The sequence below is a fragment of the Tenuibacillus multivorans genome (assembly GCF_900103915.1).
Taxonomy (GTDB): Bacteria; Bacillota; Bacilli; order Bacillales; family Alkalibacillaceae; genus Tenuibacillus; species Tenuibacillus multivorans.
The window spans coordinates 57,672-173,014 of the sequence record NZ_FNIG01000006.1; the positions used below are offsets into that span (position 1 = coordinate 57,672).

General features: G+C 35.7%; 129 protein-coding genes and 1 other RNA gene (2 of these 130 cut by a window edge). 22 read left to right on the forward strand and 108 right to left on the reverse strand.

Annotated features, from left to right (window positions below; genetic code table 11):
- The 3 genes from BLP77_RS10060 to BLP77_RS10070 all read right to left on the reverse strand — a co-directional run.
- A protein-coding gene (locus BLP77_RS10060) for an LAGLIDADG family homing endonuclease (protein ID WP_176753036.1) crosses the window boundary here: on the reverse strand, positions 1–472 show its 5' portion. The gene continues 128 nt to the left of window position 1, outside the view; 472 of the gene's 600 nt are visible here — the first part of the coding sequence; its start codon is at positions 470–472; its stop codon lies beyond the left edge, outside the window.
- A gap of 105 nt (positions 473–577) precedes the next feature.
- Positions 578–1,747 (reverse strand): DUF2812 domain-containing protein, encoded by a 1,170-nt coding sequence (locus tag BLP77_RS10065; protein ID WP_176753037.1) that lies wholly within the window; start codon positions 1,745–1,747, stop codon positions 578–580.
- The gene (locus BLP77_RS10070; RefSeq protein ID WP_245686855.1) at positions 1,737–2,066 is read right to left on the reverse strand and encodes a PadR family transcriptional regulator; all 330 of its coding nucleotides are present in this window, start codon (positions 2,064–2,066) and stop codon (positions 1,737–1,739) included. The genes BLP77_RS10065 and BLP77_RS10070 overlap by 11 nt, the downstream gene beginning before the upstream one ends.
- Positions 2,067–2,979: 913 nt before the next feature.
- Here BLP77_RS10070 and BLP77_RS15855 point away from each other — a divergent pair.
- Positions 2,980–3,138, forward strand: coding sequence for a hypothetical protein (locus tag BLP77_RS15855; protein WP_176753038.1), 159 nt, complete (start codon positions 2,980–2,982; stop codon positions 3,136–3,138).
- 53 nt (positions 3,139–3,191) lie between these two features.
- Here the strand turns inward: BLP77_RS15855 and BLP77_RS10080 are convergent, their stop codons facing one another.
- On the reverse strand, positions 3,192–3,821 hold the full coding sequence (locus tag BLP77_RS10080; RefSeq protein ID WP_093857004.1) for an NUDIX hydrolase: 630 nt from the start codon (positions 3,819–3,821) through the stop codon (positions 3,192–3,194).
- Positions 3,822–3,868: 47 nt separating this feature from the next.
- A complete protein-coding gene (locus BLP77_RS10085) occupies positions 3,869–4,204 on the reverse strand; it encodes a cupin domain-containing protein (RefSeq protein ID WP_093857005.1) in 336 nt (111 codons plus the stop codon).
- Positions 4,205–4,409: 205 nt separating this feature from the next.
- Between BLP77_RS10085 and BLP77_RS10090 the strand changes: the two genes are divergently transcribed.
- A complete protein-coding gene (locus tag BLP77_RS10090; RefSeq protein ID WP_176753039.1) occupies positions 4,410–5,735 on the forward strand; it encodes a glycoside hydrolase family 18 protein in 1,326 nt (441 codons plus the stop codon).
- Positions 5,736–5,967: 232 nt separating this feature from the next.
- On the opposite strand, the gene BLP77_RS10095 is transcribed toward BLP77_RS10090, so the two are convergent.
- The 3 genes from BLP77_RS10095 to BLP77_RS10105 are packed head-to-tail and all read right to left on the reverse strand — an operon-like array spanning position 5,968 to position 8,095.
- Positions 5,968–6,960 carry an LLM class flavin-dependent oxidoreductase gene (locus BLP77_RS10095; RefSeq protein ID WP_093857007.1) on the reverse strand — a complete coding sequence of 331 codons (993 nt, stop codon included), beginning with the start codon at positions 6,958–6,960 and terminating at the stop codon, positions 5,968–5,970.
- Positions 6,961–6,972: 12 nt separating this feature from the next.
- Complete coding sequence (locus BLP77_RS10100) at positions 6,973–7,539, reverse strand: GNAT family N-acetyltransferase (protein ID WP_093857008.1); 567 nt, start codon at positions 7,537–7,539, stop codon at positions 6,973–6,975.
- 22 nt (positions 7,540–7,561) lie between these two features.
- On the reverse strand, positions 7,562–8,095 hold the full coding sequence (locus BLP77_RS10105) for a GNAT family N-acetyltransferase (RefSeq protein ID WP_093857009.1): 534 nt from the start codon (positions 8,093–8,095) through the stop codon (positions 7,562–7,564).
- Positions 8,096–8,256: 161 nt separating this feature from the next.
- On the opposite strand from BLP77_RS10105, the gene BLP77_RS10110 reads away from it, so the two are divergent.
- The 5 genes from BLP77_RS10110 (at position 8,257) to BLP77_RS10130 (ending at position 11,155) form a co-directional block, all read left to right on the forward strand.
- On the forward strand, positions 8,257–8,520 hold the full coding sequence (locus BLP77_RS10110) for a DUF1292 domain-containing protein (protein WP_093857010.1): 264 nt from the start codon (positions 8,257–8,259) through the stop codon (positions 8,518–8,520).
- Entirely contained in the window at positions 8,520–8,897 is a 378-nt protein-coding gene (locus BLP77_RS10115; RefSeq protein ID WP_093857011.1) for a hypothetical protein, read from the forward strand. The genes BLP77_RS10110 and BLP77_RS10115 overlap by 1 nt, the downstream gene beginning before the upstream one ends.
- A gap of 40 nt (positions 8,898–8,937) precedes the next feature.
- Positions 8,938–9,342 (forward strand): hypothetical protein, encoded by a 405-nt coding sequence (locus BLP77_RS10120; protein ID WP_093857012.1) that lies wholly within the window; start codon positions 8,938–8,940, stop codon positions 9,340–9,342.
- Between the two features lie 23 nt (positions 9,343–9,365).
- Positions 9,366–10,625 (forward strand): CYP152 family fatty-acid peroxygenase CypC, encoded by a 1,260-nt coding sequence (cypC, locus tag BLP77_RS10125; RefSeq protein WP_093857013.1) that lies wholly within the window; start codon positions 9,366–9,368, stop codon positions 10,623–10,625.
- 74 nt (positions 10,626–10,699) lie between these two features.
- A complete protein-coding gene (locus BLP77_RS10130) occupies positions 10,700–11,155 on the forward strand; it encodes a YndM family protein (protein ID WP_093857014.1) in 456 nt (151 codons plus the stop codon).
- A 62-nt stretch (positions 11,156–11,217) separates the two neighbouring features.
- Here the strand turns inward: BLP77_RS10130 and BLP77_RS10135 are convergent, their stop codons facing one another.
- The 3 genes from BLP77_RS10135 to BLP77_RS10145 form a co-directional block, all read right to left on the reverse strand.
- Positions 11,218–11,583: a DUF1360 domain-containing protein gene (locus tag BLP77_RS10135; protein ID WP_093857015.1), complete on the reverse strand. Its 366-nt coding sequence runs from the start codon at positions 11,581–11,583 to the stop codon at positions 11,218–11,220.
- Between the two features lie 120 nt (positions 11,584–11,703).
- Positions 11,704–12,858, reverse strand: a complete 1,155-nt coding sequence (locus tag BLP77_RS10140) for a D-alanyl-D-alanine carboxypeptidase family protein (protein ID WP_093857016.1) — start codon at positions 12,856–12,858, stop codon at positions 11,704–11,706.
- 136 nt (positions 12,859–12,994) lie between these two features.
- Complete coding sequence (locus tag BLP77_RS10145; RefSeq protein WP_093857172.1) at positions 12,995–13,180, reverse strand: CDGSH iron-sulfur domain-containing protein; 186 nt, start codon at positions 13,178–13,180, stop codon at positions 12,995–12,997.
- Positions 13,181–13,336: 156 nt separating this feature from the next.
- Between BLP77_RS10145 and BLP77_RS10150 the strand changes: the two genes are divergently transcribed.
- A complete protein-coding gene (locus tag BLP77_RS10150; RefSeq protein WP_093857017.1) occupies positions 13,337–14,671 on the forward strand; it encodes a short-chain fatty acid transporter in 1,335 nt (444 codons plus the stop codon).
- Between the two features lie 33 nt (positions 14,672–14,704).
- Here BLP77_RS10150 and BLP77_RS10155 read toward each other — a convergent pair whose 3' ends face one another.
- Positions 14,705–15,631 (reverse strand): DMT family transporter, encoded by a 927-nt coding sequence (locus BLP77_RS10155; RefSeq protein ID WP_093857018.1) that lies wholly within the window; start codon positions 15,629–15,631, stop codon positions 14,705–14,707.
- A 95-nt stretch (positions 15,632–15,726) separates the two neighbouring features.
- Here BLP77_RS10155 and BLP77_RS10160 point away from each other — a divergent pair, with 95 nt between their 5' ends.
- From BLP77_RS10160 to BLP77_RS10170, 3 genes are all read left to right on the forward strand, one after another.
- Positions 15,727–16,767, forward strand: coding sequence for a potassium channel family protein (locus BLP77_RS10160; protein WP_176753040.1), 1,041 nt, complete (start codon positions 15,727–15,729; stop codon positions 16,765–16,767).
- Positions 16,768–16,844: 77 nt separating this feature from the next.
- Complete coding sequence (locus BLP77_RS10165) at positions 16,845–17,216, forward strand: carboxymuconolactone decarboxylase family protein (protein WP_307723624.1); 372 nt, start codon at positions 16,845–16,847, stop codon at positions 17,214–17,216.
- Positions 17,217–17,284: 68 nt separating this feature from the next.
- A complete protein-coding gene (locus tag BLP77_RS10170; protein WP_093857020.1) occupies positions 17,285–18,208 on the forward strand; it encodes a superoxide dismutase in 924 nt (307 codons plus the stop codon).
- Positions 18,209–18,268: 60 nt separating this feature from the next.
- Here the strand turns inward: BLP77_RS10170 and BLP77_RS10175 are convergent, their stop codons facing one another.
- Entirely contained in the window at positions 18,269–18,844 is a 576-nt protein-coding gene (locus BLP77_RS10175) for an NAD(P)H-dependent oxidoreductase (RefSeq protein WP_093857021.1), read from the reverse strand.
- 49 nt (positions 18,845–18,893) lie between these two features.
- Here BLP77_RS10175 and BLP77_RS10180 point away from each other — a divergent pair, with 49 nt between their 5' ends.
- Entirely contained in the window at positions 18,894–19,823 is a 930-nt protein-coding gene (locus BLP77_RS10180) for a glycerophosphodiester phosphodiesterase family protein (RefSeq protein ID WP_093857022.1), read from the forward strand.
- Between the two features lie 35 nt (positions 19,824–19,858).
- On the opposite strand, the gene BLP77_RS10185 is transcribed toward BLP77_RS10180, so the two are convergent.
- The 3 genes from BLP77_RS10185 to BLP77_RS10195 form a co-directional block, all read right to left on the reverse strand.
- The gene (locus BLP77_RS10185; RefSeq protein ID WP_093857023.1) at positions 19,859–21,328 is read right to left on the reverse strand and encodes an alkaline phosphatase family protein; all 1,470 of its coding nucleotides are present in this window, start codon (positions 21,326–21,328) and stop codon (positions 19,859–19,861) included.
- A 122-nt stretch (positions 21,329–21,450) separates the two neighbouring features.
- Positions 21,451–23,490, reverse strand: coding sequence for a penicillin-binding transpeptidase domain-containing protein (locus tag BLP77_RS10190; RefSeq protein WP_093857024.1), 2,040 nt, complete (start codon positions 23,488–23,490; stop codon positions 21,451–21,453).
- A gap of 33 nt (positions 23,491–23,523) precedes the next feature.
- Entirely contained in the window at positions 23,524–23,856 is a 333-nt protein-coding gene (locus tag BLP77_RS10195; protein ID WP_093857025.1) for an SCP2 sterol-binding domain-containing protein, read from the reverse strand.
- 243 nt (positions 23,857–24,099) lie between these two features.
- Here BLP77_RS10195 and msrA (BLP77_RS10200) point away from each other — a divergent pair, with 243 nt between their 5' ends.
- Complete coding sequence (gene msrA / locus BLP77_RS10200; protein ID WP_093857026.1) at positions 24,100–24,624, forward strand: peptide-methionine (S)-S-oxide reductase MsrA; 525 nt, start codon at positions 24,100–24,102, stop codon at positions 24,622–24,624.
- A gap of 47 nt (positions 24,625–24,671) precedes the next feature.
- Here msrA (BLP77_RS10200) and BLP77_RS10205 read toward each other — a convergent pair whose 3' ends face one another.
- From BLP77_RS10205 to BLP77_RS10220, 4 genes are all read right to left on the reverse strand, one after another.
- Complete coding sequence (locus tag BLP77_RS10205) at positions 24,672–26,645, reverse strand: S9 family peptidase (protein ID WP_093857027.1); 1,974 nt, start codon at positions 26,643–26,645, stop codon at positions 24,672–24,674.
- 66 nt (positions 26,646–26,711) lie between these two features.
- Positions 26,712–30,272 (reverse strand): dynamin family protein, encoded by a 3,561-nt coding sequence (locus BLP77_RS10210; RefSeq protein WP_093857028.1) that lies wholly within the window; start codon positions 30,270–30,272, stop codon positions 26,712–26,714.
- A gap of 2 nt (positions 30,273–30,274) precedes the next feature.
- Positions 30,275–31,339, reverse strand: a complete 1,065-nt coding sequence (locus tag BLP77_RS10215) for a GGDEF domain-containing protein (protein WP_176753041.1) — start codon at positions 31,337–31,339, stop codon at positions 30,275–30,277.
- Positions 31,340–31,417: 78 nt separating this feature from the next.
- Positions 31,418–31,654, reverse strand: coding sequence for a ferredoxin family protein (locus BLP77_RS10220; RefSeq protein WP_093857030.1), 237 nt, complete (start codon positions 31,652–31,654; stop codon positions 31,418–31,420).
- 160 nt (positions 31,655–31,814) lie between these two features.
- Here BLP77_RS10220 and BLP77_RS10225 point away from each other — a divergent pair, with 160 nt between their 5' ends.
- Entirely contained in the window at positions 31,815–33,002 is a 1,188-nt protein-coding gene (locus tag BLP77_RS10225; RefSeq protein WP_093857031.1) for a M14 family metallopeptidase, read from the forward strand.
- Between the two features lie 94 nt (positions 33,003–33,096).
- On the opposite strand, the gene BLP77_RS10230 is transcribed toward BLP77_RS10225, so the two are convergent.
- The 12 genes from BLP77_RS10230 to BLP77_RS10285 form a co-directional block, all read right to left on the reverse strand.
- The gene (locus BLP77_RS10230; protein ID WP_093857032.1) at positions 33,097–33,696 is read right to left on the reverse strand and encodes an alpha/beta hydrolase; all 600 of its coding nucleotides are present in this window, start codon (positions 33,694–33,696) and stop codon (positions 33,097–33,099) included.
- Between the two features lie 105 nt (positions 33,697–33,801).
- On the reverse strand, positions 33,802–34,005 hold the full coding sequence (locus tag BLP77_RS10235; RefSeq protein ID WP_093857033.1) for a DUF6501 family protein: 204 nt from the start codon (positions 34,003–34,005) through the stop codon (positions 33,802–33,804).
- Between the two features lie 14 nt (positions 34,006–34,019).
- Positions 34,020–34,979 carry a peptide-methionine (S)-S-oxide reductase MsrA gene (gene msrA, locus BLP77_RS10240; protein ID WP_093857034.1) on the reverse strand — a complete coding sequence of 320 codons (960 nt, stop codon included), beginning with the start codon at positions 34,977–34,979 and terminating at the stop codon, positions 34,020–34,022.
- A 19-nt stretch (positions 34,980–34,998) separates the two neighbouring features.
- Complete coding sequence (gene vrrA / locus BLP77_RS10245) at positions 34,999–35,496, reverse strand: VrrA/YqfQ family protein (protein WP_093857035.1); 498 nt, start codon at positions 35,494–35,496, stop codon at positions 34,999–35,001.
- A gap of 77 nt (positions 35,497–35,573) precedes the next feature.
- Complete coding sequence (locus BLP77_RS10250) at positions 35,574–36,236, reverse strand: uracil-DNA glycosylase (protein WP_093857036.1); 663 nt, start codon at positions 36,234–36,236, stop codon at positions 35,574–35,576.
- A 68-nt stretch (positions 36,237–36,304) separates the two neighbouring features.
- Positions 36,305–36,553 (reverse strand): DUF2584 family protein, encoded by a 249-nt coding sequence (locus BLP77_RS10255; protein ID WP_093857037.1) that lies wholly within the window; start codon positions 36,551–36,553, stop codon positions 36,305–36,307.
- A gap of 145 nt (positions 36,554–36,698) precedes the next feature.
- On the reverse strand, positions 36,699–36,917 hold the full coding sequence (locus BLP77_RS10260; protein WP_093857038.1) for a YozE family protein: 219 nt from the start codon (positions 36,915–36,917) through the stop codon (positions 36,699–36,701).
- 14 nt (positions 36,918–36,931) lie between these two features.
- Entirely contained in the window at positions 36,932–37,675 is a 744-nt protein-coding gene (gene tatC / locus BLP77_RS10265) for a twin-arginine translocase subunit TatC (protein WP_307723623.1), read from the reverse strand.
- 148 nt (positions 37,676–37,823) lie between these two features.
- On the reverse strand, positions 37,824–38,036 hold the full coding sequence (gene tatA, locus BLP77_RS10270) for a twin-arginine translocase TatA/TatE family subunit (RefSeq protein ID WP_093857040.1): 213 nt from the start codon (positions 38,034–38,036) through the stop codon (positions 37,824–37,826).
- Positions 38,037–38,062: 26 nt separating this feature from the next.
- On the reverse strand, positions 38,063–38,242 hold the full coding sequence (gene tatA / locus BLP77_RS10275) for a twin-arginine translocase TatA/TatE family subunit (protein ID WP_093857174.1): 180 nt from the start codon (positions 38,240–38,242) through the stop codon (positions 38,063–38,065).
- Between the two features lie 100 nt (positions 38,243–38,342).
- On the reverse strand, positions 38,343–38,831 hold the full coding sequence (locus BLP77_RS10280; RefSeq protein ID WP_093857041.1) for a dihydrofolate reductase: 489 nt from the start codon (positions 38,829–38,831) through the stop codon (positions 38,343–38,345).
- 13 nt (positions 38,832–38,844) lie between these two features.
- Positions 38,845–39,804, reverse strand: coding sequence for a thymidylate synthase (locus tag BLP77_RS10285; protein WP_093857042.1), 960 nt, complete (start codon positions 39,802–39,804; stop codon positions 38,845–38,847).
- A 113-nt stretch (positions 39,805–39,917) separates the two neighbouring features.
- On the opposite strand from BLP77_RS10285, the gene BLP77_RS10290 reads away from it, so the two are divergent.
- Positions 39,918–40,898, forward strand: a complete 981-nt coding sequence (locus BLP77_RS10290; RefSeq protein WP_093857043.1) for a C40 family peptidase — start codon at positions 39,918–39,920, stop codon at positions 40,896–40,898.
- Here BLP77_RS10290 and BLP77_RS10295 read toward each other — a convergent pair whose 3' ends face one another.
- Entirely contained in the window at positions 40,899–41,744 is an 846-nt protein-coding gene (locus tag BLP77_RS10295; protein WP_093857044.1) for a DUF72 domain-containing protein, read from the reverse strand.
- A 246-nt stretch (positions 41,745–41,990) separates the two neighbouring features.
- On the opposite strand from BLP77_RS10295, the gene BLP77_RS10300 reads away from it, so the two are divergent.
- Complete coding sequence (locus BLP77_RS10300; protein ID WP_093857045.1) at positions 41,991–42,191, forward strand: cold-shock protein; 201 nt, start codon at positions 41,991–41,993, stop codon at positions 42,189–42,191.
- A gap of 161 nt (positions 42,192–42,352) precedes the next feature.
- Positions 42,353–43,027: a queuosine precursor transporter gene (locus tag BLP77_RS10305; RefSeq protein WP_093857046.1), complete on the forward strand. Its 675-nt coding sequence runs from the start codon at positions 42,353–42,355 to the stop codon at positions 43,025–43,027.
- Between the two features lie 45 nt (positions 43,028–43,072).
- Here BLP77_RS10305 and BLP77_RS10310 read toward each other — a convergent pair whose 3' ends face one another.
- The 12 genes from BLP77_RS10310 to BLP77_RS10365 form a co-directional block, all read right to left on the reverse strand.
- The gene (locus BLP77_RS10310) at positions 43,073–43,897 is read right to left on the reverse strand and encodes a sulfurtransferase (RefSeq protein WP_093857047.1); all 825 of its coding nucleotides are present in this window, start codon (positions 43,895–43,897) and stop codon (positions 43,073–43,075) included.
- Positions 43,898–43,912: 15 nt separating this feature from the next.
- Positions 43,913–44,428: an isoprenylcysteine carboxyl methyltransferase family protein gene (locus tag BLP77_RS10315; RefSeq protein ID WP_093857048.1), complete on the reverse strand. Its 516-nt coding sequence runs from the start codon at positions 44,426–44,428 to the stop codon at positions 43,913–43,915.
- A 1-nt stretch (position 44,429) separates the two neighbouring features.
- Positions 44,430–45,497, reverse strand: a complete 1,068-nt coding sequence (locus BLP77_RS10320; RefSeq protein ID WP_093857049.1) for a type III polyketide synthase — start codon at positions 45,495–45,497, stop codon at positions 44,430–44,432.
- Between the two features lie 57 nt (positions 45,498–45,554).
- Positions 45,555–46,349 (reverse strand): SDR family NAD(P)-dependent oxidoreductase, encoded by a 795-nt coding sequence (locus BLP77_RS10325; RefSeq protein WP_093857050.1) that lies wholly within the window; start codon positions 46,347–46,349, stop codon positions 45,555–45,557.
- Positions 46,350–46,388: 39 nt separating this feature from the next.
- Positions 46,389–47,888 carry a carboxypeptidase M32 gene (locus tag BLP77_RS10330; RefSeq protein ID WP_093857051.1) on the reverse strand — a complete coding sequence of 500 codons (1,500 nt, stop codon included), beginning with the start codon at positions 47,886–47,888 and terminating at the stop codon, positions 46,389–46,391.
- Between the two features lie 17 nt (positions 47,889–47,905).
- The gene (locus tag BLP77_RS10335; protein ID WP_245686856.1) at positions 47,906–49,036 is read right to left on the reverse strand and encodes a THUMP domain-containing class I SAM-dependent RNA methyltransferase; all 1,131 of its coding nucleotides are present in this window, start codon (positions 49,034–49,036) and stop codon (positions 47,906–47,908) included.
- A 69-nt stretch (positions 49,037–49,105) separates the two neighbouring features.
- Positions 49,106–49,488, reverse strand: an RNA gene (gene rnpB, locus BLP77_RS10340) — RNase P RNA component class B.
- A gap of 76 nt (positions 49,489–49,564) precedes the next feature.
- Positions 49,565–49,885 carry a cell division regulator GpsB gene (gene gpsB / locus BLP77_RS10345; protein ID WP_093857053.1) on the reverse strand — a complete coding sequence of 107 codons (321 nt, stop codon included), beginning with the start codon at positions 49,883–49,885 and terminating at the stop codon, positions 49,565–49,567.
- A gap of 27 nt (positions 49,886–49,912) precedes the next feature.
- Entirely contained in the window at positions 49,913–50,473 is a 561-nt protein-coding gene (locus BLP77_RS10350; RefSeq protein WP_093857054.1) for an SLOG family protein, read from the reverse strand.
- A gap of 56 nt (positions 50,474–50,529) precedes the next feature.
- Positions 50,530–50,940, reverse strand: coding sequence for a cytidine deaminase (locus BLP77_RS10355; protein WP_093857055.1), 411 nt, complete (start codon positions 50,938–50,940; stop codon positions 50,530–50,532).
- Between the two features lie 12 nt (positions 50,941–50,952).
- A complete protein-coding gene (locus tag BLP77_RS10360; RefSeq protein ID WP_093857056.1) occupies positions 50,953–51,306 on the reverse strand; it encodes a DUF1798 family protein in 354 nt (117 codons plus the stop codon).
- Between the two features lie 267 nt (positions 51,307–51,573).
- Entirely contained in the window at positions 51,574–52,536 is a 963-nt protein-coding gene (locus tag BLP77_RS10365; protein ID WP_093857057.1) for a DUF2515 family protein, read from the reverse strand.
- 91 nt (positions 52,537–52,627) lie between these two features.
- Between BLP77_RS10365 and recU the strand changes: the two genes are divergently transcribed.
- A complete protein-coding gene (gene recU, locus BLP77_RS10370; protein ID WP_093857058.1) occupies positions 52,628–53,290 on the forward strand; it encodes a Holliday junction resolvase RecU in 663 nt (220 codons plus the stop codon).
- Positions 53,235–55,817 (forward strand): PBP1A family penicillin-binding protein, encoded by a 2,583-nt coding sequence (locus tag BLP77_RS10375; protein WP_176753042.1) that lies wholly within the window; start codon positions 53,235–53,237, stop codon positions 55,815–55,817. The genes recU and BLP77_RS10375 overlap by 56 nt, the downstream gene beginning before the upstream one ends.
- A 79-nt stretch (positions 55,818–55,896) precedes the next feature.
- On the opposite strand, the gene nth is transcribed toward BLP77_RS10375, so the two are convergent.
- The 16 genes from nth to BLP77_RS10455 form a co-directional block, all read right to left on the reverse strand.
- Positions 55,897–56,547 carry an endonuclease III gene (gene nth / locus BLP77_RS10380; protein WP_093857060.1) on the reverse strand — a complete coding sequence of 217 codons (651 nt, stop codon included), beginning with the start codon at positions 56,545–56,547 and terminating at the stop codon, positions 55,897–55,899.
- Positions 56,548–56,564: 17 nt separating this feature from the next.
- Positions 56,565–57,233, reverse strand: a complete 669-nt coding sequence (locus BLP77_RS10385) for a DnaD domain-containing protein (RefSeq protein ID WP_093857061.1) — start codon at positions 57,231–57,233, stop codon at positions 56,565–56,567.
- A gap of 73 nt (positions 57,234–57,306) precedes the next feature.
- Entirely contained in the window at positions 57,307–58,599 is a 1,293-nt protein-coding gene (gene asnS / locus BLP77_RS10390; RefSeq protein ID WP_093857062.1) for an asparagine--tRNA ligase, read from the reverse strand.
- A gap of 22 nt (positions 58,600–58,621) precedes the next feature.
- Positions 58,622–59,803 carry a pyridoxal phosphate-dependent aminotransferase gene (locus BLP77_RS10395; RefSeq protein ID WP_093857063.1) on the reverse strand — a complete coding sequence of 394 codons (1,182 nt, stop codon included), beginning with the start codon at positions 59,801–59,803 and terminating at the stop codon, positions 58,622–58,624.
- A gap of 28 nt (positions 59,804–59,831) precedes the next feature.
- Positions 59,832–60,344, reverse strand: a complete 513-nt coding sequence (locus BLP77_RS10400; RefSeq protein WP_093857064.1) for a cell wall elongation regulator TseB-like domain-containing protein — start codon at positions 60,342–60,344, stop codon at positions 59,832–59,834.
- A 128-nt stretch (positions 60,345–60,472) separates the two neighbouring features.
- Positions 60,473–61,222, reverse strand: coding sequence for an MBL fold metallo-hydrolase (locus BLP77_RS10405; protein ID WP_093857065.1), 750 nt, complete (start codon positions 61,220–61,222; stop codon positions 60,473–60,475).
- A 51-nt stretch (positions 61,223–61,273) separates the two neighbouring features.
- The gene (locus tag BLP77_RS10410) at positions 61,274–63,955 is read right to left on the reverse strand and encodes a helicase C-terminal domain-containing protein (protein ID WP_176753043.1); all 2,682 of its coding nucleotides are present in this window, start codon (positions 63,953–63,955) and stop codon (positions 61,274–61,276) included.
- A gap of 143 nt (positions 63,956–64,098) precedes the next feature.
- Positions 64,099–64,482, reverse strand: a complete 384-nt coding sequence (panD, locus tag BLP77_RS10415) for an aspartate 1-decarboxylase (RefSeq protein WP_093857067.1) — start codon at positions 64,480–64,482, stop codon at positions 64,099–64,101.
- A gap of 3 nt (positions 64,483–64,485) precedes the next feature.
- On the reverse strand, positions 64,486–65,361 hold the full coding sequence (gene panC / locus BLP77_RS10420) for a pantoate--beta-alanine ligase (RefSeq protein ID WP_093857068.1): 876 nt from the start codon (positions 65,359–65,361) through the stop codon (positions 64,486–64,488).
- Entirely contained in the window at positions 65,358–66,194 is an 837-nt protein-coding gene (panB, locus tag BLP77_RS10425) for a 3-methyl-2-oxobutanoate hydroxymethyltransferase (protein WP_093857069.1), read from the reverse strand. The genes panC and panB overlap by 4 nt, the downstream gene beginning before the upstream one ends.
- A gap of 13 nt (positions 66,195–66,207) precedes the next feature.
- Complete coding sequence (locus tag BLP77_RS10430) at positions 66,208–67,179, reverse strand: biotin--[acetyl-CoA-carboxylase] ligase (protein WP_093857070.1); 972 nt, start codon at positions 67,177–67,179, stop codon at positions 66,208–66,210.
- The gene (locus BLP77_RS10435) at positions 67,155–68,363 is read right to left on the reverse strand and encodes a CCA tRNA nucleotidyltransferase (protein WP_176753044.1); all 1,209 of its coding nucleotides are present in this window, start codon (positions 68,361–68,363) and stop codon (positions 67,155–67,157) included. The genes BLP77_RS10430 and BLP77_RS10435 overlap by 25 nt, the downstream gene beginning before the upstream one ends.
- Positions 68,364–68,381: 18 nt before the next feature.
- Complete coding sequence (gene bshA, locus BLP77_RS10440) at positions 68,382–69,506, reverse strand: N-acetyl-alpha-D-glucosaminyl L-malate synthase BshA (RefSeq protein ID WP_093857175.1); 1,125 nt, start codon at positions 69,504–69,506, stop codon at positions 68,382–68,384.
- Positions 69,499–69,915 (reverse strand): methylglyoxal synthase, encoded by a 417-nt coding sequence (gene mgsA / locus BLP77_RS10445; protein ID WP_093857072.1) that lies wholly within the window; start codon positions 69,913–69,915, stop codon positions 69,499–69,501. Before mgsA ends, bshA begins: the two co-directional genes overlap by 8 nt.
- Before the next feature lie 12 nt (positions 69,916–69,927).
- Entirely contained in the window at positions 69,928–70,731 is an 804-nt protein-coding gene (gene dapB, locus BLP77_RS10450) for a 4-hydroxy-tetrahydrodipicolinate reductase (RefSeq protein ID WP_176753045.1), read from the reverse strand.
- A gap of 12 nt (positions 70,732–70,743) precedes the next feature.
- Entirely contained in the window at positions 70,744–71,076 is a 333-nt protein-coding gene (locus BLP77_RS10455) for a nucleotide pyrophosphohydrolase (protein ID WP_093857073.1), read from the reverse strand.
- A gap of 142 nt (positions 71,077–71,218) precedes the next feature.
- Here BLP77_RS10455 and BLP77_RS10460 point away from each other — a divergent pair, with 142 nt between their 5' ends.
- A complete protein-coding gene (locus tag BLP77_RS10460; protein WP_093857074.1) occupies positions 71,219–72,085 on the forward strand; it encodes a YitT family protein in 867 nt (288 codons plus the stop codon).
- 32 nt (positions 72,086–72,117) lie between these two features.
- Here BLP77_RS10460 and BLP77_RS10465 read toward each other — a convergent pair whose 3' ends face one another.
- From BLP77_RS10465 to BLP77_RS10655, 39 genes are all read right to left on the reverse strand, one after another.
- Positions 72,118–72,798, reverse strand: coding sequence for a zinc metallopeptidase (locus BLP77_RS10465; RefSeq protein WP_093857075.1), 681 nt, complete (start codon positions 72,796–72,798; stop codon positions 72,118–72,120).
- A 36-nt stretch (positions 72,799–72,834) separates the two neighbouring features.
- Positions 72,835–73,017, reverse strand: a complete 183-nt coding sequence (locus BLP77_RS10470; protein WP_093857076.1) for a sporulation protein YpjB — start codon at positions 73,015–73,017, stop codon at positions 72,835–72,837.
- Between the two features lie 37 nt (positions 73,018–73,054).
- Positions 73,055–73,618, reverse strand: a complete 564-nt coding sequence (gene lhaT / locus BLP77_RS10475) for a lipoprotein heptaprenylglyceryl N-acetyltransferase LhaT (protein ID WP_093857177.1) — start codon at positions 73,616–73,618, stop codon at positions 73,055–73,057.
- 77 nt (positions 73,619–73,695) lie between these two features.
- Entirely contained in the window at positions 73,696–74,511 is an 816-nt protein-coding gene (locus BLP77_RS10480) for a menaquinol-cytochrome c reductase cytochrome b/c subunit (RefSeq protein ID WP_093857077.1), read from the reverse strand.
- Between the two features lie 34 nt (positions 74,512–74,545).
- A complete protein-coding gene (gene qcrB, locus BLP77_RS10485; RefSeq protein ID WP_093857078.1) occupies positions 74,546–75,220 on the reverse strand; it encodes a menaquinol-cytochrome c reductase cytochrome b subunit in 675 nt (224 codons plus the stop codon).
- 3 nt (positions 75,221–75,223) lie between these two features.
- Positions 75,224–75,733: a Rieske (2Fe-2S) protein gene (locus BLP77_RS10490; RefSeq protein WP_093857079.1), complete on the reverse strand. Its 510-nt coding sequence runs from the start codon at positions 75,731–75,733 to the stop codon at positions 75,224–75,226.
- A 136-nt stretch (positions 75,734–75,869) separates the two neighbouring features.
- Entirely contained in the window at positions 75,870–76,331 is a 462-nt protein-coding gene (locus BLP77_RS10495) for a DUF2487 family protein (protein WP_093857080.1), read from the reverse strand.
- Between the two features lies 1 nt (position 76,332).
- Positions 76,333–76,893: a ReoY family proteolytic degradation factor gene (locus tag BLP77_RS10500; protein WP_093857081.1), complete on the reverse strand. Its 561-nt coding sequence runs from the start codon at positions 76,891–76,893 to the stop codon at positions 76,333–76,335.
- An 11-nt stretch (positions 76,894–76,904) separates the two neighbouring features.
- Entirely contained in the window at positions 76,905–78,158 is a 1,254-nt protein-coding gene (locus BLP77_RS10505; RefSeq protein ID WP_093857082.1) for a tetratricopeptide repeat protein, read from the reverse strand.
- Positions 78,159–78,212: 54 nt separating this feature from the next.
- Entirely contained in the window at positions 78,213–79,496 is a 1,284-nt protein-coding gene (gene aroA, locus BLP77_RS10510) for a 3-phosphoshikimate 1-carboxyvinyltransferase (RefSeq protein WP_093857083.1), read from the reverse strand.
- Position 79,497: 1 nt separating this feature from the next.
- Positions 79,498–80,589: a 3-dehydroquinate synthase gene (aroB, locus tag BLP77_RS10515; protein WP_093857084.1), complete on the reverse strand. Its 1,092-nt coding sequence runs from the start codon at positions 80,587–80,589 to the stop codon at positions 79,498–79,500.
- Positions 80,589–81,755: a chorismate synthase gene (aroC, locus tag BLP77_RS10520; RefSeq protein ID WP_093857085.1), complete on the reverse strand. Its 1,167-nt coding sequence runs from the start codon at positions 81,753–81,755 to the stop codon at positions 80,589–80,591. The genes aroB and aroC overlap by 1 nt, the downstream gene beginning before the upstream one ends.
- A 4-nt stretch (positions 81,756–81,759) precedes the next feature.
- Positions 81,760–82,533, reverse strand: a complete 774-nt coding sequence (locus BLP77_RS10525; RefSeq protein WP_093857086.1) for a CheR family methyltransferase — start codon at positions 82,531–82,533, stop codon at positions 81,760–81,762.
- Positions 82,534–82,663: 130 nt separating this feature from the next.
- A complete protein-coding gene (gene ndk / locus BLP77_RS10530) occupies positions 82,664–83,110 on the reverse strand; it encodes a nucleoside-diphosphate kinase (protein ID WP_093857087.1) in 447 nt (148 codons plus the stop codon).
- Between the two features lie 95 nt (positions 83,111–83,205).
- On the reverse strand, positions 83,206–84,174 hold the full coding sequence (locus BLP77_RS10535) for a polyprenyl synthetase family protein (RefSeq protein WP_093857088.1): 969 nt from the start codon (positions 84,172–84,174) through the stop codon (positions 83,206–83,208).
- Positions 84,175–84,192: 18 nt separating this feature from the next.
- Complete coding sequence (locus BLP77_RS10540; RefSeq protein WP_093857089.1) at positions 84,193–84,903, reverse strand: demethylmenaquinone methyltransferase; 711 nt, start codon at positions 84,901–84,903, stop codon at positions 84,193–84,195.
- 1 nt (position 84,904) lies between these two features.
- Positions 84,905–85,576: a heptaprenyl diphosphate synthase component 1 gene (locus BLP77_RS10545; RefSeq protein ID WP_176753046.1), complete on the reverse strand. Its 672-nt coding sequence runs from the start codon at positions 85,574–85,576 to the stop codon at positions 84,905–84,907.
- Positions 85,577–85,739: 163 nt separating this feature from the next.
- Complete coding sequence (locus BLP77_RS10550; protein ID WP_093857091.1) at positions 85,740–86,012, reverse strand: HU family DNA-binding protein; 273 nt, start codon at positions 86,010–86,012, stop codon at positions 85,740–85,742.
- A 310-nt stretch (positions 86,013–86,322) separates the two neighbouring features.
- Positions 86,323–87,801: a stage IV sporulation protein A gene (gene spoIVA / locus BLP77_RS10555; RefSeq protein WP_093857092.1), complete on the reverse strand. Its 1,479-nt coding sequence runs from the start codon at positions 87,799–87,801 to the stop codon at positions 86,323–86,325.
- Positions 87,802–88,001: 200 nt separating this feature from the next.
- Positions 88,002–88,727 carry a hypothetical protein gene (locus BLP77_RS10560; RefSeq protein ID WP_093857093.1) on the reverse strand — a complete coding sequence of 242 codons (726 nt, stop codon included), beginning with the start codon at positions 88,725–88,727 and terminating at the stop codon, positions 88,002–88,004.
- Between the two features lie 13 nt (positions 88,728–88,740).
- Positions 88,741–88,938, reverse strand: coding sequence for a DUF2768 domain-containing protein (locus BLP77_RS10565; protein ID WP_093857094.1), 198 nt, complete (start codon positions 88,936–88,938; stop codon positions 88,741–88,743).
- Positions 88,939–89,170: 232 nt separating this feature from the next.
- On the reverse strand, positions 89,171–89,434 hold the full coding sequence (locus BLP77_RS10570) for a stage VI sporulation protein F (RefSeq protein ID WP_093857095.1): 264 nt from the start codon (positions 89,432–89,434) through the stop codon (positions 89,171–89,173).
- A gap of 78 nt (positions 89,435–89,512) precedes the next feature.
- Positions 89,513–90,535: an NAD(P)H-dependent glycerol-3-phosphate dehydrogenase gene (locus tag BLP77_RS10575; protein ID WP_093857096.1), complete on the reverse strand. Its 1,023-nt coding sequence runs from the start codon at positions 90,533–90,535 to the stop codon at positions 89,513–89,515.
- Positions 90,536–90,551: 16 nt separating this feature from the next.
- Complete coding sequence (der, locus tag BLP77_RS10580; protein WP_093857097.1) at positions 90,552–91,862, reverse strand: ribosome biogenesis GTPase Der; 1,311 nt, start codon at positions 91,860–91,862, stop codon at positions 90,552–90,554.
- Between the two features lie 141 nt (positions 91,863–92,003).
- Complete coding sequence (rpsA, locus tag BLP77_RS10585; RefSeq protein ID WP_093857098.1) at positions 92,004–93,137, reverse strand: 30S ribosomal protein S1; 1,134 nt, start codon at positions 93,135–93,137, stop codon at positions 92,004–92,006.
- A 95-nt stretch (positions 93,138–93,232) separates the two neighbouring features.
- A complete protein-coding gene (locus BLP77_RS10590; RefSeq protein WP_176753050.1) occupies positions 93,233–93,814 on the reverse strand; it encodes a lysophospholipid acyltransferase family protein in 582 nt (193 codons plus the stop codon).
- Between the two features lie 8 nt (positions 93,815–93,822).
- Positions 93,823–94,482 (reverse strand): (d)CMP kinase, encoded by a 660-nt coding sequence (cmk, locus tag BLP77_RS10595; protein ID WP_093857100.1) that lies wholly within the window; start codon positions 94,480–94,482, stop codon positions 93,823–93,825.
- 27 nt (positions 94,483–94,509) lie between these two features.
- Positions 94,510–95,178, reverse strand: a complete 669-nt coding sequence (locus BLP77_RS10600) for a flagellar brake protein (protein ID WP_093857101.1) — start codon at positions 95,176–95,178, stop codon at positions 94,510–94,512.
- A 92-nt stretch (positions 95,179–95,270) separates the two neighbouring features.
- Positions 95,271–96,611 carry a germination protein YpeB gene (gene ypeB / locus BLP77_RS10605; protein WP_245686866.1) on the reverse strand — a complete coding sequence of 447 codons (1,341 nt, stop codon included), beginning with the start codon at positions 96,609–96,611 and terminating at the stop codon, positions 95,271–95,273.
- 15 nt (positions 96,612–96,626) lie between these two features.
- Positions 96,627–97,478 (reverse strand): spore cortex-lytic enzyme, encoded by an 852-nt coding sequence (gene sleB / locus BLP77_RS10610; protein WP_093857103.1) that lies wholly within the window; start codon positions 97,476–97,478, stop codon positions 96,627–96,629.
- Between the two features lie 136 nt (positions 97,479–97,614).
- Positions 97,615–98,571: an asparaginase gene (locus BLP77_RS10615; RefSeq protein WP_093857104.1), complete on the reverse strand. Its 957-nt coding sequence runs from the start codon at positions 98,569–98,571 to the stop codon at positions 97,615–97,617.
- A gap of 2 nt (positions 98,572–98,573) precedes the next feature.
- Entirely contained in the window at positions 98,574–99,560 is a 987-nt protein-coding gene (locus BLP77_RS10620) for a YpdA family putative bacillithiol disulfide reductase (protein ID WP_093857105.1), read from the reverse strand.
- Between the two features lie 88 nt (positions 99,561–99,648).
- Entirely contained in the window at positions 99,649–100,917 is a 1,269-nt protein-coding gene (locus BLP77_RS10625; protein ID WP_093857106.1) for a Glu/Leu/Phe/Val family dehydrogenase, read from the reverse strand.
- Positions 100,918–101,064: 147 nt separating this feature from the next.
- Entirely contained in the window at positions 101,065–101,994 is a 930-nt protein-coding gene (locus BLP77_RS10630) for a D-alanine--D-alanine ligase family protein (RefSeq protein WP_093857107.1), read from the reverse strand.
- A 13-nt stretch (positions 101,995–102,007) separates the two neighbouring features.
- Positions 102,008–102,583 (reverse strand): adaptor protein MecA, encoded by a 576-nt coding sequence (locus BLP77_RS10635; RefSeq protein ID WP_093857108.1) that lies wholly within the window; start codon positions 102,581–102,583, stop codon positions 102,008–102,010.
- 285 nt (positions 102,584–102,868) lie between these two features.
- Complete coding sequence (locus BLP77_RS10640; RefSeq protein ID WP_093857109.1) at positions 102,869–103,078, reverse strand: hypothetical protein; 210 nt, start codon at positions 103,076–103,078, stop codon at positions 102,869–102,871.
- Positions 103,044–103,661 (reverse strand): CPBP family intramembrane glutamic endopeptidase, encoded by a 618-nt coding sequence (locus BLP77_RS10645; protein WP_093857110.1) that lies wholly within the window; start codon positions 103,659–103,661, stop codon positions 103,044–103,046. The genes BLP77_RS10640 and BLP77_RS10645 overlap by 35 nt, the downstream gene beginning before the upstream one ends.
- Positions 103,658–105,124: a RecQ family ATP-dependent DNA helicase gene (locus BLP77_RS10650; protein ID WP_093857111.1), complete on the reverse strand. Its 1,467-nt coding sequence runs from the start codon at positions 105,122–105,124 to the stop codon at positions 103,658–103,660. The genes BLP77_RS10645 and BLP77_RS10650 overlap by 4 nt, the downstream gene beginning before the upstream one ends.
- Positions 105,117–106,166, reverse strand: coding sequence for a YpbB family protein (locus BLP77_RS10655; RefSeq protein ID WP_093857112.1), 1,050 nt, complete (start codon positions 106,164–106,166; stop codon positions 105,117–105,119). The genes BLP77_RS10650 and BLP77_RS10655 overlap by 8 nt, the downstream gene beginning before the upstream one ends.
- Positions 106,167–106,245: 79 nt before the next feature.
- Here BLP77_RS10655 and BLP77_RS10660 point away from each other — a divergent pair, with 79 nt between their 5' ends.
- A complete protein-coding gene (locus BLP77_RS10660; protein WP_093857113.1) occupies positions 106,246–106,491 on the forward strand; it encodes a ferredoxin in 246 nt (81 codons plus the stop codon).
- Positions 106,492–106,499: 8 nt separating this feature from the next.
- On the opposite strand, the gene BLP77_RS10665 is transcribed toward BLP77_RS10660, so the two are convergent.
- Positions 106,500–106,955 carry a helix-turn-helix transcriptional regulator gene (locus BLP77_RS10665; protein ID WP_093857114.1) on the reverse strand — a complete coding sequence of 152 codons (456 nt, stop codon included), beginning with the start codon at positions 106,953–106,955 and terminating at the stop codon, positions 106,500–106,502.
- Positions 106,956–107,071: 116 nt separating this feature from the next.
- On the opposite strand from BLP77_RS10665, the gene BLP77_RS10670 reads away from it, so the two are divergent.
- The gene (locus BLP77_RS10670) at positions 107,072–107,566 is read left to right on the forward strand and encodes an inorganic diphosphatase (protein WP_093857115.1); all 495 of its coding nucleotides are present in this window, start codon (positions 107,072–107,074) and stop codon (positions 107,564–107,566) included.
- A gap of 203 nt (positions 107,567–107,769) precedes the next feature.
- Here the strand turns inward: BLP77_RS10670 and BLP77_RS10675 are convergent, their stop codons facing one another.
- The 7 genes from BLP77_RS10675 to resA all read right to left on the reverse strand — a co-directional run.
- Positions 107,770–108,993 carry a hypothetical protein gene (locus BLP77_RS10675; RefSeq protein WP_093857116.1) on the reverse strand — a complete coding sequence of 408 codons (1,224 nt, stop codon included), beginning with the start codon at positions 108,991–108,993 and terminating at the stop codon, positions 107,770–107,772.
- A complete protein-coding gene (locus tag BLP77_RS10680) occupies positions 108,990–109,520 on the reverse strand; it encodes an RNA polymerase sigma factor SigX (protein ID WP_093857117.1) in 531 nt (176 codons plus the stop codon). Before BLP77_RS10680 ends, BLP77_RS10675 begins: the two co-directional genes overlap by 4 nt.
- Positions 109,521–109,651: 131 nt before the next feature.
- Positions 109,652–111,403, reverse strand: a complete 1,752-nt coding sequence (locus BLP77_RS10685; protein WP_093857118.1) for an ATP-binding protein — start codon at positions 111,401–111,403, stop codon at positions 109,652–109,654.
- Positions 111,403–112,119 carry a response regulator transcription factor gene (locus BLP77_RS10690; protein ID WP_093857119.1) on the reverse strand — a complete coding sequence of 239 codons (717 nt, stop codon included), beginning with the start codon at positions 112,117–112,119 and terminating at the stop codon, positions 111,403–111,405. The genes BLP77_RS10685 and BLP77_RS10690 overlap by 1 nt, the downstream gene beginning before the upstream one ends.
- Before the next feature lie 23 nt (positions 112,120–112,142).
- Positions 112,143–113,333, reverse strand: coding sequence for a c-type cytochrome biogenesis protein CcsB (gene ccsB / locus BLP77_RS10695; protein WP_093857120.1), 1,191 nt, complete (start codon positions 113,331–113,333; stop codon positions 112,143–112,145).
- 17 nt (positions 113,334–113,350) lie between these two features.
- Positions 113,351–114,970 (reverse strand): cytochrome c biogenesis protein ResB, encoded by a 1,620-nt coding sequence (gene resB, locus BLP77_RS10700; protein WP_093857121.1) that lies wholly within the window; start codon positions 114,968–114,970, stop codon positions 113,351–113,353.
- 23 nt (positions 114,971–114,993) lie between these two features.
- Positions 114,994–115,343 carry the 3' portion of a thiol-disulfide oxidoreductase ResA gene (gene resA, locus BLP77_RS10705; RefSeq protein WP_245686857.1) on the reverse strand. It continues 202 nt past the right edge of the window, so only the last 350 of its 552 coding nucleotides appear in the window; its start codon lies off the right edge, out of view — the gene reads right to left on this strand; the stop codon is at positions 114,994–114,996.

Sequence of the window (115,343 nt, forward strand, 5' to 3'; positions counted from 1 at the left end):
TGGCAAAGTCATTAACACTATTAATTCCACTGATATATACTTGGTATTGTTTCTCCGATGTCACCAATTTCGTATTAAACGACCTTTGAGTAAGAATATTTTTTAACTCCTGCATAAAGGCATTGGATCCACCGTCAAAACCTATCAGATATCCTGATTTATATATATGCCCCTTTCCATCAAAATACCCCCTAATAAAATGGTTTAGATATAAAGTTGGAACACTAGGAAACTCTGCTTCTTTAGAGCTACTGGTTACCATTTTAAAGTGATTAAATAAATCATTTTTTATGAATTGACTGTTCATGTGTAAGTTGTATAGACCTGTTTTCTGATCTTGGTGAATTGGATGGTTAGAATCTAGTTTATGCCTTATTTTTTCAAGGATGTCTTTTTCATAATGAGAAAAAAGAATGGTCTGATGGTTTGAAATGTTTCCATTAGCATAGAAAAATCCTAGGATATACGCCATTTCGGACGTCCACGTTTTAAAGTAATGCTCATTTATCTTAAAGTAACTAGACATACCCCTCACCTACTTTATATTATTCTATTTACATTATACGAACATTTGTTCTCATTGTAAAGTATTAAGGTAAGTTGTTTCTAGTATTAATTCTATAGATTCATAACCAAAATATTCAACATAATAGACAACATTATTAATTCTAGATATAAAAGAAAAATGGCTATCATCTTCTTCGTAGACCCATAGTTCATCCCATTTATTACTTTTTGTTAATTTATAATTGCCAGATAGTGGCTTTTTCTCTTCCTTTAAAGTTACAATAAATTGTTTCGCGAGCCATTCCGTCCGAACATTATACCTATGAGACCATATGGTTGGACTATAAGTTCCGCTGTTATCCTCCCACATAACACCGGGTACTTTTACACTTTGCTTTAATTCATATTGTTTTGGAATTAATAAACTGGAATCGACTTTATAATGATTTGATGGATTCCTGTCCCCTTCTTTTATAAAAGTGCCTTCCTCTACTATATCTGACATTTTGACCACTGGAATATCCCTGTCAGGAATAGGAGGATGTCGATCTTCCGTTAAACTAGATATTAAGCTAAAAATATTAAAAATAAACCATAACGTTGCAATTGCAATCATACTAAACGCCATAATTTTTTTACGTTTAAACTTTTTCGAAAAACTGACATCATGATCTAGCGGTATACCTGATTTTAGTTTTTTATAAAGTTTAGACATATGGATCATACCTCTAACCATCTTCATATAAAGGTACAGTCCAATTGTTATGGGAATAATCATTTGTAACAGAGAGCCATCTTCAATATAAAGGTCTATAGGATTTATTAATATTAACCAAATGGACAATGCCATGACTAAAGCAAATAATATAATTGAAAGGAATCCTCTAATCGTTATATCTTTTTTTAACAACGTTAAAGTTGCCGCGTGTTCCAAAGGTTCAGTATGAATATCTTGTGGATTATAACTTTCTTTCTCTCGGAATACTTGTATGTAGTGACGCGAACCTATATACTTCCATCCAGTTTGTTGATATAAATCAATTCTATCTAATTCCTTAGACTTAAACACATCACATCGATATTTAATGTCTTGAGGCTCACACCTTTCAAATGTAGCAAACCATTCATTTATATTAATTAATTTCCAGCCTTTTGTAGCCATATTAGAAAACCAAGCCTCTTGTTCTTCAATTTCCCATGCATCTAACCAAAGCATTTTCTTTATTCTATTACTGCCCATTTTGTCCATCCTTTTCTAGCAATATTTTTCCATCCCTAACCATATGAGTTAGTCTTATATATTCCAATTTGACAGCTTCTCGACCCTTATCTGTAATTTGATAAACTTTTCGCCATCCATCTGAATTTTCTAATTGAATGAATTTATTTTTTTGTAGTCGTTTTAAAATCCCATATAACGTACCAGGTCCCAGCTGTACTCTACCATTTGAAATACCGTTTATTGCCTCCATGATGGCATACCCATGTAAAGGTGAATGCAGAGCGAGTAGAACATAGTACATGGCTTCAGTCATTGGGTTCATTGTTTGGTTAGACATCTAAACACCTTCTATATTATTATGTATCACGATATATCGTATGACATAATAATAGTGTAAAAAAAGGTGAAGTCAAAACGATGATCATTAATCTGCTAAAGGAATCGAAAATCCTTCTTTATATGGAATTACAGCAACTTGTTTCCCGTCCTTTTCATAAATCACTTTCGAACCCTCTTGCTTTACCTGCTTCCAACCAAATAATTTTACATGCTGAAGGTATACACGATTAAAACCAGAATATTCATAAGAAATATTGTCATCTGAATGTATCTCTTTTACCTGTGCCGTGATTGGTACTGGAAATCCATTAACTGGGGATGTTTTTTTAACGTTCCAAAAATTAAAACGATTAATAAACTTAATAACATGAACTCTATATAAAATTTCAATTTCCTATTCTTCTTCACAAGTACACCCTCCTATGCCCGACTAAACAAACTCTTAATACCTCATTAACTATTAATCGAAATTTTCCTTCAAATTCGTTGAATCTAGTCATTACAAGTAGATTAAAATATCAATCATTCATATGATATATTACGAAATTAATAGATTCAGGGAGGTATTTTACAAGCCCTTCAAATTTTGTCTTCCTGGGTATAGGTATTAGAGGTCCAGGTGCTCCTATAAATGCAGTAGATGCAGCTTGTAAAGCACATGATGAATGCTACAGGCGATCTCGTTCAAGATATCATTGCGATCAAGAATTTTTAAATCGTATTCGTCCCTGAATTAATCCTCATACCAAAGAAGGTAGACATGCAAGAAGCGTTTATAATCTAATCAAAATACGCACGCAGTTTCACTAATACACTGAATCACAAATTTTTAGTTTAGTCACCCACACAGATTAAACGTAATAACTATATATTAACCAATAAGAATGAAACATTACTGAAGGAGGATTAATATGTCTGACGAAAATGAAAACAAAGAACTTAATGAAGAAGTAAACCATGAAGCGGAAGAAAGAGAAGTTGTTGATCCATGGTCACAACTGTTATTTGGCCCTAGACCAAGAAGGCCACAGGAAAACCCGGAACCAGAAAATGAGGAAAAAGAAGAATAATATCATTATATTAGATATTGCTAAAGGCTGTAGATTTAAAATGCTACAGTCTTTTAATTTTCCTTTATTAAATATTTTTTTATTTTTTGTAAAACAGTTTGATAGAGATCGACTTCATGAGGAACAAAGGATTCATGCCCCACTTTCTTATCGATCGGCGTTTTCTTTCCGTTCTCATTATACATGTATCCTTTAATATTGATGTATCTTCTTTTTCCAAACCACAAGTCATGAAAATGACTGAACTTACATTTTACAATTCCAGTAACTTCATTTACTTGCAAATTAAAATCCTCAAGATTATGATGGCTTTGATATAGAAAGACGTTCGCTATTTCTTTATCAAAAAAGTTATTTTCTATGATCCGGTATTTCACAGTTCCTAATGGTACTAATTCATTAAAAGATACATTCACCCCTACCTCTTCTTGTATTTCCCTGACACCATCTTGTACAGTTTCATCCGCCAGCAAATGACCCGCAGCTGTTATATCTAAGAGGTTCGGATAATCTTTATGAGGACTACGTAATTGTAAGTAAATGTAATACTCATTTTTGTGTCGGCTTACAAACCAGCAATGAAAAACTTCATGCCAATAACCTACCCTATGGACGTCATGACGTGTCGCAGTTCCGATTTGGTTACTATCGTCATCAAAAATTTTTAACATCTCTTGTTTCATTTATATTCTCCTATTCCTCCAACTAACATTAAAAACATGACTTCCTACTAATTATTATATGGGGTTAATTCTTTACCTTCTATAACCATAGCGGTTAAACCATGGTCTGTTTTAGTTTCGTGCCATTCCCCTTTTTCCCAAAATACAGCCTGTCCTGCTTGGATCTTTATAAGATCGCTTTTTTCATTTCTGACATACCCATTACCATTTAATACGAGTAATATTTGAGATGTAACAGCCTGGTGATAACCAATAACTCCGTTTTTATCCAACGTCATATAATTAATTCTTACAAGGTTATCGGATTCAACTATTCTCGACATTGTAAAATTAGAATTAAATCGGGTTATGTTTATTCCTCTATCGAATTTATAAATATCCATTTATTACCTCCGTCAATTGAATGCGGTTCTACCCATTCTGGGAAATAAATCTTGGGTCAATTAATGTCATTGATATACTCCTGTATTTATTAGTCATGATTTAAGTTCGGTAAAAGTAATGGTTATTCCTTTAAAAAACAATATAAATAATAAAATAAGCATTCCGTTACATAATAAAAGCGATTACAGACAAAGGAGTCAACTAATGCTCAAAAAAGCCATCGGACTCATAATTACTATACTATTATTTTTACAATTATTCGCCCCCACCCTGTATGCTTCTGTTATACATATCGTTAATCCTGGGGAGACACTGTGGGAAATTTCAGATCAATATAATGTAAATCAACATGAGGTTGCTAAAATTAATGGTATATCTAATCAAAACAAAATTGTTCCAGGCCAATCACTCATTTTGAACACCGACCAATATGTCGTGCAAAAAGGTGATACATTATGGGAAATTGCCAATCGTCATCGAGTCTCCCTTTCAGAATTAAAAAATATCAATGACATCAAAAGTGATATGATTCATGTTGGTCAAAACATACAAGTTCCAAAGCCTAGTAAATCAAATATTATGATTGGCGCATTCGCATATCCATCTGACATTATTGATGGAAAGGTAGAGCATAAGTACACATATCTCTCTCACATATCAGCATTTGAATATCACCCTAAAAAGAACGGAGAGCTAAATGAATTACCGAAAATGAAATCGTTTAAAAACATACTTTGGAAAAAAGGCACTGTTCCCTACGCTACAGTTACCAACTTATCCCCAGATGGTTTTGATGCAAAGCTTGCGCATGAATTACTAACAAACAAAAAGAAACGAACAACCTTAATTGAAAATATTTATGGAAAATTACAGCAATATGATTTAGAAGGTGTTGTCATTGATTTTGAAGGGTTAGATTCAAAAGATCGAGATGATTTTAATCAATTTATACAACAACTTGCCACGAGAATACATCCAGTTGGTATGCAATTGGGTGTTGCAGTTCCTCCGCTACAAGGTAACCGAAATCCTTCATGGAATGCGGCCTATGACTATAAAACATTAGGACAATACGCAAACTATCTCTTTCTTATGACTTATGATTGGCACTGGTTAGGCGGGGAACCAGGTCCAATAGCTCCTATTGATAGGGTTAAAGAAACATTAGAGTACGGGTTGTCGGTCATGCCTAAAGAGAAAATTGTTATGGGGATCCCACTGTATGCCTATGATTGGCCAATCAATAATGGAAAAAGCGAAGCACAGGCATACGCACAAATGTCTGCGATTGAAAAGGCAATTGAGTATGGAAGTACCATACATTACGATGAAGAGAACGCATCACCATGGTTCCGTTATACTGACGAAAAAGGTTTCGATCATGAGGTATGGTTTGAAGATGCGCGTAGTATTCTAGCCAAGTATCAACTTGTAAAGGATTTAGATATTTTGGGGATTGGTGGCTGGCAAATAAAATTTAGCTTCCCACAATCAGAAAGGATTATTAAGGAACACTTTAATATAAGATAAGAATAATTCTCTGTTAGTTTATTTTCGTAAATACATGTCCAATGAAATTTAGTGCAGAATAGCTGTCAATATAAGCTATTCTGCACTTTTTATTTTTAAATATCGCAAAGAGTAGTTTTTTAGGAACTTTTTAATCGTTTTAACTCCTCCTCTATTTGACTAACATCTATTCGCTCAAATAATGGTCTGACGTTTGTTAACGTTACGGAAGGCAGTTCAATTTCTTCCCATTTTAAGAGAATTCCTCCGCTATTAATTGATATGAACGAACTTTAGCTTCAAAGTCATGTATATTGGTTATGATTAAAAATTCATCGTTATCATATAAATCCGCATACTCCAAAAGTTTTTCTTTAACAAATGGAGGTGTCCCAACAATCGTTCTTTTTCGATTTTCTTTAATTTGATCTAATTCATCTTGTTTATAATTTCGCTGTTTGGCCTCACTTATTGAAGGAATAACGGTATCGCTTCCCTTTCCAACATTTAATAACCACAAATCTTGACTTAGGGCTAACCCTTCCGCTTCTTCTTGTGTATCAGCACAAACCACAAAGATACAAGCATTCGTTTTAGGTTTGTCTAAACTAACGGAAGGCTTGAACCGTTGACGATAAGTTTTCAGTGCCTTCACCCCATTATTAGGGTTAATAAAATGACCATAAGTAAAACCAACACCCATATTGGCTGCGTTTTTGGCTCCTCTTTCAGATAAGCCTAATACCCACATTTCAGGCTTTGACGCCACTATTGGCCCAGCCTTTACCGAATGATAATCGTGTTCTTTGGGTAATGAATGATGTAAAAAGCCTTGCAAATCTTTAACTTGTCTTGGAAACGAGCTAAGATTTTTTTCAATTCCATCAGTTAACGCGAGTCTGACTTTTTTGGGACCTCCTGGGGACCTCCCTACACCTAAATCAATACGATTCGGATAAAAGCCTGATAACATTTTAAAGCTTTCTGCTACTTTTAAAGGACTATATTGTGGGAGTAAAACACCACCAGATCCTACGCGTATATGATTGGTATGTGCAGCTATTTGGCCAATAAGTATTTCAGGTGCTGTACTTGTAAGACCACTTGTACTGTGATGTTCTGCAACCCAATACCGATGATAACCCAACTTCTCAGTTATTTTAGCTAGTTCAATGGTATTATGTAAAGCTGATTCAGCCGTATCACCTCTTGTAATCGGTGCTTGGTCAAGTACACTAAGTTTCATAGATGACGCTCCCTAGTTTTGATTGACAAATTCATTTTTTGTTAATTTCATAATTTGATTGTCCTTATATTCACCATCAAATAACTCATGGTTATATAGAATTTTCACCTTTTGGAACCCACATTTCTCATAGCTTCTAATAGCTCTTACATTCCAGGTTTGAGGATCAATATAAATCACTTTTACCCCGATATCATTAAATAGAAATTTTATTATGAGTTTCAGTACCATGGTTCCAATACCTTGATTCCAATAATCAGATTCACCTATGAATAGATCTAAACCATATGCTTCTGTTTCATCAACTTCATATTGCTGCCTTTCTTCATTTTGTAATGGATAAAACTGAATATATCCAATTGGTTTGTGTTGATATTCGATGATACATGGTACAACATAATCCTGTCCGAGCGCTCTCGGGCTATATTTATTAACGATATCATCATAAGTAAATGACATACTTGGTCCTTCAATAAAACTTAAAACGTCCTTATCATTTAACCATTGATGTAATAACGAAAAATCATAATGATGATGATTCATTTTTCTTAGTGAAATATATTGATCAGTTGCTAACAAAATCCCTTTCTCCTTTCATGTATTATTTATTACGATATTCGTTTTGTAAAATACCCATATGGATCACATCGTGCCAGTCACCATTACGATATAACTCTTCGCGCGATGTCCCTTCTATTTGGAAACCTAACTTATTATAGAGATGAATTGCTTTTTTATTAAAGGAAAATACTTTTAAATATAAACGGTGTAGATTCATTTCGTAAAATGCATAATGAAGGATTAACTTCATGGCATCTGATCCATAACCCTGTCCCCAATAATTTTTCTCACCCATGTCAATAATACATTCTGCATTTCTATTTTTATAATCAATATGTACTAATGACGTTATGCCAATCGGTTTTTCTGTCTTGCGGTCTGCGATGATGTAACATTTAGATGATTGTGAACCTAATAACACATTTTCTACAAATTCTTTAGTATCGCTTAAGCTATGTACATCTAAAAAGCCATTTGTACTCGTCATGACATCCATATCATTGCGCCAGCGATGGTATAGTTCTACATCATCTTCATTCATTTTTCTTAACTTAACTTGATCGCCTATAAACATAAAACGCCCTCCCTTAACATCTCTATATAAATATTCCATAAGTTCATAATATATCCTTCTCCAAACATTCCCAAATGTAATGAACTAAAATCATTCATATTATGAAAAAAATGATCAAGACTATATGGATAAGTACAATTACTCTCATTGGAGGAATCGGCATGAATGAAGAAAATCGCGATGTTATTAGTATTGAAAATGAACACGGTGAAGAAAGAGAAATGCTTGTGGAAGCACTTTTTGATATGGAAGGTGAATCCTATGCACTGTTAAAGGATGATAATGAAACGTTTCTTATGCGTATCGAAAATGAAGGTGGCGAGCAATATTTAGTTCAGATTGAAGATCCTGAAGTTAAACAGTCAATTTTAGATGCTTATGAAATTGCTGTGGATGCAGCTACCGGTGATAATGAGGACTATTAATGCCTAAACATCATATCGAAACCATTCACCATGAATTACGTGAACAGATCGATCAAGAAATTAAAGGACTCACCTTTACAAAAAATTTTCGCTCAGCGACAGCCGAAGAATGGTTTATTTTTTTACCTTCTTATGAAGAACCTGTATCTAAGGGAGCAACTGGAAAAGTCATCATACATTACAACTTATATGGAAACAAAGATGTTTTTATAAACACAACCATTGTATTTGATGATCCAAAACTTTATCAATCGGATCTGCATCCTCTTGTCTACGCTATATGTGATGAAATCGTCAATCGATTAGTTGGGTATGCGGACACCTTACTTTCTGTTCACGCTGGTGATAATACTTACCAGGCGGAGTATAAAGACTAATAGCATGATGAAGAGGTGATCCACTATTCGTATATGTTTGATGAGTGTAATTATAATCTTTTTAACTCCCATTTATACTACTGCTGAGCCTTTAAACGTTGAAATCTTTGATGTCAAGAGTGAACAAGTTCTTAAAACTGTTCCCAAGACACAGGCGATGCAGAATGAAATTAAACATTTCGTTGATCACATCAACGACCGTTATCAAGGCATTAACCCAGTACCTAAATCGGGTTATATGATAAAAATTCCACTAGATCCCCACCTAAAGGTAGATAATGAATGGCTGACCTCTGAAATTGATATTGTTATTATTATCATTCCAGAGGATGAAAAACCATATTTAATAACGTTTGATCAAGAAGATCGACCACGTGTATTTTTGTTTGAGGCCAATATTGACGATTTACTAAATGAAATCAACTTTAAGCCTTGTGATCAATAAAAAGATAAGGAGTCATTTATAACATGAAATCAAATCAACCATTCCCAAAGGATTTTACGATTGATAGTACGGCAGCAGTGTTATTTGAAGGATATAAATTTATTCAAAATCGAAAACATATGTTGAATTCTAATATCTTTCAAACACGCGTTATGGGTAAAAAAGTGATTTGCATTAGCGGTGAAGATGCTGCTGAACTCTTTTACGATAATGATAAATTTCAGCGACAAGGTGCTGTTCCAAAAAGAGTACAAAAATCCTTATTTGGCGTAAAGGCCATTCAAAACAAAGATGGCCAAGCTCACCAACACAGGAAAGAATTATTTATGTCTTTAATGACTAAAGATAAGATCAATGAATTACAACGAATAACAAGAAACCAATGGGAAATGAACATTAAGAATTGGGAGAAAGCTGAAAGCATTACCTTATATGAAGATAGCGCTTATATAATGTGCAAAATTGCCTTTGAGTGGGCAGGTGTACCTTTAAAGGAATCAGAAGTTCAACAAAGAACTCACGAGTATAAATCTATGGTTGATTCTTTTGGTGGTGTTGGTCCCCGATATCAGAAAGGTAAAAGATCCCGCATCAATAACGAAAAATGGGCTAAACACATGATTGAACAAGTTCGAGATCATACTTTATCAGCCGATGAAGGAACTGCTCTACATGCCATGGCTTGGCATAAAGACTCAAAAGGTCAACTTTTGGATCCACTTATGGCTGGCAAAGAGCTCATAAATATATTAAGACCTATCGTGGCAATTTCAAGATACGTGACGTTTGCTGCCCTTGCTTTACACGAATATCCTCAATATAAAAAGAAAATAAAGAACGATGAAAATGGACAATCTACAAAAATGTTTGTCCATGAGGTTCGTCGTTATTATCCGTTTGGTCCTTTGTTAGGCGCTATGACACGTCAAGATTTCACTTGGAAAGGATACGATTTTAAAAAGGGCACATTAGTATTCCTTGATATATACGGTACAAACCGCGATTCAGAACTATGGGATGATCCAGAGTTATTCTACCCTGAAAGGTTTGATAATTGGGACGGTAGTGGATTTGACTTAATTCCACAAGGTGGTGGTGATTATTATAAAAATCATCGCTGTCCTGGTGAGCAAGTTACCATTAAAGTGATGGAAGAAAGTATTAAATTCTTTGTAAACGACATCACATATGACGTTCCAAATCAAGATTTAGGTATTAGTTTAAGGCGAATGCCTACACTTCCTAGAAGCGGTTTTATCATAACAAATGTTAATAGAAAATAAATAACTCTTAGATGATGGTGATGAATAAAAAGAAAAAAAATAAGAACAATAAAAGTAAAAAGGAGTTGAAATAGGTGGATCTAAATCATTTTAAATTATTAAGTGTCAAATTTCTCGTTACACTGGTTTTATTATATCTTATTTTAGGCTTCGGTTATGATGTTGCGTTCAGTAATGTACTCATGATTTCATTAGCTGTAACGTTAATCGGATATTTAGGTGATGTGTTTATATTACCGAGGACTAACAATACTGTTGCAACCGTAACAGACTTCATACTTGCCTATGTAGTTGTTTACTTTATGACTGACATGTTAACTGTTGGCGGCGATGTATTTACAGCCTCATTAATTTCTGCTATTGGTATTACCATTTGTGAGTGGTTTTATCACAAATATGTACAAAATGAATTTAAAGATTCCGGTTATAAAGAAGACGACAGAGCAAATGATTATACGTTACAAACGGAATTCTCAGAAGAAATTGAACCTAATTACCAAAACCAAAACCCAGAAGATCGTGAAAAATAAAGCTAAACAGCCTCATCATGTTGATGGGGCTGTTTTAATTTTGTAGTATGCAGTTGCTTCAATTATTTCTTTAAAAAATCGACTAACTTAACCCCTACGCCGACAAATGTTTCTAGAATCGACTGTGCACCTGCTATCGACAAAATAAAAATAATGGGTAAGGCTAAATCAGGTATGTACAGATAACCCAAAGCGATAAAAATGGCACTCCATACACCCGCACACCAGTAGCAATTTAATAAATAACCAAACTTTGATGTAGGGACCTCTTTCGTTTCTTCATGACCTTCTTCATCCTGAACCTTTTTCTTTTTTAAAAAAGGTTTTCTAATAAATTCTGTAATCTTATCAAATACAATTAAATGTGTAAAACGATAGCTTGCCAAAATGATCATTAAATAGGTGAGCCAATTTAACCCTTCTAACATGATGAGCTTCCCCTTCTATTAGGTCTGTTACATTTAACTTCTCATTGTAAGCATCGGTTCATACACGATTTTGGGAAAAGTTATACATTATAAAAATAACCCGCCATGTCAGGCGAGTTATTAAAAAAATCGGCTCTTTCTACGTTTATATCTTATGAATAAATAAATAAAGATTTTAAGCGTTAATAAAGCGATTAAACCAATCCACCAAATATTCAACTGACTTAGGTCCGAATCAGAATTAGACGAAGATACAGCAGCTGTTTGTACAGTTTTTAAGGGTGTTAATTGGTGCTCGAGTAATATTTCACCGTTTTGACCCTTAATGACTAATTCGTCATTTGGGTTCATTTCCTTTGTCCAATTCGCATTTTTGGTTCCGGTAAAATTTAATGAATGATTTAGAATAAATTTTTCACCTTGATCATTTATAAACGTTTGGTCAGGTTTAACCGTATATGTTTCAAAATTATTAAAACCGTACTCTAGAAGTTTTTCGGTATCATTATAAGCCCTGTTAGCTGAATCAGCATTTAACGTTATCGCAATTAAATTAATATGTTCTTGAGTTGCAGAGGTTGATAACGTAAATCCTGCCTGAATAACATAACCGTTTTTAACACCTGTCACATCATCTCTCTGCCGTAATAACCGATGATGATTATATAACGTCGTATCCCATCCTTTACCATCCCAAGTTAATTGCTTTGTGCCAGCTATTTCTTTAAATGTGTCGTTACTCATCGCATATTGTGTAATTTTAGCCATGTCTTCAGCCGTTGTTACATGTTTCGGTTGGTAAAGACCATGCGGATTTCTAAAATTAGATTGATGTACTCCAATGTTCTCCTCTGCAAAACGGTTCATCCGTTCAGTAAATGCTTGTACACTACCATCCATATGTTCAGCTATAGCAACAGCTGCGTCATTACCTGAATTAATCAGTAAGCCTTGAACCAGTTTTTTAAGCTTCACCTGCTCATGAGCCTCTAAATACACACGAGTTCCATCGACGCTCCTCGCCTTTTTACTCACTGTAACGGTATCGTTTAGATCCCCTTCTTCTATCGCCACAATGGCAGTCACAGTTTTAGTTAAGCTAGCCGGGTACATGGGTTGTTGACTATTTTTATCATATAAAACCTCCCCAGTCATTGCATCAATTAAAATAGCGGATTCGCTATTTAATCCTAAATACTGTATATTTTCTTGAGCATGACTGATATTAGGAAAGATTATCAAACAAATGATTACTATGGTTGTTACTTTTTTCATGTTGAATTGGCTCCTTAATCATTTCATCATGTTTTCTAGTATAATTCAATCAATTGCTTGTAATCAATAAATCAATCATCCTGTTTTTCGTAAAACTAAAAAGAGCCAATGAAATGGCTCCTTTACATAATATGAGTTATACGCGGGGTTTAGAATCAAAATCGATCTTCTTATGGGTTCCATCACAAAATGGCTTGTTGCTTGAATGGCCACAACGACATAATGAGAAAGCTGGTTTAGTTTCAAACTTATTACCCTCAGCATCTAATAATTCGACATCACCTCTTACTAAAATGGAACCATCATCTCTAATCTGAATCATTGTCTTGTCACTCACTTCTCTTCTCCCCTTCCATTCAAATTAACTCCATATTATCATCAAATGTTTAGACGTTCCACACGATGTTCAATCGTTTGGTCTTAAATTCCTAATTCAAAAATATATTGATAACAAATGGACAAGAAGGAGGAATTTTTGATGTTTCGACAATTGACATCGTTTTGCGATCGCCTAGTTCAGCGCTATCTTCCAGATGCGTTCTTATTCGCAATTTTACTAACAATTTTCGTATTCTTGTTGGGCACGATATTTACGGACAGTACACCGCTTAACATGGTCGACTATTGGGGACAGGGCTTTTGGGACTTGCTGACTTTTGCTATGCAGATGTCATTAGTGGTGATTACCGGTTATGTTTTAGCAAACACACCAATAGTCAAAAAAGGATTGTCCAACTTGAGTCAATTTGCTAATACACCGAGTCAGGCTATTTTACTCGTCACCTTCGTTTCATCTGTTGCTTGTTTAATCAATTATGGTTTTGGGTTAGTGGTTGGAGCGTTATTTTCAATTCACGTCGTAAAGAGAGTTCCAACTGTCGATTATCGTTTACTTGTAGCCAGTGCTTATAGTGGGTTCATTTTATGGCATGGGGGATTATCAGCTTCTATTCCTCTTACCATAGCACTGAAAGATCATTTTTTAGTTGATACGATTGGATCTGTTGCTGTAACCGAAACGATTTTTAGCGCATTAAATCTGTTTATCATTGCTACTTTAGTGTTATCCCTTCCACTGATTAACTGGTTAATTATGCGTTCTAGCGAAAGCGTTACTCGCGTTGACCCTAAGATATTAGATGCTCAAACGACAATCAAGGATGAAGATACAACGAAAGACCCTGAAAGCATGACACCAGCTGATCGCTTAGAGCATAGTCAAACTATTTCCTACTTAATAGGCGTTTTAGGATTAGCTTTTATTGTATATTATTTTACTCAAAATGGATTCGATCTCAATATTAACATGGTTAACTTTATCTTCTTAATCTTAGGAATTATACTTCATCAAACACCGAAACGGTTTTTAAACAGTGTAACCGATGCCGTTAAAAATGCTGGAGGCATTATTATACAATTCCCTTTCTATGCAGGTATTATGGGAATGATGGTGACTTCAGGACTATCTGAACAGATGTCAATGTGGTTTGTTAGTATTTCGAATGACGTTACATTCCCTATTTTCACCTTCATCAGTGCAGGCATAGTCAATTTCTTTGTCCCTTCTGGTGGTGGCCAGTGGGCTGTACAAGGTCCGATTATGATCCCTGCAGCAATGGATTTAGGTGTCGATTCGGTTAAAACAGCTATGGCTATTGCTTGGGGTGACGCTTGGACCAATATGATACAACCATTCTGGGCTTTACCACTACTTGCCATTGCAGGATTAAAGGTAAAGGACATCATGGGCTTTTGTATGATTATCCTGCTATGGAGCTTTATCCCTATCTCACTAGCATTACTTATATTTTGACTTAAAAAGTCTCGTATCGTGATACGAGACTTTTTAAGTTGATTTTCTTTTTTTAATTGTTGTAACAAAAATACCGAACAGGATTAAAAAGGACCCAATGGTAATACTCCAAGTAATCGGTTCATCTAACAGTAACCAACCGAAAAATAATCCAAATACCGGAACTAATAACGTTGAGATGGTCGCTGTAGCCATATCGATAATACTTAACAAGAAAAACCATGCTGTAAAACAAAAGGCCGATGCCAATACGCCTGTAAATAATATGATATAAATACTATAAGGTGTTATATGGATAGGTTCTCCACCTTCTATAAGAACAGCAACTAAAATAATCCCTAATGTTCCAAACAACATTTGATAGGCATTAACTTGTAATTGACTCAAATGTGATAACTTCTTTCGGTAATAGACATTTGATGCTCCCCAGGAGATTGCAGATAAAACAATTAGTAACTCACCTAATATAACTCCTGGCGTTTGGTTCACCCAAATATCCCAGCCTAATATAGTAAACAGTCCAATTAGTCCAATAAGTAATCCTACAACCTTATTGGTCTTTGTCTTTTCCTTTAAAAATATAACCGCCAATAAGGTACTCCAAATTGGCATGGAATAAAGTAAAACAGATGACTTTCCTGCTTCAACAAATTTTAATCCATACATAACAAGAAGAAAAACTATTGATGTCTGTAAAATGCCGACAACCACTAAATGTTTCGTAGATTCCTTTGGTAGTTTTGTCGCTCCTAATAACCCAATAATGATAAACATGGCTAGAGTACCTGTTCCAAATCGAAAAGCTGAGAAAGTAAAGGGCCCCATATACTGAAGCGCCTCTTTCATTAACGTCCAGGCATAGCCCCAAATCAAAACGACTGTTAAAATCATGACCCAGACCAACCATTTATGTTGGCTGAGATAATTCAAATATGTATTCTCAAATTTTTTATATGACATTTTAACTCCATTCTCCTTAATTCTAATTCTTTCCATAGTGAGAATACCATTGTATAATAAATAAACAAATAGTTGTTCAGAAAAGGATGTCGCTCATGTTTTTTAGATTAATACGTAGAAAAATTTATAAAGTTGATAACAAACTCGTTTACACGATTCTATTACTATTTTTTATATTATTTTCTTCTTATATTATACAAGTTATAGAGCCGGAGACATTTGCCTCCTATTCTACAGCATTGTGGTGGGTGATGACTACTGTTACAACTGTAGGATACGGTGATATCTCTCCCGTTACAGTTGCTGGGCAGCTTTTTGCAATGACTGCTGTTTATATTATAGGAATCGGCTTAATGGGTGTCTTTATCGGTTATATCGTAGATACTATTCAAGAATACCGTAAAAATAAGGAGGAAGGAAAATTGAAATACAAAGATTTTAACCACTACATTATTATTAACTACACCAAACGTTCTAAGGATACGATTGAAGAATTACTAAATATACATGAAGATAAAGATATCGTTTTAATAGATGAATCCTTAGATAGAACACCGATTAAACATGATCGCATTCATTTTATTTCTGGGAACCCAGCTAACCCTAGAACATTATATCAGGCTAATATCAATGAATGCCATTCAGTATTAATTTTTGCTTCAGATCATGTAGAAAATTATTCACTATCTGATGGACAAACACTATTGATTGCAACGACCATTGAAGGCTTAGGTCATCAGGAAGGTTTTGATGTTTATACCATTGCTGAAATCTTATTTGAACAACACATTTCGGCATTCAAACATTCTAAAGTCGATGAATTTATTACGCCGAACAAAACGAGTGCCCATTTAATAGCTAAGAGTGCAACCTATAATGGAACGAGCGAGATGTTTAGACAGCTCACTTCCTCAAATTACGGCGATGATATATTTGCGATCAAAAAACATCCTACTTGGTCTACATATCGTGATGCCTATATATACTTATTAGACAGAGGTGCAACGTTGCTCTCGGCTGAAAACCAACTCGATATAGCCAAACGAGCTGATGAATCAATTCCTGATGATACGGAGTTACTCATCATTTGTAATCAAGAGAATTACGATAAAATTGTCCAGGAATTAGCTGTATGATTTATAAATCAGTATAAATTTGTCATAAATTTAGAAACTAAGAATGTCTATTAATAACTTATAAACGGAGTGATTTGATGGATCAAATGGAAACACCTAAAAACTATTTTGACCAATCGATATTGGATTACAAAGAAGGCATGAACCACCTTAAAGTCAAATTACCTAAAATGACTCAAGGATTCTTTGATTTCTCGGAATCTTGTTTTGAGGCGGGATCGATTGATGAAAAAACAAAACAGTTATTGGCACTAGCTATCAGTATTTATGCTCAGGATGAGTATTGTATTATTTATCATTCCAAAGGAGCTGCAGAGCATAATGCTAGTGAAGAAGAAATTATGGAAACAATCGCCGTCAGTGCAGCTTTAGGTGGTGGAGCTACGCTATCGCAAGGTGTGACGTTAACGATGGATTCATATCATCATTACGCCAACACAAAACATTAAGATAAAATATCCCAATTTCCTGTGACATTCATACAATATCTATTATAAATGTTACAGGAGGTTTTTTTATGGATACAAGTACGTCACTCAATCAGTTTCTGGATGAATTAAATGATTGGACCTTGAGATTAGAGGAGAAATGGACAAATGCATCATCTTTACAATATGATAGTGACCCGTCTGAACAAGCGGTATTTGAAAATCAATTAAATGTATTAAAAGGGGATCTTGCGTATTACACTGAAAATAATGATCAATTGACAGTCAATCATGCTAGAGATCTCAAACAAACTGCATCTAAACTAGCGGATCAATGGCGGAATTTTCTTAATGGTCATCCATCAAGAGGATTTAGCCAAAATCCTGCCATTGGGATTGGCCAACACAAACTCCCTCCCCTTCCCTATGCTTACAATGCTTTAGAGCCTTATATTGATGAGCGTATCATGAGACTTCACCATGATAAACATCACCGCAGTTATGTAGAGGGTTTAAATAAAGCAGAAAAGGAGATGCAAAAGGCGCGTCAAAATAATAATTTTGATTTAATTAAACATTGGGAACGTGAAGCGGCATTCAATGGTGCTGGTCATTATTTACACACTATTTTTTGGAATGTTATGCACCCAGATGGTGGAGGTAAACCAAAAGGTGAGCTTTCAAACGCCATCAATCAATCATTTGGTAGCTTTGATCAATTTAAAAATCATTTTTCGGAGGCAGCCAAAAAGGTTGAAGCTGTTGGGTGGGCCATTCTCGTATACTCCCCTCGTTCACATCGATTAGAAATCCTTCAAGCTGAAAAGCATCAAAATTTAAGCCAATGGGATGTTATACCACTACTTGTGCTAGATGTGTGGGAACATGCTTACTACTTACAATACGAAAATAATCGAGGAAAATATGTTGATAATTGGTGGAATGTTGTGAATTGGAATGAAGTGGAGAAACGGTATAGAGAAGCTCAAAAAGTTAAATGGAAAGCCTATTAAACATCAGGTGTTAACCTTCAATCGGTTAACACCTTTTAAGTTTACATAATAAAAATATCGTTAATAGGTATTTCTGTGATAAGGATATTGTTTATTTAAGTATAATAAATAGTTCTGACGGAGCCTACTAAAATCAGTTTCTGTTTTAAGCTCCTCTTCAAAGGATTTGAAAATAGGTAGTGTTTTGCCCCTTATAAAATGGCATGTCGCATAAAACGGTGCTAATATTTGTTCAATCGTATGTTGATGTAACCCATCAAAACGATAGTCTTCGGATGAAAATCCTGAGCTAATCGCCACCCCAAATTCTTTACCAGTTAAAGCATGTTGTCCTCTAAATGCCCAGCCTGATAGTAAGACATCATCAAACCATTTTTTTAATAGTGGCGGATAACTATACCAGTAATTCGGAAATTGGAAAATAATTCGGTCGTGCTCTAATAATAGCTGTTGCTCTTTATTTACATCTATTTGCCAATCCGGATAGTCTTCATAAATCTCATGTAGTGTTATATTTGTCTCATGCATGACCGCCTTCTTTAGGTTTGCATTAATAGTCGATTTTTTTAAATTTGGATGAGCTAATACAATTAAAATGTTAATATTATGACCTCCCAGGATAGTTTCCTGCTCCATTATAGCATTTTTGATATAATATTTAAGAGTTTAACTTAGGGGGATTAACATGAAGACAAAAAAACGTACAAACAAAGAAAAATTGATTAGACGTGGTTCATTCACTCTAGCCATCTTAGGTGCCATTTATATTTTACTAAATTTGATTCCGATTCATTCAATTGACGTCAAACCATTTCACGAAAATGATCGACCATTAGTCATCGCTCATCAAGGCGGTGGACACTTAGCGCCTTCAAGCTCGATGGTAGCTTTTCAAAATGCTGTTGATTTAGATGTCGATGTATTAGAGACTGATATACATATTTCAAAGGACGGCTATTTAGTCGCCATTCATGATCCGACGGTTGATCGTACGACCGATAGTTCAGGGTCCGTCAATGATTTAACACTTGATGAGTTAAAACAGCTTGATGCTGGTTATTATTTTGAAGATGAAGCTGGAAACTTTCCTTTTCGAAATCAAAATATTAAGCTCATAACAGTTGAGGAACTCTTTCAAGCATTTCCAAATCAGCGGTTTTTGATTGAAATAAAAGATACCAATCCATATGATCGAATGGATGAGATCGCTAAACGCTTAGCACAGCTAATCGAGGACCATCATGTTGAAGATCAAGTAACCGTTGCTTCTTTTGATCACAAGATCATCGAAACCTTTCAACAATATGCCAGTAATGAAATAGCTATTTCAGGTGGTGAACAAGAAGTAAGAAAATTTGTCATTACTCACAAATTTCATCTGAGGAACCTGTATAAACCAAATGTTGATTCAATGCAATTACCTTTAAAGGCTAGTGGATTTGATTTAGCCTCATCAGATATCTTAGGAGGAGCTGAAAGATTGGGACTTCAAATTCATTATTGGACGATTAATGATAAGGAAACGATACGGACATTAATCGAAAAAGGCGCTGATGGTATCGTGACGGACAGGCCTGATTTAATGATTAAAGTATTAGAGGAAATAGGTTATTAAAAATGCATGAGGATAGGAATTCTTTCCCCTATTCCTCATCCATTAGTCCTTAATATAAGATTTAAAATGAATGATTTGATGTCAATGATGCGCGAATTTTCTAAAGGGATATCGGCACCTGTGATTAAAAAAGGAATTGATGACTCTTGTTTGTGCAATGAGCCGTGACTAGCTCCACCTAAATGATAAGGTGTTGATTGAGCAATAAACTCACAACCAGGCTTAGCGTTGATCACGATAAATCGACCTGAATGCGAATGTAATGCCCCGTGTAATCGAGCTAACACATCAGGGTAATCATTGTACGTTATTTTTTGCTGGTTCATTTTATCAATATCTAACACAGCTAAATCGCCATCTAGATCCCAATTCTGACCGTAAATATCTTGAACATGTCCTTCTGGTGCAAACCTTAATTCTCCTTCCTTAGAGCCAGATACTACAACATTTTGAGCCTCTTCTTTCCATGCGATCACATCAATACGCCGATCGTGTCGTAAGTCACTTACCACTCTTGAGATGGGCAATTCTTTATCTAATACATAAACATAAGCCATTCGTTGATTAACGGAGATAACTAGTTGATCCGAACTTGTCACAGAATCTTGAATCTTATGAATGCGATAATCTTTAAGGATTTTCCTAAGATTAATTAAGACATCGTTAAAGTTCCATCCTTGTGGCGCTTGGCCATTATCTCCAATCACCATCCATATATTTTGATCGATGGCCTCTTCCCAACTGTCATAAAGATTCAGTGTCTTTTGAATCTCTTTATCAATTTTCGAAATCCCACTTATGTCATAAGGTCGTTTAAAATGAACTCGAACATCCATATCTTGAAATATACAAAATGTAAAAGATGGTAATAGGTTATTTTTAATTAAGTAACGCAGTTCACGGCCTGCAAACTTACGATTTCCCCCAATCATAAAGGGAGCAAAACTAGGTTTCCTAAAGCTTGAAAATGCTCCTAGAGATAAATAGTATGGTGCGTTGGTAGTGATTTTGTCATCAAGGTTTGTTATCGCTTGTACGAACTTAGGCACCGTTAAGTCATGACTTTGTTTTCCTCGATAAACAAAAGAATTAATACTGGCTCCTTTGTGTCCATATTCATCGAGTTCTTCAAAAATGGTTTTAACATTCTTACTTAAATCAATGTTGTTTAATCGATGAAACATATTTCGCATAGATTGACTGAACCCAATACGAATCGTTTCGCGAAACCCCGTCCCGTAGTTTACCATCTCGCGTTTATTCTCATCGTACCAATTTAAAGCTGGAACCTGGTGTTGATCTGTATAAGTTCCTGTAAATAAACTACTATCAATGGTTACGGACATAGTTGGAAATGAACTAACCATATTAGGCGTAAAGTTGCCATTTTCCTTTAAAAACTTCAATGCTGGAGCTTTTCCTTTTTGTATCGCTTTTTCAAGAGGATCTGCCAACAAACTATCAATATTGAGTAAAATAACGGGTTTATGATTTGTTTCAGGCATTTGTGCTCATCCTTTATTTGACATAACTTTCTTCTACATAATCTCTCCTTTGATGATTGTATCTATACCGCTATTAATAAATACAAAAACACGTGAATTTCTAGAAATTCACGTGTAAGAGATCATTCATAAAATTTTTTCGCTAATTCGACAACATAACCACTTCCACCGCTGTCTTGTACGCCTTCAATTAATATTGTTAATATCATTTCTGGATTTGATTGATCATAGGAGACGAAAATCCCATTTTCAACCCCATCTTCTTCCTGACTCGATTTTAATTCTGCTGTACCCGTTTTACCAGCAATTTGCCGATTAGGTAAGTTTATGCTTTGAGCAGTACCTTGAGAGACCACTTTTCTAAAAAGCTGTTGTAAAAGCGATGCTTGATCTTCAGAAACCATATCCTCTATCAAAACCGACTGTTCCTCATTTAGAGTTAATAATGGTGTCATAACATCGCCGTTATTAACAACACCGCTATATAATGACGTTAAATGTACCATATTCATAAGCATTTGGCCTTGGCCATATGATGTATCAGCTAATAAGACATCATGATCAAATGAACCGCTATTTGATATTTGTGACTGGTTGACTGGATATTCAAATGGAAAATCTTCGCCAAACCCTAACCTTTCTAGCCCAGCTCGAAACTGTTCGCCACCAATGTTTGTACCTAACATAGCAAAATAAATGTTATCCGAATTAACTATAGCGCTTTCTAAATCCACTTGTGTATCCTGTGTGTAAACTCTTGATACATAATAATTTCCCCAGGAAGCGTCCTTTTGCCACGTACTACCATTAATCGTCACTTGTTCCTCTGGTTCCAGGACACCTTGATTGAGTCCAATAGCTGTTGTCATAAGTTTAGCAGTCGATCCAGGTGAATAGCTTGAAGCGAAACGGTTAATCGTTGGACGATTTTCATTTTCCATTAACGCATTGTATTCTTTCTGCGATAGTCCTAACACAAATCGGTTCGGATCAAACGCAGGAAAACTTATAAGGCTTGTTACCTCTCCCGTTAATGGATTCATGGTCATCGCTGTTCCATTTTCCTCTTTAAGTAAATCGTATAACTTCTCCTGGATATTCATATCTATCGTTAATTGAACAGTTTCACCATCCTTGGCGTCCTTTTTAGCGACAGTAACGGTTGACTGATCAGTCTTTTCGATATATATTTCGACACCTTCTTCACCACGCAATTGTTCGTCATACAATTGCTCTAAGCCTCTTTTTCCAATACGATCCTGAGAGGAGTAACCTTGACCCTCCAACTCTTCTAGCTCCTCTGCTGTGATACTACCAATATAACCCGTTAGATGAGCTGCTTTTTTACCAAAAGGATAGACACGATCCATTGAAATCCTAGATGTAACGCCATCGATTGAGGTTGCTTGCGTTACTAGATCTTTCTCTTCTAAGCTTAGTTTGATTATCGGTACAAAATGGTGTGGCTGTACCCAGCTCTGCTCATATTTATCTTTAATGCTATCTTCGCTAAGATCTAATATATTGGCTAGTTCTGATAACGAAGACTCATGAAAGTTTTCAAGTACAACTCCGAGCTCATATACTTCACCGTTCGTAGCCATTAACTGGCCGTTCCGGTCAACGATTTCGCCTCTCTGAGCCGGTAATGATGATAGACGAACTTCATCACCATCTTCTAGGTTCGGTAAAATAAAAGATGGATCCCATTCCACATGCCACGGACTTTCAGGATCTATTTCCACCTCCCCTTCACCAACGTATTCCTCATCGACTTGCTTTTCTAATACAACATCTTTCCGGTAATCCACTTCTCCAGCAAGCGTTTGAAATGATATCGATACTGGTACTTCATATGAGGTTAACGTTTTAAAGTCCTCTTCAGTTATCTCTTGTTCTTCTAAAATTTCAACAGATAACTGATCCACTTCTAATGTGTCGTACAGATGTTCATATCGTGTTCCATAGTCCTCAAATGTGTATTCAGCTTTTGTCCGTTCTAATAAATACTGATCATACATGTCTTGAAATTCACTTTGTTCCCATAAACTAATATAGTCATGTAAGTAATCATATGGGTTCGTAAACTCAACTGTTTCCTCTTCCTCACTACACCCCACTAAAATAACGACTACGACTAAGAGAAATAATATTTTTTTCAATAGACCACCTTCTTAAACGAAAGTATACACACATTATTGATAATAACTTAAAACCTTTTGCAATTTTAATGCCTTAGTTAAGTCTCCTTCAGCTTTTATCTTGCCCATCATAAATGCACTGGTCGCATTCAAATTCCCATCCAATAGCTTCTCAAAATTCGATTCATTCATTTTTAATAAACAATCAGGTTCTTCTAAAAGTTCATCTTTTAGTTCAACTTCACTTTGATAAAATAATACACTCCAATGCTTGTTTCCTTCATTAGTTGTAATGTCAAATGAAAATGTTGATGTCATCCCATTATAAGGCTTAGGATTCTTATTCATCTTATCTTTTAATATCTCTAACTTATTTTCCATACTCATCCTTCATTCCCCCCTAATGCTTCTTATTATATCAAAATTTTCGAAATAATTGTGTTTAATACTTAGGTTAGGTGGGAATGTAATAACTAAGATAAAAAAATTGGGTTAGGACAAAGGGCAAACCCGAAAAACCTTAATTACCTCCCCCTTTATGTGTCTTGGATGAATGCGTCCAAGACATTTTTGTTTTCTAGGTACATCGTGATTGGTATAATACATGCATAAGAAATTGAGGTGAAAGATATGACAGATCATTTAAACTTAGCAACATTTGCTGGAGGTTGTTTCTGGTGTATGGTTAAACCCTTTGATCAATGGGATGGTGTTCATTCGGTTGTATCAGGTTATACGGGTGGGCATGTAGACAATCCATCTTATGAACATGTTAAAGAAGGAAGTACTGGACATTATGAAGCTGTACAAATTACATATGATCCATCTAAAATTTCATACCAAACAATTTTAGATTTATATTGGCCTCAAATTGATCCCACAGACCCCGATGGACAGTTTCATGACCGTGGACCACAATACCGAACAGCTATTTTCTATCATAATGAAGAGCAAAAACAATTAGCCAATAAGTCAAAAGAAAACATCGAAAAAAGCGGTAAATTTAATAGTCCAATTGTGACTGAAATACTTAAAGCAACAACCTTTTATCCAGCAGAAGAATATCATCAGGACTTCTATAAAAAGAATCCAGAGGAATATCAAGCAGATCGTGAAAAATCTGGTCGCGATGATTTTATTAAGGAAAATTGGTAGTAAAGTAAAAGCCATGTATCACGTAACCGATACATGGCTTTTATAAATTATTTTAAGTAATCGTTAAACCATCCAACAATATGATTTAATCGTTCAATTCGAAGGTTTGGTTTACCTGTTCTTGACAAGTTATGATCAGCTTCAGGAAAACGAACAAATTCCGTTTCTTTCTTTTGATGTTTTAAGGCTATAAATAATTGTTCAGCCTGTTCCATCGGGCAACGGAAATCACGTTCATTGTGAATGATCTTTAAAGGTGTTTCGATATGATCTACATAAGCGATTGGGGAATGCTTCCAAAGCTTATCAAGATCATTTAAATCGGCTTTAATCTGCCATTCGTTAAAGTAATAACCAATGTCACTGACACCTCTAAAGCTAATCCAATTGGATATACTTCGTTGCGTTACAGCTCCTTTGAAACGGTTTGTATGACCGACAATCCAGTTCGTCATAAACCCACCATAGCTACCACCTGTTACGCCTAAACGATTTTTATCAATCCAATCGTATTCTTCCAAAATATAGTCCACACCGTTCATAATATCCTGATAATCACCATTACCATAGTCACCGCGTACAGCATCGACAAACTCTTGTCCATAGCTATGGCTACCTCTCGGATTCACATATAATACCGCATAGCCTTGTGCCGCTAAATACTGCATTTCATGGAAAAAGGTATTTGCATAAAATGCGTGTGGTCCACCATGAATATTCAAAACCATTGGATATTGTTTTCCCTCTTCGTAATTAGCTGGTTTCATAAACCAACCACGAACTGTCCATTCATCTTTGCTCGTATAAGTGATTGGCTTAGGTTCAACAAGCTCGACTTCATCCATGAATTCTTTATTGAAATCAGATACTTGTGTTAATTCTCCTGAAGGAATATCTAATAGATATAGCTCACTTGGGTTCGTTGGTTTACTAATAGTTAATATGGCTTTTTGACTTTCACCATCAATATCAAAACCATAAATATGAAAGTCTTGGTGTAGGGCTGGATAAATTTCACCATTGACATTGCCGTAATATAGATAGACATTACCTTGATCTGAAACAGGGAAATAAAAATCTTGATCACTTGCCCAAATGGCCCCTTGAAGTACTGCCTGCTGCTGTGTATCGGCAGCCGCAAAATCGCCAACAGGTGCATCCAGGCTTTCCGTCATACAAGTTAAGGTTCCTGTATTAAAATCATATAAGTAAACCTCTGCATGCGTGGCATTAAGATATTTTCTACCCATATGTACAAACAATAACTTCTCACCATTCGGTGAAACGTTAAAGTTTAGTGCATACCCTTCTTCTGTTTTAATTTCTGTATCTTGATTATTTTTAAGATCATAAATATAAACATTATGGTTAAAGTTGAAATCTTGATTAACATCCTCATCTGTTGTGTACACAAATGAATGGTTATTAATCCAAGTTTGGAAGACATAATTTTGCTGTCCACTTTTTAGTGTTCTTTCTTCCTCTGTTTTCAATTCTAGTAATCTAATTTCTTGATACTTCTCTTTAAGTAGTCCAGCACCATCAGCCTTATACTTCATCCGATTAATTACAGTAGGTTTTGGAAGATCTTTCTCTTCTTCTTTTTCTTCATCATTGGATTCCTCAATGGGAACACTTACTTGATAGACAACTTGATTACTATCTAATGCAAAATGGGCATAAGATACGCTTTCTTTTTCATCAGTATATTTTTTAGCTTCCCCGCCATTTCTTGATATAATGTATACTTGATTTTTTTCTTCGCGATTGGATAAAAATAAGACTTTCTCTCCATCGGCCGACCATCTAGGTTGTGTAACTCGGTCTTGCCCAAAAGTCCATTGAGAGACTTTATTTGTTTTTAAATCATAATGAAAAAGATTCGAAACATATTTATTCTCATCCTCATCCAAATGCGTTTTAACGAATACGACTTCTTGTCCATCAGGAGAAAAACGTGGATCTGATACAGAATCTATTTTAAATATATCCTCTGCGTGTACATAACGTTGTTCTGTCATAGTATCCCCCTTATCTAAAATTATTATTTAACTATTATAATTGAAAGAGTTGTATTTGTCGAATATTCAAACGATTATGTTTTGTTTAATTTCTTTAAATCGAGAGAGTAATTGATCATCATTATAAATCTCTTCTTTATAATTAATTAATTCCTCATTTTCATTTTTATATTGTTTAAATAGTTGATTAGTGAGCAGATTGTATTCTTCTTCATAATGATGTTTAAACACTTGTTGCATTTGTGAAGTTGAATAGTCTAAAGCTGATTTTGCAAGTTCTTGCAGTTGTGCATACATATCTTTTATTTTTTGCTCCTCGAAAAACTCTTTTTTATTTTTATAAAGATTAATAATTGGCTCTAGTTGGGTATTATAAATCGCTTCAAGTAATTCTGGCTCCATCGATTCATTTAGTGTTAAATCCGTCTTAAATAATTTCGCTAACGACGTTTCCCGAATAATATACTGATTAATATCTTTTATCCTTTCATCCAGCACGCGGTTTAACTTTCGATCAAGCAATATATGTGTCGTCTGAAATTCATTAGATAACTTTTCCTGTAGCTTACTGAACAGCTGCTTAATTGCTATTTTAATCTGTAGCTTACCCTTCTTACCATTCGCGGTAACCGTTGCAGGATTAATTGTTTCCTTTAATAAGTCATTAAATTGAATCATGGTACGGTCTTTAATATGGTGTGCCAATTCATTAATTTCTTGCTTAATTGAATTGATATATAAAGTTGGATCATCCTGTTTAACTTTAGTATTTAATTGGGTTAATTCTTGCATTAAACGATTAATAAGGTCCTGCTGTTCAGTTGGGTTTTCGTTTGCTTCTTTTATCGTGGAATCTAGAAACTTCGCTAATCGAGATTGTTCACTAACTAAATTAGTAGACATAAGTTGCTTAGCGTCCTGTTCGATAAAATCATTAAATCGCGTGAAAAATCCTTCCACGTCATGTGACAGGTCGTTATCTTTAAGTAGCCGTTTACTAGATAACGGGTAAATAGCGGGTTGATTAATACCATATTGCGTCAATTGATCGAAAAGATAGTTTTGGACTAATGATAACTCATCTTTACTAGATGCCAAGTCAGCCGCATTTAGAATAAAAAACATCTTATCTAATGCGAATGCATCCTTAACTCTTCCAAGCTGTAGTAGGAATTCACGATCTGCTCTTGAAAAGGCGTGATTATAGTAATTGACATATATAATCGCATCCGAATGTTTCACGTAATGGAAAGAAGTATTCGTATGTCTAGCGTGAATAGAATCAGCACCAGGTGTATCCACTAAGGTGACACCCCGTCGTGTTAATTCACAATCATAGTACACACTGATTTCATGGATAAAGCATGAAATAGATTCTTCCGTAACAAACCTTGAAAACTCATCAATCGAAATGATTCGTTCATGACCTAACCATTCACGAGCATCCGAGATGCCTGTTAAAAATGCTTCAATGAAAGATATTTCTGTTTTCGATAATTGGTCAGTAAAATTAGATTTATTTTTTTGAATGAAACGTGTTACTTCGTTTAAATCACTGAATTCTTGACTTGTAAATGGCGAAATCATGTGGCCTAATTGGTCGACCATCATGTCACCATTTTTATATTTAACGCTAACCGTTCCGTGCTCCTTTTCTGGCGTTACAGGACAAATTTTATTAATAGCAGCAGTTGTTGGGTTAGGTGATGCTGGAAGTAGCTCCTCTCCTACCCATGCATTAGCAAACGATGATTTTCCCGCACTAAATGCCCCAAATAATGCGACTGTTAATTCAGTGTTTTGTAACTTATCTAGTTGTTGATTTAGAGCCTTATAAAATTGACTTAATGGCTTAAAAGGCTTGATTTCCTCAATTATTTGTTCTGTTCGATCAATTATTTGATAGACATCGAATTCATTAATTTTACTTCTTTCTTTTGCTTCCTCCTTGTCGTCTTGTGAAGGATTAGTTGAGTAATCATGAAGTAGCTCTGTTACATCCATTGATGGTATCTGTTTGTGTAAATCCTCATGGGCTTTCTGAATTGTTTCATTTGTCCCTTTAGCGTTAATTGAGTGATGAATTAGTTTTTGCTTTAACGCCTCTTTTTCAGCCTCTAATTGCTGTAGGTTGGTGTATTGATCCATTTCTTCATCTACATCATGTAATTGCCGTTCTAAATCTGATAAATATTGCTGGGCCTTCTCATCATACTGTAATGACATTTGATCAATTAGTGGTTTGGTTTCTTTCTTAATCAACTGTGTAATGTTTTTCTGTAATTGGTTAGTATAGACCAGAACTGAATCGGCATTAACCTCTGCTGATGGATTAACAGCTTGAGATAAATGATCCGATGTTATATCAACTTCAAATTGTTGTATTTCTCGATGCAAATTGAAATCATCCATTTGATAGTCTTTTAATTGATTGATTAATAGATGGCGTACATGCCAAATTATTTCCGATTTAACACGTTTATTAATGTCTGACTGAAACTGCTCTTCTCTGTGTACTTTTTCTTCAAGTGTTTTCTTTTTAGAAAATAACGTACCAACTTTAAACTTGGGTTGAAGCGATTCAAGATATGCTTTTGCTATTTCACGCGTGTCGAATGTCATTAAATAAGCATTATTTAGTAGATTTGATAAATCATCTTTTAATTGAATATCAAACTGATAACGGTCGTTTTCTATTTGGTTCATTTCATTAATCAAACGTTTGTTTGATTCTCGTAATTCCGTTAAGTCTGAATAGTTTTGATTATTTAGTTTTAATTTTTCATCAGTCCATTGATCGATGAGCTGTATTAATTCCACTTCCGTTTTGTTATGAATAAGTTGGTCTTTATCCTCAATGATTTGGTCCATAAACGCATTAAGTTCGTCCAACTGATTGAGTGAGTGGTTCAAATCAATTAGTGTTGTATAAAATATTTTTTCTGGTTGCAGTTGCCACGCCTGGCAGCTGTCTTTTAACGATTTTTTAAATTTGTCAAAGGATAATTCATGCTCATTATGTTTGTCTATCTGATTCACAACAATAACATACGGTACATGATTTTCTTCCAATTCCTTAAGAAAATGGAAGTTAACCTCGGACTGTACATGATTGTAGTCCATGACATAAACAAAATAATCGATCATATGAACTTGAGATAAAGTTCGATTAAACTCTTCATCATCAGAAGAATCAATACCGGGTGTATCCATTAATGAAACACCACTTTTTAATACGGGTAATGGTTTTTTAATGGTAAGTGATTGTACGGTTTCACCATTTTTGGATAATTGCTTAACGTGGTTTAAGTTAATGTTATTCTCTATGGAACAACGACCATCCGTTAAGTGATAAATAACCTCATCTTCACCATATCTAATATCAACAATATTAGCACTAGTCGGGATTGGACTTGATGGTAAGAGGTCCTCTTTTACTAATGCATTGATTAATGATGATTTACCGGCGGAAAAATGACCCGTAAAGCCGATCGTCAACCGTTGATGTCGCCATTTTTCATATAATTGTATTAACTTTTGGTCAAGATTTGCATATGGATGTACAGATAGTTCTTTCCACAATTCATCAAAATTGATTGAAGACTTGACTAGCTCAGATGTTATCATGTTTATTCCCCTACTCTTTCGTATGATTCCTGAAACATGGCACAGTTTTTACCTCGTGCTTTAGCTAAATATAAATATTCATCTGCTCGATTTAAAATATCCTCTTTCGTGTCCGCTTCTTGTCTAAACGATACGCCATAACTAATGGTAATTGTCTCATGATTCAATTCAGGTAGCAGATTGATTCCCTTTTCGAATAACTTATTCCACTGTTGAATTTGTGTTTCAAGTGAACGTTTCCGTGTATTAAATAAAATAATCGCGAATTCCTCTCCACCATAGCGGAACGCGTAACTATCAAAGTTATTTAGTTCATGCTTAAGAGTGTTCCCATAAGCAGATAATACTTGATCCCCGACGGTATGGCCATACTGATCATTGATTTTTTTGAAATCATCAATATCGGCTAAAATTAAGGAAAATGACTTATTCGTATTGACTAATTTACCGAGTGTATTTTGAAACGAACGGTGATTGTATAGCCCCGTTACGTAATCACTTACTGATTGATTTTGAAAAGCCATTTTTTCTTTATGATGTTTTCTTTCTCGTAACGCTATAATAGCAGCAAATATACCTACTAGTATAAAAAATACAATGTCAAAGGCAAAAGCCCATAACTTTTCCGTTGTAATTTGAATGGGTGGATAGAAACAAACGACTGAGTATCCGACAATTGAGGTCATTAATGCTATGACTAAACCACGTGTTCTCCATAATATGGTCGCATGCATTAAATGGACATATATGATGGGAACAAATAAACTGTTTGCACTACCAGTTAAAGCAATAAACCAGAAGGTCGCTATAAAATCGAAGAAGATTCCCAGTTTCATCGTAAAACTTTGTAACTTTTCTCGTTTAGAACTAATCATTAGAGCTAATTGTAAAATTAATGTATAAGACAATGAAAAGATTAATAAATATTCAAATGTAAAAGGATTCAAATTTAATGGTTGCTGTATTGGTTCAAATAAATATAAAGCACCACATATTATTAAGAAAAACCATCTGATCGTAGTAAAAAGCTGTTCAGTTTGTTGGTCAGTTAGATATAAAGTTTTCATCTTAATTAGCTCCTCATTAAGAATATTAGTCATAAAAAAAAGGCTGAATCACATATCCAGCCTTCTTGTCATTGTGAATTACTCTTGGAAAAATTTACGGTTTATTTCAATATACTCAGTTTCTTCTTCTGGTAACTCATCTTCGTGGTAAATGGCTTCAACTGGGCATACTGCTTCACATGCTCCACAATCAATACAAATATCTGGATCTATATAGAACATGTCTTTTCCTTCTTCGATACAATCTACCGGACATACTTCGACGCATTCCGATGCTTTTTCATCTTTGCATGGCGATGTAATAACAAATGCCACAATAACCACTCCTTTATTTTTCTCTAATTCCCATCTTATCATATTTTATATAAGTTAACAGGACTTATCAATGTGTTCTATCAAAAATTATAGGCACTTTTTTTAAAATATGCAAATATACTGTAATAACGTGTATCACTTTATTTAAGGAGGTCCAAACATGGATTTTGTCATTCAACCAGGAATGACCTTCAATAGCATCTCTACATTATTTAATGTGCCTTTACGTTTAATTATCGAGGCTAATCGTTTTAAAGATCCGTATCAGTTAAGAATTGGTGATGTCGTCAATGTTCCTGGTTATCACCTAGAGACATATACCATTCAGCCAAACGATACTTTATGGTCCATAAGTCAGAGATTACACATTCCACTTGTGCAAATCATGTCTGTTAATAGTGTTGACCCATACCAATTAAGAATTGGCGATACCCTTCTAGTTCCTGTCAGAAATAATAACCATCATTTTGACTTTGATGAACCCTATACATTTGAAAAATTAGAAGAAGATTTATTTCAATTAGTGACATTATACCCTTTTATGACCTTAAAACAAATTGGTCGCTCCGTTATGAATAAACCAATTTATGAGGTTGTCATTGGCAATGGTCCAAAGCATGTACATGTCAATGGTTCCTTTCATTCAAATGAGTCGATTACAACCTCTGTCATCATGCGCTTTCTATATGATTACTTAGTATCCCTTACGACACAGGAACCTATTCGTGATGTTAATATGCAACAATTCTTTGATCAAATTACGCTATCTTTAGTACCGATGGTTAACCCGGATGGCGTTGATTTATTAAACGAAGGATTACCTGAAAATGAATATTATCGCGATCTAGTGTTAGAAATTAATAATGGAAGTACAAATTTTAATAATTGGAAGGCAAACATTCGAGGCGTCGACTTGAACAATCAATATCCAGCGAATTGGGAAATTGAAAAGAATAGGAAACGCCGACAGCCAGCACCACGAAATTATCCGGGAAGTAAACCTTTAACAGAACCGGAGGCTATTGCTATGGCAGAGCTCGTAGAACGAGAGGACTTTGATCGTGTGTTAGCTTTACACACTCAAGGCAAGGTGATCTATTGGGGATATGAAGGTTTAGAACCCCCAGAAGCTCAAACAATTGTTAATGAGTATGGACGTGTGAGTGGCTACACACCGATTCGTTATGTTGACAGTCATGCCGGCTTTAAAGATTGGTTTATTCAAGAATATCGCAAACCGGGTTACACGGTTGAGTTAGGTAGAGGAACTAACCCATTACCATTTAGTCAATTTGATGAAATTTATGAAGAAACATTAGGTATCTTTTTGGCAAATTTGTTTGTATAAATCGTATGACTTTTGCACCGCGCTATGCGGTGCTTTTGTTCATAAAAAATGACTACAAATTGTAGTCATTTTAGCTTGGGATATATGGTTAATTTTACGATAATCCTTGATACCATTCTTTTGCAGCTTCAACTTCCTCACGAGTTAATTGATGGCCAAGGTTTGTCCAGAATAACTCCACTGTTGCGCCAGAGTTTTCTAACATGCTTTTCAATTCCTCAGCTTCATCCGCGGGGCAAATTGGATCGTTTTGGCCTGCACCGATAAAGACTGAGACATCTTCATGGTTAGGTAGATGAATGCCTCTTCTCGGTACCATTGGGTGGAATAACATAGCTCCCTTTAAGCTATCCTGGTAATGGTATAAAAGACTTCCTGCTATGTTTGCCCCATTTGAATAACCAACAGAATAAACTTCATCTCGATTAAAATTATATTCCTTACTTTTATCTTCAAGGAAATCATATAGCTCTTTTGTTCGTTTAATTAAGTCCTCTTCATCAAATACACCTTCTGCGATTCGCCGGAAGAAGCGCGGCATACCATTTTCGTTAACGTTACCGCGTACGCTAAGCACATTAGCATCTGGATCGATCATGTCTGTTAGTGGTAATAAATCGTTCTCATTACCACCCGTCCCATGCAATAATAATAATGTTCGTCCATTACGACCTTCCTGGAATATATGTTTCATATATGTCCTCCTAATTATCTTGAATTCAAAATAAATTATACTGAATAGAAAATTTCGAGTCAAAAAAGCAGCTTTCAACTAAATGCTGAAAACTGCTCATTATTTTTATAATTCCTTAAAATAATTTTTATAAAAGCCGCCCATTTTACCTGAATCATCTATAACAAAATAAAATTCATCGGTTTCATTTTTAACATCGTAAACATTACCTGGTGTTAAAACATTTTCGACTTTAAACTTTTCCGCTTCTGTGTTTGTACATTTAATTTGTTTTATCGTCGAATGATCATTCCAAGTTTTATGAATCATACCATTCACCTCTATTATTTGTCTTCCTCGAATAATACTTTATATTTACCATAACCTTCTTTATCTAATTGATCCTTAGGTATAAACCTTAAGGCTGCCGAATTAATACAATACCTCAATCCGCCTTCTTGGACTGGACCATCTTCAAAGACATGTCCTAAATGAGAATCTGCATAGTCACTTCGAACCTCAACACGACGCATACCAAGTGAGGTATCTAAGCGTTCTTCAAGTTGTGAAATTGGTCTCGTAAAGCTCGGCCAACCACAACCAGCGTCGTATTTATCCGTTGAAGAAAATAGAGGTTCTCCACTTACGACATCAACGTAAATGCCATCTTCTTCATGATCCCAATACTCATTTTGATATGGCGTTTCCGTCGCTTCTTCCTGGGTGACTTTGTATTGTAAATCCGTTAACTCTTGTCTCAATTTTTCCCGGTCTTTTTGCTTCCAATACTTATCGATAAAGTCTTTTCGCCCTGAGCCTTTTTTGTACAGCTTATAATGAAATGCATTTTTCTTATAGTAATCTTGATGATGTTCTTCCGCAGGATAAAAGGTTTGTGCTTCTTTAATTTCGACGACGATAGGATCATTAAATTTTCCACTGTTTTCTAAAGCTTGCATTGATTCTTCAGCTAGTTGTTTTTGTTTGTCATTATGATAAAAAATAACGGGTTTATAAGATTCTCCGCGGTCATTAAATTGTCCTTCATGATCGGTAGGATCAATTTGTTGCCAATATAGCTCCAATAGGTCTTCGTAAGGAAAAACATCTGGATCAAATGTGATTTGTACGGCTTCCACATGTCCAGTTGTTTCAGAACATACTTCCTCGTAAGTAGGGTTTTCAGTGTGTCCTCCTGTATAACCTGAAATGATGTCATTGATTCCTGGTCGCCGATCAAAAGGCTCTACCATACACCAAAAGCATCCGCCTGCAAATGTTGCCTTTTCTAATTGTTTTGTCAAGGAAATCACCTCAATTTTATTATATATATAATTTAGGACTAGGTAATCCATCTGATCTTGTAGAAGATTTACTTTTACTTTTATCTAGCTGCTCATTTTGATTTTGTTGATGTTCATCCTTATCTTCTTTTGAACTGTCTTGATCTGATTCATTTTGATGATCAGTGGATGATTCCTCATCATCATTTTCCATCATTATCTTCATCATATCAAGAAACATGGGTAAATTTTTTACTAAAGGTCCGTATTCTTTAATATATGGTGCGTATTGTTGAAATAAACCAATACCCTTTTGTACATGATTAAGTGTTTCATGTAGTGTAGCGTATTTCGAAGCCATCCCAGTACTTTGACCATATCCATATAGCTGTTGCGGGTAACCGCCATACTGACTTTTACCTAAAAGTTTTTGAAGAAATTTGCCTCCCTTGCTAACAGTCTGTTGTTGGTATGGTGGTTGATAATAATAGTTTTGGTAACCAGGATATTGAGGTGGAAGAAATCCAAACGGATCCATCGTCTATTCCTCCTTTTTCATTCATAATATATTGTACGGAATAGACCAGTATCTCGTTTAGGCGTTTGTCATGATTATTACCAACCCCATTTAATAGGTGATTGATTATGTTCTTTTAAGTATGTATTTGCTTTAGAAAATGGCTTGCTACCAAAAAATCCCCGATAAGCTGATAACGGGCTTGGGTGTGGAGCGTGTAAGATTAAGTGTCGATCACGATCAATCATATGTCCCTTTTTTAAGGCCTGTTTCCCCCACATTAAAAATACTAAGTGTTCTTTTTCTTCATTTAATATAGTTAATACACGATCCGTAAATGTTTCCCATCCCTTTTGCCGGTGTGAATTAGGTTGTCCAACCTCAACCGTTAATACGGTATTAAGGAGTAGTACGCCTTGTTTAGCCCAATGTGTTAAATCTCCATTGGTTGGATGTTCACAATCAATATCATCCAACAGTTCTTTATAAATATTCTTTAAAGATGGTGGGAGTGGGATATTAGGATTTACCGAAAAACTTAATCCATTTGCTTGATTAGGGCCATGATAAGGGTCCTGACCAATAATCACAACCTTTGTTGTATTTAAAGGTGTTGTATTAAGAGCATTAAATATGTGATCTTTTTTAGGATATACATCTTTATGTTTATATTGTTCTTCAATAAATTGATGTAATTCTATAAAATACGGCTTTGTCAGCTCATTTTCCAAATAATATTTCCAATCTGTATAGATATTCATTTTTCCCCTCCCCCTTTTAATTTCCCGGGAAAGCGCAGTATGTGTTTGTTTTCGACAGGTGATTGTCATTAATTGACGCTTTGTAAAGATATGAGTTGGTATTGGCACGTTGTTTTGTTACTTTCAAAAACTATTTTGACAATTTTCGCTATTCCCAACTGTTTTGAGCCCGGTTTTCGTATGATTTCAACTGTTTCATCAATCGGAAATAATTTATAACCTTCGAAGCTTACTTCAAATAAATCATGATCTTCTTTTATTCGTTGCTCTCTTCCATTAGTGATAATTCTCCATTCCATTGTTAGTGGTGTTGGCACCTTAGTCACCTCACATTAATTCAATGGATTTATAGTATATTATATCATTTGGACATATTATCTTGTGAAGGATTAAGTCGGAAGTTTTTAATAAGAGAATTTTAACTTACGTATAAAACCAATTAACCAGGTGATTTTCACCTGGTTAATTGGTTTGCTTATATTCTTCCCATACTTCATCAAAGGTTGTGAGTGCCTCAGGAAATGGTGAATGGAATTCGAAATATTGACTGATTACATGATAATCCGTTGATTGTTTTGGGAAGTCGTGCTCACGAAACATCCAATCGGCTAATTTCTTTTTGGGGTCATGCTTGGATTGTATTCCTCGATAACTCATCATGTAGTGATAGAAAGACTTCACAAAAAACACCTACTTTACGTCTCTTCCCCTAATTTTTTAACTCTTCTACGATAAACAATCGATGACATGGTAATGGAAATTTCGTATAAAATGATAAGTGGTACTGCAACGACTAATTGTAAAATAAAGTCTGGTGGTGACAGCATTGTACCTAATATAACTAGTATAAGATAAGCATACTTTCTCGTTTTTTTCATAAATCCTGGACTAATGATTCCTAAACTTGTTAAAAACATTGCAATAAGTGGAACTTCAAAAAAGATTGCAAACGGTAAAGTGATTTGCAGAATAAAACGGAAATAATTATTAGCTGTAAACATTTCGTTAACTAAACCATCAGCTAAATCTAATAAAAAGTTTAAAATTAAATCTTTGATAATAAAATATCCAAACAGTAAACCTAATAAAAATAAGATAAAAATTGCAGGAATATACAACAAGCTTACTTTTCTTTCATGCGAGGTTAAACCCGGACTTATAAATGACCATAACTGAAATGCTAAAAATGGCAATGTCACAAGCAAGCCTGTTACTGTTGCAATAATGACATATATCCAAATAATCTCAAATGGACCCAGGACAGTTAAGGTAAACGAAACGTCCCTTTCTATGAACCTATATATTTCTTCTACGTAAAAAAATCCAGCTCCAAAAGAAATAATAAATATGATTAAACTCCAGATAAGTCTTTTGCGAAGCTCACCTAAATGTTCTGTCCAGTCCATGACTTCCTGTTCTTGATTTGTCTTCTCTTCCATGGAATTCATCCTTTTGTGAAAAATTTAGCTTTCACTATGGCATGTCCCATACTTATTAACCCCATAGCGAAAGCCTTTTTCACATCATTTATTCCCTTAAAAGTTTCATAAAAGAAGATGTAAGGACTCCCCCTTACACCTTTACAAACTACTTTTGTTCATTTGAATCCGATATTTTTTGTTGCGTGTTGTCTGTCTTTTGATCATTGTCATCTGACATTAAATCATTTGTCGCTTTTTTAAACTCCTTTAACGACGAACCAAATGCTTTTCCGATTTCAGGTAACTTAGACGGTCCGAACACAATTAGCAACACGATTAAAATTAAAATTAATCCAGGAATTCCAATACTTGCAGGCATTAAAACCACTCCGTTCAGATAGTAAACTATTGATGATCAATGGTTTTGTTTGATTTTTGATCATCATCCGTTAGATCTTTTGTTGACTTTTTAAACTCTTTTAATGATTGACCTATAGCTTGACCTAATTCAGGTAGCTTTTTCGGGCCGAATATAATTAATAGGATTAACACAATTAAAATCAATCCCGGTATGCCTACTGACATGTTTAACACCATCCGATTCTTCTATTTTCCACTACTATTGTCGCTGATTTTATCACGATTTGCAAACATTTTATCAATAGTGTTAAAAAACGTTCACGATTTATACTGAATGTTTTCGGTCGTAAATATAGTAAGTGTGTTCATATTTATTCTTTTCATCTGTTTTACCTTTAATTTCCTCAATTTTCTCCCAATCTGAAAAATCAATATCTGGGAAGTAGGTATCGCCATCAAATGTCTCATGAATTAGAGTTATATATAATCGGTCAGCACGGGGGAAAGCAAGCTTAAATAACTCTGAACCACCGATTAGAAACACTTCATCTTCTTTTAAAAAAGGTTCCAGTTCATCTATTGAATGGACAACCGTGCAGCCCTCAACCTGAAAGTTTTTGTCTCTTGTCATGACGATATTTGTTCGATTAGGTAAGGGGCGACCGATCGATGAAAATGTTTTTCTACCCATAATAATCGTATGACCGGTTGTCACCTTCTTAAAGTATTTTAAATCATTGGGTAAATACCATGGCAATTCGTTATCTTTACCAATTACTTGTTGTTCATCCATAGCAAATATAAAAGATAGCATGTTTATTCATCTCCTAAACCGCAATCGGTGCTTTAATTGATGGATGCGGATTATAATCCTCGACTTTGATATCCTCGACTTCAAAATCGGATACAGATTGGACATCTGGATTTAACGATAAGGTTGGTAATGTTTTAGGCGTCCTTGAGAGCTGAATTTTTACTTGTTCAAAATGATTATAATAAATATGGGCATCACCAATCGTATGAATAAAATCCCCTACATTTAGGCCACATTCACGTGCAATTAAATGGGTTAATAACGAGTAACTCGCAATATTAAACGGAATGCCTAAGAAAATATCACCGCTACGCTGGTACAGTTGACACGATAGCTTACCATCTTGTACATAAAATTGAAATAAGGTATGACAAGGCGGTAATGCCATCGTTGGTACGTCCTCTGGATTCCAAGCGGAGACAATTAGTCGTCTAGAATTAGGGTTCTCTTTAATCGCTTGAATAACTTGTTCAATTTGATCGATTGTTTCATTATTCGAACTCTTCCAATGCCGCCATTGCTTTCCATACACATCACCAAGATGTCCATATTTTTCAGCAAAATCATCATTTTCCAAAATCGATTGTTTAAAACGTTCCATTTGTTTTTGATATTGTTCATTAAAATCCGGATCCTCTTGTGAACGAAGTCCGAAGTTTTGCATGTCTGGACCATCGTACTCATCGCTATCAACCCACTTCTGAAAAGCCCATTCATTCCAAATATTATTATTATGTAAAAGCAAATAACGTATGTTGGTGTCACCTTTTAAAAACCACAATAGCTCACTGACAATTAATTTAAACGGAACACGTTTAGTTGTTATTAATGGAAATCCTTCTTGTAAGTTAAAGCGCATTTGATAACCAAATACTGACCGAGTACCTGTACCTGTTCGGTCCCCGCGATCGGATCCAGTATCCAAAACGTGTTGGCATAAATCTAAGTACTGCTTCTCGTTCGTTTTTACCATAGCCATCCTCCCTAGTTAATTTTACTTTATTGTAACAAATAAATGTGTGATGGCATAGATTCAAATCACCTTCATATAATACCAACATCAAATAAAGAAAAAGGTGATGGTATATGGTTAGACATAAAAAATCAAGGTCCATATTCTTAAGTACGATGGCCGGAAGCCTTGCGATCAGTTCACCACTTGCCTTCACTTTACCCGTAGAGGCTGTATCTAAAGATGATTTTTCTGAATTAAAAGACTTGTCCTATGGCGAACATCATGATGCCGTTATTCATCTTCAAGAAAAATTAAAAACGTTGAATTATTTTCAAGGTGAATATTCAACTAAATATGATGTCTTAACTGAACATGCGGTCAAATCATTCCAAAAGGATCACGAACTAAATTCAAGTGGTGCAGTAGATGAAAACACGGTTTTAAAATTAGAAGAAGAGATTGAAAAACATTACCTTGAAACTATAAAAGAATACGCAGAAGAGCTTCATTTTGGTGAACAAAATAATCAAGTTAAACAAATACAAAAGGCACTTCATTACTTTGGCTTTTATCACGATTCGATTGATGCTAAAGCAGGACCAGCAACGAGAAAGGCATTGGAAAGAATGAATAAAGCCTATGACTTATCCCTGGATTTAACGAATTATAATCAAATTGTTCAAGTGGCTCAAAAAGAATCAAAACCAAAAATTGAGCAGACAGTTATAAAAAGTTCGGATGAAAGTACACCCCAATCCAATTCAGTTATTCAAACTGCCCGTTCTTATATGGGGTCTCCGTATGTATGGGGTGGGGAGTCTCCTTCTGGTTTTGATTGTAGTGGTTTTTTACAATTTGTCTTTAGTAAACACGGTAAATCTGTACCAAGAACAGTTGATGGAATTTGGTATTCATCCAAACCAGTGGATCAGCCAAGTATTGGTGATTTAGTGTTTTTTGAGACGTATAAACCTGGGCCTTCTCATGCTGGGATATACCTCGGAGATGGCCAATTTATCCACGCAGGAGTAAGTAATGGCGTTACGATCAGTAATGTTAATGATACCTACTGGCAATCACGTTATTTAGGTTCTCGTAGAGTTGTACAATAATTAAAATAAATTCATTTGTCTTGGATTAAGATCGTGATAATGTATATTTAATAAGTGCTGGAGCTGTTTAGCATTATCATATGCATCTCCACCAGAGTTGTTATTGAACAAAACCGTGATGTTTTGACTCTGATCATTCAATTGATAAATTCGTTCAACCCATTCTGATAGCTCTTGTTCACTATAGCGATATAAGAAACGTACTTTACGCCAGTTTTCTTGACCATTTTTGTTCCATCCCATAACGTTTCTACCGTGAAAACGGATGATGGTGTTTGATGGATGAGTGACAACAGGTACCATCGGGACAGAACCTTCTCCCGCCTGTGGTTCATCGCAAATTGAATGAATCCACCCTTCCTCCTTCATAAATTGTAGTGTATCTTTTCGCACATGGTCCTGAAACCATGTGCGATTTCTAAATTCTAAAGCAATTTTGTATTGGTCAAACTGAGATCGGATAAAGCGTAGTTTCGAAATATTATCTTTTGATAATTTAAACCATGGTGGAAATTGAAATAAGATACAGTTTAGCTTATTAGCCTCAACTAATGGCTGTATGCCTTCTTGATAATACCGAAACATCTCTTTTATGTCTTTACGTGTATAAGTTTTTCGATCGTGTCCCGTAAAGGCTTGATAAGATTTAACAACGAATGAGAAATTAGTTGGGGTTTGTTCACTCCATTTATGATACTGATCTTTGTTCATAATGCTATAAAAAGCACTGTCTAATTCGACAACAGGAAAGTGCGAAGCGTATGCTTCTAATTTACTTCGTTTGATTGGCTCTTGCTCGTGTATAGACGGATGATCACCCCATCCGGTCAAACCTATATGTATCAAAGCCTCACATCCCACTCAAAAATTACTAAATTTAGTATATAGGTATAACTTGACTGTGTCTATTCCATTCAGTTATACTAAATGTGCAATAAAGATGTGGAGAATCATAAATTGGGGAACTTCTATAGAAGTGAAAGATTGATTTGTGATCCTTCATTTCTATGGGGTTTCCCATTTTTTATATCCGCAAAATTTATTGTGAAATAAATTACCTTAATGGTGAAGTTTTTAGGAGGATTTTGAATCATGCAAAACGGTGTAGTAAAATGGTTTAATGCAGAAAAAGGTTATGGCTTTATTCAGGTTGAAGGTGGAGACGATGTATTCGTACATTATTCAGCAATCCAAGAAGAAGGTTTCAAAACTTTAGACGAAGGTCAAGAAGTTGAATTTGAAATCGTTGAAGGCGACCGTGGACCACAGGCTTCTAACGTAGCTAAAAAATAAATGATTGCAAATAACAAAATCGGCAGCTACATCAGTAGTTGCCGATTTTTTAAGTTATGATGACTTGCTTTAAATAAAATAGATGTATTATTATGATACTATTCGTGCAAAAACGCAGTTCGAAAATTCCTGCGATACCAAAACTAAGGAGATGATCAATAATGACAAACGAATTATTATGGTTTATTTTTGCACTTATTAACTTCCTCTTTCTCATTCTGATTTATCGTATTTTTGGAAAGAATGGTTTGCTCGTTTGGATTGGGATGTCCACCGTTGTGGCGAATCTCCAAGTTCTTAAAATGGTGGAATTATTCGGAGTAACTGCTACACTTGGGAATATAGTTTACGGTTCCATATTCTTAGCAACCGACATTCTGAATGAAAAATACGGTAAAAATGAGGCTCGAAAAGCAGTGTGGTTAGGTTTCTTTACACTGATTACGATGACGATTGTCATGCAAATTGCCCTTCGTTTTGAGCCAGCAGAAACGGACCAAGTCAATGGTGCTTTACAAACGTTATTTGATTTAGTACCTCAAGTAGCCATAGGCAGTTTATTAGCCTATATTGTGAGTCAAAATGCAGATGTTTTAATCTTTTCAAAGTTAAAAGAAAAATTCTCATCGAACCGTTTCTTATGGTTAAGAAATAACCTAAGTTCGATGACGAGTCAGCTCTTAGATACTTTTATTTTCTGTATCATTGCTTTTTGGGGAATATTCACGACTGACTTTTCGGTATGGTTAGAACTTTTCTTCTCAACCTATTTCATTAAGTTTATTGTGGCTGCGTTCGATACACCATTTATGTATATCGCCAAAAAATTTCATTAAGAAAATAGCTAATCCCCCCGCCATTAGTGTGACGGGGGGAGTTGTTTATACTGTTTTAATTGGGTTCTTGTTATTTGAAATCCAATCACTAAAACTTCCGACATATAACCGAACATTATGAAAACCTGCCTGCCATAATGCAACGACGTTTGGTGTAGCTGTGACCCCAGAACCACAGTAAACAATTATTTCATCCATTTTCTCTAATTCATTAAAGTATTCCTTTAAGACCTCAGATGACCGGAACCGTTTCTTTTGATCAAGTATATTAGTCCATTCATAATTAAAAGCACCGGGGATATGACCCGCCTTTTGGTCAATGGGTTCAACTTTACCTATATACCTTTCGTAGCTTCTTGAATCGATTAAAGCTACATTATTTTGATCTTTATGTTCTTTAACATACTGTTGATCAGCTACAATTTGCTCATTCACTTTATAAGTACCATAGGATGATTTAGCATCGATTGAAAGGTCTTTTGTGACAGGGTACCCCGCTTCCTTCCAGGCCTCTATTCCACCATTCATTAAAAAAACTTTAGGGTGTTGCATCAACTGAAGCATCCAATATAATCGAGAAGCAAAGGCACGATTTTGATCATAAATAATCACAAGTGTTTGTTTTGTAATCCCTTTTTGCACTAATGTTTTCACGAAATCATCTAGCATTGGTAAGGGATGACGTCCACCGGTTGATTTTACTTCCCCACTTAAATCCCGCTCTAAATCAAAATAAACTGCTTGAGGTAAATGCTCCTTCCGGTATGCATCCTCTCCCCATGTCTTATTTTGTAGGTCAAATCGACAATCAGCAAATACGACATCTTCTTCTGTCGAAAGATGATAGGATTCATCAATTGAAATTATCAACGGCTTTCTCCTCCCTTATGATTTATCTACCAAATATTGTTCTAATGCACTATTCTCCAGTGGTATACGTTTATTCATTAACCATAAATGCAAGCTAAAAAAGATAACCCCTGTCATATATGCTTTAAACATAATCGGAATAACTAAAAATTCTAAGCCAACGACGATGTAATTAGGATGTTTAATCCAGCGGTAAGGCCCTTTAACAATTAAATTCGAATTGGGCTGCACAATCACTTTAGTATTCCAATACCTACCTAACGATATAAGGCACCAAAATCGGAAAATCTGAAGCAATAAAAAGACACCAAAGATAAAAATCGGTAACCTTTGCTCCCATTGATGAACGACATAGCTCTCAGCTATTAATACAACGAAAAAAAGAGTATGTGTCATGACAATATGTCGATAATAAGGATCTTGAACTTCAAATGCTCCATGTTCCTTCTGATATTTTTCATTGGAGTGAGCTACGAATAACTCTATAATTCTTAATGCAATTAAATAAATGATCAAGGCTAGATAAATCATTTTACGCCCACTCCAATAGTAACATCTCGGACGAAAAACCTGGTCCTAAAGCCGATACAAGATGATATTGTTTATGAAAGGCATGTTCTTGATTATTTAAGGCCTCTTTTATAACAAATAATACCGTTGGTGATGACATATTGCCGTATTTTCTTAAAACGTCTTTTGAAAATGCAATCGATTGGTTTTCAGCCATAACGTTTTCTATTTCTTCGATGACTTTCCGGCCACCAGGGTGTGATAAAAGGTTTTCTATGTCCGAAAGCTCAATATGAGATTCGCTTAAAAATTCATCTAAGTGTTTGCGCCAAAATGTTCGAACAATTTTAGGTATACTCGTTGCAAATACCACATGGAAGCCATCATTTTTAATATTCCAACCCATGACATCAACACTATCTGGCAGCATTTTGGACGTAGTTGAAATGACTCTTAATGATTTAGCTTTTTTTTGCTCCGCTAAACGATGTGCGGCCCCTAATAATATGGCAGAACTAGCACCATCAGAGAATAGCGCAGCCCCAACGATATCTTGTGCATCTAACTGATCACGATGAAAGGCAACACTTGCAAGCTCAACAGCTACAATCATAATAGAATGCGTCGGGTTTGCTCTCAAATAATCATTTGCTCTTGATAAAGCTATCCCGCCACCAGCACAACCCAAACCGAATAACGGCATTCGATTTACATTATGTTGAAAAGGTAGTCTGTTCATTAAGTGTATGTCTAATGAAGGCGTTAAAATACCTGTACTTGTTACAGTTATAATCGCATCAATATCTTCAATATTTAATTCACCTTGATCAATACTATTGATGACCGCACGCTCTGCAAGTTCGATGCCTTTACTCATGAATAATTGGTTTCGCTCAGCAAAATCATGATTCTGTTTAAACCAATCGGATTCCACAACAAAATGACGAGTGTCAATCTGGGCCTTATCAAAAACGGATAAATATTTAGATAATCGATTTTCGGTTATTAATGTTTTAATTAAATCTTTAGCCTCGTGCTGCTTGAGCTGATGGTCAGGTAATGCTGTTCCGACACTATGTAAGACGGACATGGACACTCATCCTTTTTATTCTTACCGTTTCCAATCAGCTTATGATTTATGCAGAAATTAGAAACCGTAGATCGTCATGCCACCATCCACCATCAAGGTTTGCCCTGTCATATAATTACTAGCATCCGATGCTAAAAAGACAGCAGGTCCAGCAATTTCTTCAAGTTTACCAATACGCCCCATCGGTGTACGATCAACGATATCCTGAACATATTGCTCATCTTGTAGTAACTTCTCCGTTAAAGCTGTCGGGAAGTACCATGGTCCAATCGCATTAACGTTAATACCGTATTTTCCCCATTCAAGCGAAAGTGTTTTCGTCATTTGGATAATGGCGGCCTTCGTCATCGCGTAAATAACACCTGTTCTTAAAGCGGTTTGGCCGGCAACAGATGAAACAGAAATGATTTTTCCTTTTTTATTTTGATCAATCATTTGTTTTGCGATATGTTTGGATAGAAATAAGGCACTTTTCATATTGGTATCAATAATTTGTTGCCATTCATCTTCTGTTACATCTAATGCTTCACTTCTTATATTCATGCCAGCATTGTTAACTAAAATATCAACTGCACCTAAACCTGTTAATATGTCTAACTGATGCTTAATATAGTCAAGTTCAGTCACAGAGGCTGCTATATAATCTACATTAACCTGGTAATCTTGTTCAATTTGCTTTGCGGTTTGGCTTAGGTCTTCATCTGAGCGTGCTATTAGAATGACATCAGCACCTGCCTCAGCATAAGCCATAGCGATTGCACGCCCAATTCCTTTAGTCGCTCCAGTTACAACTGCCCTCTTCCCTTTTAATTCAAAGCTTGGTAAATAAGTCTCCACTCTTAGCCTCCTCATGTGAAAGAAGGCTATTCTAACTCAGAATAGCCTTCACACTTACCAGTTATAAATTTTTTGGTATTTATCTTCAAGATAGTTAACTAAATGATCAGGGTTTAATCCTTCCCCTGTTACCTCTTTAAGTAAATCTAATGGCTCTTTCATACTACCCTTTTGATGGATATTTTCGTTTAACCATTTTTTAATTGGTGATAAATCATCGTTTCGAATGGATTGATCAATATTAACTGATTGATCTAGTGCTGATCGGATTTGTGCACCATACATATATCCAAGTGCATAAGATGGGAAATAACCGAAGTCACCGCCAGACCAATGTATATCCTGTAATACCCCATCAGCATCATTCTCAGGTCGAATACCGAGATAATCTTCCATCTTGTCATTCCAAAGCTTCGGAAGATCCTTAACTTCAATTTTTTCATTAATTAAGTCCTTTTCCAACTCGTAACGGATCATAATGTGTAATGGATAAGTCATTTCGTCAGCCTCTATACGAATAAATGAAGGCTTAACTTCATTTATAGCACGATAAAATTCAGCTTTAGGAATATCTTTAAACGAATCGGGAGCATATTCTAAAAATAGATTGTAATATTGGTCCCAGAACGTCTCATTTCGACCGACAAAATTTTCCCAGAATAGAGACTGTGATTCGTGTATCCCCATTGAGATTGCGGAACATACTGGCGTATCGTATAGATCTTTATCTAATCCTTGCTCATATAAAGCGTGACCTCCCTCGTGCACTGTACCAAATACTGCCATGCGGAAGTCGTTCTCGTCATAACGCGTTGTAACACGAACGTCATCGTGATTAACATTAATGGCGAACGGATGTACCGTTTCATCAAGTCTTCCAGCTTCAAAATCATATCCCATATTCTCTAATACTTTTAAAGCAAACTGCTCTTGGTTCTCTTTAGGAAAATACGTTAATATAGGTTCAGGATTCGGTTTATCTGAAGAATCGTTAACCTTTTGAATTAATTTAGACAAATCATCTCTCAGCTTCGGAAAGACTTGGTCTAATGTCTTAACTGTCACACCTGGTTCAAAGTTATCTAATAAAGCATCATACCGATCTTCTTTATAACCCCAATATTCAGCAAAACGAATGTTAAAAGCAACGATTTTTTCTAAATAAGGTCGGAATAATTCAAAATCGGACTTTTCACGCGCTTCTGTCCAAACGGATTCTGCTTGTGATGTCAATTCAACATATTCTTTATATTCCTCAACAGGGATTTTCTTCGATTGATTATATTCTTTTTCAACTAACTCAACGGATCTACGTATAACTGGATTACTAGAATCCCTTAATTGATCAATATATGTTTTCATCTGATCAGAAGTCGTTAACTCATGTACCTTTTGCGAAAATAAAGATAACGTCTCTGAACGTCTTTTAACGCCTTTTTTAGGTATCTTTGTTCTTAAATCCCACGCAATCAATTTAATGGCTTCTGCATAAGATTCAATTTGTTTATAATATTCCAAAAATTCCTGTTCCAATTTAGTGTATGTATTCCCCATTTATCTTCCCCCTAAATTTATTTTATGCCGAAGTACTGATAATAATCAGTACGAATAAATCCATTAAAGAGCTTCCGTTTTTTCGTTGCTTTTTGACCGTAATAGCTTTCAAAGTTATTATAAGCTGTCATAATATAGACGCTCCATTTAGGAAATTGTGACATAATGCTTCCTAAATCACGATAAATTTGCTCTACTGTTTCTTGATCACCTAACCGTTCACCATAGGGCGGGTTACCAATTAAATAACCTTTTTCAGCATGTGGGACAAAATCCTTAACCTGCATCTGTTTCCAGGTTATAAGATCGGCTAGTCCCGCTTCCAAAGCATTATTTTGAGCGATTTCAACAGCCTGATGACTAATATCTGAACCAATAATATCTAATGGTTGATCGTAATTAGCCAAATCCTCAGCTTCTTCTAAGGCTTGATCCCAAATCACTGACGGAATGGATTCCCACTCTTCAGCCGAAAACTCCCGATTAAATCCAGGTGCGATGTTCTGACCGATTAACGCAGCTTCAATCGGAATCGTACCAGAACCCGTAAATGGATCAACAAATGGATCATGGGGTGTCCAATTTGTCAACTTAATCAAGGCGGCAGCTAACGTCTCCTTTAATGGCGCCTCACCCTGGCCAACACGATAACCACGTTTATGTAATCCAGAACCGGACGTATCAAGCGATAAAGTCACTTCGTCCTTTAGTATCGAGACCTCTACTTTATACCTTGGGCCAGTTTCCTCTAATCGTGTGGTTAATTGATGAGCATCTTGAAGGCGATTCACAATTGCCTTTTTGACGATGGATTGACAATCAGGCACAGAATATAACTTGGATTTATGTGATTTACCTACGACGTGGATAAACCCGTCCTTTGAAATCCATTCTTCCCAAGGTAAATCTTTCGTTTGCTCAAATAATTCCTCAAAAGAATAAGCTTTAAACTGATCCATTAATAATTTAACGCGATCAGCTGTTCGTAGCCATAAATTACTTCTTGCAATTCCAGATAAATCGGATTGGTAGATAATGCGTCCATTTTCAGTTTTGGAATCTTTATACCCTAGCTGTTTAACTTCATCTCTAACAATAGATTCTAAACCCATTGCTGCTGTTGCGATTAGTGTAATTGGTTGTGACAACGTTTCCAATCCTTTCAGCATAAGTTGAACATATTATGTAAGGCATAAATAAAGTGGACCTATAAGTGTTCGTGTAAGCCATGTTCTGTACCTTTGTACTACTAACGGTGGTCAACCTCGTACTTAGGTCGTAACCATCTATCTACAAGTCAATTAACTTGTCTTTCTGCTAGGTTCATTTCCCCGCAGAAAGTGCCCCTACCATCATTTGGGTTGCTCACTCGTGGGGTTTACCGCGTTCCAGCTTGATTGTTTCCAATCAAGTTCGTCTCTGTGGCACATTAAAGGTAATCCAGTCCTATCATGACGACTTAGACTGATTCCCCGCCGTTAGCTAACGTATTAGCTACCTTGACTTATGGTTTCGTCAAGCACGAACACTACGAGCATCTCAGCTTGTGTGAGCATGGACTTTCCTCTCTGTTCAGTGAACAGAGCGGTTACGTAAACACTTATTTCACTTTGTTTATGCCTGAATAATTGATTTTAACATAAATCATTTAATTAATCATTAACAATATATAGCAATTAATCCGAATACTTTTTACCAAAAACGGCTTTTTCTAAGTTGGATAAACGTTGTAATACATCATAATTAATTTGACCACGTTGTTGTGTTTGATTTGAACTTGTCGCTGTATTTGATCTTTTTGGCGTCGAAGTAGCAGCTGCACCTGATGATTTTAACTTTTTATTTTCATCTCTTAATTGGGCAATTTCTTTATGAAGTGTTTCGTAATCCTCAATCACTGAATCGAGAAATTCATCGACCTCATCCTGATTATATCCTCTTATCGTCGTTTTAAACTCTTTGTCCAAAATTTCCTGACTTGTAAGATTAACTTTCATAGCAAATCCTCCTAGATAAAGCTTATATTAGTCAATGTCGTTCCATTCTTGCATGTCCCGTGCCAAATCATCCAAATCAAATGAATTGATCACGATTAATTCATAATTATGTTTTTCTTGATACTTCAATGCTAACTCATAGAAATACTTAGGTGAACCACCAAATTCCTCTTCATACAAAATGACACAACCATCCGTTTTTTCAATCATCCATTTGTTTTTAACAAAATATTGCTTTGGACCTTCATAAAGTTGTTTGGTTAAAGGCTGATAAAAGTCAGCCCGTTGGATCATTTGTTGGTAAACCTTTTGTTTATCTTCCTTCCAAATCATCTCTTGGTCCATAAATGGTGGAATAACAGCGATTTTAACTGTAAATTCATCCTTTAAAACCTGAACAACATCAAAAGCCCATGTTTCAACTCCTTGTTGTCCGGAAATAACCACCCATTCAAGCCCATCTTCAATTAGTGTTAATAACTTTCTTTTTAAAGCTTCTTTTATGATGGTCACTTTATCATCTTGATCTTGAAATATATTCAGTTCATGAGGTTTGTAACCTGTAATGGTAATCGAATTTATACTCATATTGTTAGTATATCAAAAAAAGGACTAGTTTGTACTAGCCCTTTTTATTAAACCGATTATTTTTCTTGTCCCTTTGATAAATCCTCTTGATTAAACGAAAAAGGAAGTAACTCTTCGACTCTTACTTCTTTATATTCTTGATTTTTACTACAAATATAAATTGGCATTTCTTTATTGAAAAACTCACTCATCACTTGTCTGCAAGAACCACATGGTGGAACCGGACGACTTGTATGAGCAATAACAGCCATCGCCTGAAAATCTCGCTCCCCCTCAGAAATAGCCTTAAATATGGCGGTTCGTTCAGCACAGCAAGATACCGGATAAGCTGCATTTTCGATGTTACATCCCCTGTATACCTTCCCATCTTCTGTTATCAGTGCCGCACCCACCGGAAAGTTTGAATAAGGTACGTAAGCACGGTCTAACATTTCGGTTGCTTCTTTGATTAACTGTTCATGATTCATGTTAGTTCGCTCCTATTCCGTCATATGTTCGTCCAAAATTAAATTCATATTATATTTAACCGACTGGTACAATTCCATAAAACGCTTTTTTCTTACATCGTTAAAATAACTGTGAAGAATCATAATTTCTAAATTATCTAATGTATTTTTTATTTGATTTGGAAATAAAGGAAGTTTATGAACGATTTGATTCGCATCCTTTTCCCATTTCTCTATTTTGTCAAAGATGGGGGTGGCTTCTTCTTTCATAAGATTGAAATCATCATAATTTTTACGGTCAAATTTTCTTTCATAAAAATAACGATGATACATAGCCTCGACATCTTGCTTAAGAATGTTCTCCGTTAGCCGCAAAAATTCCTGCACAACAATCACCTTGCCTTTAATGTTACTCTATCACGAATTTCCACGGCACGCCATCATTTCCTTTTTAATTCAGGATTAACTAATTGCATGCGTTTCTTAAGATGTTCAAGCTCCAGTTCTAAACGTTGTAGAGATTCCAATAAATGTTCCTTATTGTTTGGATATTTCATCGACCTCTCCTCCTTTGTTTATCTTTATTAGATATGCTACTTTAAACTCCTGTATGAACGACAAACAAAGAAGATAAGCAACAAAGGTTCTTATACTTTAGCTTTTTTCGACAGATTCGTGTTTAATGGATGATTTAATTGAACTCATATGCTGCAACCATTCACGTTTTTGATAAAAAGCTTCATTGAGCGGCTGTAGATCACGGACTTTTTCTTCCTTCCACCACTTGCGCTTCACCTTCGTATCTTTAGCCCAATCCCCTTTATAATCTGTCCAATTATGATCCGTATTGCGATAAAAATCCATTAATGGTTCTGATTGTATAGGTTGTTGATCGAGAAATTGTTCATATTCTAAACGACTACCGTCAATTTCTATATTTCTCGAAAACGATAAAAATAATGGGTATAAATAGGGATAGAACAATAAATTAGCAATCTTTTTCCCAATCGAAATCCGTTTACTCACACTTAAAAAATTTGATACAAATTCGCCGTACAACTGTCCATTCTCTGTTGGCAATAAAACAGCATTGAAATCCATCATGTTTTGCATTTGAAAAGGAAACGATCGGAATATTTTGTTTTTATATGGGCGATGTTCCATGATCGGTTGCTCAACAATGTTTTGTTCATTGATGATCTGAGCATATAACAATCTCTCTTCTTTTCTATTACGGTAGAATCGATACCACTCTTCTTCAATAAATGATGAAACATAAAAGTGTTTCAGTAAGAAAAATAAGGGTGTCTTTTTTTCGATCGATAATTGATAGATTAGCAACTGTGGATAAGCATCCTGAAAGATATACCAGTTAATGCTTTCATACGTTAAATAAAGTGACTTACGTTTATCTTCAGACAAGAACTGAACATAAGGGTCTGTCTGTAAATCGGTCATATTCCATCCCGCATTTCGAGACACAAAACTAGCTAAAAAGGCCCATCTAATTTCTGGAAATTGCTCATAAAAATTTAAGTATGCTTTCGTTCTTGTTATGTTATTTTCATTATGCTTTTTAGTCTGTTCTTTAATGTAATTAACAAGCAATGGGATCATATTTTCAGTCCTTTACGAGCATTTTGTAATAGTATATCCAAATCTTTATGCTTTAAAATTTGATATACTATTTATGTGAGGAGGAATCAATTTGAAATATCCAAAAGGAAGTCGACAACATCAAATTCATAATAATAGACCATCCTATAAGCAAAATACGCAGTTTGGAAATCGCGGAATGACCCTCGAAAAAGAGATTGTTGAAACGAATAAATATTATTTAGAGACGGATCGAGCCGTCATTCATAAAAAACCAACACCTATTCAAATTGTACAAGTCGATTATCCTAAACGAAGTGCAGCCGTTATTAAAGAAGCCTATTTTCAGCAGCCGTCAACGACTGACTTTAACGGTATCTATAAAGGTAAATATATTGATTTTGAAGCTAAACAAACGAATAATAAAACATCCTTACCATTTGCGAACATCCATGATCATCAAGTTGAGCATATGAAACAAGTCGATGAACATGGCGGTATATGTTTCTTTATTATTCGTTTTAAAATAAAAAATGAAACTTTTTTGCTTCCCATACGTCCATTTATAGAGGTTTGGGAAAAACAAATAGAGGGAAATAGAAAATCCATACCCTACTCATACATCAAAGAAAACGGTTATTTAATCCCTTTTTCATTGCAAGCTAAGGTGGATTATCTAAAAATAATCGAACGTGCATACTTCAACGGAGGAGATAATGATGAGTCAACAAGTCAAAAGCAGAAAAGCGAAACGACAAACAAAGAAAAAAAATAAAAAAATAAATTGGAAAAAAGTCATGATGGCATGCCTCATTATTGGGGTATTAGGTATGTTTATCGTGGCAGGTGTCGTCTTTTCTTATATTAAAGATGCACCACCACTAAATGCAGAAGAATTACAAGTCCCTCTTTCGACCACTATACTTGATCGAAATGGTGATGTCATAGCAGAACTTGGTACGCAAAAACGGGAAAATATTGAATATGATGAAATCCCGGAAGTACTTGAAAATTCGGTATTAGCTACAGAAGACGTCCGATTCTTTGAACATAGTGGGGTTGATTTGAAGCGTATTGGTGGTGCTGTTATCGCTAATATTACAGAGGGATTTGGTGCAGAAGGCGCAAGTACCATCACGCAACAGGTCGTGAAAAATGCGTTCTTAACACCAAAAAAATCAATCGAACGTAAGGTACAAGAGCAATATTTAGCCTTTAAGCTTGAACAACAATATGAAAAAGAAGAAATTTTTACGATGTATTTAAACATGATTCCTTATGGTAAGGATATCTATGGTGTAAAAAAGGCATCTGAAGCTTTCTTTGGAAAAAGTAATTTAAATGAATTAACATTAGCTGAATCAGCCTTATTAGCCGGGATTCCGCAACGACCAAATGCTTATAATCCTTTTATTAATCCCGAACTAGCCGAGCAGCGACGTAATACAGTATTAAATCTCATGGTTCAGCACGATAAAATATCCGAACAGGAAGCTGAGGAAGCCAAAAAAATTAAAGTTGTCGATATGATTCAGGAGAATTATGAATCAGACATTCCTTACGAATCATTTATCGAACGGGTATTACAGGAAACCAGTGAACAATTAGATGATGAAGTCGATGTATATTCAGCTGGTTTAACGATTCATACAACCTTGGATCCTAATGCACAAGACCGCGTCGAATACTTGTTAAGTGATGAAAGTCCTGCGCCATTTCCGGATGAAAAATTCCAAGCAGGGATTGCCGCCATTGATACAAAGACAGGTGAAATACTCGCCATAGGTGGCGGAAGAAATAAAGAAGGCATTTGGGGAGGTATGAACTTCGCCCTTAACCCGAACGGTCGTCAACCAGGATCAGTGATTAAACCAATTTTAGACTATGGACCAGCTATCGAATTCGAAAAATGGTCGACCTATCATCAAATTAATGATGAAGAAATAACTTACGAAGGTAGCGACAAAGTTATAAACAACTTTGATCATCGTTACAGAGGTTGGGTAACGATGCGACATGCATTGTACCAATCATTAAACGTTCCAGCTGTTAAAACGTTTAATGAAATAGATACAAATCAAGCGGTCGATTTTGCTCAAGGACTTGGTATACCATATGATCAAACCGTTCATCAATCTGATGCGATTGGTGGCGGAGATAATAACGTCAATCCTTTACAATTAGCGGGGGCTTTTGCCGCGTTTGGTAATGGTGGTATTTACAATGAACCGTACGCTGTTACTAAAATTGTTTATCCAGAAGAGGAACAAGTGATTGAAGTCAATCATGATTCAAGTATGGCCATGTCAGACTATACAGCATATATGATTTCTGATGTACTAAAAGATGTTATTCGTCATCCTCTAGGTACAGCCAATAGTCGAGTTAATGTTGGGAATTTACCCGTTGCAGCCAAAACGGGTACCACAAACCGTGGAGATGCGGCAGTAGATTCTTGGATAGCAGGTTATACGACAAACTATTCAATAGCTGTTTGGGGCGGTTACCCTGAAGAAGATCCTATTCCTAATATAGGTAAATCAGTTCCAACCACTATTTTTACTGATCTAATAACGCATATGTCTCAAGGTGTTGAAACAGCTGATTTCGCTAAACCTGATTCAGTTGTTGAAGTTCCCGTTGAGGAAGGGACTCGACCAGCTAAGTTGCCTAGTGATTTTACGCCAAATGATGAAATCATAACCGAGTTATTTGTTAAAGGTACCGAACCAACAGAAACATCCGAAAAATATGATCAACTAAATCCAGTTGAAAACTTAAAAGCTGATTTTAATGAAGACAATAGTACCATTGAATTAACATGGGAGCACCCATCACTACAACAAGAAGAGGATCAAGAAGAACAACCTGAAATCGCCTTTAACTTAAGAGCATCGGTCAATGACAGTGACATGCAACAAATTGCAACCGTTCAAGAAACTGAATTAATGTTTGACCAAATCGAACCAGGTGCAACTTATACGTTCGAGATCACAGCTGTTGATACGAACAATGAAGAAAATCAAAGTGAACCTACAACAGTTACCATTGAAACACCAGATAGGGAATCTGATTTCTGGGATGACTTTTTTGATAATGAACGAGGCAATGGCAGAGATAATGAAGAAGGAAATGAAGATGGTGAAAATGACGAAGATGGTGATCCATCAAATGGTGATGGACCAGGTGAAGGTGACAACCAAGATCCCGATAACGGATTACCAGTAGAAGATGGAGATCAATCAGAAGATGATCCTATCGATAATCCTGATGAAGAGGGTTCTAATGATGAAACGACTTAGTAACGTATAAAGCGAAATATATCTAAAAGAGCATCAAATTGCAATGTCTATGCAATTTGATGCTCTCTTTTATATAATATTAGGAACGTTTTTTCATCCGTTTTTGTCCTTCACGACATAGATGAAATAAAGGGCATTCAGGGCAATTGGGATTTTTTGCTTTACAATGATAACGACCAAAGAAGATCATACGATGATGTGTTTCGCTCCATTCTTCTTTTGGAACTTTTCTCATCAAAGTCTTTTCAACTTCTAATACAGAATCTTTCCACCTGCAAATACCTAATCGCTTGGATACACGTTCAACGTGGGTGTCAACAGCTATTGAAGGGACACCAAAAGCGACTGATACTACCACATTAGCTGTTTTACGTCCTACACCTGCTAAATCGATGAGTTCATCGTAATTAGATGGGACTTGTCCATTATGTTTTTCAATTAAATCCGCACAAAGCTTTCTTATATTTTTGGCTTTATTACGATACAAACCAATCCGACGAATATCATGTTGTAATTCGTCTAAGGTAACAGCTAAATAATCCTCAGGCGATTTATATTTTTTAAATAAGTCCGGTGTCACTTTATTCACTAAAGCATCAGTTGCTTGAGCAGATAAAACAACCGCAATTAGTAGTTCAAATTCATTTGAATGTGTTAATTCACATTCCGCATCTGGAAACATCTCTTTAAGTGTATCCAAAACCTCTCTAACTTGTTTTCTATTTAACACTGACTTCCCCTCCTCCCCTAATCTTCAAGCCAATTGTAATAAACGGATGTGTCACGTTTTGGACGCTGATTTTTGTTTGTTGTTGTCTCGACTTTCTCTTGTTGCTTCGTATCTTTCACACTTTTAATTCCTCGTTTTTTCCATTCATTTAAAATGCGGTCAATATAGCGAAAGTTTAATTTTCCCATTAAAACAGACTCTCTCAAAGCAGCTTTAATTAATGCCGGTTTAAAGCGATCATCGTCTAACCAATAACTAATCGTCTCGATTTCTATAGGGGATAGGCCACGACCAAATTCTTGTTCAAACAGTTGAAATAATTTCCCCTCTTCTGCTTTAGAGTCATCAATTTGACCATCAATTTCATATAGTTTTTCTATCAATGGTGTAATGGAATACCACTCATGGACCATTTGGCTCTCATCTTGAAATTGATCAATTGATAATAAACCACTATTTCTTAACTTTTTTAGCACATTTGAAACTTCATTGGAATTAATCATCATATGCTGCGCAATTTGATCAAATGAAGGTAGTAACTCATGCTCTTTTTGCAATCTGAGCACCTGTAATATAACCATTAAATCCATTTCAGTTAATTCAAGTGTTTGATAATCTTTTATTAGTTTTGAAGGAACGTTCAATTGGTCAATTAATATTTTTTGATATGAAAATGGTAAGTTCAATGTTCTCCCACCCTTTTGGAAGCTTGCTTCCTAATAGAAAGAGATGACCCTATTGGAGTCATCCCTGAAAAACTTAAGGATATAGACGGTTGAGTAATCTTGGGAATGGAATCGTCTCACGAATATGCTCAATACCCGTAATCCAAGCCACTGTTCTTTCTAAGCCTAGTCCAAACCCAGAATGCGGTACACTACCGTAGTTTCTAAGCTGTAAGTACCACTCATAAGCAGGGCCATTTAAATCATGTTCATCATAGCGTTGCTGCATGAGTTCGTAGTCATCGATTCTCTGTGAACCTCCAATAATTTCCCCGTATCCTTCAGGTGCAATTAAGTCTGCACATAGGGCTACCTTTGGATTGTCTGGATCGGGCTTCATATAAAAAGCCTTAATTTCAACTGGGAAATGTGTAATAAACACTGGCTTATCATAAGCTTCTGCAATGGCCGTTTCATGCGGAGCTCCGAAGTCATCGCCCCAATCAATATCGTCAAAGCCTTGGTCTTTTAAGAACTGAATGGCATCATCATACGTTATTCTAGGGAATGGTGCTTCAATATTCTCTAATTTAGATGTATCCCGATCAAGTGTATTTAATTCAATTTTACAATTTTTCAACACAGATTGAACAACGTGTGATACATATTGTTCTTGTAGCTGTAAGCTTTCTTCATGGTCCATAAAGGCCATCTCGGGTTCTATCATCCAGAACTCAATTAAATGTCTTCTCGTTTTTGATTTTTCTGCTCTAAACGTTGGACCGAAAGAAAAAACTCGTCCTAATGCCATAGCTGCAGCTTCCAAATATAGTTGTCCACTTTGTGATAAATAAGCATCTTCGTCAAAGTACTTCGTATGGAACAATTCGGTCGTTCCTTCAGCGGACGCTCCTGTTAAAATAGGTGGGTCAACCTTTGCAAAGCCTTGGTCATTAAAGAACTCGTATGTAGAGCGAATAATTTCATTACGTACTTTCATAATCGCATGTTGTTTTTTAGATCTCAGCCATAGATGACGATGGTCCATTAGGAATTCTGTACCATGCTCTTTAGGTGTGATTGGATAATCCTCTGCTTCTTGTATCACTTCTAAGTCAGTTACTTGTAATTCAAATCCTAAAGGACTGCGTTTATCTTCAACAACTTTTCCGGTTACATAGAGAGAAGTTTCTTGATTAATATTTTTCGCTAAATCAAATACATCTTCGGATACGGCTGATTTAGCCACTACACCTTGAATAAATCCTGTGCCATCACGTAATTGTAAAAACGCAATCTTTCCGCTTGAGCGTTTATTATGTAACCAAGCGCCAATAGTGACGGTATCGTCTAAATGGTTTTTAATGGTTGAAATAGTCGTTTTCAACTTGATTTCCTCCTTCAATTTATTAAGAATATTTCTCTACAAAACGTTTTATACGTTTAGCGGCTTCTTCCAGTTGATCTAATGATGTGGCATAAGATAAACGCACATTATCCTCTGAACCGAATCCAGACCCCGGAACAATCGCAACTTTTTCTTCTTCCAACAGTTGTGCCACCCACTCGTCAGTTGTCTCAAAAGGTGATGCTTCAACCACCTGTTTAACATTCGGAAATAAATAAAAGGCACCATCTGGTTTAACGCATGTAACCTGTGGGATTTCTACTAACCAATTGTATAATTTATTTAATCGTTCTTCAAAGGCTTTCTTCATATTAATAATTTCTTCTTCTGAATTCGTATAAGCTGCAATAGCCGCATGTTGAGAAATTGATGTTGGATTTGATGTTGCGTGTGACGCTAAATTAGACATCGCCTTGATAATTCGTTTTTGACCCGCAGCATAACCAATTCTCCAACCTGTCATGGAATGTGATTTACTAACACCATTAACAATGATTGTACTTTCCTTAAGTTCTGGTGATCCACCAGCCATAGAATAGTGTTCCTTTTCACCATAAATTAACTTCTCATAAATTTCATCTGAGACAATCCATAAATTATGCTTTAAGGCCATGTCACCTAAAGCCTTCAATTCCTCTTGGCTGTATAAAACCCCCGTTGGATTACTTGGTGAATTAATAATCACTGCTTTGGTTTGATCAGTTATAGCTGCTTCAAGCTGCTCTGGTGTTAGTTTAAATTGATTTTCCTCTTTAGCTTTTACATAAATCGGTTGGCCTTCTGCAAGCTTTATTTGTTCTGGGTAGCTCACCCAATAAGGAATCGGAACAATCACTTCGTCACCTTTGTTCAGTAACACTTGAAATAATGTATATAAAGCGTGTTTAGCACCAGTTGTGACAATAATTTCATCACGATTATAGGCTAATTGTTGATCACGTTTAAATTTATCAATGATAGCATCCTTTAGTTCAACCATACCGCCAGCTGGTGTATATTTCGTCTTCCCATCATCCATTGCCTTTTTTGCGGCATCCAATATATATTTTGGTGTATTAAAATCAGGTTCACCAGCACCTAGTCCGATGACATCATGTCCTTCCGCTTTCAAGGCCTTTGCCTTTGACGTAATAGCAAGTGTACTTGAAGGGGTTAATGATTGAACGCGCGTAGCTAAATCCATATGTATCCAAACACTCCTCCATTATATTTTAAGATTGACTAAATGAAATTGAATCATATAACTCACCGTTACTGAATCGGAAAGTTTGAAAATATAATCGGTTATTTTTCTCATAAATGATTTCCCACACGTAACGATTGTTTAATATTCCCAAATTCATGCTGTTTAAATGACAATTACCGCAATCTTGAGACCATTTTTGTCTCATTTCTTCCTTTGATATCCCTTCAGAGGAACTCACCCACTGAGGTGACTCCTCTGCATTTTCGGGAACAAAAACGTGAATCCGTTCATCATCTTCATTTTTACCAGTTACAACCATATAGGCCTGTTCGCCGGTGAATTCACCAACCGACTCTTCCTGCGTTAAAGGTGATTCATTTATTGCAAGTTCAACGGCATAACTTTTGGCATCATTTTGATCTTGCCTAATCCCCGTATAAATAAAGATTAGCAAAATAAGTAAACATAAAATAACAATAGTTAAAATGGTTAAGCTCGATAGTAATAATTTACGACCGCTTATTTGTAAAAATTGCAATGGTTTCATCCTCTTCATCTAATGCTCGTGCAACAAAAGATGTTCTTTAATCACTATTGGCACATTCATTTTACTATTATAACAAGTTTAGAATGGAAATTGTTATAATTTCCACGAATAACTTTAAATTATTCCTTTTTTAAATATAAATCATATTCATCTTCTTCAATCATAACATGAGCTGATGCTCCGTGTCTTAATGAATATAAATCAACCCATTGCTGCTGGAACATTTGAATTAGCGACTCTGTTTGATTCTGTTTATTGATAATCGCAACCTGAGGATCAAGCTTGACTAAATCGTCTTCATTTATCTGATCAATAGATGTACTTTCAGGTAAATACAAAACTTTTACCTTTTCATCCCATTTATCATAATCAACAATTCCTTCATACCAAAAACTTATAAATTGTCCATTTGAGATGGCAAAATTTCCTGTACTAGTTGTTTCATTGTAAACATATTTAATATAATACCTTGAGCTAATCGCCATCATCTCTTGATCATTGAGGCGAAAAACCCTATTAGTATCGTTTTCAGGAATGAAACATTGGCCATCATCTCGTTTAGGTAAATAAATATTATCGACTTGATAGTCATCTAATATTTCTGATAAGTTTCCACAATTATCACTATCTAACTTCGTTATGAGAATTCCTTTAATATGTTTATCATCAAATTCCTCTAACCGCTCAAATACTTGTTCATAACTAGTCGAATTACCTGTATTGATTAAAAATAATTCTTCCTTATTTAAATGAAGCATGGCAAAGTTACCAGATGGAATGGATTCAAAAACCAACTCCTCCATGGCATAAACGGTATCGAATGTCATAAAAAATATCAAAATGCCAACTAAGACTGACCAACTTTTCAATTTCCATCACCTGCTTTTCAATGTCACTAAGCATTATGGTTTGCCTTTTTGTCACTTATATGACAACCAGTTTTTTGCATCCTCAAGTAAACAATGTTTCCGATCATATAATACTGGGACTTTAGGGATGGACTTTAGAAATTGTCTGCCATAGTTTTTACTCATAATTCGTTGATCTAAAATGAAAAATTGGCCCCGGTCTTGATTTGAGCGAATGAGACGCCCAAAGGCTTGCCGGAAACGTAACACCGCTTGCGGTAACATCCAATGATAAAAAGCATTTTGATTTTTTTCCTCAAGCTGTTTCGATTTTGCTTGAAATAATGGATGGTTCGGTGTATCGAATGGTAATCTCACCAAAATAATGAGCTTATCGGATTGGTCTTGAATATCTACACCTTCCCAGAATGAACTCGTTCCTAATAAAATGGCTTCTTCAGCCTTTTCAAACATTTTCTTTAATTTTTCACGGCTTCCTGAGTGAATCCCTTGTGATAATAAGGTCAATTCTTGATGTGTATCCAGTTGACGTAAAGACTGGTGAACAGCTTTAAGCATTTCAAAAGATGTAAACAGAACAATAGGTTTGTGATTGATTTCCTCTGCCAAAGCGAAAATATATTCGCCAACAGATTCTGCATAATCAGCTGGATCCGTTGCTTTTATATCCGGAAAATCACTCGGAACATATAATTTTACCTGATGAAGAAAATCATATGGTGATGGTATAAAAACACATGAAGTGTCTTCAGGTAAACCCATTTCCTCTAAGAATGATGTGAATGAGTGATTCGTTTGTAACGTAGCACTCGTAAATACGACGGGAATACCACAATTCAGTATTTTTTCCCTGATAATTTCACTAACTTCAATGGGTTCTAAATGAAATTGAACAGCATTTTTTGCCCCGTCCTGATCAATGTCAATCCAGCGTGCTTGATTAATATCTTCATTAAAGAAGCTTTTTATGGATTCAATGGACACTGTCAATTGCGTCAAAATATTTTGTCTTAATAGGTCGTCCCATTGATTTTTCATCTTATGCTTTTTAATTTCCTTTAGTAACTGTTCCAATGCCAGTAATAAATCATTTAATTGAGTATGAATATTTCCAGATTTAATCGCCTGTAAATGATAATAATCTAATGGTAATTGAATTTTTCCAGTATCCGTGAGTGCATCCTTTTCAGAGTGTAAAAATAAAACAGCCTGATAAATTGATCGAAAAAATTGGTTTGCTGTATTCTTAGCCGATTCTAACGTTGGTGTATTTTTTATCTCTTCAACGCTATTTAATATATGAATTAAAGATACATAATCTACTTGCTTACCTAATTGCTTCCGCATGACACCTTCAAAACGATGGGCTTCATCGATAATTATGTGCTGATGATCAGGAATTCGCTTTTCTCCATAAAGCTTTTCATGTATTAAAAAAGCATGATTGACAATGATGATAGAAGCCTGCTCAGTTTGTTTTAATGCCAATTGGAAATAAGAATGACGTTGATCATCCAATTGTTTATAATCGCCCGAAATATAAGGCCATATATCCTCACCTTTTGAAGGTAGTTGGATTTCATCACGGTCACCCGTACTCGTTTCAGTTAACCAAACGAGAATCATTGATAAGCTTAAAGCTAAATCATAATTATACCCCTCATAGTGTTCGATAAAATGCCGCAACCTTAATAAATGAATATAATGACTTGGGCTTTTTAGTATGGCCAACTGTTTACCAAATGTGTTGGCTGATTGAATTAAAGGCCAATCTCGACTCATTAGTTGATGCTGTAATTGAATCGTACTCGTACTTACTACCGTTTTATGATCATTTACAATTGAGTGATACATAGCAGGTAATAAATAGGCTAAGGTTTTACCAAGACCAGTACTGGCTTCAATAACCAAATGTTTTTTCTCATTAAATCGTTGTTCTATTTGCCTTGCTATTTCAAATTGATCTTCTCTTAAATCTATCATACTTTGATCATTAAATTGATTAAGGAAACGGTTAAAGTCGACGTTTTTCAATTGATTTTCATCAGTCGATTCATCTAAATGAAATAATTGTTTTACGGCAAACCCATTTTGAATAATCGTATCCTTGGATTTCTCTTTTTTATAACGTTTGTCATTTATGATTTTTTCAATAATTAACTCAATATCACTTTTGAAGCCTATCGTTAATGGTGAAATTTGAGTTAAAGTAGGATACGGTAAACCCTCTAATTTATTCATGATTTCAATCAATAGTAAGCTTGTCACATAAGCATCTGAAAGTGCACGGTGTGGCGATTGATGGTCAATATTAAGGTAGTCCGCGATATCGGAAAGCTTATAGCTATTAGCTGTAGGAAATAAAACTCTTGCCAATTCTACAGTATCTATTATCGGAATCTTTAAGCTTGTATATCGGTGTTTTTGTAACGATTCATTTAAAAATTCGAAATCAAACTGAACTTGATGTGCCACGAAATAACCATCTTCAAAGTAAGGTAGAAGTTTGGGAATGACCTGATCGAACGAAGGTGATTCTGCTACGTCCTCAGGTGAAATACCTGTTAAATTCGTAATAAAATTAGGGATCGGTTTGTTCGGCTTAATTTTAGTGGAAAATTGGTCAACGATTTCGTTACCTTCAATGACAACTAAGCCTATTTCTATAATTTCATCCCCTTTTTTGGGGGAGTGACCTGTCGTTTCTAAATCGACGACGACAAAACGATTCATCATTCCACCTCTTTTCTATCCAACACATCATATGACGTGGCCTTGATTTAGTATTAGAATACCCGTAAAATGATGTACTATTTTTAAAAATAAGTATGCAACAATTAAAGGTTGATGAAAAAAATAAACTCCCACCTCGGGAGCTACATGATGGTCATGGGTGATTCTTCTGAAATCAACTGTTCAATTTGATTTTGCTCATTTACAATCGCAATTTTAGGCCGATGCTTAAGCGCATCTTCTTTAGCTAAAAGTGTATAAGACATAATAATGATCGTATCACCTTTTTGAACACGTCTAGCGGCGGCACCATTTAAACAAATAACACCACTATTTCGCTCACCAGCAATCACGTATGTTTCCATACGTTCACCATTGTTATTATTAACGATTTGTACTTTTTCGTGTGGTAATATTCCTACTTCATTTAAAAGCTGTGCATCGATTGTAATACTCCCAACATAGTTTAAATTAGCTTCTGTAACGGTTGCGCGGTGAATTTTAGCATTCATCATTGTTCGAAACATACGTTATTCTCCCTTATATTTAAATTCGCCTTGAGCATTTAAAATGATATTATCAATGAGTCTAGCTTTTTTATAATAAACGGCAACCGCAATGATTAAATCGTCTCCTACGGTCAAGTCCTTGCTTAATTCAGGGAATGATAAGCAATCAATATAATCAATCTCACCCGTTATATGAAATTCTAGATAGCCTTTAACCTCATTTATAACTTCTTGGCGGCTCCAATCATCATGCTGCTTTATAAATGTTTGACCATGTAATAAAGCCTGGTATATATGCTTAGCCTCTTCCCGTTCATCTGTTTCCAAATTGACATTACGACTACTCATAGCTAAACCATCTTCTTCTCTTACGGTCGGAACGGGTGTAACATTAACCTCGAAATTAAAGTCATGAACTAAGGCATCGACTACCGCAAATTGTTGTGCGTCTTTTAAGCCAAAATAGGCGCTTGTGGGGGCAATAATATGAAATAGCTTAGATAATACCGTCACTACACCCTCAAAGTGACCAGGACGTGATTGACCACATAACACATCCGTACGACGATCGACAGACATACTGATTGTCATAGCCCGCGGATACATTTCTAGAGCGGTAGGATAGAAAACATAATCCACACCGTCTTGTTCCATAATCTTCTCATCTCTTTCAAAATCTCTTGGATAGCTTTCTAAGTCAGAGCTTTGATTGAATTGAAGCGGATTAACAAAAACACTAACCACGACGACATCATTTTCTTGTCTAGACGATTGAATTAATTGTCGATGTCCTTCATGTAAAAAACCCATTGTAGGTACGAGCCCGATAGAATTATGATTATTTTTTAAATCGTTTTTGATGCTTCTCATCTCTTCAATGGTTCTTACAGTCTTCATGATTTTCCCCCATATAAACCAACTAATGCCTCTTCGTCAATCGGATAAGTATGTTCTTCTTTGGGAAAGCGCTCTTGTTTGACTTCATTTACATATTCTTCAAGTGCCGATTTGGTAGTTTGATTCATGTCCGCATAAGGTTTCACAAATTTGGCTAAACGCTCGACCCCATATTGTAATAAATCATGATACACGAGAACTTGACCATCGCAATGTTTACCAGCACCAATCCCAATAGTTGGAATTGATACTTGCTCTGAAATAATTTTGGCTAACTTTTCTGGTACGCATTCTAATACTAAGGCAATTGCTCCGGCCCTTTCAACAGCCTTCGCTTCTTCAATTAGACGACTCGCATCTTCATGCGTTTTCCCTTGAATTCGATATCCACCTAAAACATGAACAGACTGCGGTGTTAATCCGATGTGTCCGACTATCGGTATACCCGCCTGCGTAATCACTTGAATGACCTCAACAACTTCTTTTCCGCCTTCAATTTTAAGTGCCTGTGCACCCGTTTCTTGAAATATTCGCTTAGCATTATGTAAGGTATTTTCCCTGGAGATATTAAAAGACATAAAAGGCATATCGATGGTTGTAAATGTATTCGGGGCACCTCTTCTCACCGCCTTACCGTGATGAATCATATCATCTATAGTTACGGGAATCGTCGAATCATACCCTAGTACAACCATTCCTAAGCTATCCCCAACTAAGATCATATCGACTTCCGCTTCCTCACTCATCTTGGCAGATGGGTAATCATAAGCTGTCATCATCGCAATCTTTACATTCTCATTTTTCATTTTTAAAAATGATCGATACGTTTTCATTTTCCCTACTCCCTTACCATATTATTTCAGCAGAATATAAAACCTGCTCCTGATCCTGACGATCGGTCACGATGAGCGCACCATCTTCGTGTATGCCTATCACTTTCGCATCCCAAGTATTGTTTGTTTTAACTTGCAGCCACTCACCTATTTTATAGGCGTAGCTCTCCCATTTCTCTTTAAATAAATGAAAGCCATCCTCTATAAACATTTCATACTTTAGCTCTAATTCTTCTAATAATTGATCGAGAAGATGATTTAAATTCATTTTCTCTCTGGTTTCGAGAAATAACGAAGTAGCTTTCTCTTTAATCGAGTCATGTAAATCTTCTATTTCGTGATTGACATTCATGCCAATACCTAAAATAATATACTGTACAAAATCTTGCTCAGCCTGCATTTCGGTTAAAATTCCTGCAAGTTTTCTCCCACCAACAAAGATGTCATTAGGCCATTTAATCTTAATATCTAACCCCTTTTTAGATAAACAATCTGCTATGGCAACAGCAGCAACGAGTGTTAACTGTGATGCCCGTTTCGGCTCAATATACATTGGTCTAATAATAGAGCTAAACCATAAGCCTAAGCCATCCTTAGAATCCCAATAGCGTCTCATTCGGCCACGGCCTTCTGTTTGTTCACGTGCTACAACGACCGTTCCGTGTTTAGCATCTTCTCTAGCCAGCTCATGAGCTACTAATTGTGTCGATTTCACTTGCTCCTTATACACGATTTCTTGGCCAAGCCAGTCTGTTTTCAAATCCCATTGTAAGGCACTAGCTGATAAGTCATTTGGAGAATTTATAATGCGATACCCTTTTTTCGTTACCCCTTCAATTTGATAACCATCTTTTTTCAACTCGTTCATATGCTTCCAAACAGCTGAACGGGATATATTTAACATATTCGACAGTTCTTGACCAGAAACATAAGTATCTTTATGACTTGACAATATGTCAATTAGTCTTTTTCTCGTATTTCCCATTCCCTCACCCAACCTTCAATCGCTTGCTCGTCATTGGTTAATTGATTTTCGACTACTAAATATTCAATTTGTTCTAAAAGATCACCAATCCATTTACCTCTTTTTTTATGTGAAAACCACTTCATTAGGTCCCCACCTGAGATGGCTAAGTCTTTACGCGATTGTATCGCCAATGTGTCATATTGAGTTTTCAGATCATTTATGTTTACTTCGCCACTATCTTTCAAACGTATAAGCTGCAAAAGACTCGTTAACCAATCATGCTTCGTCTGATAAAGAACATAATTGGTGAGACCTTTATCTTTAAAAAGATTATAGCATGACGCTAGATGCTTTGCGTTTTTTTTAATGTCATTAGAAAGCTTATATTGTTTAGCCCACTTATCAATTGATATTGTAGGTTCTATCAAATGTAGTAAAGAAAACGCGGTCGCTGGATGATCAATCTGTTCTGTAAACCTATATTGTTTTAACGATTGAAAAAGGCTCTCTTTGTCCTCAAAAATAGGTAAAGATTCATGGATTTCTGTTTCTTGAATCAATTGTAATGCTTCATTAACAAAAGGATTCAGTAGCAGCTTAATCATTTCATCCGTAATTCTTTCAACAGAGATATTTTTTAATAGATGACGATGCTTACTAATCGCCTGTTTAACATCCACATCCAAATTAAAGTTTAATTGACTAACGAACCTTATACCACGTAGCATTCGCAAAGGATCCTCATTAAATCGGTCAAAAGGGCTCCGAACCGTACGGATAATCCCCTTTTTTAAGTCCTCTCTTCCATTAAACGGATCGATGAGCTGTTCATCAAAATTCATTGCGATCGCATTCATCGTGAAATCACGACGACTTAAGTCGATACTAATGTCATCGACGAATGAGACATGGCTCGGGTGTCTATAGTCTTGATAGTCACTTTCCGTCCGATAAGTAGTCACCTCAAAGGCATGACCTTGATCTAGAATTAAAACAGTACCATGCTCTATTCCTACTGGTACCGTTTTTGGAAAAATCCGCTGCATATCTTCTGGCTTTGCATTTGTTGCAATATCTATATCACCAATCGAACGCCCGGACAAATAGTCCCTAACGGATCCACCAACAAAATAGCATTCAAAGCCACTTTGATGAAATGTATCGAATATATTTTTAGCTTGTATAAAGGGTTCTTTTAACATAAATTTCACCCTAATCATTTAATTGATCAAGTTCATATATATGTCTTCATATTGCTTTACAATTTTATCGGAACTGAAATAATTAAGAGCATGTGATCTGGCATGTTGTGAAAATGATTGCCGTAATTCAGTGTCTTTTAATAATAATAGACATTTATTCGTAATGTCTTCTAAGTCACCAACATCACAAATATACCCATTTTCTCCGTCAACGATAACTTCTGGTATACCGCCAATATCGGTCCCAATACATGGCACACCATTCACCATTGCTTCAAGTAAGACTAATCCAAAGCTTTCTTTTTCAGACAATAATAAATTTAAGTCACTAATCGTTAATAAGTCATGGATATTATCCTGTCTTCCTAAAAAAATCACTTGATCTTGTAAGTTTATGTCATTGACTAAATTACGAATACGTGAATGCTCAGGTCCATCGCCAACAAGAAGTAGCTTGGAATCTATTTGGTTTTGAATACGTTTAAACACATAAATGACATCATCCACGCGTTTTACTTGTCTAAAATTAGAGATATGTATCAAAACTTTTTCATGTTGTTTGATGCCAAAATCCTCTTTTAAGTTCTCATTCGTTAATGTATATAGGTCAACAGGTTCAATAAAATTGTACACTACATCGATTGGTTTTTGAATATGAAGAGCATCCTCGGTCTGCTGACGTAAGCTTTCGGATACAGCTGTGACATAATCTGACTGCTCAATCGCATAACGAATCATTTGGTTAAAGTTCTGATCGATGCCTAGTATGGTGATATCTGTTCCGTGTAAGGTCGTCACAATTTTTATTTTTCGCTCAGCCATTTGTCTCGCAAAAATGGCACAGATGGCATGTGGGATAGCATAATGTGCATGAATAATATCTAATTCTTCACGGTCGATGACTTCCGCTATTTTACTAGCCAGCGATAAATCATAAGGTGGTTCCTTAAACACAGGATAATTAGATACTTCAACCTCATGGAAATATATATTGGGATACAGCTTCTTTAATCGAAATGGCATCGTCGTTGAGATGAAATGAACATCATAGTTTTTCTCAGCTAAATGAATACCTAATTCAGTTGCGACGACACCTGATCCGCCTACGGTTGGGTAACACACGATGCCAATTTTTTTAGTCATCATATATTTCTCGCTTATCTTTAATGGATCGCCAATCTAACCAACCGTTTTGTAAACCGCGGACCATAATTTCAGCAGAAGCCTGATTCGTTGCGAGTGGAACTTTATAAACATCGCATAATCTTAATAAAGCCGAAACATCTGGTTCATGTGGTTGTGCCGTTAACGGATCACGGAAAAATATAATCATATCCATTTCATCGTTCGCTATTTTTGCCCCAATTTGCTGGTCACCGCCTAATGGACCAGACTGAAAACGATAAATGGTTAAACCCGTTTCCTTTTGAATTAATTTTCCCGTTGTTCCTGTTGCAAATAATTGATGCTCTTTAAAGATATTTTGATAGGCGGTTACAAAGTCGATTAAGTTTTTCTTCTTTTTATCATGAGCAATTAATGCTATATTCAAGACTTCCACCTACTATTCCATTAAATTTTCAAGACCATAAACAAAATGGTCAATGGTCATAACCTGTTCAACAGCAAATTTTACGCCGCTCATGAATGACTGACGATTTGACGAATGATGATTAATTGTTAAGGTTTGACCACCCTGTCCAAAAATAACTTCCTGTTCTGCAATGAATCCCGGTAAACGAACACTGTGAATTCTTATTCCATCAACCTCAGCCCCCCGGGCACCTTCCAATGTTTCCTTCTCATTGGGATGACCTTGTCTCTTAGATCCCCTTACTTCTTTAATTAATTGCGCTGTCTTTGCGGCTGTTCCTGATGGTGCATCAAGCTTTTGATCATGATGTTTTTCAATAATTTCAACATTAGGAAAGTATTTAGCCGCCATTTGTGAAAAACGCATCATTAATACTGCACCAATCGCAAAGTTAGGGGCAATGACAATGCCAGTTTGTTGATTCGTACTTAATTCCCTCAATTCATCTAATTGTCCCTCTGAAAAACCAGATGTGCCAATCACCGGTCTAATATGATTTAATAGTGCCAACTTAGTATGGTTGTATCCTGAATCAGGGTTAGTTAAATCGATAAAAACATCCGCATTTATACGATCAAAAGCTTCTTCCGCATCTGTATATATCGGTGCATCTAGGGTCGGTAGACCGTCAATATCTTGAACCGAGTTTCCGTTATGTTTTCGATCGATACACCCGACAAGATTAAAATGCTCAGTTTCTTTAATCATTGATAAAGCTTCTGTTCCCATTTTTCCTCTAGGTCCTGCTAACATGATGTTAATTGTTTCTATCATTATGAATTCTCCTTATTTCTTTTTAGTCCATCGATTTTGATCCCTTGTTTCAATTTTACTCATACTTTGATTAAAAGCATCTGATAAATCAATATCTAATGAATTTGCAAATGTAATGAGGACAAAAAATAAATCGCCTAACTCTTCTTCCATTAATTTTTCTTTTTCAGTCGTTTTTTTAGGCTTTTCACCATAATAATGGTTAACCTCTCGAGATAATTCACCCAACTCTTCTGTCAATCTGGCCATCATAGCTAAAGGAGAAAAGTATCCTTCTTCAAATTGACCTATAAATTGATCGACACGTTTTTGCATGGCTTGTAAATCTTTTTCGTGATTTGTCATTATAATCACCTTCCTATTAGCCTAACCTAATGGTAGCTAAATCCAACTATTTTGACAAATCTTTTATTTCGATGATTGAACGTTTCTAATCCATTGACTATAATATGTTGGGGTAATCCTTAAATAAGAAGGGGGTTAAGTATTGAGGGAAATAAAATTAAAAAATACAGTATTTATACTGTTTGGCGCTGCTATTTTTTCATTTGGAATCGTTAATTTCAATATGGAAAATAATCTGGCGGAAGGTGGATTTACAGGGATAACGTTACTTCTGTACTTCATGTTTTCATTAGATCCTGGAGTTATGAATTTAGTATTAAATATACCTGTATTTATCGTCGGATGGCGTGTGCTCGGAACAACGACTTTTATTTATACTGTCATTGGAACCGTTGCTGTATCTATTTTTCTATGGATTTTTCAAATTTATACACTTGAATTTTCTTTACGTAATGACATGACATTAGCAGCACTGTTTGCAGGTACGTTTATTGGTGTTGGTTTAGGGATTACATTTCGATATGGCGGAACGACTGGTGGGGTAGATATTATTGCACGTCTTGTCCACAAATATATCGGTTGGAGCATGGGACGGACGATGTTTTTATTTGATGCGATTGTAATTTTTTCATCCATCATTTTATATTTAAAGCCGATTCAAGGTATGTATACACTTGTAGCCGTTTTTATTGCAGCACGTGTGATTGATTTTATCCAAGAGGGTGCCTATGCTGCTCGTGGAGCGATGATTATTTCTGGTCAAAGCGATGATATTTCAAAACATATTCATGAAAAAATGGACCGTGGTGTAACAGTTTTGCAAGGTAGTGGTAGTTATACAGGCGAGGAACGCAATGTATTATATTGCATTGTCGGACGAAATGAAATCGTTAAATTAAAGGATATTATTGATGAGATAGATCCATATGCTTTTGTCGCCGTAACGTCTGTTCATGATGTTATTGGCGAAGGATTCACACTTGATGAAAACAAAAAACCGATATCGTAAAAAAGGTTGCTGCAAATTGCAGCAACCTTTAGTTATTCATTCATGTGTAAGAACAGCAATAAGAAACGAATTAGTTCCATTAAAGCAACAACAGCCGCAGCAACATAAGTCCATGCCGCAGCATTCAAGACTTTTTTCGTTTCACGATGTTCTGAATTTGTGATGACACCTGTAGATACAAGCTGAGTCATTGCACGATTCGACGCGTTAAATTCAACTGGTAATGTAACCAATTGGAATAGAACAGCAAATGCCATTAAAGCTATTCCTATTCCTAACAAATTAAAAGATCCAAGAATCGCACCAACAAAAATTAGTAAATACGACATATTTGATCCTAAACTAGCCATCGGTACTAACGAATGGCGAAAACGTAAAAACGCATAATCTTGAGCGTCCTGTATAGCATGTCCAACTTCGTGGGCTGCAATTGCAGCAGCCGCTTTAGAATGTTCATGGTAATTATGAGAAGAAAGGCGAACAACCTTCTTTCTAGGATCATAATGGTCACTTAAGAACCCACTCGTTTCCACTACACGTACATCATATATACCATTTTCTTGCAGAATTCTTCGAGCAACATCAGCTCCTGACATACCAGAAGAATTAGCGACCTTCATGTATTTTTTATATGTTCTTTTAACCTTACTCTGTGCCCATATTGGCAAAATCAAAAGAATGGCAAAATAAATGAGAAAGGCTCCTATCCCCATTTTTCATTCCTCCATTTTTATCTCTATACTATAATTTTAATCGTCGGTGTCATCCTCGTCAATTTTATTGCTTTCACGATTATTTTCACTATATTTTTGCCAACCAACATAAATTAATGTTAGCAAAACAGAACCAAATATGATTAAAACTGTCAGCAAAAATTCACTTATGGAAGAATGAGTAGCTAATTGTAAGTAACGATCTAAGGTGACGTCCATTTTCAAACCCTCCACAAGCTTTTTAATATTATATTGCTTATGAAAGAGGATTAGAACGACGGTCCATGCCATATTTGAAAACTAAATATATCGACAGAATACTTAACCAAAACGTAGCATAACCAATATGCGGCATATACTCTGTTAACGTGCGATACATCGGCATCATACCGTAAACATAATCAATCACGTCATTATGTATCGTCCATATTCCTGCAAAAACTAGATGGGGCATTTCTATTTTGTAAAAAGGTGCGTACAATAGCCCTTGAATCGCCATAGCACCATGCGACACGATCAGCATTAAGGCGGCTGGAGTCACTTCGCCATCTTCTATAAAAGTCAAAACATTCATGACCACTGCCCAAACACCATATTTAAACAGTGTGAGCATGGCTAGAGATTCAAAGAGTTTAAAATTTTTACCGATTAAAAAACCAATTATGACGATTACAAAAAATAACGAAGCTGTTGGACTATCAGGCACGAATGGTATAAATATAGTCGGTGTTACCTCAAGCTGATACTGATACCAAATATAGCCATAAATCGTACCTAAAGCATTAATAATGAGTAATATGTAAAGAAATCGTCGGTCCATTAATAAATATCTCAACACTATAATCACCTAAATTCATACTAAAAAGCTGACTTGTTGTACAAGTCAGCTTTAATGATTTATTCTTCTTCAGATCCACCATCGCCTTCACCTTCACCACTTGCCTGTTCATTAATTGAAACAATAAAATCAGCAAGCTGGTTCAATTCCTCATCTGTTCCTTGGAATTGGTTGGCTGGCATTTGTCCAATACCGTTTACAGCAATGTCTTTAATCTGATCAGCTCCGTAAGGAATACCGACTAATCCCGGAGCCATTCCTGGATTACCTTGTAAGCTATCTCCATGACAGGATAAACAGTTTTGTGAATAGACCTGATAACCCGGTGCTTCTTCATCAATTTCTACATCTGGTACATTTTCAACAGAATAAGCAGCTCTTTCCTCCCAATCTACACCTGCTACTGATTCATATGTTAACCAAATCACTGAAGCAACACCTAATAACATTAAACTTGTTGCAATTGGTCGTCTAGATGGTCTTCGCTCTGGTCCACGATCTAAGAATGGAGCTAGAAATAATGCACCAAAAGCTAAACCTGGGATGACGACTGTACCAATGACAACATATTCAGATGCGGCAAATTTATACTTTAATAATTCATATAAGAATAAGAAATACCAGTCCGGTAATGGTATATATGACGCATTATTCGGATCGGCTTTTTGCTCTAGTGGGGATGGTGCACCTGCCACTAAGCATAAAAACCCAATTAAAAACACAGCACCGACTAACCATTCTTTAAGCAAGAAGTTGGGCCAAAATGCTTCAGTACGTCCTGGATATTCCGAATAATCTTTTGGTATTTTATCACGACTTTCTTTATCAGGAACACGGGAGTCCCCGACAAACTTCATTCCTTTACCTCTTTTCACAGTGTTCCCTCCTTTGCATGAATGGTATTAAATCTTATAGCGGTCCAGATATACCTTGGCGACGAATCATAATAAAGTGAGCACCCATTAAGGCAAATAACGCTGCAGGTAAGAAGAATACGTGAATTGCAAAGAACCTAGCCAACGTTTTAGCCCCAACAATTTCAGGGTCACCTGCTAATAACGTCTTCAAATCTCCACCAATAAAAGGTACACTCTCTGCAATTTCTAATCCAACCTGTGTTGCGAAGAATGCTTTGTTATCCCAAGGTAATAAGTAACCTGTGAAACCTAGCCCAAGCATTACGAAAAATAGTAGAACACCAACAATCCAGTTTAATTCACGTGGCTTTTTATATGCACCTTGGAAAAAGACACGTAATGTATGTAAGAAAATCATTACGATGACAACACTTGCTCCCCAGTGGTGCATACCTCTGACGATTTGTCCATGAGCGACTTGAGTTTGTAAATATTTAACTGATTCCCATGCGTTCACAATATCTGGTACATAATACATCGTTAAAAACATACCAGATAGCACTTGAATAACCGTTACAAAGAAAGTTAACCCTCCAAAACAATAAACAAAAGCTGAAAAGTGATGGGCCGGGTTAACGTGTTCAGGCACTTCGTGGTCAGCTATATCTCGCCAAATAGGCGTAATATCTAATCGCTCGTCAATCCAATCGTACATTTTTTGTAGCATCTATTACGCCCCCTTTCTAGCCTTAGCCTTGCCTAACATCAATTTTCCGTCCTGAATTTGAAAATCATAAGAATGTAATGGTTCAGTAGGAGGTGTTCCTGGAATATTGACACCATTTTTATCATACCGACCATCATGACAAGGACAGTAAAATTCATTTGGAAAATCTTGATTTGAGTTCCAGTCAACTGTACAACCTAAGTGAGTACATACTGGTGATAGAGCTAAAATTTCATCATTTTCATCTTTGTAAACCCAAGCTGTCCGATCCACTTTAGATTCATACCAACCATCAACTTGGTCGACTTGGAATGTCTTACGTTGAGGCTCATTGGTGATTTCATTAACATCCATGACATAGACGTAATCTGTATCTTTTTCACCTTTTAATAACGGATCAACAGCAAAACCAACCATTGGTGCAATCATTGCTGCACCCATGAATCCACCAACACCAGTTAAAGTGTAGTTTAAAAATTGTCTTCTTGATACCTGGTTTTTCTTATCAGCCATGTCTTTCCCCCCTCTATTCATCAATTACAACGAACAGGGTATTGATGATACACATATTTATTAGGACAATACAATGATAGCGTAAACGAATAAAGCGGTCAATACAAACCACATTTTAGATGAAAAAATGTCATAATTACTCATTCCAGCTATCCATGATTAACGTTTGAATCTCTTGAACCTGTGATTTAATCACCTGTTGCGTTTCAGCCTGTTCTAAATGTCCATCCTTAATACCAGGAATCCAGATTAATTCAATATCCATATCTTTTGTAACTTTTCGCCATTTATTATCAGATGTTACTAAAAATATATACTTAAATGGCTGCTTGGCGATATGATCAATAAAAGCTTGTAATCGTTCCTTTTCTTCTGCTATTTTGTCTTGTTTTAAATAGTAATATTCAGGAATAACAAAAACTCGACCCTTTAATTCCCTTTCGATTTGATCCACATAGATTTGAATCACATCTTTTTGAAAGGATAATGAACTCATTTCTTCATCTTCAAAAGAAAACGGAATTAATGGGATAATAGCAGTGTCAATATATTCTTTAGCTTTACTGTACGCTACAACATCTTTGCTACTATATTTCATGTCAACCGCTCCTATTATCTAATCGTTGTAGTTTCTTTAATTCCTCACTCCATTTGAAAAACAAATCCATATCACCAATATCTAGAGCTTGATCAATTTTACTTTTAATAAACTGGACTTTTGATTTGTACGTTGTTTCTTCCATGATTTTCTCTAATAAAATATAATCCTCGTTCTGTAAATAATAATCTTCCGGTAAGTATGGATTATCTTCTAGTACCTCGGCATAATGTAAGGACTGTCTCACATTATCATAAACCATTTCGATATAAAGGGTTTCTTCAGGATTCAATCTAATGTCGTGAAATGCTTTATCAACATCTGTTGTCACAACGTGATCTTTATAATAGCGAAAAGGTCTTTTTTCCTTTTCTTTTGTTGAAATAATAATACTTCTAGGGCATAGATGTGCTTCAAAAACAAAATGAACATGCTTCAACAAATAATCTCGTTTCATAACATACTCTAATAACCAGACCATTTCACGATGCTCTGTTTTAAAATTAGATAAATACCATTTAATAAAAGCATTTTTTTCAATTGATGAGATGCCCATTTTCATCTACCTGCTCTTTATTCTCCTTGTAAACGACTCAAAAACTCATTCGTTTCTTGATCGTTAGGATTATGGTTCAAATAATCATTTAATAATTTAACAGCGTTTTTAATCTCGCCTTCTTCAACTAAAAATAAACCATACTCTTTTAAGAAATCCGCTTCCTGGTGATAAGTGAGGTATGCTTTTTCAAAATGCGATTTAGATTGACGATAATCTTCAAGTTCATTATAAACTTGTGCTGCTCTCCAATCCAATATTTCTGGATAAGAATCAAAAGTCATTAATTCTTCAACCATTTCTTTCGCATCATTCCACTCATCATACGATTCATAGATGTTGAAAAGTTCTTCAACAGCTTTCTCGTGTCCTGGATCTAACGCTATCGCTTCCTTTAAATAGCGTTTCGCTTCATCGACATGGTTTTGTTTTAATTCATTTTTAGCTATCGTGATAAATAGCTCGATGTTGTATTCATCCTTCTTTAGACCTTGTTTAAGAATGTCATTTGCTTGATCCAATATACCTTCTTCTTCAAAGGCTTTAGCTAAATATGGGTATACACTTGTATAATCAGGATCTAAGTCAATTAAATCGTTCCACACGTTTATCGCAATATCGTAACGTTCTAGCTGATAAGCCGTGTATCCATATTTAAATAGAGAATCAGGCTCTTTAAGCTCCAAATCCTGGTAATAGGATAGGGCTGATTCCCATTTACCAATCGATGCATAGCTTTCGGCTAGTCGCTCATGTATACTTACGAATGGGAATTCACCATCGTGCAGTTCTAATTTTTCATAAAAGTTGACAGCTTTTTGATATTCACCGTTATAAAAAGCCAACTCAGCAAGCCCGAAGTCAACCATAAAGTTTTGCGGTTGAAGATCCTTAGCTTGTAGCAATTTTTGCTCAGCTACCTCGTTTAACCCTTGCGATTGATAAATGTCTGCAAGAATCATTAAGGCATTAATATAATCAGGATCATCTTCTTGAATACCTTCTACTAATTCTAAGGCTTGTTCGTCTAATTCCAAATCTATATAAATATCAGCTAATTGGAACTTAATTTGATTGTCATCAGGGTACATATTTAATAGTCGTTCGAATACGGATTTCGCCTCATTTATAAAACCCCACTGTTGAAGTAACTCAGCAATTGAAAACTGATCTTGTTCATCAGCCTCATTCGTATGTTCGACTAAATGATTAACAGCCTCATTGACCTTTCCATTATCGTATAAGTCTAAGGCTTCAGTTATTGGGTCCACTCATAATCCCTCCTCATCATAATACTTAACCAATTATTGTCATCAAACATTATACTACATTTGTTTCGCAATTTGATATAAATTGTCAAAAAAAGTAGGATATGAAATATTGATACAGGCAGCGTCATTTAACGTAACTGTTTGATTCGTTATGAAACCAGCTATACTCCCCACCATTGCAATCCGATGGTCACCGTAAGTATTGATTTGATTACCTACTAAATTTGATTTCCCTTCTATTTGTAATCCATCTTCTAATAATGTCACGTTTGCATTTAATGCTTGAAGCATCTCAAATGTTGCTTCGAGCCGATTTGACTCCTTATACTTTAACTCTTCAACGTGCTTAATCTTCATTGTACCTTCAGCTTGTGTTGCCACTAGGGCAAGTAACGGGACTTCGTCAATAAAAGAAGCAACCTCATGCTGATAAATACTTGTAGGCTTTAAGTGTGAATACTTAACATGTATATCTCCAACCAGTTCTTCCCCTTCATAGCGTGTAATATCTGTTTTAATATTGGCACCCATTCGTTTTAAAACATCAATAAACCCCGTTCTAGTTGGATTTAACCCTACATCCTTTATCGTTAAATGACTCTCAGGCGTAATCGATGCAGCAGCAATCCAAAATGATGCAGATGAAATGTCACCTGGTACAGAGATTGAGGTATGCTGGAGACGTTGTTTACCGTGTACCGATAAAACCTGATCATGTTTATTTACTTCACCACCAAACATCGGTAACATACGTTCTGTGTGATCTCTAGTCGGATTCTTTTCAGTTACAGCAGTTTTGCCCTCTGTTAATAATCCCGCTAATAAAACAGCTGATTTTACCTGTGCACTATCAACTGGTAACGTATAGTTGATTGGAAACAAATTCCTTCCATTTATAGTGATAGGCAATCGATTGTTATGAGATTTAATATTCGCCCCCATTTGTATTAGTGGAGTGATAATTCGATTCATCGGTCGTCGACATAAGGAATCATCTCCGATTAACGTTGTTTCAAATGGTAACGCTACTAGGATCCCACTTATTAATCGTGCGGTTGTTCCCGAATTTCCCATATCTAAGGAAGACGTTGGGGCCTGAAACAATCCCCAACCATCACTATAAATATCCAAAACGTCTTGCTCTTTCTCAATTTGGACGCCTAATGAACGAAAAGCCTCTACTGTTCTAAAACTATCTTCTGATTGAAGAAAGTTATGTATTCGTGTATGTCCTTTAGCCAACGAACCGAGCATAACTGCACGATGTGAAATAGATTTGTCACCAGGTACCTTTAAGTTTCCTTTTAATGCTGCACCATTAAAATCGATTTTTTTCAAATTAAACATCCTTTATAAAATCTATAAATTCGTATAAATGATTTTCTACTTCACGTTTTGATAAGGGTTGAATCACTGGTTCTCCAATATCCTTCAATAAAACAAAATTAATCTGTTGATCCTTATTTTTTTTATCATTCAACATTTTCGTAACTAGATTGCTAATATCCTGCTCTGAAACTAAATCTAATGAATAATTTAATCGTTTTATCCATTCAATAAATTCTGCTGTTAACAACTCACTTTTAGTTTGATACCTTTTTTTAGATAGATATAACGCAAATAACATCCCGACCATCACACATTCACCATGCGTTAATGTTTCGTCACTCGTTACTTCAATGGCATGTCCTAATGTATGACCAAAGTTCAAATATCGTCTGATATGGCTTTCTTGCTCATCTATTTCAATGATATTTTTCTTAATTTTCAATGATTGTATTAACAGTTCATTAAAATCTTTGGACTTTGTATCAATTTGATCGGTCATGTGTTGTCTTAATTGTGATAAAAAGTTTTGATCAGAAATAAATCCGTGCTTTATCATCTCCGCAAAACCAGATCTTAATTGTTGTAAATCTAAGGTTTCGAGCATTTCGGTATCATAAATCACATAATCTGGAGGATAAAAGCTTCCGATGATGTTTTTCGTATGATCTAAATTAATGCCTACCTTTCCGCCTATGCTACTATCTTGTGCAAGCAACGTCGAAGGCATTTGGATAAAGCTTATTCCACGCATGTAAGTTGCGGCTACAAAGCCTGCCAGATCGCCAACGACACCGCCTCCTAAAGCAATGATGACTGAGGAACGATCAAGTTTATTATTTAAAAGGAATTTTTGAACATCTTCATATACCGTTAACGATTTAGATTGTTCTCCGGACGGTATAACAAATACATGGACTTGTAGATATTGTTGTAAGTCGTTCAATAAATCCTGTAAATATAGCTTTTCAACGTGATCATCTGTCATAATGACGATTTGGCTATATTTTTCAAGAGAAATAAGCTTAGTTGCCTGCTTACGTATCTGTTGGCCAACATATATCGGGTAATTGTGGTTAGCTGATTGAACACGTAATTCTTCCATTAAAATAAACGAATCCTTTCTCGATAATTAGAAACAGCTTCCTTTAATTGATCCATCGTATCTGATGTGAATTGATCCAAAATAGCAACGGCAACCTCCCAAGCGACAATGTGCTCCATAACAACCGATGCAGCTGGTACCGCACAAGCATCTGAACGTTCAATACTCGCTTGAAATGGCTCTTTGGAATCAATATCGACACTATTTAGAGGTTTATATAATGTTGGAATAGGCTTCATCACGCCTTTTATAATAATCGGCATTCCAGTTGTCATACCGCCTTCGAATCCTCCCAGTCGATTGGTCGCACGATAGTAACCTCTATCTTCATCATAACCAATTTCATCATGTGTTTGACTTCCTCGCCTCCTAGCAGCATCAAATCCAACACCGAATTCGACGCCTTTAAAGGCATTTATGCTCATCACACTGCCCGCAATTCGACCATCGAGTTTTCGATCATAATGGACGTGAGATCCAAGTCCAGCTGGAACGCCTTCGACATGAACTTCAACGATTCCGCCTATGGAATCCCCGTCTTTTTTTGCCTGATCAATCGCATCCATCATAGCTTGCTCTTGCTTTTGGTCCAACGTTCGAACTGGAGACTCATTGGAGCGTTTCTTTTTATCGTTTATATTTAAATGCGATTGGTCATCTGCTTCAATTTGATAAATTTGCTTAACGTAGCCGACGATATCAATACCTAATTCTTTTAAAATGATTTTCGCTATAGACCCCGCCGCGACTCTTGCCGCTGTTTCTCTTGCTGAGGATCGTTCTAATACATTTCGCATGTCACGATGATTGTATTTTAATGCGCCGTTTAAATCAGCATGGCCAGGTCGAGGCTTGGTAATCTGCCTTTTAATTTCTGTATCAGAATCAATCGGTTCTTCACCCATAATATGGGTCCAATGTTTAAAATCATCATTTGAAATCACTAAACTAATCGGTGATCCCAATGTATATCCATGTCTGACTCCACTTGTAATCTCTACTAAATCCTTTTCAATTTTCATTCGTCGACCTCTACCATAGCCACCTTGTCTACGAATTAAAGATTCATTAATATCATCTCTTAAAAGCCTCAATTGAGCCGGTACACCTTCAATAATCGTTGTTAATTGTTTCCCATGTGATTCTCCAGCAGTTAAATATCTCACAAGATCACCTCTTTTGATAGAAAAATGTACTTAAGACATCGAAGCCGTGTTCTTGAGGGTTGAATAATTGCTCTGTACTACCGACAAATAAGACACCGTTAGGCTTTAATGCCTCGGCAAATTTTTGGTAAACTGTTGATTTAGCTTCTTCAGTGAAGTAAATTAAAACGTTCCGACAGACAATTAAATCAAAGTCTTTTGTATACGAATCAGCCAATAAGTTATGTTTTTTATATGTAATGCAGTTTTTAATCTCATCCGATATTTTAAACATTGCACCGCTCTTTTCAAAGTAACGGTCAATTTTATCTTTTGGTGCTTCTTTTAATGATCGCTCAGGATAAACACCCATTTTAGCTCTCTGTATCGCATTTTCATCGATATCAGTTGCCAATATTTTAATATCATTTAAATCATAGAAATCACTCAGCAGCATAGCTATCGTATAGGGTTCTTCACCGGTAGAACAAGCTGCACTCCAAACTTTAAGTGATGATCGATCTTCTTTTAAAAACGGAATAATATCCTTTTTTAATATATCCCAACGTTTATGGTTTCGGTAAAATTCAGACACATTGATGGTCATGCGATTGAGCATCTCGTGGAATAATTCATCGTCCTTTTCCAGAGCGCTAATATATTCACTAAACGAATGATATCCCCTTTTCTCCCTCAGTGAGGTTAAACGTCTTTTCATTTGTTTTTCTTTATATAAAGCTAAGTTAATTCCGGTTTTCTTTTTTATAGAATCAATAAATGATATGTAATCATCTGCCATTAAACTCTCTCCCAATTATCTTTCTTAACCACATTATAAGAAAACAACTACATTTGCGCTAATATTTTAAAAACACGATTTGAAATAAAAAGAGAAGGCATTGAAATGTTTAGCCTTCTCTTTCCTTACATTAATAAATCCATTGATCTTGATCTTTGTTATATGAGATTAAATCTCCTTCATTAAAGAATAATCCAATTTCACGTTCCGCTGATTCAGGTGAATCTGAACCATGAATGACGTTTTTACCAACTGTTAAACCATAGTCACCACGAATGGTACCAATATCTGATTCGGCAGGATTCGTTGCCCCCATCATTTTACGGGCTGTTGCGATGACATTTTCACCTTCCCAAACCATTGCGAAAACAGGTCCAGATGTGATAAAGTCTGTTAACTCACCAAAGAATGGCTTGTCCTTATGTTCTCCATAATGCTCTTCGGCTAATTCTTGAGAAATTTGCATTAATTTTGCTCCAGCTAGTTTGAAACCTTTACTTTCAAAACGTGAAACAATATCACCAACAAGGTTACGTTGTACACCGTCTGGTTTGACCATTACAAAAGTTTTTTCCATGTTATTCACCTCTATAGATAATTTGTAAGCCGTGAAAAATTTTATCAAAGTTTAGGCCAAAAAACAATTATTTTTGGCAGGTTCGTTCAGGAATATTAGAATTTGCGCTCTCCTAAATATAACGCAACCTGTTTGAGTAACCTCTTTTCCTCTATATTAGGTAAACCATCAACTAAAGCCAATGCTTTCTCCAAATATTGTTGACTAACTTGGTAAGCCCGTTCAATGGCATGAGAATGTTTGATAGTTTGAATAACATCGTAAATGTATTGTGTATCAGCGTAATCAGATAGAAAGAAATCATTAATGGCTTGTTTGACATTCGAATTTTCTAATGCGAATAAAGTAGGCAATGTAATGTGACCATTAAGTAAATCGCTGCCGACAGGTTTACCTAGCTCTTTTTCCGATGATGTAAAATCTAAAATATCATCAATAATTTGATAAGACATACCAATGAAATACCCATATCGATTTAACATATTTTCTGTAGCACGATCAACATTAGCGGCAATTGCTCCCATTTGGGTACTCGAAGCTATTAATAATGCGGTTTTACGTTTAATTCTTCTAAAATACGTTAAAAAGCTTTGTTCAACATCATACTTATCTCGAATTTGTTCAATTTCACCTATACAAAGCTCGTGTATGGTATTTGATAAAACAGTATGTAAACGATTGTTCTTAAAAGGTTTTAGTAATTCTAACGTTCTTGCAAAAATATAATCACCTGTAAAAACAGCGGTCCCATTATCCCATTGCTTATTAACAGTAGGTTTGCCACGTCTAACCATAGCATGGTCAATCACATCATCATGCACTAAAGAGGCCATGTGAATTAATTCCAACGCAACAGCAACATTGATAATTTTATCCTGATTTACATCACCAAACTTTGAAGACAAAAGAACAAAAATGGGTCGAATTCGTTTTCCACCAGCATTCAGTAAGTGGTTAGAAGCAGATTGAATCATCGAATTCTCAGCATTTGTTACTTCTCTAATCTGTCTTTCAACCTGTTGTATATCTTTATTCATATATTTAAACGCTGAGGCTAATTTCATAACATTCACCTTTACCCATTAATTTGCTTTAATTCCGCGATGCATGGCAGCTGCACCTAAAGCATAGCTTTTAACTTTAACATGATCTAATCCAGCCTGTTCAAACATCCTTTTTAACGTTTTCTTATCTGGGAAGTTTTTTGTTGATTCATAAAGCCATACGTATTCATAGTAGCTCTTTGCAAAAATCTTACCAAAAATCGGCATGATATGCTCAAAATAGAAGAAATATAATTGCTTATATCCAGGCAAAGTTGGTTGAGATGTATCTAAACAGACAACTTGTCCACCAGGTTTAACCACACGCTGCATCTCTTTTAACACTTGCCCATAATCAGGTGTATTTCTCAAACCAAATCCAATGGTAACATAATCAAATGTATCATTTTGATATGGTAAATTCATAGCATCTCCATGTTCAAAAGTAACATTACTGATCGGATGATTTTTGAGTTTTTCTTTCCCTACTGAAAGCATGTTTTGACTAAAATCTAAACCAATGACCTTCCCTTTCTCACCAACTGCTTCAGAGAGGGCAAAGCTCCAATCACCCGTTCCACAGCAAACATCTAAACAATATGCCCCTTGATAAACATCCATCTGATTCATGACATCCTTACGCCAAGCTTTATGACGTTGAAAAGATATAATGGAGTTCATCCGATCATAGCGTTTATAAATTTTTTCAAATACAGAGTGTACTTTTTCTGATTTCGATTGTTCGTCCATATTAATTGTCTCCTATAATATCAGAAGGGCTCCAAAATTTTTCCCTTTTTGAAATTTCATTATCAATCATTATTGAATTGTTATTTTTTAATACGTCTAACCATTTACTTTCCCCACGATTATAAACCAGTTGATGAACGATTTTAGGTTTCCAAACTGTTTGATAATCGGAAATTCGATACAATGAGCTTAAAGCATTATAAAGACCACAATGAACATTTTCAACCTCTTTTAATAATGATTCCACGGTCAATTGTTCTTGATTATGTAAAATAGTCATTTTAGATTCATTAATATGTTTAATCATTTCGATAAAATGATATAACTCATCTAGCATATTGTATTGTGACAAAAGACTGTAGAAATAAGAGCTATGATAGTCACCGACAAGTATCCTAAGTTGGTTTCTCACACTACGATGATCTGTAATACGCTCATAATTCTCAAGGTCTACTTGATCATGAATATCTAAGGATATTTGCATATGTAATAAGGCTACAAAAAGCTTTTCCCTATGATTTTGATTAATCTCAACCTTCAGTAGTAGGTCTTTAAAACATAAAATTTGCTCGTAAGATAAAATGCCATCATAGAATTGACGCTCAGTATAGGGGTGTTTATATGTACTAATAAAATCTTGACGTATGTTTTCTATCTTCTCTTTTAAATACAATTTAATCACCTATTATTTTATATACACACAAGAATGACACATAAAGTATTGTAGCATGATATGACAACATTATCTATCAACTTGATATATAGATTTTAATTATATTTTAACATTAAAAAAGGAGGGTTAAGACCCTCCTTTTTTATGCCCTATGTATCAGCTTTTATTTTACAGCATCTTTAAGGGCTTTACCTGGTTTAAATGCAGGTACTTTACTTGCTGGAATATCAATTTCTTTACCAGTTTGTGGGTTACGGCCTTTACGCGCAGAACGTTCGCGTACTTCGAAGTTACCAAACCCAATTAATTGTACCTTTTCTTCTTTTTGTAAAGAACCTGAAATAGATTCTAATACAGCGTCAACTGCTTTAGATGCATCCTTTTTTGATAAGTCCGCTTGCTCAGCTACAGAGTTTACTAAGTCTGTCTTGTTCATTTGTTTCACCTCCTCTCAAGTTGCAAATTATCAGATAATACCATTGTTACCACAATTTAAACAAAAATACGAAAACTTTGCAACAAATTCTTGCAATTAAGAACATTCTTTTACATAAAGAATAGAGGTTTAGCATAATTTTCTAGATTGTGTACCTGCATATTATCATAAAGAAGGATAGCATTTCAATACAAAATCGCGTCAAATTAGCATTTTATCGAGGTTTTTGCTCATTTTATCATATTTTTTAGGATATTTTCCATTTAGTAAACTAATAAAAGCAAATAAAAAAAGCGACTTTTTGTCGCTTTTATAAAATAATGGCAATCAATCCGCCATTGCCTTCGTTTATTATTCTCTCTAATGTATCTTTTAACTTATATCTTGCATGCTCTGGCATTAACGTTAATTTTGCATGAATACCTTCTCTTACAATAGAACTTAAAGATCTACCAAAAATATCTGACTTCCAGATGGATAATGGATCTTCCTCAAAGTCTTGCATTAAGTAACGAACAAGCTCTTCGCTTTGTTTTTCAGTCCCGATAATTGGAGCAAATTCTGATTCAACATCTACTTGAACCATATGAATGGATGGTGCTACAGCTTTTAGTCGAACACCAAATCTAGAACCTTGTCGAATGATTTCGGGCTCTTCCAATCGCATATCCTCTAAAGCTGGTGTGGCTATACCATACCCGGTCTGCTTAACCATCTGTAAAGCTTCAGATACTTGATCGTATTCGCGTTTTGCATCGGAATAATCCTGTAATAACTCTAACAGGTGATCCTTTCCACGAATTTCAACGCCTACAATTTCTTTAAGAACTTGATCATAGAGGTCGTCTGACGCATGTAAATCGATTTCGGCTACGCCTTCACCCATTTCCATTCCTGATAAATGAGCATCTGTAATAAACTCGTAGTCATAAAAGTCCCCTACTACACGATCAACATCGCGTAATCGTTTAATGTTTTGTACGGTGTCTTGAATAGCTCCTTGGAACTGTTTGCGTAACCAATGGTCATCTCTTAATGCCATAACCCAGCTAGGTAAGTTTACGTTAACCTCAAGAACAGGGAATTCATATAATGCCTCTCTTAAAACATTATAAATATCGTCTTCTCGTAGGTTTTCAACTGATAATGGTAATACTGGGATATCATATTCTTCAGCTAGTGTATTTCTTAATTCAACTGTTTCATAGTCATGTGGTCGGCTGGAGTTTAAAACCATGATGAATGGCTTACCGACTTCTTTTAATTCTTCGATGACTTCTCGTTCTGCTTCTTCATAATCTTCACGCGGGATATCCCCAAACGAACCATCAGTCGTTACAACAATTCCAATTGTTGAATGTTCTTGAATAACCTTTCTTGTACCAATCTCAGCTGCATCATGGAACGGAATAGCCTCTTCATACCACGGTGTATGAATCATTCTCGGTCCATTTTCATCCTCAAATCCTTGGGCTCCTTCAACCGTATAACCTACACAATCAACCATTCTAACTTTGACATCCAGACCTTCATCCACTGAAATTTCTACCGCCTGATTAGGGATGAACTTAGGTTCTGTCGTCATAATAGTTCGACCAGCTGCACTTTGTGGTAGTTCGTCTTTTGCTCGTTCTCGATCGTCATCACTGTTGATGTTAGGAATCACAACTTGATCCATAAACTTTTTGATAAATGTTGACTTACCTGTCCGGACGGCACCTACAACGCCTAGGTAAATGTCTCCGTTCGTCCGTTTCGATATGTCATGAAACACGTTAAATTTTTCCATTATATCCCTCCGACCCTGTACAATATCGTACACCTATTATTCGATGCAATATTAATTTATGATGTTGTCCTATTCAATTATGACTTAATTCCAAAAAAAATAGAGATTCTGATAAAGAAAAACGATGACTTAATAGAAAAGCCATCGTTTTTCTTATACTTTCGAAAGTATAAATTAAATAGAATCCTTATTACATCATATTATTCAGTTTCGGAATCTTGACTACTAAATTCAACATTCCCATCTATTAATTTCATAGGTGGTGAATAGGCTGGTACCATGGGATAATGATCGGTTAGTAAGTATCTTAGATCCCCTTCGTATTCCGTAATGTTTTCTTCTTCTAACAGCCGATAAACGTCAGGTCGGTAGTCCACTAATGCTCGGCCTTGCGCATTGATGATGATATCGAGTTTTTGCCCTGTATATGGACTATTAACGGTAAATGGTTCATCTACATCCATTCGTTCAGTGTCTATTTTAAAATAATTTCTTCCGATTGTTTCACCATAAGGCGGATATAAATGTTCATTACGGTATAGATTAATTTCGTAATTAACAGATCGTAATTTTTGATTAATTCTTACATCGGAGACCTTAACCTCTGTTTCCTCTTCTGGGTTAATAATGACATAAGAATATACACCGCCACGTTCAAACGAGTTACCAGGGGCTTGTCCCATAATATTAGCATTTTTTAATGTATTAAAATCGATTTGATATTTTATAAAAATAGGAGTATCCATATCACTATTTTTAATGGGTAATAGTCCACCATTTTGTTCCTTATATTGATTAACAGCATTTTGTACTTGTTGCAATTGTTCTTCATTTGTTGGCATTTGCTCGACCCTTTGTTCATCTGGGTATAAGCATGCAGATAATAACAATGTACTAACAAGAATAAACAATAATTTTAGCTTCAAGCTTAATCCCACCTTAACCCGTTGGTCCACTTAATACGATAAACATGATAATAAATCCACCAATAACTAATAAACCATACGCTAACAAACTAACAACAAAACGTATAACACCTTTTAATTTATGTCTAGCAAATAATATTAATAAAGCTGATAATATTAAAGCACCCATTCCTGCGAATGATATGTACATACGTAGCATACCTTCAGACATGTACGTGAACATCCCTTTCTTTTATATGATATACCGTCCGTATTATAGCATAAATCATCATCCATATGAGACTCTGAATATTGATAAAATGTTACAAAAATAAAAAAAGAGGTGTTGGGGCTCACACCTCTTTTTGACTAAATCCTCACATGAAGTAGCTCATTTTGACTGTTGCATTTTATAATATGACGATGTGTTGATCATACGAAACTTCTCTTGCCTATACGACGGTTTATTTTTTGAATATTTGTTGTAATGCGCTATAGTCTAATTGATCTCCCTTTTTAGTAATTAACTCTACGATACGATCTTCTTTCTGTTTGCCAAGCGGACGATCCGCCATATTCGCTAGTTGCTGAACGAGCTGTCTGACTGTTTTTTCATCCGAAAAATTGGCGTTTTGTACCGATTGAGCAACACCCATCACTTCATCTGGGGAAATATTAGCCGTTTTCTTTAAATGCTCAAATATTGATTGTTGGAAATCTTGACTCATTTGATGCTCCTCCCTAACATTGCATTCGTAATACTATATGCAACCAATAGGAAGCTGTTGTGTGTGTTAACGACTATTTTATAAAAAAGATGATAAATCTTCTAATTCTTTGGTTTTGCCTCGATTCATCAATTCATCCACGACTTTTTTAGGTTCTTTTTCATCAAACAAGAGCTCGTATAAACCTTCTGTAATCGGCATATCGATATTTAATTTTCGTGAAAGCTGATAAGCCGCTTTAGTTGTACGTACGCCTTCTACAACCATTCCCATTTGATCTAAAACATCTTGGAGGACATAACCTTTCCCTAGCATATTACCTGCCCGCCAATTCCGACTATGTTTACTTGTGCAAGTTACAATTAAATCTCCGACACCGGCTAAACCAGCAAAAGTTAAAGGATTCGCATCCAAACTCGTCCCAAGACGTGCTATCTCTGCTAAACCTCTAGTAATTAGAGCAGACTTCGCATTATCACCATAACCAAGTCCATCTGATATCCCAGCACCTAAGGCGATAATATTTTTAAGAGCACCGCCAATTTCGACTCCTAAGACATCCTCATTTGTATAAACTCTAAAATTCTCATTCATAAATAAGTCCTGGGTCAGCTCAGCCATCTTTAAATTATAAGAAGTAGCCGTAATCGTAGTCGGTTGTCTGAGTGCAACCTCTTCCGCATGACTTGGCCCCGATAAAACAACTAATTGTTGGTGAACCTGTTCACCTAGCTCATCTTCTAACATCTCAGAAATTCGTTTATGTGTTTCCGGTTCAATTCCTTTTGATGCATGTATAATCATCTTATTCGGATCTAAAAATGGTTTTAACTGTTGACTAACTTCTCGAATAGCTTTCGTAGGAACGACTAGTAATACGGCATCAGTTCCTTTCACAGCCTCCTCCATTTTCGAATAGGCGACGATGTGTTCTGATAATTGAATATTAGGTAAATATCTCTGATTCGTATTACGTTCATTTATTTCATTAACTTGCTCCTGACGATGTGACCAAACATTAACCTCATGCTTATGATCAGCTAAAACAATGGATAAAGCTGTCCCCCAACTTCCAGCTCCAATGACTGCTACCTTTTTCATTATCTCACCTCATCTATTATTTACGTTGACGAGCATAAATTTTAATTGGCGTTCCAACAAACCCAAATGCCTCACGTATTCTGTTCTCTAAAAACCGTTCAAAAGTAAAATGCATCAATTCTGGGTCATTTACAAAGACGACAAAAGTCGGTGGTTTAGTTGCTACTTGAGTCGTATATAATATCTTTAACTTCTGTCCTTTTATCGAAGGGGTTGGGTTAATAGCTAAGGCATCTTCAATCACTTCGTTTAACAGGTTTGTCTTAACACGTTTTGCGTGATTTTCACCCACTTCAATAACGATTGGTAATAATGTATGAATGCGCTTTTTCGTTTTCGCAGATAAAAAGATAATTGGAGCATATGATAAGTACTGGAACTTCTGTCTCACTTCCTGCTCAAATTCACGCATGGTATCTTGTGACTTTTCAACGGCATCCCATTTATTGACTACGATTACGATGGCTTTACCGGCTTCATGCGCATAACCTGCAATTTTTTTATCTTGCTCAATGATACCCTCTTCTGCATCGAGTACGACTAAAACAACATCCGAACGCTCGATTGCTTTTAAGGCACGTAAAACACTATATTTCTCTGTCGACTCATAAACCTTTCCACGTTTTCTCATACCAGCTGTATCGATAATCGTGAATTCACGGTCATCTTTTTCGAAGTCTGTATCAATTGCATCCTTCGTTGTTCCAGCAATATTACTGACGATAACGCGTTCTTCTCCTAAGAGCGTATTAACTAATGAAGATTTTCCTACATTTGGTCTTCCAATCAACGAAAACCTAATCCGATCATCGTCTTCCGGAGGTTGTTCTTCTGTAGGGAAATGCTTTACGGCTTCATCCAGCAGGTCCCCTAATCCTAAACCATGAGTCCCGGAAATGGGGAAGGGTTGTCCGAATCCGAGAGCATAAAATTCATAAAGCAAATCCTGCATCTCGTAATTATCGACCTTATTGACACCTAGTACAACAGGTTTATTCGACTTATATAAGATCTTAGCAACTTCTTCGTCTGCTGCAGTAATACCTTCACGACCATTGACGAGAAAGACAATAACATCAGATTCTTCTATCGCAATTTGTGCTTGTTCGCGTACTTGAACGATTAATGGTTCATCACTGATGTCAATACCACCCGTATCAATGATATTAAACATCGTATTTAACCATTCCGCTTCTGCATATATTCTGTCTCTTGTAACGCCTGGCGTATTTTCAACAATTGAAATTCGTTCGCCAACTAATCGATTAAAAATAGTTGATTTTCCTACATTTGGTCTACCTACAATGGCAACAACTGATTTCCTCATATCATTCATTCCTTCTAATAGATGAATTCTAAGCAATAAAAAAGTGGCATTTACGCCACTTTCAGACGGATGACAGCGGCTCTTGAATAAGACAACAGTCAATCCTGTTGTATTTAGCTGATCCGTTTAACCTATTATTCTTTATTTATTTATGTCTTTTAAACGGTCACCAATGATGTCTCCAAGCTGGAAAGAATGCTCATCATCTTCTTTTTTATACTTTTGTAATTCAACATTATCTTGTTCTTCTTGCGCTTCCTTTATGCTTAAAGAAATACGTTTATTCCCTTCACTGATATCAAGAATCTTAACTTTAATCATTTGTCCCTCTTGTAGGACTTCCTGTGGGTTACCGATATGTTCTTTGGATATCTGAGAAATGTGAACTAAGCCTTCAACACCTGGTTTTAACTCAACAAAAGCTCCAAAGTTTACTAACCTTCTAACCACACCTTCAACAACATCGCCAGCACTAAATTCTTCTTCTATTCCATCCCACGGTCCTGGTAACGTGTCTTTAAGCGATAGTGCAATTCGTTCCGTATCAAGATCAACGGATAAAACCTTTACTTTAATCGTATCACCCTCATTAACAACGTCTTCAGCTTTATCGACATGATCGTGTGATAATTGCGAGATATGAACTAAGCCATCAACGCCACCTAAGTCTATAAAGGCACCAAAATTTGTAATGCGTTGGACTTTACCTTCAACAACTTGACCTGATTCAATATTTTGGATTGTTTCTTTTCTTTTTGCATTTTGTTCTTCTTCAGTCACAGCTCGATGCGATAGAATGACACGATTTTTCGATTCATCCATCTCTATAACTTTAACTTGAAGTATTTGACCTTGATAAGAATCAAAGTTTTCTACAAAGTATGACTCAACCTGTGAAGCAGGCATAAAGGCTCTTAGGCCGACATCAAGTACCAGGCCGCCATTAACAATATCCATAACCGTTGCATTAAACGTAGCATTATGTTCAAATTTTTCTTTAAGGTCGGTCCAAGCCATTTGCTGGTCCTTTAATTTTTTAGAAAGGATAATGGCTTCATCTTCTACTTTTGTAACGATAAATGATACTTCATCGCCCTCAGATAATACTTCGTTAGGATGGACCACATGTAAATGAGATAATTCAGAAATAGGTACAATCCCGTCGTATTTTTCACCAATATCTACAACTACTTGTTTTTCTTCCAATTTTAATATTTTTCCAGTTACTTCAGCTCCAACCTCTAATGTTTGATTATCTTGACGTTCACTCATCATATTTCCTCCTTCTATACCGTCAAAAGCAGTAATTCATCATATATTTAATATTCTAATCGATGTTTAGTTTACTAATATTTTCATAATAACATGAATTAACGATATTCTTCTAATAATGCCTTTATATTGTCCATAATTTCATCTGTCACTTCCTGAGCCCCAGGTTTCTCTTTCTGTAATGTTTTGAAATCAATTGGTTTTCCATAGATGACTTTAAGTGTTGAAAACTTTTTATATGAACCAATTATAGCACACGGAATGACCGTTGCTTCAGAACGCATAGCAAAAAAGCCAGCTCCGGCAAGTCCTTTTTTTACTTCACCATCTTTACTCCGTGTACCTTCAGGGAATAATCCTAAAGTTTTACCTTCAGAAAGAAGTTTTAAACCAGTTCTTAAGGCATTCCGGTCACGCATTCCTCGCTTTACTGGAAAAGCATTTAAATTCGTTAACAACAGACCTAAACCCTTTTTTCTAAACAACTCTTCCTTTGCCATGAATTTTATAGCTCTTGGGCTCGTTATACCAACAAGAGGTGGATCAAAGTTTGAAATATGGTTAGAACATATAATAACAGGACCTTTTTTCGGTATATTTTCTTTACCAATCACCTTAATTCTAAACATGAGGATAAATATGAGTTTAACAACCGTTTTTGCAAATTGATAGAACAAGATATATCACCTTATTTCCTTGATTGAGCAAGTGAATAAATCGTATCTGCTACGTCATCAATACTTTTATTTGTAGTGTCTATTTCTATAGCGTCATCTGCTTTAACGAGTGGAGCTACTTCACGTTCAGAATCTAATTGGTCTCTTTTTCTAATTTCCTCTTTCAGCTGTTCTAAATCTGATTCAAAGCCATTTTCAAGATTCTCCTTATGGCGCCTTAGAGCTCTTTCCTCAACTGAAGCAATTAAAAACACCTTTAATTCAGCGTTCGGTAATACAAAAGTTCCTATATCGCGTCCATCCATCACAACATTACCTTCTCGAGCTAATGAACGCTGCATGTCGACTAATTTTTCTCTTACCAGTTGATGTTTGGCAACCATTGATACATTATTGGTTACGTCTTTATCTCTAATTTTTTTGGTCACGTCATGTTCATTTATATAAACCTCTTGGCCATCCTTGTCATTTTTAAATGTGATTGCAATTTCTTCAGCCAATTGAGTTAATGAATGTTCATCATCGACGTCGATATTTGACTCCAAAGCAGCTAAAGTTAAGGCTCGATACATCGCGCCTGTATCAATATATACGTAACCTAATCGTTTAGCGATCATTTTTGCGACCGTACTCTTACCTGCAGCTGCTGGTCCATCTATTGCGATTCTCATTTGCAATCCTCCTGGTTGTCCAATTAATTATTGATTTAATACTTTCCTTCGATTATCAAGCTGCTTTTCGAAGCAAAATTTAATCATTTTTTCTCTTTCTTTTTCATCTATGTTGACAAATTTATATGTAATTTTGGATGATGAAGCATCATGGCCACGTATCGTGCGGATCACTTCAGCCTGAGAAAAGAAATAACTATAATCATTAGACTGAAATGGAAGGACGATTGAAATATCCATTATATCCCCAGATTGATATTCCTTTTCTTTTCCTAAACCGACAACAGCTATGCCTCCACCACTTATATCAATCGTACGCGTGATTAAAGGCGATTGATCCTCTTGTTTGGGATGGATCGCTACATCCAACGGAACTTCAACACGAACATATTCTCGACGTTGTATTTTTCTAAATTCATCTTTATTTGGCATTTTAATCGTAAGTACAGGGATTTTCATTTTTTTACGTCCTATAACCTCAGTTGAAAACTTATAAACGTTACCATCGTGCCCAACATAAGATACCATAAATTCCGAGCCATCTAAAAATAAAGACGTCCGACCCGTTCTTTCACTTATAGGATAGTCAATATAAATATATTTTTTCGAAATCTCAGCAATTTTACACTGAAAACGTTCTTCTACTTCACCGTTTTTTATGGTCTCTATTGTTAAACGTGTTCCAATTTTCAACATAATTGAATTCCCTCCCGTTTTCTGCTACCCTTATTATGGCAAAAAAAATGAAAAAGGAAAAGACTTAATTGTCTTTTCCTTCCCTACAGTTTCTAACTCATCCCATAAATTTGCTCTGATTGTTGTAATTTCTCGACCTTTTCTTCAAATCCGTCGTTTGCGTTGATATAAACTCGGTAAGTTTGATCGTTCATCGTACCGAATATTTCATAACAAAGGACTTTTTCACCTAAATCATTTTCAATAACAGCTTTCCTTGTTTGTTTAACTTCAATATTAGGATTAACATAAGTCTTTGCTTCTTCTTCAGATAAGTTATCTTGGAAATCAGTTTCTTCATCCGATGATGAATTAATAATATAATCTCTTGCTGTCAAACCGATTATATCACCATTATCCAATGCAACCTTAACTTGAAGACTGTCTGGATAATAATAAACATCATCTTCAACTTTGACGAATCGGAAAACACCGACACTTTCATATTGTGAGCTTTCTACCATTTCAACTTGTTCATAACCGATATCATTTAATAATTCTTTAGCTTGTTTCATTCCATCATTCAAACTAATTTTTTTCTCTCCAACATCTCGAGTTAACATATATGAGACCATGTTTGCCCCTTGTTTTGTTACCTCAGCATATCCATGCAATTCTCCTGTGTCAAAGGATACGTTATACATTGGAATATCTGAACCTTCACCAGTTTCAGTCACTTGTAATTCGATATCACCATCTAATTCAAACCTTTTATGAACAAAATCTTCAATTTCTTGTTCATTATAGTTTTTGCCGGTTAGTTTAATTTCTTTTTCGCCTGCATCACTATTTAATGTGAACGCTCCTTCATTTTCACTCGTATTAAATTGTTCAGAATTTTTCTCAATGGTTTGTAAACCATCAATGATCGTATTGTCACCTGGTTCATTTGTTGCTAGTGCGACTTCTACATCCATCCATCTCAAACCTTCGTCTAGTACTTCGTGTTGAACAGAACGCAATTCACGCTTAATCTCAGTCGAGTTTTGGTATAATTGATTAAGTAATTCTTTTTCATCTTGATTTAAAGGTTCTTCTTCTAGACCTCTTACAGCCACACGATATGAGAATTCACCAATGTTCGTAAGAAATTCCTCAGTCTTATTAAAAGGTAATAAGGTTAACGGAAGCTGTCCTACATCAGCTTGTGCCTCAGCGGAAATCTTCCAAATCTCTGTCAATTGAGGTGATAAATTTTCTGGTGTATTCATTGCCAACACTGTACCAATTTTTTCATTTAGTAAATCAATTCGATAAGTTAGGTCGTGAAAGGAACGTTGATAGTTGTTCTCAGCTTGTATGAGTATAGCGTTCTTCTCTTGATGTTCTTGGTAGCCGTAAATGATTGAACCTATGAACCCAACCAATAGTACAATATATAAAACCCAACGCATCACGCAAAAACCTCCCTATTTACAGAAAACATGTTTACCAATCCTCTTTATTTGTGGCCTAGACCAAATCCAATCAGACGTAGCTGTGTCAGGATTAAAATAATAGGTGGCACCTCCTGAAGGGTCCCAGCCATTTAGAGCATCAATAACGGCTTCTTTTGCTTGGCTATTTGGCTCCATATAAAACTGACCATCAGCAACTGCGGTAAATGCAAGTGGTTCAAAAATGACGCCTGAAATTGAATCAGGGAAAGTAGAATCATCTACACGGTTTAATATAACTGCTGCTATAGCCACTTGTCCGACATATGGCTCACCTCTAGCTTCAGAATACACAGCCTGAGATAATAACTGAATATCATTTTGTGAATAACCTTTAGGAACATTTGTTGCTGTAGGTTCTTCTGGTGTCCCTTCTTGAGCTTGACCTTGGCCTTGGCCTTGACCTTGTCCTTGGTTTTGTCCTTGTGATTGTTGAGCCTCCGACCATGGACGTTTTTGACCACCATAATGTGTAAATTCTCTGCCCTGTCTAATCTGTTCCTTTACCCATCCCTCGTCGTATTCTGAAGCTCGAGTTAACATGTCTTTCGTTTTTTGACCAACAAGTCCATCTACTTCAAGACCGAATTCATTTTGGAAATTCCTAACAGCCCAATAGGTCCCCCACCCAAATACGCCATCAATCTTTCCGTTATAAAATCCTATATATTGCAATCTAGATTGCAATTCGATGACATCATCTCCAGTGGCACCTTGTTGAATCACTTGCTCCGTAAAAGCATTAGTTGAAACATCGGTAGTTGATATGCCAAACAACAATATGACAGCTAATACTAATAATCTTAATAATTTGAGCTTACTCAATGTTGTGATTCCTCCTCGTATCAAACAATATATGCCCTATTATCATTTGTTTTTTTAGGTTTAATATTCTTATAAAAATAAAAAAAGCTGACAGATAAACTGTCAGCCAAACATAATTCATATCAAGTTATTATATTTAAAAATTAAACGATTCAACATCTGCCGAAAGCATTACTGAAAGCTTGACCCTTGCTTTCTTACTGTCATAATCACTCCCTAATATGACACCATGGTTAATTAGATCATAGGCACTGCCTTCATAATCATAGGTGGGATAGACAGCTCCTTCCTCTGATGCAGTTGTCATAACCATTGTGATACCATCATCTTTACACCTTCTAATAGCTGGCATCATATTAGGGGGAACTTGACCCCTTCCGACCCCTTCGATAACGATACCTTTAGCATTAGTCTCTCTAATCGCATCTAATATAGTACCATCTGCATCAATATAACACTTAACGATATCAACCTTAGGTAAATAGTCACTGATTTCATAGGTGTCATGTTTAATAGGCCGTTGAAAAACCTGTACTTCATCATTATCAATAATACCTAAATAACCAAATCCAAATGCATTAAAACCTTGAATATTACTAGCATGCTCCTTTTTGACATGCCTTGAAGCAAAAATTCGCTCATTAAATACAACAACCGTTCCACACTTATGTAAATCCTCACTACATGCCGTGTAAATGGCGTGTCGTAAATTAATGTAGACATCACTACCTATTTCAGAAATCGAGCGTTGTGAGCCTGTCACAACAACTGGTCTCGAATCATTAATGGTTAAATCTAAAAAATATGCTGTTTCCTCAAGTGTATCCGTTCCGTGCGTAATAACGACACCGTCAACCGACTCATCTTGAAAATAAAAATCAACTTTTTTCTTTAGCAAAATCCAATCATGTGAATTTAAATGAACACTAGGCTTTTGAAAGGCTGAATCAATTTGGATCTGGATTTCATCAGGTAAATCGCAAAATGATGCTAATTCTTCACCTGTCATGGCACCTGATTTTAGCTTACCGCTATTTTCATTTGGTTTACTTGCAATCGTTCCACCAGTAGTAATTAATACGACTTTTTTCATAACTATTCACCATTGTCCCTTTTTTTCATGATTCGATCAGCAATTAATTTCCCGTGATGACGTCCATTCTCAATAAAAATTTCATTATTGTTATAGCCAGCAGCAATGACACCGGCGATATATATGTTTTTAATATTGGTTTCCATGTGCTCATCAAACATTGGTCGACCAGTATCAGCATCAATTTCGATCCCAATGTTTTTAAGGAAACTTTGATCTGGATGATAACCAATCATCGCAAACACATAATCTGCCTCAATAGTAAGCTCCTCACCATTGATTTCGGTTATTAATTCCTTATCTTTAATTTCCTTTATATGGGCATTAAAATACATATTAATCTTATGATGTTTAACTAATGATTGAAATAACGGCAAAATCCACGGTTTTACACTAGGAGAATAATCACTTCCACGATAGAGCACTGATACATCAGCGCCAGCTTTCTCCAATTCTAAAGTTGCGTCGACTGCTGAGTTCTTTCCGCCTACTACAACAACCTTCTTATTAAAATAAGGATGCCCCTCTTTAAAATAATGCGTGACATGAGGTAATTGCTCACCTTTAATGCCAAGTCGGTTAGGGTGATCATAGTACCCTGTCGCAATGATGACATGTTTTGCTAAATACTGATGTTCATTACCTTTTTCGGTTCGAGTTTGTAATATAAATTGATTATTTTTTGTATTTAGAGTGATGACCTTTTCATAATTATTTATTCTTAATTGACCTCGCTCTGCCACAGTCCTATAATAGGTCAACGCCTCGTTTCTTACCGGTTTTTGACGTTCAGAAATAAACGGAATATCACCTATTTCTAGTTTTTCACTTGAGCTAAAAAACGTCTGATGTGTAGGGTAATTATAAATAGCATTGGCGATATTCCCTTTTTCTATAATTAACGGTTCAATACCTTGCTTTTGCAACTCCAGTGCAGCAGACATACCACATGGTCCTGCACCTATGATGATCACTTCTTCCGTTTGCATATTGACTCCACTCCTAAGCAAAGAAAAATCTCCTACCAAAATAATGATAGGAGATTGTATTTAAATAATCAAATTGAAAGTCCAACTTTTATATCCAGCCACGGAAACGAGAAGCTTCAGTCATTTTTCTAACACCAACCATATAGGCAGCTAAACGCATATCAACTTGGCGATTTTGTGAAGTCGTATAGACATTATTAAAGGCTTTCACTAATACTTCTCGTAACTTTTCTTGAACTTCTTCGTCTTTCCAGTAGTAGCCTTGGTTATTTTGTACCCATTCAAAGTAGGAAACAGTTACCCCACCTGCTGATGCTAATACATCAGGTACAAGTAAAATATCTCTTTCCGTTAAAATCTTAGTCGCTTCTAGTGTCGTCGGACCATTAGCGGCCTCAACGACAATGTTTGAATTAATTTGATGGGCGTTTTCTTTTGTAATTTGATTTTCAATCGCGGCGGGTACAAGAATATCCGTTTCTAATTCAAACATTTCGTCATTCGTAATCGTGTCTTCAAATAAATTCGTTACAGTTCCAAAGCTATCTCGACGGTCTAATAAGTAATCAATATCTAAACCATTCGGATCGTAAAGGGCGCCTTCTGCATCTGAAATAGCGATGACTTTTGCTCCCATATCGTACATAAATTTTGCTAAGAAACTACCTGCATTTCCAAAGCCTTGTACAATAACACGAGCTCCTTTTATGTCGATTCCCCGCTTCTTACATGCTTCCTCTATGCAAATCGTAACCCCTTTAGCTGTCGCAGATTCTCTACCGTGAGATCCTCCAAGTACAATCGGTTTACCCGTTATAAACCCTGGATTATTGAATTCGTCAATACGACTATATTCATCCATCATCCAAGCCATGATTTGTGAGTTTGTAAATACATCTGGTGCAGGAATATCCTTTGTAGGTCCTACAATTTGAGAAATCGCGCGTACATAACCGCGACTTAATGCCTCAAGCTCACGAAATGACATTTTTCTAGGATCGCATATAATGCCACCTTTACCACCACCATATGGAAGATCGACAATTCCAGCTTTTAAGCTCATCCAAATTGATAAAGCTCTAACTTCATCTTCTGTGACATTTGGATGGAAACGAACGCCTCCTTTTGTTGGGCCAACAGCATCATTGTGCTGTGCACGATAACCGGTGAATATTTTCACTTTACCATCATCCATGCGTACAGGTATACGCACAATCATCATTCTAACTGGTTCCCTCATTAGCTCGTAGGCCGCTTCAGGGTATCCCAATTTATTTAAAGCTGTTTTAATGACTTCTTGTGTCGATGTCAAAATATTATTGGTGTCTTGAGAATCTGCTTGATTATCGGCTACCATGTGTTTACCTCCTATATTATAACAAGAAAAATATTATTAGTGCTTTCAATGACTAGTATACATTTTCGTATCGAATATGCAACATAAATAAACCTTTAAATTCCCAATAATAAGTACCTCTAACATCCGCCTTAACCTAAGACAATTTTAAGCCTTAATCGTTAGTTGAATAAATTGTTCTAACATCTCTTCATAATTCATATCGACAGCTTTAGCAGCGTCTGGATATAAACTTGTCGGTGTCATTCCTGGCAGGGTATTGACTTCTAAAATTATCGGATCACCATTATCCTTGAGTATAAAATCAACACGTGAATACGTTTCGCAGCCTAGAATTTGGTGTGCCTTTACCGCATAATCCTGAATTTTAGTTGTTAAGGTCTCGTCGATTTTTGCTGGACAAATATGTTCACTACCGCCTGCTGAATATTTAGACTCATAATCGTAATATTCACTCTTAGGTATAATTTCAATAATAGGTAATGATTGTTCTTGACCTCGTTTACCTATAACGGCACAAGTCATCTCTCGACCTTTAACGTATTCCTCAACTAAAATCTCAAAATCATGTTCAAAAGCAAGTTCGACAGCAGGTTTAACTTGACTTTCGTCACTCACAATCGTCAGCCCTAATGTCGAACCTTCTTGGTTTGGTTTAATCACAATAGGCAAAGAAAATTGCTGGTTGATATCTTCTACAATATTTTCTTGTGATTCATGTTTACCGTATGTGTTACCCTTGGCAATCGGAATGCCATTCATATAAAAAATTTGTTTTGCCTTTGTTTTATCCATTGCCAGAGACGATGCTAACACACCAGAACCAACATATGGAACACCCATTAAATCTAGTAGGCCTTGGACGGTTCCATCCTCTCCTTGCTTCCCGTGTAAACCAATAAATACAAGATCAACTGTTTTAATTTTTTCCATGACGTCTTCTAAATCTTTAGGGTTAAAATCAATATCCACAACGTCATGACCTCGTTTACTTAATGCTTGGATAATCCCTTTTCCTGAAGATAATGACACTTCTCTTTCCTTAGATGTCCCACCATATAATACTGCAATTTTCAACAAATTCACCTCATTAGAAGTAATGTACAAGGATTTGGAGTGCATTATTCTCTGCAATCACATTACCGTGTTCGTTTAGAATATAGGAAGTCATTGTACTCGGTGAGGCATACTCTGACATAATTGAAATCAAGTCTCCTCTAATTCGCTCTGTCAATGACGTTTCATTTATATTGAGATAATATAAATCGTCATATGCATACAGGCTTGCGTTTAAATCAAATTGATTAATAATCGCCTTTGCCGACTGAATCACATCTTCAAAATCATTAAATACAAATATCATTTCTTTACTCTCATCCATTGTCACTTTTAATTCGATATATTCTTCACTTTCCAATTGATCATTATCGTTCTGAGTCACGACGATAATCATGCCTTGGGCTTGTAGCATGTGAACTTTAACTTTCAACATGCCATCTAAATCCATATTTAATTCCTCACAAGCTTCATACAACATATCTTGAAACAACTGATTTGCTTTCGGTAAATTATTCCACAAATCTTCCTTTGTATAGCCTCGTTCGTTGAGGTCATCATAGGTTAGGAAAATTTTAAACTGGTTAACGCTAATTCGTTCTAATCGCACGTAACCACCTCCACCATCTCACTAATATCTTATGTATCATCCACTACGAAAATTGCCTGTATTATTAAAAACTTATTCAAACTTTTCATTTACTTTAATAAAACATTAAATATCAGACAAAAGTTGTTAGATAGATTTATTAATAATCTTTTCTACTCAATTGATCGGATTTCCTGCTATAATTCGACAAAAATCTCTCTTTTTCCCTATGACATTATAAAATAAAAAAGAGTGGCAATAAACCACTTTTGGTTGATTGGTATCGAATCATTAAAAATCCCTACATTATTGTAACCAAAAATAATATATAAATGGAATAGATATGATTAAAAAAATAAAAATTGTTACTAAACCTTTTAAAATGATTTGGCTGATTAGCAATTGATTCTTTTCTTTCCGAAATCGAGACTGATGCTTCTTACTTCTCGGTGGTAAATTCAATACATCATCGACTTCCCGATCATTTTGATAACGTTTGGCTGAGCTTTCTTTCATGATTGTCACCTCTGAATAAACGATAGTAAATCCCTAATAGAAAATCAATAATAAAATGCGCTACAATCGGAACCAATAGATTATTCGTAATCTCGTAAATATATCCTAGCAAAAATGAAAGGATTAATACAGATACTAGAAGTACTATTTTATTTAAATATCTAAAATGAACTAAAGCGAATAAAACACTGGCTATGACATATCCAAATGACGTCTGTATAACTCCCCTAAACAATAACTCTTCCGAAAACGAAACAACAAGTGCTATTAAGAAAATTTGCGGTATAGATAACGATGTAAAAATCCGATTATTAATTCCACCATCATCGTAGTATTTTTCTGGTATCCATTTAATAAATATTAAATCAATCATGACGACGGTGACGCCGGGGATCAAACCTAATAACAATAGTTCATTCCAGTTTAACTTAAAAAGACCGAATAAATGATTAAAGTCATCAAACCATAACCATGCCAAACCAAAAGCTAACAATACAAAAAGTAATTGTGATGCATAAACATTTAAGAGTAATTCTTTATTTGATAATTGTTTTACGATTTCCGCTTGTGATTGTCTTTTCATTGAAACATCTCCTCAAGAATGTTACGCCAATTCTGCTTATAATCATGGTGAATGTTTAAATCAATCTCCCATTTATGAATATTAAATCCACAATGATCACAACAATCAAATAAGGCTGGCCGAACATGCTCCTGATAAGGTTGAAATAGTAAAGCACGTCTACAATCTTCAGCATTAACCCAACGAACTAAATTAATTACACTATTTATTTTTAACTGTTTTCGATGATCGCGGAAAGACTTTAGTTCCTCTTCGATTTCTGACTGCTGTGTTAGAGTTTGGGTTAGTTTATGAGTATGATAATTCAAAAATCGTAGTTTCGTTTCACTTAATTCAGATTCGATGTCAATATTTATACCTTCCTGTTTCGCGTGAAGATACCTTTCTATCTCACTATCATCTGGTAACTCCGATTCAATAATCTGAAAAGGAATGGTTTCATCACCTTTTGTATAAAGTAATACACTCACACTTTGTTTGCCATCGCGTCCTGCTCGCCCTGTTTCCTGAATAAATGATTCTAAGTTTGTAGGCAAGTGATAATGTATAATGAGTCGAATGTTATCTTTATTGACTCCCATTCCAAAAGCACTAGTACAACAGATAATATCCAATTGATCATGCATAAACTGCTGTTGTATTAATAACCGATCCTGTTGTTCCATACCGCCATGGTAATAGGCTACTTTTCGTTCAGGAAATTGTTGTTGTAATAGTCCGTACAATTGCTCTGTCATCACTCTGCTCGAAAAATAAATCATGGTAGGTGCCTTGGCTTGCTCTAATAAATGAATGATTTGCTCCTGCTTTTCTATCTGATTATCTGATTTTAATACACTATAAGTAATATTTACCCGGTCCATCGGATAAATGATTTTCCTCATGTTGAGCGATAACTGCTTAACAATATCATCCTGGATTTTAGGTGTAGCTGTTGCACTAAGAGCTAGTACAGTTGGTTCACCTAGTGTTTCTATGACATCCTTCAACCTTAAATAGTCAGGTCTAAATTCATGTCCCCATTGCGATATACAATGGGCTTCATCAATGACAAACTGCAACACATTGAGTTGCTTAAGTCTATTGATGAATGATTCCTGCTGCAACATCTCGGGAGAGCAATAGATCATACGATATCGATTAAGATGACTCAATAATTTAGATTTTTGCTCATAGCTTAATAAGCTATTAAGGGCTGTGACACGTTTATAACCCTGTGCACGAAGTAATTTAACCTGATCTACCATGAGCGATATCAATGGAGATACGACAATCGTTATCCCCTCGACGATTAAAGAAGGCAATTGATAACAAATCGACTTTCCACTTCCTGTAGGTAATGTTGCTAAAGTATGCTGATTATCTAAAACAGACTCAATAATCTCCTTTTGCCCTTCTCGAAATGATGAAAAACCAAAATGTTTTTTTAACTGATCCTCTAATTTGATTGTTTCTTTATCCATTTGCCATGACACTCACTTTAGAATGATTATATTTTGCTAGCACCAAACGTATTTGAAAATAACTGATGTGATCATCTAATTGTTCCTTTATTACTTTTAACCTTCTCGTCTCTACCTTTTCGATAACACGAATAATTTTTTCCTCTATATCTTTTGAAACAAATGAGTCAATATCGAAGTGTTCTAGCTGAGTCGCTATTTCAACAACATGGTCTCGAATGGTGCTAGGGCGCAATTGACGGATATTTTCTATTTCCTTAAGTGTCAATCCATTATTAAGAAACCGGTATGTTTTTTCTGCTGAATCTGTTATAGATTGATGACGTTTCTGAGATATGAATAGGTTTAATATAGGATACTCCTCCGTATTATACTCTACGATTTGAATTAATTGATGAATAGCACTCATCGTGGTCAAATGAATATCTTCTTCGTAAACTTGATAATCATCAGCTAACTGTTTTTTACTCAATCCGATTCGATTCGCACCAGTAAACTGTTGTACCATTAACTCTGCCTCTAGCTCCCCTATTTGCTCTAAGACTGATTTGAGCTCATTGTGAAATAAATGAACGAGTTGATCGTGATGTCGATATTTTTTCATTAGTTGCTTAACCTGATATTGAATCTCAACATCATCAATAACCGGAATAAAATGTTTATTCTGTTTATGTATATTAGATAAAGTTTGGCACACCAACTGAATAGCTGAAAACCAGTCCAAATCTACTCGGTGATATTTAAAACCATTAATCTTGTCCCGAAGATTGCCTGTTTGGAAATGTATCTTTCCCGTGCATTCAAAGCTTTCGTCTCTTATGATAATCAGATTTTGTGATACAAAACTATCGATCCATCTATGATAGGTTGCTGATCGCAATTTTGGATAAATACCATAATAGGGTTGTAGCCCAAACAAATGAATGTCCTGTAGTGTTTGTGAAGACCTTTTCCCTCGTAAAATATGGAAGGCCGACGAAATCGTACGTTCTCCATTTAATTTATATAACATATGTGAGATTACGTCTTGATAGTGAATCATCTCCTCACCCCTTTAATTGAATACGAAGTTAAATCGTAATACAATGAAATAGTAAAAGTTCAACATAGGAGGATCCTTTATGACTCTTTACACATTCGTCAATCAGGACACTTGCATAGCCTGCGGAGCATGTGGTGCTAATGCCCCTGATATTTTTAATTATAACGAAATGGGCGTTGCTTATAATTTACTAGACAACAATCAAGGAACATTAAACATTCCCAAGGCTTTACATGATGATCTAGAAGATGCGTATGAAGGCTGCCCAACTGAATCCATCAAATTGTCTAAAATACCATTTAACAGTCGATATATTAACAGTTAAATATCGTTCTATTTTTCTTCTACTATTTGATTAAAATGACGTTCTGCCGCTTTTTTATAAAAACTACTAAATAAACGTAGGCCCATTTGATCAACAATACGAAAATATAGGCTAACTCTATTTTGTTGTAGGATATAACCATTACGTTCTTCTATCGTTTTCCACCAAGTGTGGTGACTAACCCGATTATGGTTATATGCTATATGCTTTCGTCTAATCGTTTGTAATAAATATATGACGTCGTTTTCACCTAGCTCCTGTTGAATAATAGAACTATCACGAAAGATTGACGCAAAAGTCACGATAACCGGCCAATTCGCTTCAATTCTTCCCTTCTCGATTTGCAACAATGTTTTTTTAGAAATACCTAGAATATCAGACATTTGCTCCTGAGTATAATCAAATTCAGTTCGAACGACTTTAATTTTTGTTGATAGGATTTGACGTAAATCATGTTCATTCACTATGATCCCTCACAGTTTTGTCATTATATATCATTTTACCATTAATCTTGCTTTTCTTACTATATAAAGATTGATATAATGAGTAATCGAAGAATGCAAATAAAGGAGGACTAACCGTGCCAGAAAACAAAATTGTAGATGTTTTCGTAGAAATTCCTACAGGAAGTCAAAACAAATATGAATATGATAAAGAAAAAGGAGTCTTTAAACTAGACCGTGTACTTTTCTCACCACAGTTTTATCCCGCAGAATACGGTTACTTAGATGAAACGTTAGCATTAGATGATGATCCGTTAGATGCTCTTGTTTTAGTAACAAATCCTACATTTCCGGGATGTGTCATTGAATCACGTGTCATTGGATTCTTGAACATGATTGATAGTGGTGAGGAAGATCAGAAGCTTCTTGCTGTACCTGTTGAGGATCCACGATTTAAAGATGTTTACACATTAGATGACGTTCCACAGCATAAATTAGACGAGATCTCACATTTTTTCCAAACATATAAGGACTTACAAGGTAAGAAAACAGAAATTGGAGAATGGGAAGGTCCTAAAGAGGCTAGCCAACTAATTGATGAATGTATCCAGCGTTATCAAAATAAAAGATAATTAAAGATAAGCCTGTTACCAGAATCGCTGGTAACAGGCTTTGTTTTTTGTATACTTTCTTTATTCAGTGCAGTTGAAATACACTTCGCTTTCCGCAGGCTCAGGACGTGGCCGCTTTTAGCCGAACCAGGAGTCTCCGTGTATTTCAACGACTAAACAGGATTATTCAATTTAATTTGTTAAATGCAAGATTTTTATAATTCTTATCGAGGATTAATGTATGCAGGTACTTGGACTGGTTCATCTAATTGATAAGGTCCAACTTGAGTCATCCCTAAATTATTAAAATCCACTTGTTCATAGCCAAAGGATTTGGCTGTTAAAAGAATTGATTCAATTATATAAGGAATTTCAGTTGACTCAGCTAATTGTTCTGGGTTTAGAAAGCGAATGTTTAGTACCGGGTCCTGACCCTCAATTTCTATATTAACGTTATTAGGTACTGGTGCTTTGATATTAAATGCTTCTTCACTAACCTTTAATTCCTCTATAGCTTCTTCAATCGATGCACCATTCATCAAAACCTTTTCAATCCAAAACAGTTCATCTGATTGTGGCTGGTACAGTTTATAAGCTTTAAGTTGATTTTCAAAAGTTACTTCTTCAACCTCACCGACATGAGCCAAACTAACAGGATCTCCATTGGGATCACGAACGGCTACTTTTTCGTGACCTAAATATTGAAAATACCGGATGACCTCCATCGCAACCCTTTCTATGGCAGTTCCATCTTGAAGCTCTGTTTCATCCATTTCTAAAATAGGAATGTTTTGATCGTTCATACCGATAAACGTAATAGAACTCAATACATCACTACTTAATCCCCATTCATCATCCATGATAAGTTCGCGCGACTGATTAAAAAACTCATAAGGATCCTGATCATTCATTTCCACTGTAATTGGAGCAAAATACTGCACTTGGTTATCGGGAATGATAAACGTGACGAATTGTTTACCTTGTGACTCATCTTGTGTCACAACCATGGATGAATTAGCATCTACCTCCTGCATACTAAACTGTTGGTTTTCATCATCATTTGATGCTCCCCCCATATCTTGATTACCTTGGCCATCTTGATTATACTCTTCTATTTCAGCCATTTCAGCATCTCCAGAGGAGGCACTTTCATTTGCAGATTCATTTGTTTCGGCTTGATCAACCGAATCCTCTATACTTTGATAAGTTTTCATTTCATCTGCCGTTTGATTTGTATTGATAAACTGTAATCCAATAATAAATACTAATACTAAGGCAGCAGCTGACGTTATTGCTGGAATAATCCAACCTCTCTTGGCATGTTTCCTTATTTTTCTTTGATTCACTTGCTTAGATATTTGATTATAATAGTCATCAAATGAACGTGAATCGTTAATTTTGGGCATTTCAGATAATGTTTTCTCTATCTCATCATTCTGTTTTTTCATTCTTCATGCCCTCCTTTTCTTTGAAGCATCCTATCCTTCAAAGCGTTAATCGCTCGATGTTGAGTCGTTTTAACTTTACTTGTTGACCAATTGAGGATATCAGCTGTTTCTTTAATTGACATTTGTTGAATATATCTAAGAATAATGACCATGCGTTGATCGTTTGAACATTTATCAAGACACTGATACATCATTTGGACTTCTTCACTTTTTTCAGCTAATTCTTCTGGAGTTGGTTTGTTATCCTTTAATAAATTACCATGTTGTTCAAAATCAAAACCATCTGCATGTCGTTTTTTTCGTCGACCTTGTTTTCTAAAAAAATCAATGGTGACATGGCGAGCAATTGAAAACAACCAGGTTTTTTGACTACTTTTTCCTGCGAACGTATCGTATGATTGCAGGACTCTAATATAAACTTCTTGTACTAAATCTTCAGTCGTAGGTTTATCCTTTACCATATAAAATATAAATTGATATAAGTCCTGATGAAATTCATCATACAATTCTTGAAAGGACTCTCTCATCACAGAGCCTCCGTTCTCAATATTATTAGTCGAAAATGATAATAAAAAGTTACAACTTCATATATTTTATCATAAAGAAAAGCAGCATTATAGATGTAATGAAGCTTTCATCCGTAACGCTGCCAACTATATCAGTCTTCTTTTTTAGGAATCGTGAATGTAAAGGTAGTACCTTCACTCTCTTTACTTTTAGCATATATTGACCCGTTATGGGCTTCAATAATATGCTTCGCAATCGATAGCCCAAGTCCGGTACCTTTCTTTTTACCATTACGTGTCCGCGACTTGTCACTTTTATAAAAGCGCTCGAAAATAAATGGTAAATCTTCCTCAGGTATACCTGACCCATTATCTTTAATATGAATGACTAATTCATTTTTCTGTTCTTCTACATCTATCGTAATTTTTCCATCTTCATTGGTATGCCTTAAAGCATTATCAATTAAATTCGTCATGACTTGTTCGATACGATCAGGATCAAAATAGTACTCGATACCAGAAGGGACATTCGTCCGTAGCTCGATTTCCTGTTCCTCAAAAAGTGAACTAAATTTCTTTATGACTCGATCGATAAATGGCTTAACTGGGACTTTCGCGTGATTAATTTGAATATGTCCTGCTTCCATTCGTGCTAAATCTAATAATTCATTTACTAAACGGTTCATACGTAATGATTCATCATAAATAATTTGGGCAAGCTCCTGTTTTTCCTCTTTAGATTCAGCAATATCATCGACAATCGCTTCAGCATACCCTTGCATCATTGATATTGGTGTTCTTAATTCATGCGACACATTAGCAAGAAAATCTTTTCGTAGCTTATCAAGCTGTCTTTCCTCTGTCATATCTCGAATAATAGCGACGGCCCCACGTACAGAACCTTCAATATAAAGGGGTGTCATAATAAGCACGAAATTGCGCCCAACCGCCACAATCTCTTTTGTATATTCATTCTCTTCTTCAATAACTTTTTGAAAATGATTGCGTAATTCAACCGGCAAGGAATGCGGCTCTTCTTCTTTTGTGAAATTAATTTGAGCCAAAAATTGCTCTGCCGGAGGGTTAATCAACATGACACCTAATTGTTTATTAACCGTAATAACACCGTCAGCTAATGATCTTAAAATGCTTGAAAGCTGTGATTTTTCTTGATTCAAAGCCGTAATATGATAGTTTAATTGTCTTCTCATTCGATTAAACGAAATTGCCAATTCTCCAATTTCATCATGCGTTAAAACTGGAACCTTTGTATGGAACTCACCTTTTGATAATTCGCCAGCTGCTTTACGCATTTTCATTAATGGTGCTGTAATCCTGCTTGTTAAGAAGAAGGCAAAGATCGTTGTTAATATAATGGCCACCGTAGCAGCAATTAATATTAGTTTTGTTGCTCTTGTTGTCGTTTCTTCTACAACATCTAAAGATTGATAGACATAAATGGCACCATTTTGATCTGCCGTTGGAATACCGACAATAATAATTTCAGCATTTCCATTTGGAACTTCCGTTATTTTCTTAACTGACTCATTGGCACCAAATACATGATTGATATCAATATTACCTACAAACCAGCTCGGATCTATATTTGGTAATGTATTGGTTTCTATATCATTTTGCCAGTATTGATGTTCGTTAAAAAACACCGTTACACGCGTCTGCGGAGCAAGTAGCTGATCGATCGTATTGAGTGTTAATGACAAATCCTCGTGTTCTTCAATAATGGAAGATACATTCTCAGCTTCATTCATGAGGCTTTCCTCGGCTTCTTCAACATAAAAGTTCTCAAAAAATTCCAGTAGAAAGATGGTTAGAATCATTAAAACAAAAGCAACTAACAAAATAATCGTAAACCATAATTTGAATACGACGCTACGCCAGAGCATTATGCATCCATAACCTCAAATTTATATCCGATTCCCCACACAGTGACAATCATACTGGCTGCATCTTCAGAAACTTTACTTAATTTTTCGCGAAGTCGTTTCACATGCGTATCAACAGTCCTTAAATCACCGAAAAATTCGTATTCCCAAACTTCTTTAAGTAACTCTTCTCGATCAAAGACCTTATCTGGTGTTTTCGCTAAGTAGTAAAGTAATTCATATTCTTTTGGTGTTAGGTTAACTTCAGTGCCATCTGCGAGAACTCGATGAGCGTCCTTATCGATTGTTAAATGTGGGTAAACAATGACATCATGTGTATCTGTGTCTGTACGTAAATATTTTGTTGAAGAAGATCTTCTTAATAAAGCTTTTACTCTCAACACGACTTCTCTTGGACTGAATGGTTTAACGATATAATCATCTGCTCCAACTTCAAAGCCTTGTACACGGTTTGACTCTTCTCCCTTAGCAGTTAACATAATTACTGGTGTTGCCTTACGTTCTCGAAGTTGTGTGCATACTTCTATTCCGTCCATCTCAGGTAACATAAGATCTAATAAAATTAAATCATAGTCTTGATCTAAAGCTTTTTGAAGGGCTTCACGGCCATCCTCAGCTTCATTGATTTCAAATTCTTCCCTTTCTAAATATAACTTTAACAAGCGACGAATACGCTCTTCGTCATCAACCACTAAAATTTTTGCTTGTTCAGCCATGTAAGACAACTCCTTTACTATAATTATCCTGCATATGAATGCATGCCAGCTATGACTAAGTTAACAAAAATCAAGTTCGTCATAATAATGGTAAAACCAACAACCGCCAACCATGCCGATTTTTCTCCATGCCAACCCGCACCTAAACGCAGGTGTAAAAAGACAGCATAGAACAACCAAGTAACGAGTGCCCAAACCTCTTTAGGGTCCCAGCCCCAAAAGCGTCCCCAAGCTTCTTGAGCCCATATAGAAGCGAATATTAAAGCCCCTAATGTAAAGACCGGAAAACCAATGGCCACTGAGCGGTAAATAATCTCATCTACTTTATCGGTATTAATACGCGATAATTTGGGTTGAATGGCGGCTGCTACACGTTTTCTTAGAATTAATCTAGTTAGACCATATAAAACTAAACCACCTAAAATGGACCAAATTAATGTATTAAATTTTGAGCCAGCATTCTCTCCATGCATCCAAGATGGGGCTTCAATCCCAGTTGTAAAAGCACCTTCAGTTCTTAATTCAGCTCCATCTGGTTCTACCAGTGCTGGTAAGTGATAATCAATCGTGTTTGTTTGTCCATCTACTTCTTGGGTAAATTCAACCTGGTATCCTGCACCTTCAAATGAAGAAGTAATCAAAATAAATGCAGAAGTCGCAAAGACAAAGAATAATATAACCTCAAGCCAAAACGTTTGCTTTGATCGAACGGTTTGATTCACCTTAGCAATAAGATATACCAACCCAGCAACAAAACTCATCGCTAATATCGCTTCACCTAATGCAGCAGTTGTGACATGAATGTATAACCAATGCGATTGCAACGATGGAATAAGTGGAGAAATTTCAGTTGGAAACATACTCCCATATCCAATAATTAAAATCGTAATTGGTAAAGCAAATAAGCCGATAATCGTCTCACGATAAATAAAGTATATAATGATGAAACCTAGCACTAGCATCATACCGAAGAATGCGATAAATTCAAACATATTACTAACCGGTGCATGACCTGCTAGATACCAACGTGTAAAGAAGAACGTTAATTGTGAGATAAAACCTATAATTGTCAACGTAATAGCTATTTTTGAAGCTTTAGATTTAGTTTTGTCTTCTTTATTCTTTCCAATCGTTGCCCCAAAAAATAGGGTGGCAACGAGATATAGAATAAAGGCGGCATATAAGGCATTACTGCTAACCGTATTTAAATCCATCATTCACCCTCCTTTTATTAGAATTTCTCCTGCTGGTCTTTCACCATTTCAATATTCGTATCTTTTAACGATGCTTCAATATCCTTCTGCAGTCCAAACCAGTTTTTATTAGTATGTCCAGCCACTAATAGCTTCCCATCTTTTGGATGTAACCAAACTCTGCGGTGATGCCAATATAACCCTTGTGCTACACCAATCATAAAGATCGTAGCTCCAATTAAGAAAAATGGTAAAGAATAATCTTTCTTAATTATTAAACCTGATGCAGTAATTAACTGTGTATCTTCTAATGAAACCTGAAACTCGTTATCGTCGGATAATGGAACCACATCTTCATTGAGATAGAAATAACGCTCACCCTCAACATTCGGCCCTGTTATTTCAAATATGATACCAGGATTTCGAGGAAATTTAGAAAATGAAGATGGACCGTTTTCTGTAATTTCAAATTGCGGATAGTACTCTTGAATCTCTGCCTTATAGTCATTTCCTAATTCATAAGTACGTTGATCATCATTCGGTCTAAATTCAAACATTCCGATTTGTTGACCTTCACCGTTTTCAACATTGAAGGAAATTAGATTATATTCACTTCTAAGCTGAGTACCAGATTGATAAGCACTGTATCCATCAAAAGTAAGTGGCTGATTTAACCTAATTTCACCACGAGCCACTTCCTCAAGCTCTGGTTCTTGTCCAAGCGTCACTTTCTCCTTAACTTTATAAATAACTACGTTCGTCTGAAAGTTACTCGGTACATTAAACTCTTCGTTTTTTAATGCTTCTTGGAATCTTTCATCATTACGATCATAAGTTTCATATATGAATTTTTCATTTTTTATATAATACTCTTGATCAGTCGTTGGAACGACTTTTGTTTCACCTTCGCGGACCCATACATACCCTTCAGTGTGCATAAAGTCAAACATTCTTAAAATACTAGCTATTAAAATAATGATTAAGCCAATGTGATTCACATATGGTCCCCAACGCGAAAAACGGTTTTTCTCTGCTAAAATATGTCCGTCGTCTTCTGTTATTTTATAACGTCTTTTTCTTAGATTGTTCATAAACGTTTGACGATCTTCATCTGATGTCTGCTCAGTTTCACTAAAGAAACGCTGCCTACGCACAAAAATCTCATGTCGTTTTGCCTTTTGATTTTTTAAGGCTCTATATAAAGGCACAACTCGGTCTATTGAACAAATCACTAATGAAATACCTATTAATGCAATAAGCGTAACAAACCACCAAGAACTATATAAGTTATGGAAGCCTAATTGGTAGAATATCTTACCCGTAAGGCCATACTGTTCTTCATAGAACTGACTTGAAGGTAAGACTGAATTCTTAAATTCCTCTTGCGGATAGATCGTACCAATCGCTGCCGCAATTAAAGCTAAAGCGATTAACCAAACACCAACCTTTACAGAGGAGAAAAAATTCCACGTTTTATCTATAATGGTTCGTTTATATGTTCTCGAACGACGGGCACTACCCTCATAACGCATATTAAGAACTTTATTATCGTCATTACCGTCAATATGCTGGTTTCCTTCAATTGGTTTACCACAAGCCTCACATAAGACAGTTCCTTCGTGATTGATGTGCCCACATTCACATTTTACATTTTTCATGTTTATCCCTCACGGTAATTCAGTTATACTTGGTTGTTATTGGGTAATATTTCTTTAAAATAAGATTCTAATCGTTCTAAAGTTAATGGACCCTTTACAACACGCTCGATTGTCCCATCAGGATTGATGAAATAAGACGTTGGTAATGGTTGTACTTGATACGCCTCCATAATAGTACCGTTCTTATCATGAACTAATGGGAAAGACAGATTAAATTGATTATAGAAATTTTCAATAACCATACTATTTTTATCCACGCTAACAGCAATTATTTCTATACCTTGATCTTGATACTCTTGATATAATTCCTCCATAAAAGGCATCTCTTTCTTACATGGCTCACAATATGTAGCCCAAAAATTAACCATAACAC

What these genes read in the sequence shown, in the direction of transcription:
- BLP77_RS10285 (WP_093857042.1), bottom strand. Translation starts at nt 39,804, where the DNA reads ATGGTAAAAACGAACGAGAAGCAGTACTTAGATTTATGCCAACACGTT.
- BLP77_RS10170 (WP_093857020.1), top strand. Translation starts at nt 17,285, where the DNA reads ATGGATACAAGTACGTCACTCAATCAGTTTCTGGATGAATTAAATGAT.
- BLP77_RS10615 (WP_093857104.1), bottom strand. Translation starts at nt 98,571, where the DNA reads ATGAAAAAAGTCGTATTAATTACTACTGGTGGAACGATTGCAAGTAAA.
- resB (WP_093857121.1), bottom strand. Translation starts at nt 114,970, where the DNA reads ATGAAAAATGTAAAATGTGAATGTGGGCACATCAATCACGAAGGAACT.
- BLP77_RS10105 (WP_093857009.1), bottom strand. Translation starts at nt 8,095, where the DNA reads ATGTTTATAGGCGATCAAGTTAAGTTAAGAAAAATGAATGAAGATGAT.
- BLP77_RS10315 (WP_093857048.1), bottom strand. Translation starts at nt 44,428, where the DNA reads ATGATTTATCTAGCCTTGATCATTTATTTAATTGCATTAAGAATTATA.
- BLP77_RS10165 (WP_307723624.1), top strand. Translation starts at nt 16,845, where the DNA reads ATGGATCAAATGGAAACACCTAAAAACTATTTTGACCAATCGATATTG.
- panD (WP_093857067.1), bottom strand. Translation starts at nt 64,482, where the DNA reads ATGTTTCGAACAATGATGAATGCTAAAATTCACCGCGCAACCGTTACA.
- panB (WP_093857069.1), bottom strand. Translation starts at nt 66,194, where the DNA reads ATGAAAACGTATCGATCATTTTTAAAAATGAAAAATGAGAATGTAAAG.
- aroB (WP_093857084.1), bottom strand. Translation starts at nt 80,589, where the DNA reads ATGGAAGAATTACGTGTTCAATCAGCTAACCACAATTACCCGATATAT.
- BLP77_RS10145 (WP_093857172.1), bottom strand. Translation starts at nt 13,180, where the DNA reads ATGATTCAGATTAGAGATGATGGTTCCATTTTAGTAAGAGGTGATGTC.
- BLP77_RS10535 (WP_093857088.1), bottom strand. Translation starts at nt 84,174, where the DNA reads ATGAAATTAGCCTCAGCGTTTAAATATATGAATAAAGATATACAACAG.
- BLP77_RS10195 (WP_093857025.1), bottom strand. Translation starts at nt 23,856, where the DNA reads ATGAGTATGGAAAATAAGTTAGAGATATTAAAAGATAAGATGAATAAG.
- der (WP_093857097.1), bottom strand. Translation starts at nt 91,862, where the DNA reads ATGAGGAAATCAGTTGTTGCCATTGTAGGTAGACCAAATGTAGGAAAA.
- BLP77_RS10685 (WP_093857118.1), bottom strand. Translation starts at nt 111,403, where the DNA reads ATGCTCTGGCGTAGCGTCGTATTCAAATTATGGTTTACGATTATTTTG.
- BLP77_RS10235 (WP_093857033.1), bottom strand. Translation starts at nt 34,005, where the DNA reads ATGATTCATAAAACTTGGAATGATCATTCGACGATAAAACAAATTAAA.
- ccsB (WP_093857120.1), bottom strand. Translation starts at nt 113,333, where the DNA reads ATGGATTTAAATACGGTTAGCAGTAATGCCTTATATGCCGCCTTTATT.
- BLP77_RS10290 (WP_093857043.1), top strand. Translation starts at nt 39,918, where the DNA reads ATGGTTAGACATAAAAAATCAAGGTCCATATTCTTAAGTACGATGGCC.
- BLP77_RS10435 (WP_176753044.1), bottom strand. Translation starts at nt 68,363, where the DNA reads ATGTTAAAAGAACCCTTTATACAAGCTAAAAATATATTCGATACATTT.
- BLP77_RS10205 (WP_093857027.1), bottom strand. Translation starts at nt 26,645, where the DNA reads ATGACAGAACAACGTTATGTACACGCAGAGGATATATTTAAAATAGAT.
- BLP77_RS10140 (WP_093857016.1), bottom strand. Translation starts at nt 12,858, where the DNA reads ATGAAAAAAGTAACAACCATAGTAATCATTTGTTTGATAATCTTTCCT.
- BLP77_RS10470 (WP_093857076.1), bottom strand. Translation starts at nt 73,017, where the DNA reads ATGGACGTCACCTTAGATCGTTACTTACAATTAGCTACTCATTCTTCC.
- BLP77_RS10355 (WP_093857055.1), bottom strand. Translation starts at nt 50,940, where the DNA reads ATGAATCATGAACAGTTAATCAAAGAAGCAACCGAAATGTTAGACCGT.
- BLP77_RS10305 (WP_093857046.1), top strand. Translation starts at nt 42,353, where the DNA reads ATGACAAACGAATTATTATGGTTTATTTTTGCACTTATTAACTTCCTC.
- spoIVA (WP_093857092.1), bottom strand. Translation starts at nt 87,801, where the DNA reads ATGGAAAAATTTAACGTGTTTCATGACATATCGAAACGGACGAACGGA.
- BLP77_RS10620 (WP_093857105.1), bottom strand. Translation starts at nt 99,560, where the DNA reads ATGCAAACGGAAGAAGTGATCATCATAGGTGCAGGACCATGTGGTATG.
- BLP77_RS10215 (WP_176753041.1), bottom strand. Translation starts at nt 31,339, where the DNA reads ATGAAAACTTTATATCTAACTGACCAACAAACTGAACAGCTTTTTACT.
- BLP77_RS10330 (WP_093857051.1), bottom strand. Translation starts at nt 47,888, where the DNA reads ATGGGGAATACATACACTAAATTGGAACAGGAATTTTTGGAATATTAT.
- tatC (WP_307723623.1), bottom strand. Translation starts at nt 37,675, where the DNA reads ATGGAAGAGAAGACAAATCAAGAACAGGAAGTCATGGACTGGACAGAA.
- BLP77_RS10175 (WP_093857021.1), bottom strand. Translation starts at nt 18,844, where the DNA reads ATGGAGCAGGAAACTATCCTGGGAGGTCATAATATTAACATTTTAATT.
- BLP77_RS10410 (WP_176753043.1), bottom strand. Translation starts at nt 63,955, where the DNA reads ATGAATCGTTTTGTCGTCGTCGATTTAGAAACGACAGGTCACTCCCCC.
- BLP77_RS10115 (WP_093857011.1), top strand. Translation starts at nt 8,520, where the DNA reads ATGCCTAAACATCATATCGAAACCATTCACCATGAATTACGTGAACAG.
- BLP77_RS10155 (WP_093857018.1), bottom strand. Translation starts at nt 15,631, where the DNA reads ATGTCATATAAAAAATTTGAGAATACATATTTGAATTATCTCAGCCAA.
- BLP77_RS10160 (WP_176753040.1), top strand. Translation starts at nt 15,727, where the DNA reads ATGTTTTTTAGATTAATACGTAGAAAAATTTATAAAGTTGATAACAAA.
- qcrB (WP_093857078.1), bottom strand. Translation starts at nt 75,220, where the DNA reads ATGCTACAAAAAATGTACGATTGGATTGACGAGCGATTAGATATTACG.
- BLP77_RS10455 (WP_093857073.1), bottom strand. Translation starts at nt 71,076, where the DNA reads ATGACAAATCACGAAAAAGATTTACAAGCCATGCAAAAACGTGTCGAT.
- BLP77_RS10070 (WP_245686855.1), bottom strand. Translation starts at nt 2,066, where the DNA reads ATGTCTAACCAAACAATGAACCCAATGACTGAAGCCATGTACTATGTT.
- BLP77_RS10095 (WP_093857007.1), bottom strand. Translation starts at nt 6,960, where the DNA reads ATGAAACTTAGTGTACTTGACCAAGCACCGATTACAAGAGGTGATACG.
- BLP77_RS10570 (WP_093857095.1), bottom strand. Translation starts at nt 89,434, where the DNA reads ATGAGTCAAGATTTCCAACAATCAATATTTGAGCATTTAAAGAAAACG.
- BLP77_RS10565 (WP_093857094.1), bottom strand. Translation starts at nt 88,938, where the DNA reads ATGTCTGAAGGTATGCTACGTATGTACATATCATTCGCAGGAATGGGT.
- BLP77_RS10365 (WP_093857057.1), bottom strand. Translation starts at nt 52,536, where the DNA reads ATGATCCCATTGCTTGTTAATTACATTAAAGAACAGACTAAAAAGCAT.
- lhaT (WP_093857177.1), bottom strand. Translation starts at nt 73,618, where the DNA reads ATGGACCGACGATTTCTTTACATATTACTCATTATTAATGCTTTAGGT.
- BLP77_RS10185 (WP_093857023.1), bottom strand. Translation starts at nt 21,328, where the DNA reads ATGCCTGAAACAAATCATAAACCCGTTATTTTACTCAATATTGATAGT.
- ndk (WP_093857087.1), bottom strand. Translation starts at nt 83,110, where the DNA reads ATGGAAAAAACTTTTGTAATGGTCAAACCAGACGGTGTACAACGTAAC.
- BLP77_RS10230 (WP_093857032.1), bottom strand. Translation starts at nt 33,696, where the DNA reads ATGAAACATATATTCCAGGAAGGTCGTAATGGACGAACATTATTATTA.
- BLP77_RS10660 (WP_093857113.1), top strand. Translation starts at nt 106,246, where the DNA reads ATGACTCTTTACACATTCGTCAATCAGGACACTTGCATAGCCTGCGGA.
- BLP77_RS10135 (WP_093857015.1), bottom strand. Translation starts at nt 11,583, where the DNA reads ATGTTAGAAGGGTTAAATTGGCTCACCTATTTAATGATCATTTTGGCA.
- BLP77_RS10575 (WP_093857096.1), bottom strand. Translation starts at nt 90,535, where the DNA reads ATGAAAAAGGTAGCAGTCATTGGAGCTGGAAGTTGGGGGACAGCTTTA.
- dapB (WP_176753045.1), bottom strand. Translation starts at nt 70,731, where the DNA reads ATGATAGAAACAATTAACATCATGTTAGCAGGACCTAGAGGAAAAATG.
- BLP77_RS10375 (WP_176753042.1), top strand. Translation starts at nt 53,235, where the DNA reads ATGAGTCAACAAGTCAAAAGCAGAAAAGCGAAACGACAAACAAAGAAA.
- BLP77_RS10120 (WP_093857012.1), top strand. Translation starts at nt 8,938, where the DNA reads ATGAGTGTAATTATAATCTTTTTAACTCCCATTTATACTACTGCTGAG.
- BLP77_RS10280 (WP_093857041.1), bottom strand. Translation starts at nt 38,831, where the DNA reads ATGCTATCTTTTATATTTGCTATGGATGAACAACAAGTAATTGGTAAA.
- BLP77_RS10250 (WP_093857036.1), bottom strand. Translation starts at nt 36,236, where the DNA reads ATGAATATCTATACAGATTGGAAATATTATTTGGAAAATGAGCTGACA.
- BLP77_RS10625 (WP_093857106.1), bottom strand. Translation starts at nt 100,917, where the DNA reads ATGGTAGCCGATAATCAAGCAGATTCTCAAGACACCAATAATATTTTG.
- BLP77_RS10500 (WP_093857081.1), bottom strand. Translation starts at nt 76,893, where the DNA reads ATGAAAATGGGCATCTCATCAATTGAAAAAAATGCTTTTATTAAATGG.
- tatA (WP_093857040.1), bottom strand. Translation starts at nt 38,036, where the DNA reads ATGCCTGCAAGTATTGGAATTCCTGGATTAATTTTAATTTTAATCGTG.
- BLP77_RS10325 (WP_093857050.1), bottom strand. Translation starts at nt 46,349, where the DNA reads ATGAGGAGGCTAAGAGTGGAGACTTATTTACCAAGCTTTGAATTAAAA.
- BLP77_RS10650 (WP_093857111.1), bottom strand. Translation starts at nt 105,124, where the DNA reads ATGGATAAAGAAACAATCAAATTAGAGGATCAGTTAAAAAAACATTTT.
- BLP77_RS10465 (WP_093857075.1), bottom strand. Translation starts at nt 72,798, where the DNA reads ATGGGGATAGGAGCCTTTCTCATTTATTTTGCCATTCTTTTGATTTTG.
- BLP77_RS10600 (WP_093857101.1), bottom strand. Translation starts at nt 95,178, where the DNA reads ATGTTGAAAATTGGAACACGTTTAACAATAGAGACCATAAAAAACGGT.
- msrA (WP_093857026.1), top strand. Translation starts at nt 24,100, where the DNA reads ATGACAGATCATTTAAACTTAGCAACATTTGCTGGAGGTTGTTTCTGG.
- BLP77_RS10495 (WP_093857080.1), bottom strand. Translation starts at nt 76,331, where the DNA reads ATGAAATATAGTAGCAAAGATGTTGTAGCGTACAGTAAAGCTAAAGAA.
- BLP77_RS10525 (WP_093857086.1), bottom strand. Translation starts at nt 82,533, where the DNA reads ATGGCAGATGATTACATATCATTTATTGATTCTATAAAAAAGAAAACC.
- BLP77_RS10110 (WP_093857010.1), top strand. Translation starts at nt 8,257, where the DNA reads ATGAATGAAGAAAATCGCGATGTTATTAGTATTGAAAATGAACACGGT.
- BLP77_RS10540 (WP_093857089.1), bottom strand. Translation starts at nt 84,903, where the DNA reads ATGGACGAACAATCGAAATCAGAAAAAGTACACTCTGTATTTGAAAAA.
- panC (WP_093857068.1), bottom strand. Translation starts at nt 65,361, where the DNA reads ATGAAGACTGTAAGAACCATTGAAGAGATGAGAAGCATCAAAAACGAT.
- gpsB (WP_093857053.1), bottom strand. Translation starts at nt 49,885, where the DNA reads ATGAAAGTTAATCTTACAAGTCAGGAAATTTTGGACAAAGAGTTTAAA.
- cypC (WP_093857013.1), top strand. Translation starts at nt 9,366, where the DNA reads ATGAAATCAAATCAACCATTCCCAAAGGATTTTACGATTGATAGTACG.
- BLP77_RS10085 (WP_093857005.1), bottom strand. Translation starts at nt 4,204, where the DNA reads ATGGATATTTATAAATTCGATAGAGGAATAAACATAACCCGATTTAAT.
- BLP77_RS10550 (WP_093857091.1), bottom strand. Translation starts at nt 86,012, where the DNA reads ATGAACAAGACAGACTTAGTAAACTCTGTAGCTGAGCAAGCGGACTTA.
- rpsA (WP_093857098.1), bottom strand. Translation starts at nt 93,137, where the DNA reads ATGATGAGTGAACGTCAAGATAATCAAACATTAGAGGTTGGAGCTGAA.
- BLP77_RS10210 (WP_093857028.1), bottom strand. Translation starts at nt 30,272, where the DNA reads ATGATAACATCTGAGCTAGTCAAGTCTTCAATCAATTTTGATGAATTG.
- BLP77_RS10350 (WP_093857054.1), bottom strand. Translation starts at nt 50,473, where the DNA reads ATGAGTATAAATTCGATTACCATTACAGGTTACAAACCTCATGAACTG.
- BLP77_RS10640 (WP_093857109.1), bottom strand. Translation starts at nt 103,078, where the DNA reads ATGAAAGAAAGCTCAGCCAAACGTTATCAAAATGATCGGGAAGTCGAT.
- BLP77_RS10395 (WP_093857063.1), bottom strand. Translation starts at nt 59,803, where the DNA reads ATGGATTTAGCTACGCGCGTTCAATCATTAACCCCTTCAAGTACACTT.
- BLP77_RS10150 (WP_093857017.1), top strand. Translation starts at nt 13,337, where the DNA reads ATGTTTCGACAATTGACATCGTTTTGCGATCGCCTAGTTCAGCGCTAT.
- vrrA (WP_093857035.1), bottom strand. Translation starts at nt 35,496, where the DNA reads ATGGATCCGTTTGGATTTCTTCCACCTCAATATCCTGGTTACCAAAAC.
- BLP77_RS10490 (WP_093857079.1), bottom strand. Translation starts at nt 75,733, where the DNA reads ATGGCTGATAAGAAAAACCAGGTATCAAGAAGACAATTTTTAAACTAC.
- BLP77_RS10080 (WP_093857004.1), bottom strand. Translation starts at nt 3,821, where the DNA reads ATGAAACAAGAGATGTTAAAAATTTTTGATGACGATAGTAACCAAATC.
- BLP77_RS15855 (WP_176753038.1), top strand. Translation starts at nt 2,980, where the DNA reads ATGTCTGACGAAAATGAAAACAAAGAACTTAATGAAGAAGTAAACCAT.
- BLP77_RS10690 (WP_093857119.1), bottom strand. Translation starts at nt 112,119, where the DNA reads ATGGCTGAACAAGCAAAAATTTTAGTGGTTGATGACGAAGAGCGTATT.
- BLP77_RS10300 (WP_093857045.1), top strand. Translation starts at nt 41,991, where the DNA reads ATGCAAAACGGTGTAGTAAAATGGTTTAATGCAGAAAAAGGTTATGGC.
- BLP77_RS10225 (WP_093857031.1), top strand. Translation starts at nt 31,815, where the DNA reads ATGGATTTTGTCATTCAACCAGGAATGACCTTCAATAGCATCTCTACA.
- BLP77_RS10090 (WP_176753039.1), top strand. Translation starts at nt 4,410, where the DNA reads ATGCTCAAAAAAGCCATCGGACTCATAATTACTATACTATTATTTTTA.
- BLP77_RS10065 (WP_176753037.1), bottom strand. Translation starts at nt 1,747, where the DNA reads ATGGGCAGTAATAGAATAAAGAAAATGCTTTGGTTAGATGCATGGGAA.
- BLP77_RS10645 (WP_093857110.1), bottom strand. Translation starts at nt 103,661, where the DNA reads ATGAAAAGACAATCACAAGCGGAAATCGTAAAACAATTATCAAATAAA.
- BLP77_RS10680 (WP_093857117.1), bottom strand. Translation starts at nt 109,520, where the DNA reads ATGAGAGAGTCCTTTCAAGAATTGTATGATGAATTTCATCAGGACTTA.
- ypeB (WP_245686866.1), bottom strand. Translation starts at nt 96,611, where the DNA reads ATGCGTTGGGTTTTATATATTGTACTATTGGTTGGGTTCATAGGTTCA.
- BLP77_RS10655 (WP_093857112.1), bottom strand. Translation starts at nt 106,166, where the DNA reads ATGATTCACTATCAAGACGTAATCTCACATATGTTATATAAATTAAAT.
- BLP77_RS10430 (WP_093857070.1), bottom strand. Translation starts at nt 67,179, where the DNA reads ATGGGAAATACGAGAAAAAGACTAATTGACATATTGTCAAGTCATAAA.
- cmk (WP_093857100.1), bottom strand. Translation starts at nt 94,482, where the DNA reads ATGAGAATCGCAATAGATGGACCAGCAGCTGCAGGTAAGAGTACGGTC.
- tatA (WP_093857174.1), bottom strand. Translation starts at nt 38,242, where the DNA reads ATGTCAGTAGGCATACCGGGATTGATTTTAATTGTGTTAATCCTATTA.
- BLP77_RS10180 (WP_093857022.1), top strand. Translation starts at nt 18,894, where the DNA reads ATGAAGACAAAAAAACGTACAAACAAAGAAAAATTGATTAGACGTGGT.
- BLP77_RS10675 (WP_093857116.1), bottom strand. Translation starts at nt 108,993, where the DNA reads ATGAAAAAACAGAATGATGAGATAGAGAAAACATTATCTGAAATGCCC.
- BLP77_RS10320 (WP_093857049.1), bottom strand. Translation starts at nt 45,497, where the DNA reads ATGTCCGTCTTACATAGTGTCGGAACAGCATTACCTGACCATCAGCTC.
- bshA (WP_093857175.1), bottom strand. Translation starts at nt 69,506, where the DNA reads ATGACTAAAAAAATTGGCATCGTGTGTTACCCAACCGTAGGCGGATCA.